Here is a 115,343-nt window from a genome sequence, read left to right on the forward strand (position 1 = left end):
GCACCTCGGATCCCGCGGCGGTGCGCGGCACGGCGCCCGAGCGCGGCCCGGTGGTCTTCGTCTTCCCCGGGCAGGACGCGGCGTGGGCCGGGATGGCGGCCGGACTGCTCGATGCCTCCTCCGTCTTCGCCGCGCGCGTCGCCGACTGCGAGGCGGCCCTGACCCCGTACCTCGACTGGTCGCCCACCGATGTGATCCGCGGTGAGCCCGGCGCTCCGCCGATCGAGAAGCGCCCCGATGTGCTGCAGCCCGTGCTGTGGACGGTCATGGTCTCGCTCGCCGCGCTGTGGCGCTCGTTCGGCGTCGAGCCCGCCGCCGTCGTCGGCCACTCCCAGGGCGAGGTGGCCGCCGCCTGCGTCAGCGGCGGCCTTTCGCTGGACGACGGCGCCCGCGTGGTGGCGCTGCGCAGCCGGCTCATCCACGAGCGCCTGTCCGGACGCGGCGCGATGATGTCGGCGATGGCATCGCCGGAGCGGATCGGGGAGTTGCTGGACGAGGTGTCCGGCGCGGTGTCCATCGCGGCGGTCAACGGACCGAAGACGGTGACCCTCTCCGGCGATCCGGCCGCCCTCGACCGGGTCGAGCGCGGTCTGTCCGCCGCCAGGATCATGCGCTGGCGGCTGGCCGGGGTGGACTTCGCCGCCCACTCGGCGCATATCGACGAGATCGAGGCCGAGTTGCTGGAGCTGCTGGCTCCGGTGCGGCCCCGCCCGTCGGAGGTGCCGTTCTACTCCACGGTGACCGGGGGCCGTCTCGACACCGAAGGGCTGGACGCCCGGTACTGGTGCCGGAACCTGCGGCAGACCGTGTCCTACGCCGAGACGATGACCGGTCTCCTGCGCGAGGGCTACGGCGTCATGATCGAGGTCGGCCCGCATCCGGTGCTCGCGGTCGGCACCAGCGAACTCATCGAGCACGCGGGCAGCCCGGCGGTCACCCTGGGCACCCTGCGCCGGGACGACGGCGGATGGGACCGGGTCCTGCGCTCGCTCGGAGAGGCGTACGCCCACGGCGCGCCCGTCGACTGGACCAGGGCGCTCCCCGGCGGCCGCACGGTCGACCTCCCCACCTACGCCTTCCAGCACGAGTCGTACTGGATCGCCCCGCCCGCCCCGTCCACCTCGCCGGCCGGCACCGCCACAGGGGCCGACGAGCCGCTGTGGACCGCCGTGGACCAGGGGGACAGCGCCGCGGTCGCCACGCTGATCGGGCTCGAACCCGAGAGCAAGGGCGCGCTCGACTCGGTGCTCCCCGCGCTGTCGGCGTGGCGCAGGCGGCAGGACGAGCACACGCTGACCGGCCGGCGGCGCTACCGGACGGTGTGGACACCCCTGCGCGTCCCCGCCGGCCCGTCACTGACCGGAACCTGGCTGGTCCTCACCACCGACTCCATCGACGACACCGATGTGGTGGCCGCGCTGACCGCATACGGCGCCCAGGCGCGCCGCGTGGTCCCCGACGTGACCCGCACCGGCCCACAGGGGCTGGCCGCACAGCTCGCCGAGGTCGGCCTCGACCGGGCGGCCGGAGTGGTGTCGCTGCTCGCGGCGGCCGAGGAGGCGGACAGCGGCGAACCCGCGCTGCCGGCCGGTCTGGCCCTCAGCGTGTCGCTGGTCCAGGCGCTGATGGCGGCCGGGGCCGAGGTGCCGCTGTGGACGGTGACCCGCGGCGCGGTCTCCACCGGCCCGGCCGACCCGGTCCGCGACCCGCGGCAGGCGATGGTCCTCGGACTCGCCAGGACCGCGGCCCTGGAGGCACCGTCGCTGTGCGGCGGTCCTGCCGACCTCCCGGAGCGCCTCGACCCCGAGGCGGCCGGGCGGTTCGCCGCGCTGCTCTCGGCGGACCTGGGGGAGGACCAGGCGGCGGTGCGCCCCTCGGGCGTCCTCGTCCGGCGACTGGTGCGGGCACCGGCACGAGCCGACTCGCCCGGCACCTGGGCGCCCCGCGGCACGACCCTGGTCACCGGCGGCACCGGGGCGCTGGGCAGCCGGGTCGCCCGATGGCTGGCCCACCAGGGCGCGGAACACCTGGTGTTGATGAACCGGCGTGGCCCGGAGGCACCGGGCGCGGCGGAGCTGGTGGCGGAGCTGACCGCCCGGGGGACGACCGCCGAGGTGGTGCCGTGCGAGCTGACCGACCGGGCGGCCGTGGCCGACCTGCTCGACCGGCTCTCGGCGGACGGCCATCCGGTGCGCGCCGTGGTGCACACGGCCGGGACGAGCCCGCTGGGCCCGCTCTCCACGGCCGGCCCCGACCACTTCGCCGAGGCGCTGCACACCAAGGTGGCCGGCGCCGTGCACCTCGACCAACTGCTCGATGACACCGGCCTGGACGCCTTCGTGCTGTTCTCCTCGATCTCCGGCGTCTGGGGCATCGGCCACCACGCCGCACAGGCTGCGGCCAACGCGTATCTGGAAGCGCTGGCCTCCCAGCGCCGCGCCCGCGGCGCCCGTGCGACGGCGATCGCTTACAGCCCCTGGGAGGAGGCGCGCGGGCGGATGAGCGAGCACGACCGCGAGCAACTCCTGCGCAGCGGAATGTCCTTCCTCGACGCCGACCTGGCCCTGGCTGCGCTCGCCCAGGCGCTGCATGAACAGGAGACCGCGCTGACGGTCGCCGACATCGACTGGGACCGCTATGTCCCCGTCATCACCGAGGCCGCTCCCCGCCCGTTCTTCAGCGAGCTGCCGGAGGCAGCGGGGCTCACCGGGCCCGAACCCACAAGCGGACACGGCGACTTCACGGCACGACTGCGGAGCCTGCCACCCGCGGAAGCGCGGCGACTCCTCCTCGACCTGGTGCGGAGCGAGACCGCGGTCGCCCTCGGCCACTCATCCGGCGAGGCCATCGAGGAACACGCCGCCTTCCGCGACCACGGCATGGACTCGCTCGCCGCCATCGACCTGCGCAACCGGCTCGCCGCCGCGATGGGCACGACACTGCCCAGCACCGTCGTCCTCACCCACCCCACCCCGGCCGACCTGGCCGGCCATCTCCTCGACCACCTCGCCACGCCGCGGGCCGAGGACCACGGCCCCGTCGCGAACCCGACGACCGACCTGGTCGCCCGCCTCCACCGCGACGCCGTGCGGACGGGCCGCGGGAACGAGGCCGAAACCCTGCTTCTCGACCTCGCCGCCCTGCGGCCGAAGAGCACCGGGCCGGTGCCGTCCACCCTGGACCGGCTCACTACCGGCACTACAGGCACCCGGCTGGTCTGCGTGGCCCCCATCGTGCCCCTGACCGGACCCGACACCTACTTCGCCCTGGCCGGGGCGCTCCCCGACACCTGGGACGTCTCCTGCCTGACGCCCTGCGGCTTCGGCGCCGACGAGCCACTGCCCGCCACCCGCGAAGCCCTCGTCGAAGGGCTGGCCCACGCCGTGGCCGCGAGCCCCGGCGGTGACACCACCGACCCGGTGATCCTGCTGGGCACCTCGTCCGGCGGCATCCTCGCCCATGAGACCGCCCGCCATCTCGCCGACCACGGGGTGCCCGTACGGGCCGTCGTCCTCCTGGACACCTACATCCTTGAATCCTCCGCCGCCCGCGCCCTCCAACCCCACCTGTGGCACGGCCTGTACGAGCGCGAGCACCACACCGGCGGCTTCACCGCCACCGACCTGTCCGCCTACGCCTGGATGGAACAACTCATCCACACCTGGACCCCCCCACCCACTCCCTTCCCGACCCTGCTCCTGCGCGCCTCGGACCCGCTCCCCGCGGCACACGGGGCGGACCCGGTGCCGCACGACTGGCAGACGGACCTTCCCCACATGACCACCACCCGCACCACTGCGGGCAACCACTTCACTCTCGTCAACCAGCACGCCCCGGCCGCAGCCGGCCACCTCACCGACTGGCTCACCGGGCTGGGGTGAGAGGACTTCTCCGGGCGGGGACGGGGGATGGCCCCGTCCCCGCCTGTGGTGCGTACGCACCAGGACACGTGCGTGGCTGGTCCGGGAGCACCAGGCGAAGACGGCGGCGGGAGACGATGCCCGGCGGGGCGCCGGAGGGAAGTGTGGGAGGCGCGTGAATCCCGCGCATTCCCCTTGCCCGACAGCGTCTGGAGTGATCTACAGGTGGCGACATTTCTTTACCGGATCGGACGGTGGGCCTTCCGGCGGCGCCGGCTCGTGGGTGGTCTGTGGCTGGGCGCCCTGGTGCTGGCCCTGACCGCCGCCGCCATGGCACCGGCCGGAGAGGAAGAGGACCTCTCCATGCCCGGCACCGAATCGCAGAAGGCGTTCGACCTGCTGGACGAGCGCTTCCCCGAGAGCAACTCCCAGGGCGCCGAGGCCCGTTTGGTGTTCCAGGCCCCGGACGGGCAGCGGGTGACGGCCAGGGAGAACAAGGCGGCCGTCCAGGACACGCTCGGCTCGCTGGACGGGGACGATCAGGTCGCGTCGACCACCGACCCCTATGAGAGCGGCGCGGTCAGCGAGGACGGCACCATCGCCTACTCCACGATCACCTACACCGAGGGCGCCGTCGACCTGACCGAGTCGACGAAGAGCGCCCTCGAGAACGCCGCGAACCAGGCCCGGGACGCGGGGCTGACCGTGGAGGTCGGCGGCTCGGCCCTGGATTCGGAAGAGGAACCGGGCGGTACGACGGAGCTCATCGGCGTGGCGGTGGCGGCCGTAGTACTGGTCCTCGCCCTCGGGTCGCTGGTCGCGGCCGGACTGTCGCTGCTGACCGCCCTGCTGGGCGTGGCCATCGCCTTCGGACTGGTCTCCGCGCTGGCCGTGCCGCTGGGCCTGACGTCCACCGTCGCCATCCTGGCGCTGATGCTGGGGCTGGCGGTTGGCATCGACTACGCCCTCTTCATCACCTCCCGCTTCCGTGACGAATGCGCCCAGGGCAGCGAGCCGGAGGAGGCTGCCGGACGGGCGGTGGGCACGGCCGGATCCGCCGTCGTCTTCGCCGGCGCCACCGTCTTCATCGCCCTGGTCGGGCTGGGGGTCGTCGGCATCCCCGAACTCACCAAGATGGGCATGGGCGGCGCGGGCGCCGTGGCCCTGGCCGTGCTCGTCGCACTGACCCTGGTCCCCGCGCTGTTCGGCCTCTTCGGCTATGGGGCATCCCCTGCTCGAGCGAAGCCGAGCGCTTGGGGAAGGAGCCTGCCCCGCGCCCACCGCAAGGCCGCGGGAGCGCCCCGGAGGGACGCGGGGAATCGCGCGACCGGCCACGACGCACCCGCGGGCGACCGGCAACCCATCGCGGCAAACCCGGCGAAGCGCATGGGCACCCGCTGGGCGCGGTTCGTGCTGCGCCGGCCGGTGGCCGTGCTGCTGATCGCCGGACTCGGCCTCGGCGCCGTCGCCGTACCGGCGCTGAGCCTCGAACTCGGGCTGCCCGGAGACGAGTCCAAGTCGGTGGAGACCACCCAGCGCCGCGCCTACGACCTGCTGTCCGAAGGCTTCGGCCCCGGCTTCAACGGCCCGTTGACCGTGGTCGTGGACGCCTCGAAGTCCGCGGACTCCCGGGCCGCCACGAACCAGGTCGTCACGACCCTGCGGGGAGTGGACGGGGTCGCGTCGGTCGGTGATCCGGCGCTCAGCCGGACCAAGGACACGGCCATCCTCACCGCCGTCCCGCGGACCGCGCCGAACAGCGGCGAGACCAAGGACCTGGTGCACGCGATCCGGGGCGCGGTCTCCGGCGTCGAGGCCGACACGGGCGCCGCGATCCTGGTGACCGGCACCACCGCGATGAACATCGACATCTCCGAAGCCATGTCCGACGCCCTCATCCCCTATCTCACCGTGGTCATCGGCCTGGCGGTGCTCCTGCTGCTGGTGGTCTTCCGCTCGGTCCTGGTCCCGGTCAAGGCCGCGCTCGGCTTCCTGCTGTCGGTGGGTGCCGCCTTCGGTGTCCTCGTCGCCGTCTTCCAGTGGGGCTGGGCGGCGGATCTGCTCGGCATCGAGCAGACCGGACCGGTCATGTCGCTGATGCCGATTCTCATCATCGGCATCGTCTTCGGCCTCGCCATGGACTACGAGGTCTTCCTCCTCACCCGGATGCGGGAGGCCCACGTCCATGGGGCGTCCCCCGGCGAGGCGATCGTGAGCGGCTTCCGGCACAGCGGACGGGTGGTGGCCGCGGCGGCGATCATCATGATCAGCGTGTTCGCCGGATTCGTCGGGATGAGCAGCCCGACCATCCAGACGATGGGCGTCGGCCTGGCCGCCGCCGTCCTCTTCGACGCCTTCGTGGTCCGGATGGCGATCGTGCCCGCGGTCCTGGCGCTGCTCGGCCACCGGGCCTGGTGGCTGCCCCGTATCCTCGACCGTGTGCTGCCGAATGTGGATATCGAGGGTGAGGCACTGACCAGGCATGTCCCGGCCGCCGCGACCGTGCCGGACGCGGCGGCCGCGCCGCTCCCCGCCGGCCGGTCCCGGGACTGAGCCGGCCATGACGACCACGGGTGGCGGTGGCCCGCGATCACGCGACATGTGGTGGCGGGAGGCAGCGATCACCGCGACGGCGTTCGCGCTCTGTCTGTTCGGCGGCGCGCTGAAGGAGGACGGCAGCACGCTGTCACTGCCGCCCGCCGCCGCCTACCTCATCGCCGTGGCGTCCTGCGCCGTGCTGCCGGTGCGGCACCGGGCGCCCCTGGCCGCCATGGCGGTCACCACCGCGAGCGGTGTGCTGGTGCCGTTCTCGGGCCTCCTGCTGAGCCCGCTCATCGTGGCCCCCGCCGTGATCACCGCCTACTCGCTCACCGCGCGCACCGAACGGCACGCGACGAGCGCGGTGTCGCTCACCTCCGTGGCGCTGCTGGTCGCCTCCACCCCCTTGTTCGGGGCCCTCTCGTGGAAGGACGCGAGCAGGGTCGGGGCGGTGGCGGCGTTCCCGCTGGTGGCCGCCGTACTCGGGCACGCGGTGCACAACCGGCGGGCCTATCTGGCGGCCGTGGAGGAGCGGGCCCAGCGGGCCGAGAAGACCCGGGAGAGCGAGGCGCGCCGGAGAGTGGCCGAGGAACGGGTGCGCATCGCCCGGGAACTGCACGACCTCGTGGCCCATCAGATCACCCTGGCCAACGCCCAAGCCTCGGTCGCCGCCCACCTCTTCGACGCCCGCCCGGAGCAGACCCGCAAGAGCCTGACGGAGCTGGTCGAGACCACCAGCCACGCACTCGACGAACTGCGGGCCACGGTCGGTCTGTTGCGTCAGTCCGGGGACGCGCCCACGCCCGGCGATCCGGCGCCCGGGCTGTCCCGGCTTCCCACGCTCCTCGAGTCCTTCCGCCGCGCGGGTCTGGAGGTGTCGGTACACCACGAGGGCACGGCCAGGCCGCTGTCGCCGGGAGTGGACCTCACCGCCTACCGCATCGTCCAGGAGGCCCTGACCAACGTGACCAAGCACGCCGGTAGCGGTAGCGCCCGGGTGGGCCTCGCCTGGAACCGCGATCGCGTGACCATCACCGTCGCCGACGACGGAAGGGGCGGCCGTACGGGACCGCATGCGGCCACGGGACGGAGTGCGCCCACGATGCCGGAGCGTCCGCCCGGTTACGGTCTGATCGGGATGCGGGAACGCGCCACCGCGGTCGGGGGACACCTCTCCGCGGGCAAGCGCCCGGAGGGCGGCTTCCTCGTCTCCACCGAGCTGCCCCTCCCGCCCGCCAAGGACACGCCGCGGATGACGGACGGAGCGACCACCATCGAGGGGCGGATGGCCGACGACGCGACAGAGGACGGACGGACGGACGACGTACGGACGGGCGACGGAGAGGCCGGGGATGCGCCGTGACGCTCCGGGTGCTGCTCGCCGACGATCAGGCCCTGCTGCGCGGTGCCTTCCGGCTGCTCCTCGACTCCGCCGACGACATCACCGTGGTCGGCGAGGCCGCCGACGGCAGGGAGGCGGTGAGACTCACCCGGCAGCTGCGCCCGGACGTGGTGCTCATGGACATCCGCATGCCCGAGGTGGACGGTCTCGCCGCCACGTTGGAGATCTGCGCGGACCCGGAGCTGCGTGCCAGCCGCATCCTGATCCTCACCACCTACGAGACCGACGAGTATGTCGCTCAGGCGCTGCGCGCGGGGGCCGGCGGCTTCATCGGCAAGGGCATCGGGGCCGAGGACCTGCTGGACGCCGTGCGGACGATCGCCGACGGCGACACGCTGCTGTCCCCCGCCGCGACCCGCTCCTTGGTCGCCCGTTTCCTGGCCACACCGGCCGACGCCCCGCCGCGCCACGCCGAGCAGCTCGCCGTGCTCACCCCGCGCGAACGCGAGATGGTGGCTCTGGTCGCGACCGGTCTGTCCAACCAGGAGATCGCGGAGCAGATGTTCCTCAGCCCCTTCACCGTCCGCGCCCATGTGCAGCGCGCCATGACGAAGCTTGAGGCCCGCGACCGGGCGCAACTCGTCGTCATCGCCTACCGGACGGGCCTGGCCCACGCCGCCCCCGACGGCGGGACCGACCCCCTGTCGTAGTCCGAGCTCACGGCACCGGGGCGAACGCGGGCAGCGTAAGGGCCGAGTGGGCCGGTCGGGCCGGCGCGGAGGGCAGGGTGACGAGGCCGCGCAGCCTGGTGTTGCGCTGCTCCAGCGCCTGCGCGGTGGTGGGGAAGAGCGTGGCCGCGCCGTTGTCGACCAGTGCCTGATTCATGGCGACGAACTCGCGAACGCCGTCCTCGTAGGCGGCGAAGGCCGCGGTGTGATCCCGGTGCGTGGCCAGGGCGTTGGCGAGCATGTAGGCACCGACCAGCGCGAGGCTCGAGCCTTGTCCGGTCAGGAACGAGGGTGCGTACGCGGCGTCGCCGACGAGCGCGACACGGCCGCTGGACCAGTGGGGCATGCGGATCTGACCGGCCGTGTCGAAGAACAGGTCATCCGCGTTGCGCAGGGCGCCCACCATGCCGGGGACCTCCCAACCCGCGCCCGCGAAGACCGTGGCCACCAGGTCCCGCTGGGCGTCGGGGTTCCGGAGGGCATCGAGCGGCGGCTCCGGCTGGTGAAAGTTCAGGAAGGCGTGCACCTCGTCGTTGTCCCCGACCGCGTAGAGGGCCGCGGCCTTCCCCGGGGTGTTCCACATCATGACCTCGCGGGAGAGCCCGAAGGTGTTCGGCATGGTGAAGATGGCGAAGCAGTAGCCGAGATAGCGGTGGAACTGTTCCTCGGGGCCGAACAGGGACTCCCGGGTGTGTGAATGCATCCCGTCGGCGCCGACCACCAGGTCGAACGTGCGCCCTCGCCCACTGCGGAACGTCACGTCGACCCCTTGTCCGGACTGGTCGAGGGTGTCGATGGAGTCGCCGAACAGGAATTCCACGTCGTCGCGGACTTTTCCGTACAGGCTCGCCGCCAGATCCCCACGACGCACCTCGAGGTCCTGTCCCTCGACACCGCCGGCAACGGCGTTCGGGCTGAGGGAGGCCACTTCACCGCCATCGGCGTCGAGGAACGTGCAGCGGCGCGAGTCGATGTGCGCGTCCCGCAGTCGCGGCAGTATCCCCATCCGCCGGACCACCTCTATCGCGGTACCGCGGATGTCGATCGGGTAACCACCGGCGCGCAGCGCGCCTGCCTTCTCCACCACGGTGACCGCGCATCCGGACCGGTGCAGCCAGTACGCCAGCGCGGGTCCGGAGATGCTGGCCCCGGAGATCAGAACGGTGCGTTTCGCGGTGGTACGCACGTCCATCGACAGACCAGTAGATGTCATGCCTGAACTCCATTCTTCATGCTACGGATCTTCGTGATACGGATCTTCGTGATACGGACAATGAGCAGTGACAACGCGGCGACGAGACCGGCGATGACGAAACCTGCGACGAAGGCCGATTCGGTCGGCAGGCCCGTCTTCGGGTCGGCCCCGGAGTCGAGGATCGCGCCGCCGACCTGGGCGCCCAGGGCGACGCCGATCACGCGTGTCACCACGAGCAGGCTGGTGGCGATGCCGGTGTCCCCGGTCTCGACGGCGGCGGCGGCGCGGGTGAGCAACGCCGTGCCGGCGACGCCCGCGGCCATCGCGGTCAGCGCCTTCGCGAGGACGAGCTGCCATGCCGCGGTGTGCAGCGACGCCAGGGCGATCGTCGTGGCCGCCGTGACGACGGCACCCCCGACGAGCACGGCACCCAGACCGAAACGCCGCGCCACGACCCCGCCGACCGAATCGCTGACCGCCCCGGCGATGGCGCCCGGCAGCAGGAACAGTCCGATGTCGGTGGTGCTGAGTCCAAAGCCGTACCCGTCGGCCGATATCGCGAACAGCTGCGGGAGCAGAAAGGCCACCATCCCGAAGCTGGTCGTGATGACGAAGGTGAGCACACACGAATGCCACATCGCGGGCTTTGCCAGCATGCGGAGATCGACCATCGGCGAGGCCGTCCGGCGCTCGACGACGACCCATGCGGTCGCGAGGGCGGCCACGAGGAGGGTGAGGGCACCGACCGCGAGGGGCGGCAGACCGGCGCCCGTCACCCTCACGAGCCCGATCATGAACGCGAGCAAGGTGCCGCTCAGCAGAACCACGCCCGGCCAGTCGATCGTGTCGTCCGAGCGGGTCGGCGGATCATGCGGCATCAGCCGCATCAGGACCGACGTCGTCACGATGATCGCGACCGTCGGCAGCGCGAACATCCAATGCCAGGACAGTTCTTCCGAGAGCGGCCCGGCAATCAGCGTCCCCACCATGCCACCGCCCGTGAACAGCGCCATGACCACCCCGATCGCCACCTGTGACGCTCGTGCGGGGAGGTGCTTGCGCACCAGGATGAAGGAGAGGGGCAGCGCACCCACCATGACGCCCTGCAATATCTGACCGAGCAACAGCACCGGCAGGTTCGGCGCCAGGCTCGCCAACAGACCACCGGCCGAGACCACGGCCATCAGCCAGACCAGCACCCGCTTTCCGCCGTAGCGGTCGCCGAGTTTGCCCGCGACGGGGGTGATGACCGCGCCGGTGATGAGCAAGGTGTTGCCGATCAATGCCCCTTCGGCAGGACTGACCCCCAGCTCACGCTGCAGTTGCGGGAGCGCGGGCTCCACCACTGACTGCAGGGTGCCGAGGGCGAGTGCCAAGATGCCGAGGGCACCGATCGACAGCCGCCCGATGCGGACCGGGGAAGCTACAGCTAGGGACATGGACGTCCTTCCAGACACCGTCGGGCAAGGGGAATGCGCGAGATTCACGCGCCTTCAACCCTTCCTTCCGGCGCCCCGCCGGGCATCGTCCCCGGCCGCCGTCTTCCCTGGTGCACCCGGACCAGCCACGCACCAGTCCTGGTGCCTACGCACCACAGGCCGACTCGGGCCGGGGCGGTCACCTCTCACCCAACAGGGCTGCGCCGGGCCGGAGCTCAGGAGGGGCGGGTCGCGCGGATCAACCACCCAGTGGTGACCAGGCACACCGCCGAGACCGCGCCCAGCAGCGGTACGGGCGCGGATCCCCAGCAGCTCGATCGCGCTGCCGAGGGCCGGTCCCGCGGCCACCCCGCCGACCATCGACGCGGCGATCACCAGCGCCCCGGCGCGCCGGGGCGCGCGGCGCCGCCCGGTGCAGCCGTTCGCCCTGAGAAAGCAGCTGCGGTGGAGGGCGGACCTTGGCACGCTGAGCGGATGGACCGTCAACGGAGATCCCACCTCGCGCACGCCGACCACCCGATCGCCGCCCCGCTCGCCGACGAATCGGTGGCCCGACTGCTCGACCGGGCGGTGGCGGACGAGGCCGACCGCGCCCTCGACCTCGGCTGTGGAGGCGGCGCCTGGCTGCGGCGGCTTCTGGTCCGCTATCCGTGGATGCGTGCCGAGGGGGTGGACATCCACACCGCGGCCCTGGAGCAGGCACGCGAGAGCGCGGAGGAAGCCGGCGTCGCGGACCGGCTGGTCCTCCACGAGATGGACGCCTCGGTCTTCGCCTCGGCGCACCGCTTCGACGTGGTGCTGAGCGTCGGCGCCGCGCACGCCTTCGGCGGGCTGCTGCCCACTCTCGCGGCGGCGCGTGAACTCCTCGCCCCGGGCGGCCATCTCCTCGTGGGCGACGGCTTCTGGGAGCGCGAACCCGACGCAGCCGCCCTCTCGGCCCTGGGCGCCACCTGGGACGACTATGCCGATCTCGCCACCACCGTGGACCGTGTCACCGCCGAGGGCTGGACACCCGTCTACGGCCACGTCAGCACGGCGGGGGAGTGGGACGACTACGAGTGGTCCTGGACCGGCTCGCTGTCCCGCTGGGCCCTGGACCACCGCGACGAACCCGACGCCCTGGACACGTACAAGGCCGCCGCCGAACACCGCACGGGCTGGCTGCACGGCTACCGCGGCACCCTCGGCTTCGTCACCCTCGTCCTGCGGCGGAGCCCCTGAGTGCCACGGTGACGCCGGCCTAGGCGGCTTCGCGGGCGGTGAGTGTCACGTGTGCGTCGGCCTCGTCGATGGCGATGTTCAGCGACGCGTTCAGCCCCTTGGCCAGCTTCGCGAGAAGGGGCAGCGTGGGCACGGTGTCGGACCCCTCGATCCGGGAGATCTTGGCCTGGGTCAGCCCGGACCGGGCGGCCAGTTCGGTCTGGGACAGGCCCAGCTCCGTGCGGCGGTGGTAGACGACTTTGGCCAGCGCCATGGACAGGCGGTGCTCCTGGCGCTCCTGCTCGATCTCGGTGGACTCCTGGTACCCCTCCGCGGGCTTACGTTCGCCCGCCCGCTTCCAGCGGCTGCGCTCCGTCACCGGTCTCCTTCTTCGCGCGGGACGTTGTCAGTGGTGGGTGCGACCATCGCGGCATGTGCGCCGACACCTCGACCACCGCTTACTGGGACGCCGCCGCCGCGGACTTCGACAACGAGCCGGATCATGGGCTGCGCGACCCGGCCGTGCGGGAGGCGTGGGCCGCCCGGCTGCGGGGGTGGCTGCCCGAGCGGGCGGGGGACGTGCTGGACCTGGGCTGTGGCACGGGGAGTCTCACGCTGCTCGCGGCCGAGCGGGGGCACCGGGTGACGGGGGTCGATCGCTCGCCCCGGATGGTTGAGCTGGCGCGGGCGAAGCTGGCCGGGACGGGGGCCACTGTGCTCGTCGGGGACGCGGCGGAGCCGCCCGTGGGCGAGGGGAGCTTCGATGTCGTCCTGGTCCGGCATCTGCTGTGGATGCTGCCGGACCGGCAGGCGGTGCTGCGCCGTTGGGTCCGGCTGCTGCGGCCGGGTGGGCGGCTGGTGCTGATCGAGGGGCGGTGGGGCGAGTCCGACCCCGTCGGGCTGCCCGCCGCCGAGCTGTCCGCGCTGGCCGGGCCGCTGACGGAGCGGCTGTCGGTCGAGCAGCTCGCGCCGGACGCGGCGCTGTGGGGCCGGGCCGTGCACGACGAGCGGTATGCCCTGGTGGCCGACCTCGCACCGGCCCGGCGCCATACCGAGATCGTGGACGTCCATCTGATCCTGCGCCGCGGGGATGAGGTTCTGCTCGCCCGCCGTGCCAACACCGGCTATGCGGATGGGCTGCTCCACGCCCCGTCCGGGCATGTCGAGGAGGGTGAGGACGTCCGCACCGCGATGCTCCGCGAGACGGCCGAGGAGATCGGCCTCACCCTGGGTCCGGACGAGGTGCGGGCGGTCCTCGTGCTGCAGCACAAGGCGCCCACGGGGGCGGCCCGTACGGGGTGGTTCTTCGAGGTGGAGGCAGGACAGGAGGGCGGGCGGGAGCCCGTCAACCGGGAGCCGGGGAAGTGCTCCGAGCTCGGCTGGTTCCCGCTGGACGCGCTGCCGGACGACATGGTGGCGTACTGCCGCGCCGGCCTCGAGGCGTACCGCGCGGGCCACCGCTTCGCCCTCCACTGGCATGAGCCGGACGACCCGATCGCGTATGCCCCGCAGGGCCCCGACCGTCTGACCCCGCTCTGACGATCGGAGGTTACGGGACGCTGTCCCGTTTAGTTAGACTCGGCGGTGAAGGGAAGGGCGCGGTGAACAACAACGATCGAGACGCGGGACGCGCGGCCCGGCCCAAGCGGGCGGACGCGCGGCGCAACGAGAAGGCCCTGCTCGAAGCGGCCGCCGCGGCCTTCGTCACCTCGGGCGTCGAGGCGCCGATACGCGATATCGCGGCCAAGGCCGGGGTCGGCACGGCCACGATCTACCGCCACTTCCCGACGCGGGCGGATCTCATCGTCGCCGTCTACCGGCACCAGGTCGAGGCCCTCGCCGAGGCCAGTCCGGCCCTGCAGGCGACCAGCGAGACTCCGCACGCCGCCCTGGGGCGCTGGATCGATCTCTTTGTCGACTTCCTGGTCACCAAGCACGGGCTCGCGGCCGTGCTGCAGTCCGACGACCCCTGCTTCGACCCCCTGCACTCCTACTTCCTCGACCGGCTCCTGCCCGTATGCACCCAGCTCCTCGACGCCGCGGCCGCCGCGGGCGAGATCCGCACCGGCCAGGACGCCTACGAGCTCATGCGCGGCGTCGGCAGCCTCTGCGCGGGCGCCGGCGCCGACCCCCGCTACGACACACGGCACCTGGTCGAGCTGCTCATCGCGGGATTGCGCCGACCGCACTGACCATCGGCCGGGCAGCGCCCGCCCTGGCACACAATGGGGGCCACAAACCACTCCACCCACGCCCCAGGAGCCCCACGTGGCCTTGCAGATCACCGTCGACCAGGACGCGGCGACCGCCCCCTTCGAGCAGATCCGCGCGCAGATCGCCGAGCTGGCCCGTTCCGGCGCGCTTCCCGTGGGCTACAAACTGCCCACCGTGCGCGGCTTCGCCGAGGAGCTGGGGCTGGCGGCGAACACCGTCGCCAAGGCGTACCGGGCCCTGGAGGCGGACGGTGTGATCGAGACCCGCGGCCGCCACGGGACCTTCATCGCGGCGGCGGGTGACGCGGCCCGGCGCCAGGCCGCCGAGGCCGCCCAGACCTATGTCCAGCGGGCACGCCGCCTAGGTCTGGACCGTGCGGCCGCCCTCGCCGCCGTCGAGGACGCCCTGCGGGCCGCCTACGGAGACCCCGCCGGAAGCCCTACCGCTCACTCCGCCTGACATGCTGTCCCCCATGACCAGCCGCAAAGCCCTCGTCCGACGCCCCAGCCCCCGCCTCGCCGACGGGCTCGTCACCCATATCGACCGCACGCCGGTCGACGCCGCGCTGGCGCTGCGGCAGTGGGAGGTCTATGTCGTGGCGCTGCGCGCGCACGGCTGGGAGACGGTGGAGCTGCCGCCGCTGGACGACTGCCCGGACGGGGTGTTCGTCGAGGACACCATGGTCGTCCACCGGAACGTCGCGGTGATCGCCCGCCCCGGAGCGGAGTCCCGCAGGCCCGAGACCGTGACGACGGAGGAGGCCGTGACCGGGCTCGGCTGCTCGCTGAACCGGATCCGCGAGCCGGGCACGCTGGAGGGCGGCGACGTCCTGAAGATCGGCGACACCGTATACGTGGGACGCGGCGGACGCACCAACGGCGACGGCATCCGCCAGCTGCGCGCCGCGCTGGAGCCGCTGGGGGCGCGGGTGGTGGCCGTACCGATCAGCAAGGTGCTCCACCTCAAGTCGGCGGTCACCGCGCTGCCGGACGGCACCGTCATCGGCTATCCGACGCTGGTCGACGACCCGGACGCGTTCGACCGCTTCCTCCCCGTCCCCGAGGAGTCCGGCGCCCATGTGGTGCTGCTCGGCGGCGGCAAGCTGCTGATGGCGGGGAGCGCGCCGCGCAGCGCGGAGCTGTTCGCCGATCTCGGCTATGAGCCGGTGCCGGTGGACATCAGCGAGTTCGAGAAGATGGAGGGCTGTGTGACCTGCCTGTCGGTCCGGCTCCGGGAGCTGTACGCCTGAGCCGGACCCCGGGGACCCGGGGTCCGGCGGGCATCTCACGGGCCCCGGCGGCCGTCCTGCAGGCGGCGGCCCCCGGGGGCCGGTTCACAGATACAGCCCCGCGTTCGCGTCCCCCGGCTGCGACGGCACGGCGGGCGGCCGGGTGCCGCGCCGCAGCGCGTACAGCGCCGCGAGCGTCGCCCCGTCCCGCCCGATCACACCTTCCCGGTCGTCGACCTCCCCGCCGAGCCAGCTCACCGCCTCCGTCCGCGTCAGTCTGCCGACCTCGATCCGGGCCAGACACCGGCCGGGGCGGACCACCGCCGGATGCAGCCGCTCCAGGTCCTCGTTGGTGGTCACCCCGACCAGCACATTGCGCCCCTGGCCGAGCAGACCGTCCGTCAGGTTCAGCAGCCGGGACAGCGCCTGGCCCGCGGTGTGCTTGGCCTCGCCGCGGATCAGCTCGTCGCAGTCCTCCAGGAGCAGCAGCCGCCAGCGCCCCTTGGCCGTGCCGTCGTCCTCGCCGATCGCGATGTCCATCAGATAGCCGACGTCGGTGAAGAGCCGCTCCGGGTCCAGGACGCAGTCCACCTGGCACCACTCCCGCCAGGACCGGGCCAGGGTGCGCAGTGCCGAGGTCTTGCCGGTGCCGGGCGGGCCGTGCAGCAGCAGGAGGCGGCCGGCGATGTCGTCCGGGGTGACCTTCATCAGCCCGTCCATGGCCTCCGCGACCGGTGCCGTGTAGTTGCCGCGGATCTCCTCCCAGGTCCCGGCCGAGATCTGCCGCGAGGTGCGATGCGGCCCACGGCGCGGCGAGACGTACCAGAAGCCCATCGACACGTTCTCCGGCTGGGGTTCCGGCTCGTCCTCCGCGCCGTCGACGGCCTGGTGGAGCACCTTCTCGGCAAGGGCGTCGTCGACGGCGGTCACGGTCACATCGGCCCCCCGGTTCCACCGGGAGATCAGCAGGGTCCAGCCGTCGCCCTCGGCGAGCGTCGCGCTGCGGTCGTCGTCGCAGGCCGCGCGCAGCACGGTCGCGGACGGCGGCAGCAGCGTCGCGCCCGACCGCACCCGGTCGACGGAGTGACTGCGGGCATACGGTTGCTCGCCGGTCGCGAAGCGCCCCAGGAAGAGCGCGTCGACGACATCGGACGGCGAATCGCTGTCGTCGACGTTGAGCCGGATGGGAAGGGACTCTTCGGCGGGTGTCGTAGGCAGGGTCTGCCTCCTGAGAACGGGGGGCCGGTGCGTCGGTCAGCGCACCCGGCCCCATGATCCAGGACCGGGGGCGAGGGCGCACCAAGGTTTGCGGCCGTTTACCGAGCTGTTCCACGGAACCCCACTGGAATGGGGGCGTTCACGGATACTCTTACCCGTTGTGGGGCGTCAGGGAAGGGAACGGGGCGGGTTGGCCAGGTTATGGCAAAAGAGGCGCCGGCGGACCGGCGCGCTGCTCGGCGTCGGCATGGCCACGCTGGCACTGCTGGCGACCACCTGCTCCGGCGGGCCCGGCGCGGGCGAGGGGCGGCCCGGATCGGAGTCGGCGCGCGGGAAGGCCGGCTCCAGGGGCCTGGGCTGGGGATTCACCCATACCCAGTACAGCGCCGACCGGGGCACGGAGAGCGGCCGTAAGGCCGCGAGCGCGCTGCTGTCGCGCCACCCGATGCCGCAGAACCAGCACATCATGGGCTGGGGCGCGGGCAACCCCGAGCCCTCACCTGGCCGGTACGACTTCGCGGACCTCGACCGCCGCGTCGCCCTGATGCGCAAGACCGGCACCGCGCCCGTGCTCACCCTGTGCTGTGCGCCCGACTGGATGAAGGGCGGCGAGCCGGGCCGTACGGACTGGTCGCAGGAATCCCTGGAGACCGCGCCCACCCCCGAGCACTACAAGGACTTCGCCGCGCTCGCGGGAAAGATCGCCCGGCGCTATCCGCAGGTGCGCCACTTCATCGTGTGGAACGAGTTCAAGGGCTTCTACGACGACGGCAAGAAGCGCTGGAACTACGAGGGCTACACCCGGCTCTACAACCTGGTCTACCGGGAGCTGAAGAAGCAGAACCCCGACAACCAGGTCGGCGGCCCGTATGTGGTCGCCGACAGCGACGCCCCGGGCGAGGCCGACGGCTCCGCCGCGGTGAGCGGCCCCTGGGGCACCCTCGACCAGCGGTCCGCCGCCGCGATCACGTACTGGGACAAGCACAAGGCGGGCGCGGACTTCGTCGTCGTCGACGGCTCCAGCTACACCCGCGAGGGCGACCGGCTCATCCCGGACGCCTTCGGGGCCACGCGGAAGTTCCGGGACGTCACCCGCTGGCTGCGCCGGACCACCGGGCTGCCGGTGTGGTGGGCCGAGTGGTACGTCGAACCGGCCGACGGGCGCGACGACCGCGCGGGCTGGAGCGAGGGCCGCCGCACCGCGGTCCAGGCCACCGCGATGATCCGGCTGGCGCAGGGCGGCACCGCCACGGCCTTCTACTGGAACCCGGAGACCACGGGCAAGCGGTGCCCCGGCTGTCTGTGGCGCCCCACCGAGCTGGACGACGGCGGCCGTGAGCTGCCCATGATGAAGCTGCTCGGCCGGTTCGCCCGGGAGTTCCCGCCCGGCACCGCCTTCCGCTCCGTGGACATCGCCGCCGACGACCGGCCCAACGTCCAGGTGCTCGCCGACGATGACGCGGTGCTGGTCGTCAACACCCTCGACCGGCCGATCAAGGCGAAGGTCGACGGCCGGTCGTTCGGGATGGACGGATACGAGGTGCGCTGGCTCAAGCGGTGAGCTCGTGCCGTGACGAGGGCGTGGTCACCGTGCCGCACGGTGACCACGCCCTCGTCACGCCATCGAGGTCGCTACGCCATCGTCACAAAGCGCTGCACCAGCGCGGCCACCACCACGACCAGCAGCGGCAGCGCGAACCAGAACGAGCCCTGCAGCCAGTGCAGCCGCCGTACGCTCGGCCGCACCGCCACCCGCACCACCTCGCGCGCCACCAGCAGCAGCATCAGCGCCACCGCCGCCAGCGCCCCCACCACCGACCAGGGCGTCCAGGTGACCAGCGGACCGGCCGGCCCCGGCGAGGGCTCCGCGACCACCCCGCTCGGCTGCCGCTTCAGCTCGTACAGCGCCGCGTCGTTGTTGCCGAACACCCGGCGCAGCTCGGCGCGCTGGTCCAGGGAGCGCCGCAGCCGCTCCTGCCAGTGCTCGTCATAGCCGGAGTCGAGGGTGAGATACACGGACTGGCCGCGGCCCACCATCAGATAGGAGTGCGGACCGGCCTCGCGCAGCGCCGTGACCAGGCTGCCGACCAGCACCGGATCGCGCGGGGCCAGGGTGGGCTCGTAGAGGACCCGCTCCATGTCGCGGGCGCCCCAGGGCATCGCGGGGGTGACGTTGTTGATGGGGTCATTGCTCATCCACAGCACCCGTACGCTCGGCTGGTCATGGGCGTAGACGTACTCCATCGCCGCCACCTCGCCCGGCCGCACCCTCTCGAACGTCTCGTTGCCCCAGCGCGCCACCAGGAACCCGGACATCAGGGTCAGCCCGGCCAGCAGCGCGGCCACCGGACCCAGCCTCGCGCGGTCCGCGCCCACCCGGGGGAAGACCGCCAGCGCGCCGAGCACACAGGCGCCCGGCAGCGCGAACATGAAGACGCGCAGCGCCATCTCACCGCCGTAGCTCTGCATGCCGAAGCCCAGGAACGGCACGAAGGTCAGCACCAGCAGCGACCGCTCGGTGAATCCGGCGGCGCGCCGCCGCAGCACCCCCCAGCAGGCGAGCGCCAGCACCCCGCCCGCCAGCGCCACCCGGACGTAGAGCACCAACTGGTGCACGCTGCTGCCGCCCTCGATCCGGCCCGAGACGGACGAGGACACATTGCCGCCGACCCCGCCGACCCCGCCGAACAGCTCGTCCCAGTGGCCCGACCAGTACGGCTCCGCCAGGAACCCCACCCATACGGCCACCATCACCCCGCACAGCAGCGGCAGCCCGTACAGATTCGACCGGCGCAGCAGCACCAGCGCGCTCACCACGCCGAGCATCACGAACGGGGTCAGCTGATGGGCCGCCACGGACGCCGCGAAGAGCGCGATCAGCAGGCCCAGCAGCGCCGTGCGCTGGGCGGGCGTGGCCGCCGTCACCTCCGCCTCACCAGGCCGCCGCTTACCGGGCAGCACCCGGGGCTCGCGGAACCACACCAGAAGGACGGCGACGAAGACGAGGTAGAGGAGGTAGGTGAACCCCTGCGGCGAGAAGTAGTCCTGGCCCACCCAGCCGCAGAGCGCGAACAGCCACACCGCGGTCCACTTCGCCCGCCAGCTCGCCCGCAGGGCGCGCAAGAGCACCATCAGCGGTGCGAGACAGAGCAGCTGGAGGAGCGTCGGCCACCAGCGCAGCACCTCGGAGAGGTCGTGCACCCCGGCGGCCTGGGCCAGGAACGCCGCCCCCGCGAAGAAACCCGGCCAGCTCCAGCGCGCGTCGAGATCGGGCACGGCGTGACCGGTCCGGCCGATGTAGTCCAGGAACCCCAGATGCTGCCACGCGGTCGGGAACCGCGGCTGCGCCTCCAGCACGGCGGGCACGGCGTGCAGCGAGACGAGGGTCGCGAGGAGCACGACGGTCAGCAGGGCGCGCCGGGGACGCGCGAGCCGGAGCGCACCGGCGAAGGCGGCGATCAGCAGCGCGGCGCCGAGGAGAGTGGCCCGGGGGAGGACCGAGACGAGCCCGAGCCCGCCCATACGGTCGAGATCGCCGTCCCCCATGCGCAGAAGCGGCACCCAGTAGAGGGCAACCCCGCCAGCCGCGACCCCCCACAGGGCCGCTGCGCCCTTCCGGCCGGTCCGCGGCCCGGTGGGCGCTGCCGAGCCCGCTCGGCCCGCCCCCTTTGAGGGCACGCCCCCCGAGTGGACCCCACCCGCCTCGCTCCGTGCCTGCGACGCGTTGGCCGCGCCCCGGTCGGGCGGCCCGCCGTGCGGCGAGGCAACGACCGGCCACCGCCGCGCGACCTCGGGGCGCTCGGCCGGGTCGAGTTCCGCACCGGGTCGCCCGCGCTTCGTGTCAGCCGCCCCCAGAGGCCCGGGCTTCAGCACCGGCCACCGGTCCTTGGGAGCGGCCGTACCAGCGGCCGTACCGGCGCCCGCACCAGCGGCCGTACCGGCGACCCGGATACGCGGCCCGCCGTCGTCCGGGCCGTCCCCGCCCGAGTGGGTGTCACCCGGCGTCGGGCGGGTGGCCCCGGCGTCGGGCGTTTCGGTGGTCCGTGCCGGGGGTGGTGTCTCCGGGGCCGACGTCCCGTAGCGCTTGTCCCAGCGGCGTTTCTGGGGGTCGTCACGGGGCGGGTCCGTGGCGGGGAAGTGCATGCGGACGCCGAGCGCCAGCGTGTCCGTGTCGAGGGCGGCGCGCAGCGCCCAGCGGGTGCCGTAGTGGCCGGCGTACTCGCGGCGGCGGTCGCCGTAGACCGCGAGGTCCGCGAGATCGCCGTCGGGTGCGGTGCGGTGCTCCGGCAGCGGCAGCGGCGGCGAGGACGCGGAGGCGGAGGCGGACGGCGGCTCCGGGGCGGCGGCCCCATCGTGTCCCTTGAGCACCCGGCGCAGCCGCACCGCCGCGATGGACGCGATCACCGACAGGCTGGAGATCTCCGCGACCCCCGCCCCCGTCAGCCCCATCCGTGGCAGCAGCAGCAAGGTCAGCCCCAGCACCAGTACGCACAACAGCCCCTGCAACACCGCCAGCCCCGACGTGCGGCTCTGCGCCCGCAGCACCGCGAAGTACACCTCGATGACCACCCGCAGCGCCGCGCCCACCGCGAACCAGCGCAGCAGCGGTGCGGCCGCCTCCGCGTAGCCGTCTCCGAAGACCCCGAGGATCTGGGGGGCGAAGACGAAGAGGAAGAGACAGACCGGGATCATGATGCGGGCCATCCGCCGCAGCGCCGCCCGGCAGTTCTCGGCGAGCCGGGCCGGATCGTGGGAGCCCTCGACGGTCAGTGAGGAGCCCATGTTGATGGCCAGCAGATTCGTGGTGCCGCCGATGGTGGTCGTGATGTAGAAGTACGCGTTGTCGGCCGCGCTGACCTGCGAGGCGACGATCACCGGCACCGCGTAGACCACCACGAGCGAGAACAGCGACCCGGTGTAGTCCCCGGCGAGGAAGCGGCCCATCTCCCGATGGCCCGCGGGCCGCGCCCTCCCCTCCGTCGCCGTGATGTGCCGGGGCACGAGGCGGCGGAACACCAGCCAGCCCAGCGGCAGTACGGACACCGCGATCGAGGCCACCCAGGACACGAACACCCCGGCGGTCGGGATCGCCGCGGCGAACGCGATGAGCAGCACCAGCTTGGCCGCCGAGAACACCGTATTGCCCACCGGCACCCAGAACGCGCTGCGCAGCCCGGTCAGCACCCCGTCCTGCAGGGTCAGCAGCGACCAGCCCACGACCGCGACGATGAAGCCGAGGCCGTGGAGCGGGCCGTGCAGAAAGCGGTACGACGGCCCCCAGGTATTGAGCGTGAGCAGGAAGACCACCGCGGCCAGCGCCACGACCACCGAACTGGCCGCGTAGGTACTGAACACCAGCCGGCCCGTCGTCCGCCCGGCGACCGGGATGAAACGGGCCAGCGCGCCCGTCAGGGTGACCGCGGTGAGCCCCGCCAGGAGCTTCATCGCGGCGATGGCCGCCGAGCCCTGGCCGACCGCGTCCTCCGCGTAGTAGCGGGCGGCGGCCAGCCAGAAGCCGAGGCCGAGGACCGCGGAGATGCCCGTGTTGAGCATCAGCGCGTAGGCGTTGCGGAACAGCAAGCCGCGCTCGCCGCTCCGGCCGTCGGACGGCCGCTCGGCGGCGGCCGTCCGCTCCTCTGCCCGGGTGGTCGTGTCGGACAACGGGCTCACGTCACCTTCCGTAGGACCTGCCGTGAGAACTGACGGGATCTGCGCACCACGGCATATCCCTTGGTGAGGGCCCGGTCCCCGGCGAAGCCGCGGCCGATCGCCCGCCCGGACACCAGGCGCTCGAACTCCTCGATCCGGGTGGTGCGCCGCACCGTGACCCGGCGCAGTGCGTACGGGCCCTGGCCGCGCGCCGCCAATGCGTTGCCCACCGCGAGGGACACCCCGAACCCGGCCGAGCGCACCACCCGGCGCACCCGGCGGCTGGAATAGCCGTAGGGATAGGCGAACGACACGGGCGGACGGCCGAGTTCGGCCGTGAGCAGATCCCGGCAGTGGGCCACCTCGAACCACAGCCGGGCGTCGGAGAGCTGGTCCAGCTGGGGGTGGGTGTGGCTGTGCGCGCCGATCTCCACCCCCGCGCCGGCCAGCTCGCGCACCTGGCCCCAGTCGAGCATCAGGTCCAGGGCGCCGGCCGCCTGGTGCGGGCCGCGCAGCCAGCCCGTGGCCGCGAAGAGCGTGGCCTCGAAGCCGTGGTGGGCGAGGACGGGGAGGGCGTGGCGGTGCACACCCTCGTAGCCGTCGTCGAAGGTGACCACCACGGGCCTGGGCGGCAGCCCGGGGCCGCCGCGCCAGGCGTCGGCCAGCCGTGCGCAGCTGACCGGAGTGAAGCCGCGCTCGCCGAGCAGAGCGATCTGCTCGGCGAACGCGCCCGGCGTGACGGACAGCCCACGGGTGGCCCGCGCGGGGGCGTTGGCCACGGCGTGATACATCAGGATCGGCACGGAGCCGCGGTTTGCGCTCGGCGCCGGGCAGGGGTTTGCGTGCGGCACGGATCCGGGGTTTGCGTTCGGCGTCGGGCCGGAGTGGTCGCTCGGCACGGGGCCGGGGGTCGCACCGCTCATGCCGCCCCCTCCCGTCTCGCCTCGCGGCCCGGTCCGGCCTCTTGGCCCAGTCCCGCCTCGCGGCCCCCTCCCGTCCCGCCGTCTTGCCCCGCCCCGCGGTCCCGCCGCGCCTCCTGCTCCGCCTCGCGGCCCCGTTCCGCCGAACGGCCCTCGTCCGGCCGGCCGCCCGGCGGGGGCGGTCGTTCCGGGAGGGTGGCGATGCTGAAGCGGGGGCCGCCGCCGCGGCGGGCGCGGGCGGTGCCCACCGCATAGCCGCCCGCCGCCGCCGCGACACCCGCCACGATCGCGCCCGCCCGCCCGGCGCCGCCCGCCCGGCCGAGCAGCGCGTCCCGCAGCCCGCGGGCGATGCCCGCGGGCAGCACCCGGGTGGTGTAGCGGCGCTCGGTCGAAAGGCCCGCCTGGGCGCCGACGCTGCGCGTCACCAGGGCCTTGGAGAGGCCCTCGGCGTACGCCCGCGACCGGAAGTAGGCGAAACGCTCCCGGGCGGCGGGCACCTTGTGGTGGATCACCGCGCGGTCGTCGATCAGCAGCAGCGCGTCCGGCCGGGCGCGGGCCAGCCGGATGCACAGCTCGGTCTCCTCACAGCCCAGCGGCCGCTTGTCGCCGTCCCGGCCGATACCGCTCGCGAAGCCCCCGGCGGCGTCGAACGCCTCTCTGCGGAACGAGGCGTTCCCACCCAGGACATTGCGCACCCGCACCCGCCCCGGCGGCAGCCCCCGGTAGGTGCAGCCCACCACCCAGTCGAACTCCTCGGGGAACCAAACCGGACGGCGGCGCGAGGCCCACACCGGGACGGTGCGCCCGCCGACCGCCATGACCCGCGGATCGGTGTACGCGGCGGCGAAGTGGTGCAGCCAGTCCCGTTCGGCGACCGCGTCGTCGTCGAGGAAGGCGATCACCTCGCCGTGCGAGGCCGCGATCCCGGTGTTGCGGCCGGAGGACAGGCCGCGGGGGCCCGCGTTGGCGAGCACCCGCACCCCCTGACCCGTAGCAGCCGTCGTCTCGGGATCCGCGCCCGCCCCGCCGTCCCCGTAGTGGTCCGTCAGCCGCCGCAGCAGGCCGGCATTGTGGTCCACCACCAGGAGCGTCTCGTGGGCGGGCAGCGACTGGGCCCGTACCGAGTCCACCGCGGCGAGGATGTCGCCCCAGCGGTCCTCGGTGTAGACGCAGATCACCACGGAGATCCGCACCAGCGGCCCCGGAGCCGGGCGGACCGTCAAGACGCCTCCCCCCGGACCGCCGCGGGCACCACCGCGGGGCGGCGCGGCCGCCGGGCGCCACGCTCGCGCAGGATCACCTTCAGCACCCGCAGCCCGTCGCGGACGGCCCGCAGATTGCTGGCGCCGTGGATGCGCTCGTACTCATGGCTGGGGATCTCCTGGACCCGCAGCCCGGCCTTGACCACCCGGATGTTCATCAGCGTCTCCACCTCGAACCCGGCGCAGTCCAGCGCGATCTCGTCGAGGCAGTGGCGCCAGAAGGCGTTGTAGCCGTAGCAGAGATCGGTGTAGCGGGCGCCGAACTTGCGGTTGACGATCGAGGTGAGCGCGCGATTGCCGAGCCTGCGGATCGTCGTCATGTCGTCCGTGCCGCCGCCGTTGGCGAAGCGCGAACCCTTGGCGAAGTCGGCGCCCGAGACCAGCGCCGACACATAGCTGACGATCTCCGATCCATCGGCGGATCCATCGGCGTCGATCATCACCACGATGTCGCCGGTGCAGGCGGCGAATCCGGCGCTGAGCGCGTCCCCCTTGCCCTTGCCGGACTGCGACACGACTTTCACCTCGGGCCACAGGTCCCGGGCCACCCGGACCGTGTCGTCGGTGGAATTGCCGTCGACCAGGACCACTTCATGGATCCAGTCGGGAAGGGTTTTGAAAACGTACGGAAGATTCTCGGCCTCGTTCATCGCCGGAATCACGACGCTCACCGGTGGCGCAATCGCGAGATGAGAGGACACCGGGCGGTACGGATGTGTACCGGCCGCCGGATCGATTTCCGGCGCGGCCGGGCGCACAAAGGAGCTCATGAGTCTGTTTTCCCTCTCGTCCGGTGGACCGTCCGCCCCACGGACAGCCCCTTGGTGTATCCGGTTCGAAAGGGGGGTTCTCACCCGCGCATGACGGCATGGACTGCCGGCCGAGGCAAGGCAAGCTGGCTGGTGTTACTGGCCTCGCGGCCCGCGTGCACGGCGCATCCCAAAAGGATCAGGACAGCCGGACGCGGCACCCCCCTACCGCGTTTCCCGCTCCGAGAACCATCGCGACGCTATGAAGCCCCTCCCCTGGAGCCGCCTGTGATGATGATCCCGACACGGGTGGAAGTACGACGGTATTGACGTCGCAAACTGTATGGCAAGCCGGTTGTGGCTACACCCCCCTTGATAATTTTGTTCGTCAGTCTTGTGGGTTCCTTTTCCGAAGGCTGCCCAAGCTTTTGAGCACCCGGTCGGCCGGTCCGAAGAGCTCCGGCCGGGAAACCACGGTATTGCGCAGTGCGCGCACCGGGGCGCGCCGTGCCCGGTGACCGAGTGCCACCGGATGGCGGCGCGTCACCCACCCCTCCGACACGCTGAGATCGCGTGTTTTCAGGGAGTCCTTGTATTCCTTCTCACCGCGCCCGAGATCGAGATAGTCCACACCCTGCGCGGCGGCCCCTTCCGCCATGCGCAGATGCAGCACAAGTCCGGGCGAGTATTTGGCATATGCCGGGTCGTAGGCCGGAAACCAGCAGGCGAGCACCCGCTCCGAGCACAGACCGAAGTGCGCGGCGATCGGCCGGTCGCCCGCGTACAGCACCGACAGCAGTCCCTGGCAGGAGGCGCCGCGGGTGTGGAAGAGCTGCTCCACCAGCCGGATGATCCATGCCCGGGCGAACCGGTCGCTGCGCCCGGTCCTGCGGTACTGCGCGGACTTCCAGCCGATCAGGGTGCGCAGCACGGCCGGATCGCGCTCGTCGTGCACATAGCGCACCTCGCCCACGTCCCGGCCCAGCTTGCGCTCCTTGGCCAGCGTGGTGCGGGTGAACCTCGGCGACCGGTGGCGCAGCCGGGACAGGTACGCCTCATAGCCCCGCTCCACATCGATCACGGGGGAGGGGAAGGAGCCACGGGCCCCCACCTCGAACGGCTTCTGCCCCTCCACCAGATGATCGAACTCCCAGACGGCCAGGGAGCACGCGCGCAGCAGCTCCCGGGCGTCCCACTGGAACCCGGGCCGGTGCACCAGACCCTGGGCGTCCGAGAGGCCGAGACCGATCGCCCGCCCCACCCCGAGCCGGGTCCGCTGAAAGGGGAAGAAGGCCACCGGCTCCCCCTCCTCGCGGACCACCGCGATCCGCACCCCGCGTCTGCAGTGGCCGACGGCCAGCGTGAACTCCGGTGACAGAAAGGGGTTCGCCAGCTCCGGCGCGCCCAGCAGATGCGCCTGTGACTGCATGGCCGTCCACACCGCCCGGTCGGCTGCCGTCAGCTCCCCCGGGCGGTACACACCGATCTCCACGTATCTATTCCTGACTCTGGGTCATACGTCGTCGCCGCGAGAGGCGGGTGAGCAGCGCCGGCACCAGGATCAGCAGGCTCAGGCCCCCGACCGCCGCCACCCCGCCGCGCGCCGACCACAGCCGCAGCGCGAGCATCGCCTGCGCCACCAGCAGATCCAGCGCGAGCGCCCCCGCCACCGCCAGCACCGGGCGGATCAGCGCGTCCAGCCCGCGCAGAGCGCTGCCGATGGCCAGCGCCGGCGCGGCGAGCAGGAAGAACAGCGTGAACGGCGCCCGCAGCGGCGAGTGGACGTCGGCCAGCGCGAGTGCCGCGCCGATGGCCGCGATGCCGACCGCGGCGCCCGCGATCACCGGCAGCGAATCCCCGCCCGCCGGTCTCTTGTCAGTGATGGTATGCATTGGCGTCTTTGCCCCCCGAAGCGCCGGATGCCGGGCTTCAATGTCGCGCAGTCGACGGATGCCGTCAAGACGGAGAAAGTGTACGAACGGTCCCTTGGCGGGCGCAGGGGTTGAGTGCCCATCAGGGCTGGTCGCGCCCTGTGCGCCGGTCGTGCGCCGGGGGAGTTGGGGCGGGGCGTGGTGACTCATCCGTATTCCGTCCGACCTATGGGCGTATCGGCCGTGGATCGAAAGATTTTTGCCAACTACCCGCATAGATCGGCCGTTTCCGCGGGATGACATATCCATGTCACACCGCTGAAATCCATCCCCGGCGGCGTGGCTGACGGTTTCGAACGCGATTGCTCTTTTTCGGGCTATCGCGCCTCATATCGGCACAGCAGTGATCCTGCTAGGGAGATCGAATGAAACTGTCCAGACTCACGGCGACGATGGGTGCTTTCGTCGTCGGTGCCGTCCTCGCCCTCACCGGGGCCGGCGCAGCCCATGCCACCGAGAACAGCGCGGGCCCCGCCTATGTGGCGCTGGGCGACTCCTACTCATCCGGCCTCGGCTCGGGCAGCTACGACAGCTCCAGCGGCAGCTGTAAGCGGAGCAGCAAGGCGTACCCCGCGCTATGGGCCGCCGCGCACGCCCCCTCGAGCTTCAACTTCACCGCCTGCTCCGGCGCCAAGACCGGCGATGTGCTGAACAACCAGCTCGGTCCGCTGGGCTCCGGCACCGGACTCGTCTCCATCTCCATCGGCGGCAACGACGCCGGCTTCGCCGACATCATGACCACCTGCGTGCTGCAGTCCGAGTCCACTTGCGTCAACGCGGTCAACAGCGCCAAGACGTTCGTCCAGAACACCCTGCCCGGCAAGCTGGACCAGGTCTACAACGCCATCAGCGCCAAGGCCCCCTCCGCGCATGTCGTCGTCCTCGGCTACCCGCGGTTCTACAAGCTGGGCGGCTCCTGCATCGTGGGGCTCAGCGAGACCGAGCGCGCCGCGATCAACAGCGGTGCCGATCTGCTCAACTCCGTCACCGCCAAGCGCGCCGCCGACCACGGCTTCAGCTTCGGCGACGTCACCACGACCTTCACCGGACATGAGATCTGCTCCGGCAACGCCTGGCTGAACAGCGTCACCTTCCCCGTCGACGAGTCCTACCACCCCACCCCCGCCGGCCAGTCCGGTGGCTACCTCCCGGTCTTCAGCTCCGCCGCCTGACACCCGCCACCCCACGCAGAAGAGGAGGCCCCGACTGTCGGGGCCTCCTCGCAGGCCGTGGTCACCGGGCGACTCGGGCCGGATCCACCTCAGCCGAGCGTGGTGGCCGCTCCCCTCAGCACCAGTCCACACCCCAGCGCGAGCACGATGGCGGCGGTTCCGACGGGCGAGGCGCGGCGCACCGCCCCCAGCAGCCGGTCGATCCGGCCCCCCGACGCCTTGCGGGCCGCCAGCCGCTCCGTGGCCCGTACGCCCAGGCGCACCGCGGCGAACCCGGCCAGCGTGAGCGTCATCGCCAGCCCGAGCCCGTACGCCACCACCAGGACGAACCCGAACCACGCCTGGCCCAGCGCGGCCGCGCCGACGAGCACGATGACGGCGGAGGGGCTGGGCACCATGCCCCCGGCGAAGCCGAGCAGCAGCGTGCCGCGCAGAGTGGGCCGCACCTCATGGGTGTGGGGGTGCCCGTCGCCGTGGTCGTGCGTGTGCGTATGCGCGTGACCGTGTGCGTGGCTGTGGTCGTGGTCGTGTGCATGGCCGTGCGTGTGGTCATGACCGTGATCGTGGCCGTGGTGATGGGCGCGCGCCTGCCGGTGGCGGCGCAGCGCCTTGCGGAGCAGCCCCGCCCCGGCCACCGCCACCAGCACACCGCTCGCGATGCCCAGCCATGAGATCACCGACGGTGCGGCCGCCGAACCCGCCGTGACCAGCAGCCCGAGCGCGAACACCCCCAAGGTGTGCGTGACCGTCACCGACGCGCCCAGCGCCAGCACATCGCGCAGCGCGCTGCGCCCGCCCGCCGCGGCGGCCGCCGCCATCATCGTCTTGCCGTGGCCGGGGGCCAGGGCGTGCATCGCCCCCAGCAAGACGGCGGTGGCGAAGGCCGTAAGGGCGAAGCCGAGGGTGATGTCATGGCGCGCCACCATGGAGGTGAGCGCCTGCGTCCAGCGGTCCACACCGCGCGGCAGCACCGACGAGCCGATCGCGTCGTCCCGGCCCGACTCCACCGTGGCGGCGAGCGCGGGCCCGCCCGCTGTGACGCTCAGCGCGGCCGACCGCTGATCGGACGGCGAGGAGAGCTGCCCCGCCGGATAGCGGGTCAGCCGGTGGGAGGCCGAGGTCTTGGGGACGTCGGCGTCGGTGAGCGTCATACGGTCGCCCTGCGCCGTCACCTCCCGCCAGCCGGGGCCCGTACCGATGTCCCGTGGGCGATACGCGACCGTCGCCCGTTCGCCCTGCCCCAGCGCGGCCGTCAGCCCGCACTCCACCCGCAGCGTCGGCAGCCCGGCCTGGCCGGGGCGCTGACGCGCCTGGGCGCGCCCGTCGCGTACGGGCACCTGGCGCCCGTCGACGGTCAGCCGCGCCCCCTCCGCAGCGCTCGCGCACCGCCGCGCCGCCCACGCCCCCAACTCCCGCCCGGACAGCGCGTCGTCGCCGTCGCGGTCGATCTCCGGCTTCACCTGCGCGGAGGGGATCTCGGCGAGGTCCTCGACATGGTCGACCCGCAGCGTCCCGGGGGTGATCACCAGCCCGTCGTAACGGTTGACGGTGAAGTTGCCGAGCGGGTGCGCCTCGGCGCTGCCGGTGGGGAGCACCACCAGCGCGACGGCCGCCACCAGCACACCGGCGGCCGTCAGCCGCCAACGGGTGCGCCGCTTCGGGGGCGTGCTCCGGGTTTCACCCGCGAGGATTCGGGGGCGGGAGGGGGCGGGGCGCGGAAAGGTCATCGGGCACCCCCGAGCGCCTTCAGCGCCGCCTTCGCCGCCCGCGCGCCGGTCGGGGAGAAGCCCGGGTTGAGGTCGAGCGCGGCCTGCAGGTGGCGGCGCGCCGACTTGTCGTCGCCGAGGGACTTCTCGATGACGCCGCGGTGGTAGAGGAACGCCGCGTTGCGGTAGCCGGGCCCGGCGGCCCGCTCGGCGTACCGAAGGGCCTGCTCGTCCTCGCCGTTGCGGTGCAGGGCCCAGGCCAGCGCGTCGGCAGTGTGTACGGTCCGCCGCCGGTCCCACTCGGCGCGGGCCGCCTTCAGCGCCTCCTTCACCTCGCCGTGGTCGGCCGCCACCAGCGCGCTGTCCAGGTCGGTGGCCACACCGTTGGCCCGTGCGAGCGTGATCCAGGTGCCGACCACCGAGTACTGCCGCCGCGCCAGGGAGCGGTCGCCCCGCGCCTCGTACGCCTCGCCCAGCGCCGCGAGCTCCGCGGGCAGCGGATAGCGCCGTACGACCGCCTCCAGATCGCGGACCCCCGCCTTCTGCCGCCCGTCCGCGACCGAGGTGCGGCCGCGGCCCTCCAGCGCCCGGAGATAGCCGGGGACGGCGCGCAGCGCGGTCGCGTACGCGCGCCGCGCGGTGTCGTACTCGCCCTGGTTCCAGGCGAGTTGGCCAAGCGCCGTCGAGACGTAGGCGATATCGCTGGGCGAGGTCGCGGAGTCCTGTGCGCGCAGCAGCACCCGGCGTGCCCCGGCCGGGTCGCCGCGCAGTTCGAGGACGTAGCCCAGGCGGGTGAAGACGGGGATGCCGGGGCGCAGCGAGTCGGCCTTCCTGGCGGCCGTGTACGCGTCCTGGTAGCGGCCCAGCTCGACGAGGGCGTCCACTCGCACGGCCAGCGCCCCCTGGCTGTAGGAGTTCACCTTCAGGGCCTGGTCGGCTTCGCGCAGCGCGCCCCGGAAGTCATGGCGGGCGGCGGCGAGCGACGCGCGCCCGGCGAGCGCCACGTCGTTGTCGCGCGGCTGGAGGGACAAGGACCGGGCGAACGCCTTCTCCGCCTGCGGATACCGGGTGGGGTCGCCGCTGGTCCTGGCCTGTTCGACATAGGCCGAGCCGAGACCGGCCCAGCTCTCCGCGTCCTTCGGCTCGCCGCGCAGATGGGCCTGCATGGCGCCGATCTGCCGGGCCAGGCCGTCGCCGCTGAGCTGCTCGTACCGCGCGGCGGCCGGGCGCACTGCGGCGTCCTGGCCGCCGCCGGACCCGCCCGGCCCGTCCGAGGCGCCGATCACGACCGAGGTGGCGGTCAGCCCGGCCGCGAGCGCCAACACCACGGCCGCGGTCCGGGCCGTATGAGGGAGGAATGGCCGAAGAGCCATGGTGACAGCTGCCTTTCGCATGAGCATGAGCACGAACGCGTGGCGGGACGGGCGAACGGAAGGGGTGGGGCGTGGGCGCGGCCGCCGCGCGGGTGTCGGCGGGGCCGCGCCCGGTGATACGGGCCCCAGGGCGCCGGTGGTTCAGTGCCGGCGCATGCGGGGAGCCCGCCGGCGCGACCGCATCCAGAGGAATCCGAGGCCCAGCAGCAGCACGGCCCCGCCACCGGCCGCCGCGGACCCGGCCAGCACCATGGTGTCGTCGGAGGAGGAGCCGATGCCCGAACCGCCGTTCAGCAGTGACTGCCCGGCGCTCTTCTGGACGGCCTTGGCATCCGAACCGGAGCTGGGCAGCGCCAGATACGGGAAGGAGCCGCCGAACTTCTGGTCGTTCTCGTCCACCGCGTCGCCCAGGTCGTTCTTCTTGCCGAGCAGCTCGCCCTCCATGGCCTGCAGCGCGATGTCCAGGACGTCGTCGGAGAGCCTGCGGCCGTTGGGGAAGCCCGCGTTGTCACCGTCCAGGACGCCCAGCCGCTTGGGGCTGCCGGTGGGCGGGATGGAGGTGTTGAGCCGGAGCTCCTCGGCGGGGCGGACGTTCGGCGGCTGGTTGAGCTTGGGCACACCGGTCAGGAACGCCTGCACCAGGTCGTCGCGCGGGGTGTCCGGCGCCTTGATCTTGTAGATCTGTTCGACCAGCTTGGGGAGTTCGGGCTCCTGGACGAACTTCAGGAACTGCCCGTCGTCCCACGGCGCGGAGGCGTTGAACTTGTCCTTGTCCTTGCGCGGGATGACCACCTCGTTGACAAGCGGGCTGCCGAGCCGGGAGACCTGCGTCCAGTCGCCGTCGGAGGTCTGGCGGTGGGTGGTGGCCCATACGCCGATCACCGGCTGGTCCTTGGACTCCGTCAGTGCCGACGTCGGCACCTGGAGGGACATCGACTGGACGTTGTAGCCCTTGAGGGTGTCATTGCCGACCTCGGACATGTCGCCGCCGTACAGCAGGTCGAAGACACGCAGATCGAGGAAGAACGGGTCGTCGGACTGGCCGGCGAAGGCCGTCGAGCCCCCGCTGTAGCCGATCTTCTGCACCGCCTGGTCACGGAGCTTCTGGTAGTCGGGCATGGACGCCTTGCCGACGTTCGACGGGGCGACCGGCAGATCGCTGCCGAGCTTGGCGCGGGCGACGGCCTTCTGATGCTTCAGCTTGATGACTTCGAGGTCGTATGTCTGGGTGAAGTTGAGGGTCGCGTCCTCGAGCGAGTTCACCGGGCCGGTGTTATAGAGGAACGTGTCGCCGTTCTTGAGGTGGTCCTTGAAGGTCCACCGGAAGAGCAGATCGCCCTGGCCGTCGCCGTTGTTGTCGACGTGGAGGTCGTAGCGGGCGTCATGGGCGAACTTGTAGAAGTTGGGGCCGCCCGCCGGGTCCTGGAACGGCAGCACGTTGACCACCATGGTGGTCGTGTCCGGCTTGTCCGGGCTGACGAACGCGTAGACGTCCGTGGCGTCGTACTGCGGCTGACCGGAGATCAGCGGCGCCTCGCGGTGGCTCGAAGCCTGCGCCGTCCCGGGCTGCAGTACGGCCACACCGGCGGCCGTGAGCCCGCCGGCGGCCAGTGCGCAGCTGACCAGCGCGGCCAAGCTCTTGGTGATTGCGGTCATCCTGTAGGTCCTTCGCACGCTTGTCGGAGCAGTCCTTCAAGCGGCTATTCGGGCCTGGCGAACGGATGGATTGGTCGGCTCGGGAATTTGTTTGCGCGTGATAGGTATCGTCAACACCCTTGACGCGGTGGTGAATCCGGAACCTGGGATGCGTGGGTGACGGCTCGGGGAGGTAGGGTTACTCTGCCCGGGGCGGGTGCCCTCGTACGGGTGGGGAGTGTCATGGAGCAGATAACGGTACGGAGCAGGCCACGAGTGCCTGCGATCAATTGCGGAAGCGGTGCGTCCAGCGCGCGGCTCGAGCGCCATCTCGCGGTGATGGGCGGCCCTGCCGTCCCCCAGCGGGAGGCGGAGGGCGCGACGGTGCTGATGCAGGAGCTGATCGCGCGCGATCACACGCGCGCGAAGAACAGCCGGGGTGCGCGGGTGTCGCTGTTCGCGCCGCTGCGCCGACTGCGCCGCACGTTGTTCGGCAACCACGGCTGACCCGGCCGGCCCGTAGGCGTCTTCGTTCGTCATCCCGGGCAGGCACGGGGTCAACCGGTTCGCTCCAGCCGGTGAGTCCGTGCTGTGATCCACCCCACGCCGCTGTCGCTGTGGGATGCCGACGAGAGGCCCGGCCGGCCGTGCGGCCGTTGTGAGGCCGTGGACAGTGGTAGGCGCGCCCGGAGACGGGCGCGCCTACCGTATGTAGCGGGAGACCAGACCCGAGAGCGGGCGGGCTCAGAGCAGACGGGCTCAGAGGAGGGCGAACTGCCCCTCCGGGCCCTCCTCATGGTGGTCCAGTACGGACGCCGGGCGCCGGGCCCCTCCGGGCACCGGCAGTACCCCCGTCTCCCGCAGCTCCGCCGCGTCGATCAGCGTGCCGTCCGCCAGCCGGTCGGCGAGGGCCCGCAGCTCCGGGCGCAGCTCGGCGAGCAGCGCCAGCACGGTGATCAGCTCCAGCAGCTCCGAGGTCCAGGCGGGCGGCCAGCCCGCCGGGCCGATCGCCTCCAGCGTGTCCGGCTCCCGTGGGGCGGTGCGCTGCTCGAACCACGCCTCCAGCACCCGCACCCCGCCCGCCTGGAACTCCCAGGCCGCCCGTGGTACCGGCGAGATACGGCCCTCACCGAGCAGCAGGGCCTCCTCGTCCGGGTCGTAGTCCAGGGGGGCCGGCAGTCCGCTCGACGGAAGCGCGGCGCGGACGTAGGGGCGCTGGCCACCTGGCATGCGCGGGCGTTCACCACTGTGCGCCCCGCGCGTATGGAGCCACAGCGCACGGCGGCCCAGCACCACGCCCGACTCCCACACCTCGGGGTCGGCGGTCAGGGGTACGGCGCACGGGGCGCCGCGCGCTGTGGCGGCGGTCCACGCCAGGAAGTCCTCGGCGGCCACCGGGCGGCCGAGCCGCGTGGTGAGCTGGTCCAGCAGCCCCGGAGCGAGATTGGGCTCCTGGCCGCCGGGGCGGCGGTAGAGCGGACGGATACGGCCGGGGCGGCCCGCGGGGGAGTGGCCGTCCGGCAGCAGCGCGGAGAAGCCGAGCACCGGGTCCGGGTCCGGTCCGGCGGCCTCGATGACATGGATCTGCCGGTCGTCCGCCACCCGCCACAGCTCGGGGCGGGCGGCGTCGATCAGCCGGTGATCCGGTATCAGCCAGAGCTGGTCGAAGGGCCCGTGCGCGATCCGCACCGGCTCGGGACACGGCCCGTCCTCGCGCGCCAGCCGGGCGGTGGAGGTGGCCTGGCCGGGCAGCTGCGGTACGGAGCTGTGGAGCGTACGGGCGCGGGTCGGCCGGAACAGCGCGGCCCGCCCGGCCTCGTCCCCGGCCCCCGTCAGCCGCTCCCACCGCGCCTGGAGCGAGGCGGCGTCCGGCCCCATGACCCACGCCCGCCCGAGCCGCAGCGGCCCCACGGCCCACGGCATCAGATCCCCCAGCAGCGGCGCCTCACGTTCTCCCACGCCCGGCATGCTATCGATCCCGCCCCGGCCCGCGCCGGGGCTCCGCCCCCGGACCCCGCTCCTCAAACGCCGGAGGGGCTGGATTCGGAGCCGTATATCGGTACCTAGTCGGCCTCGACCGTGACCGAGAAGGAGAAGCGGTCGCCCCGGTAGTGGATGCGGGCCACGTCCACCACGCGGCCGCTCTCGTCGTAGGTCACCCCCGTGTAATGCAGGATCGGGCTGAGCAGCGGGACCTGCAGCAGGCGGGAGGTCTCGGGGTCGGCGAGGCGGGCCTCCACCGTGTCCGTGATCCGGCTGATCCGCACCCCCACCGCGTCCCGCAGCACCTTCGTCATCGGCCACCGGGCGAGGTCCGCGAGGTCGATGCGGTCGGCCAGCTCGGGGCGGACGAGGTTCTCCGCCCAGTTGGTGGGCTCGCCGCTGTGGCCGTCGCGGCGCAGCCGGCGGTAGGCGGTCGCCTCGTCCAGGCCGGGGAAGTACTCCGCGAGCTCCGCCGGTACCGGAGCCGGGCCGTGCTCCAGCACCGTCGTCCGCTCACCCGACTGCTGGGCCACGATCGCGTCCACCGACCCCAGCAGCCGCACCGGCGCCGCGCGCCGCGCGCTCGGCTCGATGAAGGTGCCGCGGCGGCGGTGGCGGCTGATGAGCCCCTCGGTCTCCAGCTCCTTGAGTGCCTGCCGCATGGTGAGCACGCTGACCCCGTAGTGCTCGGCGAGCCGGTCCTCGGTCGGCAGCCGGAGCGGATCGTGCGGGGCTCGCCCGAGTATCGAGGCCCGCAGCGACTGCGAGACCTGGTACCACAGCGGCAACTTGCGGTTGAGGGCGAGGGAGTCGGGGGCGAAGGTGGTCACGCGGTCTCCGGTCACGAGTCACGGTCAACCGCGTCAGCGGCACCGTCCAACGGCGTCAACGGCGGCGTTCAGGGGCGGAAATGGCGTTCCAGACCCTGCCATACGTCGTCATAGCGCCCCTGGAGATGGTCCGCCTCCAGCGCCTGCCGGGTGGCCGTGACCGGCCAGCGGGTCTCGAACATGAAGGCCAGCCCGTCGTCCAGCCGGTGCGGCGCCAGCTCGGCCGCGCTCGCCCGTTCGAATGTCTCATGGTCCGGGCCGTGCGCGGACATCATGTTGTGCAGCGAGCCACCGCCCGGGACGAAGCCTCCCGCGCCGCCGGTCTTCGCGTCGTACGCGCCCTCGATCAGCCCCATGTACTCGCTCATCACATTGCGGTGGAAGTACGGCGGCCGGAAGGTGTCCTCCCCGACCAGCCAGCGCGGGGCGAAGACCACGAAGTCCACGCCCGCGAGCCCGGGGGTGTCGGAGGGCGAGGTGAGCACCGTGAAGATGGACGGGTCCGGGTGGTCGTAGCTGATGGTGCCGAGCACATTGAACCGGCGCAGGTCGTACACGTACGGCACATGGTTGCCGTGCCAGGCGACCACATCCAGCGGCGAGTGGTCGTATGTGGCGGCCCACAGGTTGCCGCAGAACTTGTTGACCACCTCCACCGGGCGCTCCACGTCCTCGTACGCCGCGACCGGGGCGAGGAAGTCGCGGGGGTTCGCCAGCCCGTTGGCGCCGATCGGGCCGAGGTCGGGCAGGGTGAAGGGGCGGCCGTAGTTCTCGCACACATAGCCGCGCACGGACGGCTCCAGCGGCTCCACCCGGAACCGCACCCCGCGCGGGATCAGCGCCACATGCCCCGGCTCGGCGCGCAGCAGCCCGAACTCGGTGCGCAGCAGCAGCCCGCCCCGCTCGGGGACGATCAGCAGCTCGCCGTCCGCGTCGCTGAACACCCGGTGGGTCATGGGCGCGTTGGCGGCGTAGAGGTGGATGGCCATCCCCGCGCGCTGGGTGGCGTCGCCGTTGCCGCCCAGCGTCCACAGCCCGCTGAGGAAGTCGGTGCCCTCCGGCGGCTCGGGCAGCGGGTCCCAGCGCAGCCGGTTGGGGTCGGGCGCGGCCTCGGTGAAGGGCGCGCCGCGCAGCGCGCCGCCCGCGATCCGGGCGAACGGCGGATGCGCGGCGGACGGCCGGATGCGGTAGAGCCAGGAGCGCCGGTTGGTGGCGCGCGGCTCGGTGAAGGCGGTGCCGCTGAGCTGCTCCGCGTAGAGCCCGAGGGGTGCGCGCTGGGGGGAGTTGCGGCCGATGGGCAGTGCGCCGGGCACGGCCTCACTGCTGTGCTCATTGCCGAAGCCGGAGGCGTACGCCAGCCCTTCGGCCGTCTTCCGCGCCTGCTCGATCCCCTGCTCGATGCCCGTGCCATCGCCCATCGCGCGCTCCCACCGCTCCGCCGCACCGCTGGATTCCTCTGTCAGACGATAGGAATCGAAGCCCGGGTGAGTCAATGATCGGGCAGGATGGGGGCGTGCCCATACCGCCCCTCCGCCGCCAGCCGGTCCAGCGCCGCAGCGCCGAGCGCCTCGGCCGGATCCTCGACGCCTGTGCCGAGCTGCTCGACGAGATCAGCTACGAAGAGCTGAGCACCCGGGCCGTCGCCGAGCGCGCCGACGTCCCCATCGGCTCGGTCTACCGCTTCTTCTCCAACAAGCGGGCGATGGCCGAGGCCCTGGCCCACCGCAATCTGGACGAGTACGCGGCGCGGATCACCCGGCGGCTGGCCGCCTCGGAGTCCGGGGCGGACAACGGGCCGGAGTCCGGGCCGAACGGGGGCGGCGGCTGGCGGGAGGCGATGGACGTCGTCGTCGACGAGTATCTGGCGATGAAGCGCGGGGCGCCCGGGTTCGCGCTCATCGAGTTCGGGAATCCGGTCCCGGCCACCGCACAGCCGCAGCAGCCCAACCATCTGGTCGCCGACCGGCTGCGGATGCTGCTCGCCGACCGGCTCGCGAGCGGCGCCCCCGCCGGGGCCGGTGACAACGGCGGGACCGGTGACACCGCCGGGGACGAGGCGGCCGAGGAGCGGCTGCGGGTGGCCTTCCTGCTCGCGGTCGAGGCGGCGGACGCGCTGCTGCGGCTGGCGTTCCGGGTGGATCCGGAGGGCGATCCGGCGATCGTGGCGGAGACGAAGGAGCTGCTGCGCGCCTATCTGGCCCGGGTCCTGGACTGATCCGGGGACCATCGGTACTTCCCACCCCTCCTCGGTACTTCCGGTCGACACCTCCCCGACATGCCTACCAGTCGGTATGGTGACCGGGTCCGGCGCGCCATCGCGGCCTCGCCGCCGTCCCTGGGAGAGACCGATGAGCACTGCCCTGCGTATCTGCCCGCTCTGCGAGGCCACCTGCGGGCTGACCCTCACCATCGACGAGGGGAGGGTGACCGGGGCGCGCGGCGATCGCGAGGATGTCTTCAGCCGCGGCTTCATCTGCCCCAAGGGAGCCGCGTTCGGCGGGCTCGACGCCGATCCCGACCGGCTGCGGCGCCCCCTGGTGCGCCGCGCCGGGCGGCTCGAGGAGACCAGTTGGGACGAGGCGTTCGCCGCTGTGCGGGAGGGGCTGGCCCCGCTGCTGGCCGAGCACGGACCGCAGTCCGCGGGGGTCGTGCTCGGCAACCCCAATGTGCACACCGTGGCCGGAGGGCTCTATCCGTCGCTGCTGCTCGGCGCGCTGCGCACCCGGAACGTCTTCAGCGCCAGCACCCTCGACCAGATGCCCAAGCATGTCTCCAGCGGGCTGCTGTACGGCGACGCCAACGCCATTCCGGTGCCCGATCTGGACCGTACGGACCATCTGCTGATGCTCGGCGCCAACCCGCTGGACTCGAACGGGAGTCTGTGCACCGCCCCCGACTTCCCCGGGCGGCTGCGGGCGCTGCGGCGACGCGGCGGCCGGCTGGTGGTGGTCGACCCCCGGCGCACCAGGACCGCCAAGATGGCCGACCGCCATGTGGCGATCCGGCCCGGCACCGATGCCCTGCTGCTCTTCGCCATGGTGCAGGTGCTGTTCGCCGAGGACCTGGTGGCTCCGGGCCCGCTCGCGTCACACATCAGCGGGGTGGCGGAGGTGCGGCGGCTGGCCGCGGACTTCCCGCCGGAGGCGGTGGCCGAGGCGTGCGATGTGCCCGCCGAGGAGATCCGCACCCTCGCCCGTGAGCTGGCCGCCGCGTCCAAGGGCGTGGTGTACGGGCGGATCGGCTCCACCACCGTCGAGTTCGGCACCCTCACCAGCTGGCTGGTCGATGTGGTCAACGTGCTCATCGGACAGCTTGACCGGCCCGGCGGCATGATGTTCCCGCTCGCCGCGACCGGCCGGCGGGAGCGCCCGGCGCGGCCCGGGAAGGGCTTCGCGCTCGGCCGCTGGCACAGCCGGGTCAGCGGATACCCCGAGGCCAAGGGCGAACTGCCGACCGTCGCGCTCGCCGAGGAGATCGAGACCCCGGGCGAGGGGCGGATACGGGCGGTGCTGGCGCTCGCGGCCAACCCCGTGCTCTCCGCACCGGACGGCGACCGCCTCGACCGGGCGCTGGCCGGGCTCGACTTCATGGTCAGCGTCGATCCGTACCTCAACGAGACCTCACGCCACGCCCATGTGGTGCTGCCCCCGCCCCCGCCCAGCCGCAGCCCCCACTTCGACTACGCCTTCAACAGCCTGTCCGTGCGCAACCAGGTCCGCTACACCCGCCCGGCGATCCCACTGGAGGCGGACCGGCTGAGCGAGAGCGCCATCCTGGCGCGGCTGGTGCTGTGCGTGAGCGGGCACGGCGGCGCCGATCCGGCGGCGGTGGACGCGATGGCGATCGAGGGGACGCTCGGCAAGGAGGTCGCCGACCCGGCGTCCCCGGTGTACGGACGCGAGCCCGCCGAGCTGGCCGCGCGGCTGACCGGGGTGGACGGCCCCGAGCGGCGGCTGGACATGATGCTGCGGCTTGGCCCGTACGGCGACGGGTTCGGCGCCGACCCCGACGGGCTGAGCCTTGAGAAGCTGCTCGCCCATCCGCACGGCATCGACCTGGGGCCGCTGCGCCCGCGTGTCCCCGGCCTGCTGAAGACCCGCAGCGGCACGGTGGAGCTGTGCCCGGAGCCGCTGGCCGCCGATGTGGAGCGGCTGCGCCGGTCGCTGGCCGACCGGCCCTCGGGGCTGCTGCTGGTCGGCCGCCGCCATCTGCGCTCCAACAACAGCTGGATGCACAACGTCCCGGCCCTGATGGGCGGCACCAACCGCTGCACGCTCCAGATGCACCCCGAGGACGCCGTCCGGCTGGGCCTGGCCGACGGCGGCCTGGCCCGGGTCAAGGGCGACGGCGGGGAGCTGGAGGTGCCGGTCGAGGTGACGGACACGGTACGGGCCGGAGTGGTGAGCCTGCCGCACGGCTGGGGCCATGCCCGGGACGGTGTCCGGCTGTCCGTGGCCGGGGCCAGCCCCGGGGTCAATGTCAACCAGCTCTTCGACGGCTCACGGCTGGATCCGCTCTCGGGTACGGCGGTGCTCAATGCCCATCCGGTGCACGTTTCGCCCTCGCTACGGCACTGACCTGGGGTTTTGCGCTTATTGCTCACGCGTCAAGACCTTGTTAACCAAAAGTTGCGCCACCTAACGTCGCCTCGACCGCCAATTCTGGGGGAGTTCAAAGGCGAACGTGAGGTAGCCAACTATGCTGACCATCCTCGGCTTCGTCATGATCGCGACATTCCTTGTCCTGATCATGATGAAGAAGATGTCCCCGATGGGTGCCCTGGTGCTCATCCCCGCGCTGTTCTGTGTGCTTGTCGGGAAGGGGGCGCACCTCGGGGACTACGTCCTCAAGGGCGTCGGCGAGCTGGCCCCCACGGCCGCCATGCTGATGTTCGCCATCATCTACTTCGGGGTGATGATCGACGTCGGCCTCTTCGACCCGATCGTCCGGGTCATCCTGCGGTTCTGCAAGGCGGACCCGATGCGGGTGGTGGTCGGCACCGCGATCCTCGCGGCGATCGTCTCGCTCGACGGCGACGGCTCCACCACCTTCATGATCACCGTGTCGGCGATGGTGCCGCTCTACCGGCGGCTGAAGATGAGCCTGGTGGTGATGACCGGCGTCGCGGCCATGGCCAACGGCGTGATGAACACGCTGCCCTGGGGCGGCCCCACCGCCCGCGCCGCCGCCGCGCTCAAGGTCGACGCCAGCGACATCTTCGTGCCGATGATCCCGGCCCTCGCGGTCGGTCTGCTCTTCGTGATCGCCCTCGCCTACGGCCTCGGTCTGCGGGAGCGCAAGCGGCTCGGCGTGCTGACGCTGGACGAGGTCACCGCGGGCGACCCCGAGCAGGTGCTGGTCGGCGCGGGCTCCGGCGGCAAGGGAGCCAAGGGCGGCAAGGCCGTCAAGGCCGCGCTGACCGGCGGCGGCGCGGGTTCCGGCACCGACGCGGAGCCGGCCACCGGCGGCCGGGCCGCCGACTCCCCGGGCGCCTCGAACGGCTCCGACTCCTCGGACGACGACGAGTTCAAGGGCCTCGATGCGAACCGCGCCACCCTGCGCCCCAAGCTCTACTGGTTCAACGCCGCCCTCACCATCGCTCTCCTCGCCCTGATGGTGACGGAGACCATGCCGATCCCGGTCCTCTTCCTGCTCGCCGCGGCCGTCGCGCTCACCGTCAACTTCCCGCAGATGAACGACCAGAAGGCCCGCGTCGCCGCACACGCGGAGAACGTCGTCAACGTCTCCGGAATGGTCTTCGCCGCCGCCGTCTTCACCGGCGTCCTCACCGGCACCGGCATGGTCGAGCACATGGCCCGCTGGCTGGTCGACGGCGTCCCCGAGGGCATGGGCCCGCACATGGGCATCGTCACCGGTGTGCTGTCCATCCCGCTCACCTACTTCATGTCCAACGACGGTTTCTACTTCGGCATCGTGCCGATCCTCGCCGAGGCCGGAGCCGCGCACGGGGTCTCCACGCTGGAGATCGCCCGCGCCTCGCTCGTCGGACAGGCCCTGCACATGTCGAGCCCGCTGGTCCCCGCGGTCTACGTGCTCGTCGGCATGGCCAAGGTCGAATTCGGCGACCATACCCGGTTCACCGTGAAATGGGCGGTGCTCACCTCCCTGGTGGTGCTCGCCGCCGGTCTCCTCTTCGGCATCATCTGACCCGTGAAGAGTTCGGAGCCCGGTAGGGGCTGGTTGCTGCGCCTGGTCATCGCCTTCTCGTTCACCCAGGGGGCGGTGAGCATGGTGCGGCCCGCCGTCTCCTACCGGGCCCTCGCGCTCGGTGCCGACGCCCGCGCGGTCGGTGTGATCGCCGGTATCTACGCCCTGCTGCCGCTGTTCGCCGCAGTACCGCTGGGGCGCCGCACCGACCACGGCCGGTGCGCCCCGCTGCTGCCCATCGGGGTCGCACTCATCGCCACCGGCTGCGCGTTCAGCGGCACGGCCGGATCGCTGCCCGCGATGGCCGCGTGGAGCGGGGTGATGGGGCTCGGCCATCTGTCGTTCGTGATCGGCGCCCAGTCCATCGTGGCTCGCCAGAGCGCCCCCGACGAACAGGACCGCAACTTCGGCCACTTCACCATCGGCGCCTCGCTCGGCCAGCTCATCGGGCCCATCGCGGCCGGTCTGGTGGTCTCCGAACACGACGGGGCGATGGCCCGCACCAGCGCCCTCGCGCTGTTCGTCTCCGCCGCCCTCGCCGCGTTCTCCTTCACCTCGCTGTGGCGCATCGAGCGCCGCCCGGCCGGGACGGCGGCCGCGCCCGCCAAGGAGGCTCCCGCCCGCAAGGTCTCGGTACGGTCCATCCTGACCACCCGCGGGGTCGCCTCCGGCATGTTCATCAGCCTCGCCGTGCTCTCCGCCACCGACATCCTCACCGCCTATCTGCCGGTCGTCGGCGAACAGCGCGGTATCTCGCCCGCGGTCGTCGGGGTGCTGCTCAGCCTGCGCGCCGCCGCCACCGTGGCCTGCCGGCTCGCCATGACCCCGATGATCCGGCTGATGGGCCGCACCGTGCTGATGGCCGTCAGCTGTCTGGGCGCCGCGCTGCTGTGCGCGGGCATCGCCCTGCCGGTGCCCGCCTGGGCGCTCGGGGTGCTGCTGGCGGGGCTCGGCTTCTGCCTCGGCGTCGGACAGCCGCTGTCGATGACGACCGTCGTCCAGGCCGCCCCGGAGGAGGCGCGCAGCACGGCCCTCGCGCTGCGGCTGACCGGCAACCGCCTCGGCCAGGTCGCCGCGCCCGCCTCCGCCGGTGTGCTCGCGGGGCTCGCGGGCACGGCCGCCCCCTTCGTCATGCTGGGCGGCCTGCTCCTGATATCGGCGGGCATAGCCGTCCGGCCGCTGCGCGGGCGCCCGGCCGCGGGACCCGGCGAGGCCCGGCCCGCGGCCAGGGAGCGGCGTACGGAGGGGACTTCGGCCTCGCGGGGCGCGGGGCGCTCACCCCGGTGAGACGGCGGCGGGCCGACGGTGAGCCGCGTCAGGGCCGCTCGCCGTCGACCATGCCCAGCCACCGCTCGCAGGCGCCCGCGAACGGCTCGGCGCGCCCGCCGACCGCGTCCATCAGCCACCGGCCCGCCGCCTCGGCCTCCGCTATGACGTCCGCCGGATAGCCGTACTTCACCTGGTGCTCGGCGAACTCGTCCTCGTCGTCCAGCAGGATCCTGCCGTCCCGCTTGCGGATGACATCGAGGTCCAGGTCCACCATCGTGACCTCGTGGGAGGAGACCCACCGCGGAGGCGTGGCGATGTCGCAGTAGATCTCGGTCTCCCGGGGCGGGGCGTTGAACGTCGCGGTCCACCACGCCTCGCGCGGCAGGAGGATCACATGCGCGCAGGCGATCGGCACCATCGGGCCGTACCCCTTGCGCATGACCGTCCCGCCGGGCAGCCCCAGCCAGACGCCGTGGTCGTCCTCGCCCAGCCTGCGCATCCGCAGGTTCCAGTGCAAAGTGTCGTCGTACTTGGTGTAGTTGACGGATACGAGATCGGGCATGAGTCGATCCTAAGCGGTTGCGAAGGGGCGTGACGCCTACCATCGGTGCAGTGACTCCACCCACGCGTAAACGCGCGGGCTTCCTGGATCGCCGGCTAAGCAGCGTCGCAGAGGACCAGCCCGGCCCTGTCGAGGACGTTCGTTGCGCCGACGTGGTCCGCGTGCGCGGTGAAGCCGCACGCCGTGCATGCGAACTTGGCTTGGTTGACGCGGTTCTCCTCCGCGGCGTGCCGGCAGCCTCCGAGGCTGGGCGGGCACGTACGGGAGGTGTTGCGCGCGTCCACCGCGACCACGAGGCGACCGGCACTTTCAGCCTTCTTCGCCAGGATCGTCAGGAACTGCGCCCAACCCGCGTCGAGGATGCCGCGGTTCAAGCCCGCCTTGGCCGCGGCGCCATTCGGCAGGAAGGTGCCGGGCGCGTCAGGGTCGGGCTCGGGTTTGGGGGCGCGGGTCATGCCCGCCGTGTCCAGCTTCTCGTGGGCGATCACGTCGTGGTCCCGCACGAGGGTGAGCGCGGTCTTGTGCGCGTGGTCCGGGCGCCGGCGCCGGATCCTCGCGTAGAGCTTCGCCACGCGGCGGGCGGCGGCCCTGTGCGCCTCGGTGCGCCGCCGGGTCCGCTTGGGGAATGTCGCGAGGTGCCGCTGCGCTTCGCCCGGCTTCTGACCGGCCTTGACGCGGCGGAAGAACGCTTGGAATGCCTTGTCCAGGCGGCGTATGGTGGCCTGCCGGGAGGAGAACGACCAGTGGCCTTGACGTTGGGGGGCGACCGCCCGGATCTCCTTGAGCTGGGCGGACTGGTCGCCGTACTTGATGCTCGTCCTGGAGGTGTGCCGGTAGGCATCGCGGCGTTCCTGCAAGGCTCCGTTGTACAGCGAGCAGTGATCCCGCAGCATCTCGCCCAGCGCGACCAAAGCCGAGGGTCCCCTCGGAAGAAGGGCTGATGGACACCTCCGTATCACCGTGGAAGGACCGCGCGGGACCGCAGGACAGGCCGGTGCCGGATGCGGGGAGCGAGGACTTCCTCCACCATCGTGAGCTCCTCTTCTCCATCGTCTACAACATGCTCGGCACGGTCGCCGACACCGAGGACGTGGTGCAGGAGACCTGGCTGTCCTGGGCGTCGGTCCAGGACAAGGAGATCGCCAACCCCCGGGCCTATCTGGTGCGGATCGCCGTCAACCACGCGCTCAGCCAGATGCGCCGGGCCCGCCGCAGCCGGGAGAGCTATATCGGCCCCTGGCTGCCCGAGCCCGTGCTGACCGAACCGGACACCCCCGACACCGCGATCCGCACCGAATCGGTGTCCCTGGCGATGCTGGTGGTCCTGGAGACGCTGACCCCCCTGCAGCGCGCGGTGTTCGTGCTGCGCGAGGCGTTCGCCTACGACCACGCGGAGATCGCCGCGATCCTGGGCCGCAGCTCCGCCGCCGTCCGCCAGCTCGCCCACCGTGCCAAGGAGCGTGTCGAGGCCCGCCGGCCGCGCTACGACCTCGACCGCGGGACCCAGCGGATCGTCACCGAGCGGTTCCTCGACGCGGCCCTCGGCGGCGACCTCGACGCCCTGATGGACGTCCTGGCCCCGGAGGTGGTCATGTGGAGCGACGGCGGGGGCAAGCGCCGCGCCGCCCTCCGCGTGATCGAGGGCCGGGACAAGGTGGCCCGCCTGGTGGCCGCCGTCAGCTCCCGGCTGCCCACCTTCAACGCACGCCCGGTGCAGATCAACGGGGGCCCGGGGGTGGTCCTGTTCATCGGCGGCACGCTGTACGCGGCCGCGGTGTTCGACCCCGCGCCCGACGGCGAGCGGGTGCGCGGCATCTACGGCCTGATCAACCCCGACAAGCTCGAGAGACTCGCCGAGTCCGTCCACCCCTCGGCTGAAAGACTGGCCCCATGACGGAGCTGAACGGGGAACCGGCGGGAATTCGCGAGCTGACGGCGCTGGCCATGACCAACTACGGCCACTTCACCACCATGCGGGTGGAGGACGGGCGGGTACGGGGGCTGTCCCTCCATCTGGACCGGCTGGTACGGGACTGCGGGGTGCTGTTCGGCACCGCACCCGACCGGGACCGGATCCGCGAACTGGCCCGGCGCGCCGTCGCGGACACCACGGGGCCGCTCACGGTCCGGGTGACCGTGTACGACCCCGACCTCGGGCTGGAGCGGCCCGGGGCCGAGGCCGAGCCGGGGATCCTGGTCACCACCCGGCCGGCCGCCGCCCGCTCGCTGCCGCCGCTGAGCGTGCGCACCGCACCGCACCGCCGCGACCTGCCGGAGGTCAAACACGTCGGGCTGTTCGGGCTGTTGCGGCTGCGCCGCCTCGCCCAGCTCGACGGCTACGACGATGTGCTGCTGACGGACGAGCGGGGCGCGGTGTCCGAGGGCGCGACCTGGAACGTGGGATTCTTCGACGGCCATCGGCTGCTGTGGCCGCAGGCCGTGTGCCTGCCCGGCGTCACCCAGGAACTGCTCCGCCGCGGCCACGGCGGGCCGCAGCACACCGAGCCGATCGACCGTGACCGGCTCGGCGAGCTGGAGACGGCCTTCGCCCTCAACGCGGGGGTGGGGGTGCGGGCGATCCGGTCGATCGACGGGGTGGAGTTCGACCCCGGCCACCCCGTCCTGGACGTCCTGCGCGAGGAGTACGCCGCGACGGACGCCGAACCGCTGTAGAGCCGACGGCACATGAGGCGGGTCCGCCGCCCGGTGTGCCGGGCGGCGGACCCGTGAGCCGCCTTGCGCAGCGGGCCGGTCAGCCGGTCAGCGCCCGGTCGCCGTCGCGCCGCGGCGCCGCCGCGGGCTCCTCCCGCAGGCCGTAGCGGCTGTGCAGCCGGCGCAGCGGGGCCGGGGCCCACCAGGTGGCGCGCCCGCCCAGCCGCATCGCGGCGGGCAGCACGGCCCCGCGGATGAGCGTCGCGTCCATCAGGACGGCCAGCGGCAGCCCGATCCCGTACGCCTTCACCAGCGAGATGCCGGAGACGGTGAAGGCCAGGAAGACCACCGAGATCGCCACCGCCGCCGCCGTCACGATGCGCCCGGTGCGTTCCAGCCCCCGGGCCACGGCGGCCGTCGGCGAACCGGTCAGCTCGTACTCCTCCCGCATCCGGGACAGCAGGAAGACCTGATAGTCCATCGCGAGCCCGAAGGCGAGACCGAAGAGCATCACCGGGATCGTCGCCGCGATATTGCCGGTCGGGGTGAAGTCGCCGAACAGCCACGCGAGATGGCCGTCCTGGAAGACCCACACCAGCGCGCCGAAGGTGGCCGTCAGGCTCAGCGCGCTGAGCACCAGCGCCAGGAACGGCAGCATGACACTGCCCGTCACCAGGAAGAGCAGCACCAGCATGGTCAGCAGCACCGTGCCCAGCGCGTACGGAAGCCACTTCTCCAGCGCCGAGGCGGCGTCGTGGTTGGTGGCCGCGGCCCCGCCCACCAGCGCCTCGAACGGAGCCTTCTGCGACCGGATCTCGCCGACCAGCCGGTCCGCGTCGTCCGCGCTGGCCGTCTTGGGCACCACGGAGAAGTAGACGGCGTCGCCCGAGGCGAAGCGGGCGTAGCGCTGATCGGGCGGGGCGGCCTGCCGGCCCTCGGCGTAGGCGCCGGTGGCGGTGCGGACCGCGGCCACGTGCGGAAGCTGGGACAGCCGCTTCGCATACGCGCCGACGGCCGCCCGGTCGGTGCCCCCCTCGGGCGCCACGACCTGCAGCGCGTTCTGCTCACTGCTGTCGAACTCGGCGCGCACCGTGTCGGCGACCTGACGGGCCGACGAGGACGAGGGCATCACCCGTTCGTCGGGCATGCCGAGGTTGATACCGAGGAACGGCGCGCCGAGCAGCAGCAGGAACGCGGTCACGATGGTCACGATCGGCACCGGGCGCCGCATCACGGTGGTGGCCAGCCGGTGCCAGAAGCCGCTCTCCACGCTCCGGCCGGCGGCGTTCGTGCCCGTCCCGCCGGTCGCCGCGGTCCGCCGGCGGCGGAACACCCGCCCCTTCTCGATCCGGTCGCCGAGCAGGGCGAGCAGGGCCGGCAGCACGACGAGCGAGGCCGCGCCGGACAGCAGCGCCGTGAGCGCCCCCGCATAGCCCATGGACCGGACGGCCTGCAGCGGGAACCAGGCCATGGCCAGGGATGACACGGCGACGGTCAGCGCCGAGAAGGTCACCGTGCGCCCGGCGGAGGTCAGCATCGCCCGGATGGCGTCCGGCGGGGCGAGCCCCGACCGCAGCTCCTCGCGGTAGCGGCTGACCATCAGCAGGCTGTAGTCGATGGCCAGGCCCAGGCCCAGCAGGGTCACCACGCTCGCCGCGAGCGATCCGACCGTCGTGACGCTCGCCAGGATCCACGTCAGGCCCATCGTCAGCATCATCGCCACCAGGGCGACGGCCAGCGGCAGCGCCGCGGCCACCACGCTGCCGAAGATGAACACCAGCGCGACCAGGGTGATCGGGATGGCGACCGTCTCGCCGGTGGTGGCGTCCTTCTGACCCTGCTCCAGCAGCTCCCGCTGGAACTTCGTATAGCCGCCGAACGTCACCTCCAGCCCGTTTCGCGAGCCCTGATAACGATCCGCCAGCTCGGCGACGCGCTTTTGCGACGCGGTGTCGTCCCCGGTGACCGTCCCCATGATCAGGGCCTTGTGGCCGCTCTTGGCGCGCAGCTGCGGGGCCTTGCCGGTGGTCCAGTAGGAGCTGACGTTCGCCACTCCGGGTTCCCGGCTCAGCTTCCGGGTGAGCTCGGTGCCCGCCGCCGACACCGACGGATCGTCGACCCGCCCCTTCGACGTCACCAGCAGCGTGAGATTGGGCAGCCCCTGCCCGAACCTGTCGTCCAGCGCGGTGATCGCCCGCGAGGACTCCGACGTCGGATCGTCGAAACCGCCCGCCGTCAGCTTGTCGAACAATGTCGTACTCGCCACCCCGCCGATCACGGCGAGCAGCAGGCCGACGACCAACACCGCCAGGCGTTTCCGCACGACGAAACCGGCCAGTCTGTCCAGCATTCCCTCTTCCTTCCTCGAGCGCACGGCGTCTGGAATCCCGTCCAGCACGGTGTCTGGAATCCCGTCTCGGCATCCCAGACGCCGAGCCCCGCCCGGATGTGACATCCGCGGCCGCGACCGCTCCCCGGGCGGCCGTCAGGACCGGTCCCCGGGCCCGCGGACCGCCCGGTCCACCAGCAGATCGGCCACCCCCGGATAGTTCGCCGGGTCCAGCAGGGCGGCCAGCTCCTCCGCCCGGTAACGTCCCGCGAGCTCGGGGGCCGCGGCCAGCACCTCGCCCAGCGTCCGCCCGCCGCGCGCCGCCTCCGCCGACGCCCGGCTCATCAGCTCCTTCGCGGGCCCCTTGCCCAGCACCGGGGTCAGCACCGCGGCCAGCCGCTCCGAGACGATCAGTCCGCCGGTCAGCCCGAGATGGGCGCGCATCCGGTCGGGGAAGACGGCCAGTCCCTCGACCAGTTCGACGGCCGTATGCGCCGCCCCGCCCGTCAGCCGCAGACACTCGCGCAGCGGAAGCCACTCGGCGTGCCACGCCCCGGCCGACCGCTCGTCCTCCGCGAGCATGCACCCCATGACCGCGCTCGCCAGCGCCGGAACCTGCAGCGCGGCCGAGCGCACCAGGGTGGCCAGGGCGGGGTTGCGCTTGTGCGGCATCGCGGAGGACACTCCCCGGCCCTCGGCGGCGGGCTCGGAGACCTCGGCCGTCTCGGTGCGCGACAGCAGCTGTACGTCCACCGCGATCTTGCCGAGTGCCCCGGTGGTCAGGGCCAGTTGGGCGGCCAGCCCCGCGACCGGCGTACGAGCGGTGTGCCAGGGCAGGACGGGCTCGTTCAGCCCGACCTGCGCGGCGAACTCCGCCATCAGCCGCTCCGCGAACTCCCGCGGCCCCGGCGCCCCGGGCCGTGTCCGCTGATCCATCAGGGCGTACTCGGTGTACCCCGCCAGCGTGCCCGCCGCGCCGCCGAGCTGGACCGGCAGTTCGTGGTCGCGGATGCGGGCCAGCCGGGCCGCCGCGTCCTCCACACCGCTCAGCCAGCCCGCCGCCTTCAGGCCGAAAGTGGTGGGCACGGCGTGCAGGGCGAGCGTACGGCCGGGCATGAGCGTCTCCCGGTGCGCCACGGCCAGTTCACGCAGCGCCCGCGCGATCCGCTCCAGGTCGGCCACCAGGGGTGCGAGGGTTCTGCGGGCCACCAGCATGGCGGCGGTGTCCATGATGTCCTGGCTGGTCGAGCCCCGGTGCACATACTCCGCGGCGGCCGGGTCCTCGGCGGCCACCAGCGCGGTGAACGCCCGCACCAGCGCCACCACCGGATTGGCCGCGCCCCGGGCCAGCCGGGCGATCTCCACCACGTCCAGGCGCTCGGCCAGGGCGAGCGCGGTGATGGTGCGGGCCACCGCCTCGGGCACCAGGCCCAGCCGCGCCTGCGCCCGCACCAGGCCCGCCTCCGCGTCCAGCATCGCCTGCAGCCAGGCGCCGTCGGACGTGGTCGCCTCGGCCGGGGTGCCGGCCCGGGCGGGACTCAGCAGGCCCGCGTCGGCATGGCGCGGGGCGTCGTCGGTGGCATCGCTCTGGGCGTCGGTCATGGAACGGAAACCTCGATTGTCTCGGGGCCGGTGGGATCGGTGGGATCGGTCGGGTTGGTGAGCGAGTCATCACTCAGCGCCAGCACGGTACGCGCTATGGCGTCGGCATCGGCCAGGATCACGGAGCCGACACCCGGGCGGACGCCCGCGGCCGTGGCCCAGTGGACGGATTCGGTGGGCACACCGAAGGCGAACCGCCGCGGATGCGGCCGGCCGGAGGCGTCCAGCAGGTGGTAGGGGCTGGGCCCCACCGCGAGCCCGCCCGTCTCATGACCGCCCTGCCCGCCGCCGGTGCCGCCGACCCCGGTACCGCCGACCACATAGGGACCGCACTGACCGCTCGCCAGCAGCGCCGACAGCAGCGGATCGGCGCTGGAGCGCACATCGGTGTCCGGCAGCCGGGCCTCGATCAGCGTGGTCACCCGCCCCCACGAGCCGGGAACGGCACGGGATTCGAGGACGAAGGCCCCCTCCTCGACGTCGGCGCACGCCACGGTGCGCGGCCCCAGCACGGTCAGCACGCCCGCCTCGATGAGCGCGACCGCCTCCTCGACGCGCCGGGCCGGCGGCCCGATCGACACGAAGGCGTTCAGCGGGGTGTACCAGGCGTCCAGGTCGTCGCGGTGCGAACGGTCCGTCAGTCCGCCGTGGTCGACCACGAGCCGGATCTCGTTGCGCAGATCGCGCAGCACGTCCAGGGCCGCCTTCAGCGGGCCGTGCACATTGCCCGCGCGCGCCGCGTCCAGATCCGCCCGCAGATACTCCAGCAGCCAGGACCGGAACGCCTGGGGCGAACGGAGGCCGTGGGCGGGGCAGGGCCGGGCGATCCGGTCCCAATTCCAGCGCCGGTGAGGGGGAATGCCGCTCTCGACCAGCAGCCGGTCCTCCTCGGCGCTGCCCCGGGGAGCCGACGGATAGGCCGCGCGCAGCCGGTGCGCGGCCGCCTCCTGCCCTTGGGAGGTGAGGAGCGCGGTGTAGTAGACCGTCTCCACCTCCTTGGAGATCAGCGGCCACAGCTCGGAGCGGAAGTCCAGCCCGCCCCGCTCACGGGCGCGCCGCCGCAGACCGCGGATCACCTCCGGGGTCAGCACCAGCGGGAGGTGACGGCCGTGCGGGCCCTTCTGGTTCTCGCCCCGGGAGTGGAACGGCACACCCCGGCGCGAGCCGGCCAGCAGCCGCGGCTCCCGGCCCGACGGCCGGTAGACCAGACGCCCCGCCCGCCGCTCGAACCGTCCGCCCCGGCCCTCGGTGAGCAGCGCCAGGTAGTCGAAGAAGTTCAGCCCCAGCCCCAGCAGGCCCACGGCCTCCCCGGGCCGGATGCCGGACAGATCCACCTCCGCGGGGCCTGCGGGCGGAAGGTAGCGCAGACCCCGCGCCTCGGCGAAGGCCGCGTAGGCCGCCTCCCGCGGCGACCGGCGCTGCGGCAGATGGCCCTGGGCCAGCACCACGGCGTGCAGCCCCTCGATACGGGTGCCGTCCTCCAGCACGACGCTCTGCCCGCCGTGCGCCGTGCGCTCCTCGAGCCCGACCGCCCGCGAGCGGTGGGACACCGTGCGCACCGACGCCGGCGCGGTGCCGGTCACCCGCCGGTGGACCCACTCCAGATAGTGCCCGTGGAAGGCGCGGGTCGGATACGAGTCGGGGCCCAGGCGCCGCGCCTCGGCGAGGACGGCCTCGTCGTACCCGCCCTCGTCGAGGGCGCCGGTGAGACTCACGAAGCGGGCCCATTCGTACAGGCTGGGCCCGGGCAGGACCGGTCCGGCCATCTCCACGGTCTCGTCCGTGAACATGGTGACCTGGCCGGCGACGGTGTTCATGAGCAGATGGCGGGACTGGCCGGAGCGCCAGACCCGCCCCGCCCCCGGCGGATACGGGTCCACGACATGGACGGTGACCGAGGTGGTGGGCGCCGCCTCGGCGGCGTTCGCGCACAGCCGCTCCAGGACCGAGAGCCCCCGGGGCCCGGCACCGATGAGGCAGACGTCCAGACGTTGCGTGGTCATGGTCATTCTCCGTGGACGAAACAGGCCCGGCGCGGCTCAGCCCGACGCCGCGCTGCGGACGGCCGGTTCCTGCTCATCCCGGCGCGGTGCGCTCCCGGCGGTGGCGAGGCCGTCCAGAGCGTCGGGAACCTCGGCCGGGGACCGGTTCCACGCCCACGGCGAGCGGCCCTCTTCGCGGACCTTCCGGTAGAGCAGTACGCAGTAGGTCGCGTCGATGGTCCAGACGGTCAGGAAGAGGAAGATGAACAGGTGGTGGCCCGGGTACATCACCAGCACCGTCCACCCCGCGAAGAACGATCCGATGCCCTTGGCGAGCGCCACGTACATCGACTGCCCGAGCGAGGATCCGCGGCGGCCCAGCATGAAGATGAACGACAGGCTCAGGAACACGTTCAGCCCGGTGCCGGTGTAGATGCCGGTGGCGTCCTTGAGCTCATAGGTCGTCATGATGTGGAAGACCGCGGACCACGCGATGACGCCGAAGACCATCCACCGGAAGGCCCGCCGGCTCATCGACGGGTAGTCCTTCCATCCGTAGCGCAGCGTCTGCCGGAGGATGAAGCAGTCGACCAGGAACCAGCTGAGATTGATCGGGCGCTGCACATCGGCCTGGTCCAGAATGAGGGAGAGGGTGAACTCCCAGGCGAGGTTGACCTCGACCACGAAGACGGGAATCCCCACCCGCTTGTCCAGTTTGGCGCGGTAGATGGCGAGCCCGTAGGCCACCAGCCAGCCCGATGCGCACGGGCCCATCAGGATCCAGAACAGCCAACTCGGCCGGTCCGCCTCCGGCAGGGTCACCGGAGCGATGTCCGGGAGATCGAAGAGAGCGGGCGGGAACCACACGGCTAATTACCCCTCGTTCACGGTGGATACGGTCGTCTCGACGCGTTGCGTGGCGTTGCTTTGTATGGCGTTGCTTTGCGTGGCGCGGGTCAGGTCCACTGTCCGGTGCCATAGGTGTCGCTCGAGCCCAGCAGCTGTTCGCGCAGCTCCCCCCGGCGCACCTTCCAGGTGGCGGTGCGCGGCATCTCCTCCCAGGGGACGAGCCGTGGCTTGTCCAGCTCGGGCAGGCCCCGGCAGGCCCGGTCCCACTCCTGGGGGTCGAGGGTGTCGTCGCGCATGCACAGCACCGGGATCGGCAACTGCCCCGGGACCCCCAGCACGATCACCTCGGAGGCCCGGTCCAGCCGGTCGAGCAGGGTCGACTCCAGCTCGATGCAGCTCATCCCGGGGATCATGTCGACCTCGCGGTCGATCAGCCGGATGCGGCCGTAGCCCGCGTACTCGCCCAGGTCGCCGGTGTTCCACCAGCGGCCCCGGTCCTTGGCGCGGTGCCGGTCGTCCTCGCCCAGGTAGGTCAGACACCGCGACTTGGTCCTGACCATCAGCAGCCCCGGCTTTCCCCGGGGCCGTTTGCGGCCGGTCTCCGGGTCCACGACCTTGACCCGGACCAGGGGCGGGAACCCGACGTTGGTGGCGTCATGCGCCCGGGGCTTGTCCGGGCGGACCATGGAGCGGGTGGCCACCCCGGCGGCGATGCCCGCGATCTCGGACTGCCCCACGCCCCAGGCCCACAGCGGGAGCCGGGCCCGGGAGGCGCCGAGGAACTTGCGGACCGTCCTGGGGTGGACCGCGTCGAAGGTGCTGATGAAGCGCCGTACGCCCGAGAACAGCTCGGGCCGGGTGTCGGCCAGCTCCTCCCAGTACTGGAAGACGTTCGGGCATGCCTCCAGCGAGGTGGGAGGGTGCTCGGCCAGCATGCGGGCCACGCTGTCCAGCGCCGGATCGGAGAGGATCACCATCTTCCGCGGCCCGCGGAACAGCGTCCCGTTGGTCCAGGACAGATTGCGGTTGTGGGCGAAGGAGATTCCGCTGGCCACCACGTCCCCCGGACGGGAGGTCATGAGCGGCAGCCGGTAGGACTCGATGCGGAACGGCACGGCCGCCAGGGTGGTGGCGGGCGAGTGCACCACCAGCTTCGGCACACCCGTGGTGCCCGAGGTGTGGGTGACCAGCATCGGTTCATGGAGGCCGCGGAACCGCACCGGCGGCCGGGAGCCGTCGCGCACATCGTCGATCCGCAGCGTTCCGCCGGGCAGCCCCGGGCGGTCGGCGCCGACGGCCACCAGGGTCATCCCCCGATCGTCCAGCGCGATACCGGCGGCGGTCATCCGCTCCAGCACCGTCGTGCCCATCACCAGCACCTTCGGGGAGATCCTGGTGAGCAGGGTGCGGATGTGCGCGGTCGACCTGATGGGCGCGATCATCACCGGCAGCGCCCCGAGCCGGGCGGCGGCCGCGGCGAGCAGGATGAAGTCGTAGTGGTTCTCCTTGACGATGGCGAGCCGGTCGCCGTGGCGCAGCCCCGCCCCGTGGAGCCAGCCCGCGGCGTCCTCCACCGTCGACGCCAGGGCGGACACATCGAAACGGGTGCCGGAATCCGGGGCGATGTCGAAGGGCCGGTCCAGATGCATGACCGTCGGTTTGCCCTGCTCGGCGGCTCGATGGAACAACCGGCCGACGTTGACGGGCCGTTGGGAACGCGCCGCCATGCCTCATCTCCTCGTCTATGGGGGGTGCGAAACGGCTGGGACAGAACGAACGGCTAGGTCAGAAGGAACAGCGCGGGCGCCAGCAGGCCCAGAAAGCCCAGGTCGTAGGCGTACAGCCCGAGCTTGCGGGCGGTCAGCCAGCGCCCCCGCACCGGGCCTTGGCACAGCTGGGCCGCATGGAGGACGGTGGCGGGCAGCAGGGTCAGCAGGGTCCACCACGGCCACGGCGTGGCCAGCCCCAGGACGCAGATCAGCGTGGCCGACACCAGGACGAAGGCGACCATGGCGGTCTGGTAGACCCGCGGCCCGGTCGACGCCGCCAGCGTCCTGCGGCCCACCGAGCGGTCCCCGTCCGCGTCGTTGACGTTGGAGTAGCTGCTCACCATGACCAGCCAGAGCCCCAGCAGCAGGCCCACCAGCACCGCGGGGGAGGACCAGTGCCGCTCCACCGCCAGATAGGGGGCCAGCAGCCCGGCGGTGGTGGCCAGGCACAGCAGCGTCTCCGCACCGCCCCGGTGGTAGCTCAGCCGCAGCCCGGCCGAGTACTGCACGCTGAAGAGGAACCCGACCCCGTAGAGGACGTATGCCACAGCCGGAGCCCGCCAGTCCAGCGCCCAGAACGCGCCGATCCCCGCGAGCACCGCGACCGAGGCCGCGCAGGCGATGAACCGCACCGCCTCGCGCTCGGTCACCGCCCCGCTGAGCAGCGGTTTGCCGCGGATGTCGCGCTTGGTCTCGCCGGCCTTGTAGTTGCGGGCGTCGCTGCCGTTGCGGAAGCCGACCAGGTCGTCGGTGGCGCAGGTGCAGGTGACGATGCCCATGGAGCCGAGCAGGAACAGCAGCATGGCGGCGGTGGTCCCCGGGCGGTCGCGCGCCTGCGGGCTCAGGGTCAGCCACGCCATGCCCCACCCGAAGTAGTTCTGGTACACGAAGATCTTCGACAGCCGGAACAGACCGCGCGCCACCTCCCCGCCACCGCGGGTGCCCGCCGTCCTCCGGCTCTCGCTGGTCAGTGAGGTCATGGCCGGCCTTCCCGGGCCGGGGTCCGCTCCCGCGCCAGGCCCACGTAGTTCTCGGCGAAGGTCCGCGCGGCGGCGGGGGAGTTCACCACAGACGCGAGCCGGGCGTCCTGCAGCCGCCCGTCGAACACCCGGCCCTCGGGGGGCCGGTGCAGCAGCCCCGACATCCAGTCGGAGAACTCCTGTGCCTGCCAGATCCCGGGCAGACAGGCGGCCGAATAGCCGTCCAGCGCGGTGCGGTCGCCGCTTCCGTAGAAATCCCGGAAGGCCGCGGCGAGCACCTTGACGTCCGCCACGGCGAGGTTGAGCCCCTTGGCCGCGGTCGGCGGCACGATATGCGCGGCGTCACCGGCCAGGAACAGCCGCCCGTGACTCATCGGCTCGGTGACGAAGCCACGGAGCGCCACACAGCTCTTCTCCAGGACCGGCCCCTCGGCCAGTTCGGGGGCCCCGTCGATGTCCAGCCGGGTGTGCAGCTCCTTCCAGATCCGCTCATCGGGCCAGCTCTCCACCCGCTCACCGGCCTCCACCTGCAGATAGAGCCGGCTCACCGCGGGCGAGCGCATGCTGTGCAGCGCGAAGCCCCGGCTGTGCACCGCGTAGATCAGCTCCTCAGCGGCGGGCGGGGCCTCGGCCAGCACGCCGAGCCAGGCGTAGGGGTAGCTGCGCTCGTAGGTCGAGAACGTTCCGGGCGGCACGGACCGGCGGGAGACCCCGTGGAATCCGTCGCAGCCCGCGACGAAGTCGCAGGCGATCTCCACCTGTTCGCCCGACACCGTGCAGCGCACGGTCGGCGTGTCCCCCTCCAGTCCCCGCGGTTCGACGTCGGGGACGTCGAACCACAGCCGCGCCCCGGCCGCCGTCCTGGCCCGGATCAGGTCCTTCACCAGCTCCTGCTGGCCGTACATATGGACGGTCCGGCCGGTCAGCTCGGTGAAGGGCATCCGGTGGGCGCGCGAGCCGAACCGGAAGACGAAGCCCTCGTGGACCAGCCCCTCGCGCTCCAGCCGGTCCGCCAGACCGGCCTCGCGCAGGAAGTCCACGGTGCCGCCTTCCAGCAACCCGGCCCGCACCCGCTTCTCCACGTACTCCCGGCTCCGCCGCTCCAGCACGATCGAGTCCACGCCGTACCGCTGGAGCAGATGGGAGAGCAGCAGGCCGCCGGGGCCCGCCCCGACGATCACGACCCGCGTGTTCAGGCGTTTCACCGATGTTCCCCTCACAGCACGCTGACGGTGGGGGACTCGGCGGCGTCCTGCGGGCCCGCCTCCTCGGCCAGGCGCATGGCCTCCTCGATCAGGGTCTCCACGATCTTGCTCTCCGGGACGGTCTTGATGACCTTCCCCTTGACGAAGATCTGGCCCTTGCCATTGCCGGAGGCGACACCGAGATCGGCCTCCCGGGCCTCACCGGGGCCGTTGACCACACACCCCATCACCGCGACCCGCAGCGGCACTTCCATGCCCTCGAGACCCGCGGTGACCTGGTCGGCCAGCTTGTACACATCCACCTGGGCCCGGCCGCAGGAGGGGCAGGAGACGATCTCCAGCTTGCGCGGCCGCAGATTGAGCGACTGCAGGATCTGCGTGCCGACCTTCACCTCCTCCATCGGAGGCGCCGACAGCGACACCCGGATGGTGTCGCCTATGCCCTGCCGCAGCAGTGCGCCGAAGGCCACGGCCGACTTGATGGTGCCCTGGAACGCGGGGCCCGCCTCGGTCACCCCCAGGTGCAGCGGATAGTCGCAGGACTCGGCGAGCAGCTCATAGGCACGCACCATGACCACGGGATCGTTGTGCTTCACCGAGATCTTCAGGTCGTGGAAGTCGTGTTCGGCGAAGAGCTCCGCCTCCCATAGCGCCGATTCCACCAGTGCCTCGGGGGTGGCCTTGCCGTGCTTGGCCATCAGCCGCGCGTCCAGCGAGCCGGCGTTCACCCCGATGCGGATCGGGGTGCCGTGGTCCTTCGCGGCGCGGGCGATCTCCTTGACCTTGTCGTCGAACTTCTTGATGTTCCCCGGATTCACCCGCACCGCCGCACAGCCCGCCTCGATGGCGGCGAACACGTACTTGGGCTGGAAGTGGATGTCGGCGATCACCGGGATCTTGGACTTGCGGGCGATCTGCGGCAGGGCGTCGGCGTCGTCCTGGCTGGGGCAGGCCACCCGGACGATGTCACAGCCCGTCGCGGTCAGCTCGGCGATCTGCCGCAGGGTGGCGTTGACATCGGCGGTGACGGTGGTCGTCATGGACTGTACGGAGACGGGGAAGTCGCTGCCGACCCCCACCGCGCCCACACCGAGCTGACGGGTGACGCGGCGCTTGCCGAGCACCGGTGGCGGTGCGGCGGGCAGGCCGAGATCGACGGTCATCGGGAATCCTCCTCAAGCGCCCGGACACCCGGCGCACGGTCGGCCGCGATCCGCGACCGGATGGAACGGGCCAGGTCTTCGGGGCTCAGGCCGCATTCGGCGAGCAGCTCGGCGCGTTTGCCGTGGTCCAGGAAGCGCTGCGGAATCCCGAAACCGGACACCGGGGCCCGGACACCGGCGTCGCGCAACTCCTGGGCGAGCAGCGAGCCGTAGCCCCCCACGCGCAGGTTGTCCTCGACGGTGACGACGAGCCGGTACTGCTCCGCCAGCTTGATCAGGGACGGGCTGACCGGTTTGATCCAGCCGGGGTCCACCACGGTGACGCCCAGGCCCTCCTCGGTGAGCCGGCGCGCCGCGTCACAGGCCGTCGCGGCCATGGCGCCCACGGACACCAGCAGGACGTCATCGCCCGGGGACCGGTGGAGCACATCGATGCCGTCGTGCTGGTCGACGGCGGGGATGTCGGGCCCCACCGGTCCCTTGGGGAACCGGATGGCGCTGGGGCCGTCGGTGACCGCCACCGCCTCGCGCAGCGCGGCGCGCAACGAGGTCCCGTCGCGGGGTGCCGCGACCCGCAGGCCGGGCACGATCCCGAGTACCGACAGATCCCACATGCCGTTGTGGGAGGCCCCGTCGTCACCGGTGATCCCGGCCCGGTCGAGGACGAACACCACGGGGCATGAGTGCATCGCCACGTCCATCAGCAGCTGGTCGAAGCCGCGGCCCAGAAACGTGGAGTACACGGCCACCACCGGCACCATCCCGGCCATGGCCAGCCCCGCGGCCGAGGTGACCGCGTGCTGCTCGGCGATGCCGACGTCGAAGACCCGGTCGGGGAACTCCTCGGCGTACGCCGCGAGCCCGGTGGGCCGCAGCATCGCCGCCGTCACCGCCACCACCTCGGGGCGCTCACGGGCGATCTCGACCAGCTCCGCGCCGAAGACCGAGGTCCAGGACGGGCCCGGGGAGCCCAGCGGTTCGCCGGTCGCCGGGTCGCTGGCGGCGACCGCGTGATGGTGGTCGCGCTCGTCGGCCTCCGCGCGCCGGTAGCCGTGGCCCTTGCGGGTCAGGCAGTGCACCACGACCGGCCCGCCGAACCCCGCGGCCTGCCGCAGGGCGGCCTCCACCGCCGCGATGTCGTGTCCGTCCACGGGCCCGAGGTATTTCAGGCCCAGGTCGGCGAAGAGCCCCTGCGGGGCGAGCATGTCCTTGAGCCCCGTCTTGACCGCGTGCAGCGCCTCATACAGCTTCGGGGTCTGCCGTAGCCGGTGCTTGGACCACTCCAGGAACCGCTCGTAGTCGGGGGAGGTGCGCAGGCCCGCCAGATGGGTGGCGAGGCCGCCCGTGGTCGGCGCGTAGGAACGGCCGTTGTCGTTCACCACGATGACGACGGGACGGTCCGGGGCGCCCGAGATGTTGTTCAGCGCCTCCCAGGCCATGCCGCCGGTCAGCGCCCCGTCCCCGATGACGGCCACCACCGCGCGGTCTGACTCGCCGCGCAGCCGGAACCCCTTGGCGAGGCCGTCCGCGTAGGACAGGACGGTGGAGGCGTGGCTGTTCTCGATGGTGTCGTGCTCGGACTCCGCCCGGCAGGGGTAGCCGGACAGGCCGCCCTTCTGCCGGAGCCGGTCGAAACCCTTCCGGCGGCCGGTGAGGATCTTGTGTACGTACGCCTGGTGGCCGGTGTCCCACAGAATGCGGTCCCGCGGGGAGTCGAACACGCGGTGCAGCGCGATGGTGAGTTCGACGGTGCCCAGGTTGGGCCCCAGGTGGCCGCCGGTCCGCAGCACCTTGTCGATGAGGAAGTGCCTGATCTCACCCGCGAGGTCGGTCAGTTGGGCGGTGTTCAGATGCTTGATGTCGGCGGGACCGTGGATGGTCTCCAGCAGTGTCATCCGGGCTCTTTCCCTCCGCGTCGGTGCCGCCACCGGGTGCGGTCGCTGTCGGTGCCCATCGGCCGTCCTCACGCGTTCCGGTAGGCGACCTCGTGGGCCATGGCGGCCAGTTCCTCCCGCCACTGGGGCTCCAGCGGGGCGGCGGCGATGGCACGGCAGGCCCGCTCCACGAGCCCGTCGATGTGCTTCTCGACGTCGTCGCGCACACCCGTCTCGATCAGCAGCTCCCGCAGGTGGTCGGCGCCCCGCAGCTGAGCGGGCACCAGCTCCCGGATGTGCGCGTTGCGCTGGATGGCCAGGGCCATCAGCAGCGTCATCTTGTGCTGCTCGAAGTCCAGACCACTCGGCTTGCCGGTGACCTCGGAGTCCCCGAAGGCGTCCAGGAGGTCGTCGCGCAGCTGGAACGCCTCACCGAGCGCGGCCCCGTACTCCTCGAAGGCCGGCGCCACGTCGGGGCGGCCGGCCACCGCGGCGCCCAGGACCAGCGGGCGGTGGATGGTGTAGCGGCCGGACTTGGCGATGGCGATCCACCGCGAGGTCTCCGGGTCGGGCTCGAACTCCACGGACGCCGCGACGTCCATGTACTGGCCGATGATCAGCTCCGAGCGCAGCAGATGCCACTCGGCGGCGACCGCGGGTTCCACCTCGGCCATGATCTCGTCGGAGTAGACCAGGGCCAGATCACCCGCGAGGATCGCGACGTTCTCCCCGTAGCGGCCCGCCGCGCCCCGCCATCCGCGCTCGCGGTGCAGCGCGGCCTGGCTGGTGTGCACGGTCGGCGCCCCGCGGCGCACCGGGGACTCGTCCATCACATCGTCATGGATCAGCGCACAGGCGTGCAGCAGTTCCAGTGCGGCGGCGACGGGGATGACGCGGTGGTCCTCCGGGTCGCCGCCGGCGGCCAGATAGCCGCTCAGGCAGAACGTGGGGCGCATGCGCTTGCCGCCCGCGTTGACCAGGTCGGCGATCCCGTCGATGGGGACGCTGGAGCGCGGGTCCAGCGCGTGCCACCGGTCGTACTCCGCGGACAGGAAGGCGTGCAGCCGCTCCTCGACCCGGGGCAGCAGGCTCATCAGCGCCCGGCGGGCGGTGGTGGCCGGGGCCGAGGCGGGGCGGGGGGTCGCCATCACATGGGCAGTCACATCGTCCTCCTAGGGGTTCCGGCCGGTGCGTCCGGCGGGACCTTCGACCAGGCGTCGTCGAGCCGTTCCCGGTCGTCGGACCGGACGCCGTCGGTGAGCTGCAGGGGCATGGAGAAGACCACGTCCTCGACGGCCGTGGACTCGATCTCGACCTCGTCATGGCCGAACTCGGCGAGCCGGTCGAGGAGTTGGTGGACGAGGGCGTCCGGGACGCTGGCGCCGGAGCTGACGCCGACGGTGGTCACGCCCGCCAGCCAGCCGCCGTCGAGCCGGGAGACGTCCGGGACCAGTTGGGCGGGGGTTCCGGCCTCGCGGGCGACATCGACCATCCGCTGGGAGTTGCTGGAGTTCTCCGAGCCGACGACCAGCACCAGATCGGCCTGCTGGGCGAGGGACTTGATGCCGTTCTGCCGGTTCTGGCTGGCGTAGCAGATGGTGTCGGTCCCGGGGCCGACGATGTCGTCGAACCGCTCGGTGAGGGCGCGGACGATGTCGGCCGTCTCGTCCACCGACAAGGTGGTCTGGGTCAGATAGGCCACCGGGGTGTCCCGGGGCAGGTCCAGCCGTTCGACGTCCTCGACGGTTTCGACGACCAGGGTCGCGCGCGGTGCCTCCCCCCGGGTGCCTTCCGTTTCCTCGTGTTCCTCGTGCCCCACCAGCAGCAGGACCCGGCCGTCCCGGACCACCCGGCGCGCCTGCTGGTGGACCTTGGCCACCAGTGGGCAGGTGGCGTCGATGACCTGCAAGTTCCTATCGGCCGCACCGGCGCGGACCGCGGGCGAGACGCCGTGTGCGGAAAAGAGGCACACCGCCCCTTCGGGAACGTCGAATTCCGATTCCACAAAGCGTGCGCCCTTGCGCTCCAGGAGGCTGACGACGTAGTGGTTGTGGACGATCTGTTTTCGAACATAAATAGGCGGGCCGTATACCTCGAGCGCCCGCTCCACCATGGCAATGGCGCGGCGGACACCCGCGCAGAAACCGCGGGGTTCGGCGAGGATGACGCGTTTGCGGGGCGCTCTCGTATCGGAGCGCGAGGACTGCGTGCTTAAGGGCATGACGTATTGCTCCAACGCCGGCATGCGGCTCGGATGTGAATGGGCGCGTCGCTGTGCAGGCATGCCGCAGCGGGCGGGGCATGGCTTTGTCCTGGCGTTTGAGGATGGCTGTCGATGGATCGGCGGGCTACGGGTCAGCAATTGCTCAAAGAGGCCTGGTGGCCCGTCTGACCTGGGAAGATGCCGAAAAAGCCACTGCCAGGAGGCAAGGCGTTATGGACGTTCTCCGGAAGCCGGTGCTCGGAGACGATTCGGTCGAAGAGACATTCACTTACCCCCGTAAGTCTCATTTGACAGCTACGCCATCCGAAGCAGTTCCCCCGTCGGATATGCGCAGGTCGAAAACACTATAGAAGGCGAGACCGAGTGCAAGTCCTACGCATGTGACCCTCGTCACATTCCGAAATGCGGGCGGAACTGTCGCTTACGGTTGCGGGCGATTGCTAGGCTCCCTGCCGCGCTGACCCGACGTGTCGTCGGCTTGTGCAACGGGGGCTCTGAGCCGGAAATTCCGGTAGTAACCGCTGGTAAACCCTTCCGAGTGGATGGAGAAATCCACTCGAAGGAGTGACGGACGTATATCCAGCTTTTCTATCTTCGCTGGTCACGGTTTTGCGGCCGGGAGCGGGTTCGTCTGTTTCCTCGGTTCCGTCGACCCGTCCGGCCTGCCGGTTCGGGGGTCCCCACAGGTGTCCCGCGCCGTCGGGACGCTTCAGCAGCAGTCGCGACACTTCAGCGGGATGTGTCCGGCTCGACCAGTGGAGGCTTCCTCACATGACCGCTCCCGGCCCGACCGCGGAGAAGGTGACCGCTCAGCAGCCGCCGTGGCCCGACCCGGACCGGCTCGAGGAGGTCCGGCACGCCCTGAGCGGCCGCCCCCCGTTGATCCCCCTTGAGGAGACCGGGGAGCTGACCCGGCGGATGGCCGGGGTGCAGCGCGGGGAGGCGGTGGTCCTCCAGGGCGGGGACTGCGCCGAGCTGTTCGCCGACGCCACGCCCCCCGTGGTGCGGCGCAAGGTGGGGCAGCTGCGCGAGCTGTCCGCGGCGATCCGGACCGGGCTGGGCCTTCCGGTGGTGACGATGGGGCGTATCGCGGGCCAGTACGCCAAGCCCAGATCGATGCCGTACGAACCGCTCCCCGACGGGACCCGACTGCCCGTCTACCGGGGAGACGCGGTCAACGGTGCCGCCGCCGACCCCCGCGCCCGGATCCCCGACCCGGACCGGCTGCTCACCGCCTTCGACCGCGCGGCCGCCGTCCTGTCCACGATGCGGGACGAACAGGCGGCGCACGACGCGGCCGAGCGGATCTACGCCTGCCATGAACTGCTGCTGCTCGCCTACGAGTTACCCCTGCTCCGCGCCGACCACGGCGGCGGCCACGCCTCCTCCGTCCACTTCGGCTGGATCGGCGAGCGGACCAGGGACCCCGAGGGCGCGCACATCCGGCTGGCCGCCTCGATCCGCAACCCGGTCGGCGTCAAGGTCGGGCCGTCCGCGACACCCGCGGACCTGGTGGAGCTGGCGCGTCTGCTCAACCCCGAGCGCCTGCCCGGCCGGCTGACCTTCATCGTGCGCATGGGCGCGGACCGGATCGAGTGGCTGCTGCCGCCGCTGATCGAGGCGGTCACGGAGACCGGGATCCCGGTGGTCTGGCTGACCGATCCCATGCACGGCAACACGATCCGCTCCGGAAGCGGTCACAAGACCAGATCCCTGCGGGCGATCCTCGACGAGGTCGCCGCGTTCCACCGGATCCTGCGGGACCGCCGTCAGTGGCCCGGCGGGCTGCACCTGGAGATGACACCGGAACCGGTCACCGAGTGCGTCGCACATCCCGCGGACGCCGGGACCGCCGCGTTCCCCCGGTACCGGTCGCCCTGTGACCCCCGGCTGAACCCCGAGCAGGCCGCCGAAACGGTCCACGCGTTCACCGCCTTGCTCCGCGCGGCGTGAACCCTGCCCGTCATCCTTAAGTTCCGATAGGTTCGAGGTTTCGATGCGCACGCTGCTGGTAGACAACTACGACTCGTTCACCTACAACCTGTTCCACTACCTGGCCGAGGTCAACGGCCAGGAGCCCGAGGTGATCCGGCACGACGACCCCGGCTGGAAGCCCGAGATGCTGCGGGACTTCGACAACGTCGTCATCTCTCCCGGGCCCGGCAGCCCCGAGCGCCCGGCCGACTTCGGTGTCTGCCGCGACATCATCCTCGACGGCGCCCTGCCGCTGCTCGGCGTCTGCCTGGGCCACCAGGGGGTGGGCCTGCTGAGCGGAGCCCGGGTGGTCCGGGCCCCGGAGCCGCGGCACGGCCGGCTGTCCCGGGTGGCGCACGATGGCTCCGGCCTCTTCACCGGGCTGCCCAGCCCCTTCGACGTCGTCCGCTACCACTCGCTCACCGTCACCGACCTGCCCGAGGAGCTGCGGGCCACCGCATGGACCGAGGACGGTGTGCTGATGGGGATCGCCCACCGTGAACGGCCCCTGTGGGGCGTCCAGTTCCACCCCGAGTCGATCTGTACCGAGCACGGCCGGCTGCTGCTGGGCAACTTCGCCGACCTCACCCGCTCCTGGCAGACCGGGCATGGCGTGGAACCGGCGCGGCGGCGCGCCCCGCGCTCCCCGCGCGGCGGCGCCGGGCCCACCGCCGCGCCGCGCGCCACGCCGCGGTCCCTGCGGGTGCTGGTGGAGACCCTGCCCACCCGCTGGTCGGACGAGGTCGTCTTCGACCGGCTCTTCCGCGCCGACCGGCACGCCTTCTGGCTGGACAGCAGCGCCGTCGGGGGCGAGCGCGGGCGGTTCTCGATGATGGGGGACGCCTCGGGGCCGCTGGCCCGGGTCGCCACCGCCGACACCTGGGCGGGCACCGTCACCGTCACCGCGGACGGCTCCCGCGAGGTCCTGCATGAGGAGTTCCTGTCCTGGCTGGAGCACGATCTGCGGGGCGCCCGGGTCGAACTGCCCTCGCTGCCCTTCGACTTCGCGCTCGGCTGGACTGGATACCTCGGGTACGAGCTCAAGGCCGAGTGCGGCGGTGAGCGGACCCACCGTTCCCCGGAGCCCGATGCCGCGATGATCTTCGCGGACCGCGCCGTGGTGTTCGACCACGAGACCTCGGCCACCTATCTCCTGGCCCTCGCGGAGGAGGGCGCCGAGCGGGGCGGCGACGAACCGGCCCGGGCATGGCTGCGCGAGACCGCCGCCCGGCTGGCGGAGCTGGCCGGGCGGGAGCCCCGCCGCACCCCGCTCGAAGACGGGCCGGGAGAGGTGCGGCTGCGCCACGGCCGCGAGCGGTACCTGGAGATGATCGCCGCCTGCCAGGAGCTGATCACCGCCGGGGAGACCTATGAGGTGTGCCTGACGAACATGGCCGAGGCCGAAGGGTCGGTGGACCCGTGGGCCGCCTACCAGTACCTGCGCCGGCTCAGCCCCGCGCCCTTCGCCGCCCTGCTCCGCTTCGGCCCGCTGTCCGTGCTGAGCACCTCGCCGGAGCGCTTTCTGCGGGTCTTCGGGGACGGCACCGTCGAGTCCCAGCCGATCAAGGGCACCCGGCCGCGCGGAACCTCCCCGGCCGAGGACGAGCTGCTCCGCGTCGACCTGGCGACCAGCGAGAAGGACCGCTCCGAGAACCTGATGATCGTCGACCTGGTGCGCAACGACCTCGGCCGCACCGCGGAGGTCGGATCGGTGCGGGTGCCCAAGATCTTCGACGTGGAGACGTATGCGACGGTGCATCAGCTGGTCAGCACCGTGCGCGCCACCCTGCGGCCGTCCAGCTCCGCGGTCGAGAGTGTGCGCGCCGCCTTCCCCGGCGGATCGATGACCGGCGCGCCCAAGATCCGCACCATGCAGATCATCGACGATCTGGAGGCGGGCCCACGCGGCGTGTACGCGGGCGCCATCGGCTACTTCTCGCTGTCCGGGGCGTGCGATCTGAGCATCGTGATCCGCACGCTGGTGGTCACCCCGGACCGGATCCGGTACGGGGTGGGCGGCGCGATCGTGGCGCTGTCCGACCCGGACGAGGAGTTCGAGGAGACGGCCGTGAAGGCGACCCCGCTGCTGCGGCTGCTGGGCGCGGAGTTCCCCGGCCGGGTGGGCGCCGAGACGGCGGCCGCCCGCTGAGCGGGCCCTGACGTCCAGCGGGCACGGCCGTCCGTTGTGGTCCTCCGGAGCCCCCGGGGACATCTAAGCGCTTGCTCACTCTCCGTGTAGGGTGTCCGCCATGGACGCGGAGCCGAAGAACAGCGGGGGCGGGATCGAGCCCTGGGGCGACATCACCCCCGACGCCGCCCGGCGGCTGGTGAGCGCCGCCGTGCACGCCTTCGCGGAGCGCGGCTACCACGCCACCACCACCCGGGACATCGCGAGCCGCGCCGGAATGAGCCCGGCCGCCCTCTACATCCACTACAAGACCAAGGAAGAGCTGCTCTACCAGATCAGCAAGGTCGGCCATGAGCGGGCCCTGGAGATCGTGGAGCGGGCCCGGGACAGCGCGGGCACCCCCGCAGAGCGGCTGGCCGGCGCCGTCCGCGCCTTCGTCCGCTGGCACGCCGAGCACCATATGACCGCGCGGGTGGTGCAGTACGAGCTCGGCGCGCTCGCCGAGGAGCACCATGCCGAGGTCATCGCCGTCCGCAAGGCCACGGACGGGGCGGTGCGCTCGATCATCGAGGACGGGGTGAGGGCGGGCGCCTTCGACGTCCCGGACGTCCGCGGCGCCACGGTCGCGGTGCTCTCCCTGTGCATCGACGTCGCCCGCTGGTTCAACGCCCGCGGGCGCAGCACCCCCGACGAGGTCGGCGACCTCTACGCGGGACTGGTGCTGCGCATGGTGGGGGCCGACGGCGGTCAGGACCGGCGGTCGTAAGGGCGACGGCCGGTCAGGACCTGCCGTAGGAGCGACGGCCGTCGTCAGGCGTAGTAGCGGACGACGCACTCCGCCACGCACACCGGCTTGGTCCCGCCCTCCCGCTCGAGGGTGACCGCCAGCGTCATCTGCAGCCCGTCCTTGACCTCGGACACCTCCACGATCCGGCCGGTGGCGCGCAGCCGGGAGCCGACCGGGACGGGGGAGGGGAAGCGGACCTTGTTCACGCCGTAGTTGATGCCCATCCGCACGCCCTCGACCCGCAGCAGCTGCGGGGTGAACGACGGCAGCAGGGACAGCGTCAGATAGCCGTGCGCGATCGTGGTGCCGAACGGACCGGCGGCGGCCTTGTCCGGGTCCACATGGATCCACTGGTGGTCGCCGGTCGCGTCGGCGAACAGATCGATGCGCTTCTGGTCGATCTCCAGCCAGTCACTGGGGCCGAGTTCCTCGCCGACCGCGGACCGCAGTTCATCGGGCGAGGTGAAGATCCTGGGCTCTGCCATGCGTGCCTCCCGGGCAACCACTCACTAAGCGACTGCTCAGCATGGTTGGCCGACCCGGGCCCTGTCAACGCGCGCCGCGCCCCCGCACGCAGGCTCCACGCCGACGCGGCCGCCGGCGGACCTCAGCGTTCGCCGGTCCTCGTCAAGGGATTCCCGCGCGCTCGCCGGCCACCCGGTGCGGGGACTCCGGCGAGCGCGCTCCCGGCCAGGGGCGGCCGGGCGCCGAACGGTGGCGCGTCATACGGTGGCGTAACGGCCCAGCCGGACCGTGCCCCGGGACGCCGCCAGCGCCTCGGTGGTCAGCAGCGGCAGCGGCACCACGATGCCGCAGTCCGCGCAGACCGGCCCGGCCGATGGATAGCGGTCCAGGTCCTCGCGCCAGACCAGGCCCCGCTGCGCACACACGGGGCAGGCCGACCCCGGCCCCGACTCCATCGCGGCGATCAGCCGTCGCAGCACGTCCGCGAGGCGGTCGCCGGGATGGGTCGAGGGGCTCTCGCAGGGAATGATGTCGCATCCGCCCCAGGTGCGCAGATGCCAGTCGTCGACGGTGCTCGGCTGCCGGATGCCGAGAAGTTTCTCCTGCCTGCGCCGGGCGGCGAAGTCCGCCTCGTACGCGAGCCACAGCGTGCGGGCCTCCTCGAGCTCTTCCAGTGCGGTGAGCAGTCGTAGGGGGTCCGGCCTGCGGTCCTCCGGGGGGATCCCGGAGCGGGTGCACAGATGGTGCCAGGTCGCCCGGTGCCCGTACGGGGCGAACCGTTCGAGGCATTTGCGCAGCGATGTGCGCCGAGCAGTGATGTGTCTGCGTGGATTGCGAACTTCTCGTGCCAGTGCTCTGAAACCGGCCACTTCATACCACCTCCGCGAGTGCGGACCCGACTCGTTGTCGAATGGACGTAACGCAGTGCGATCCGGATCCATCGAATTCCCCGGACTTTCGCCGGCAGTCCTCATTGGGCCTCTCGCGCAACGAAGTTGACGTCCACTCATCTTCCGGGCCGCTAATACCGCCGGTAACCTCCGTCGCGACGGCAATCGGGAGGAGCGCACATGCGACGACGAACCCCCAGGCCCACCAGAACCCGCACGTTCACCAGTACCGTGCTCGCCGCGGCCGCCGCGCTGGGCCTCGGCGTCGCCCTCGCGGCCCCGGTGCCACAGCCGGCCCGGGCCGAGCCCGCCGCGGCGGCCGCCACCGACTACTGCCGCAGCCAGTGCTCCGACATCCTTCCGCCGGGCGCCACCGGCAACGCCACCCTCGCCGACATCCTCGCCAACCGGGTGCTGGGCACCCACCCCGAGCACAGCGCCGACCAGCTCGGCCCGTACGGCGACCTGGCGAGCGGCTACCCCACCCTCACCGACGACAAGCTGACGAACTTCTTCAACGACTCCTCGTTCGGAGTCCCCGCCGATCAGGTCGCCTCCGTGACCAAGCCGCGCGGCGACGTCACGATCACCCGCGACAAGAAGACCGGCGTCCCGCACATCCAGGGCACCACCCGCGAGGGCACCGAGTACGGCGCCGGATACGCCGCCGCCCAGGACCGGCTGTGGCTGATGGACCTCTTCCGCCACGTGGGCCGCGGCGAGCTGACCTCCTTCGCCGGCGGCGCCCCCGCCAACCAGGGCCTGGAACAGGACTTCTTCCGCCAGGCGCCGTACACCGAGGCCGACTACCAGGCGCAGGTGGACTACATCCTCGCCCACGGCGGAGAGCGCGGCCGCCAGGCGCTGGCCGACGCCCAGGCGTACGTCGACGGCATCAACGCCTACGCCAAGAAGGCCAAGGACGGCCGGTACTTCCCCGGTGAGTACGTGCTCACCGGCCATATCGACGCGATCACCAACGCCGGTGAGATCCAGCCCTTCAAGCTCACCGACCTGATCGCCCTCGCCTCCGTGGTCGGCGCACTCTTCGGCAACGGCGGGGGCGGCGAGGTGGAGGGCGCGCTCTCGCTGCTCGCCGCCCAGCAGAAGTACGGCCTGGCCGAGGGCGCGAAGGTGTGGGAGTCCTTCCGCGAGCGCAACGACCCGGAGGCGGCGCTGACCGTACGCGACGGCAGCTTCCCGTACGCCGGCAAGCCCGCCGCGCCCCAGGGCGCCGCGCTGCCCGACGCCGGGTCGGTCACCCCCGAACAACTGGTCTACGACCGCGAGGGCGGCGCCGCCGCCAAGTCCGGCGCAACGCCCCGCACCAAGGTCAAGGCCCCGAAGGCATCCCTGGAGCCGCTGCGCGGCATCTACGACGACGGGGTGCTGCCCCGCGATCTGTTCAGCCGCAAGAAGGGCATGTCCAACGCGCTCGTGGTCTCCGGCAAGTACACCGCGAGCGGCCACCCGGTGGCCGTCTTCGGCCCGCAGACCGGCTACTTCGCCCCGCAGCTGCTGATGCTCCAGGAGCTCCAGGGCCCGGGGATCAGCGCCCGCGGCGCCTCCTTCGCGGGGGTCGGGATGTACATCCAGCTCGGCCGGGGCCAGGACTACGCCTGGAGCGCCACCACCTCCGGCCAGGACATCACCGACACCTACGCGGTCGAGCTGTGCTCCCCGGACGGCTCCACGCCGTCCAAGGACTCCACGTACTACCGCTACCACGGCGACTGTGTGCCGATGGACAAGCTGGAGCGGCGCAACGCCTGGAAGCCCACCCTCGCCGACTCCACCGCCGCGGGTTCGTACCGGATGCAGGTCTACCGCACCAAGTACGGGCTGGTGACCCATCGCGCGACCGTCGACGGCAAACCGGTGGCCTACACCATGCTGCGCTCCACCTACCGCCACGAGGCCGACTCCATCATCGGCTTCCAGATGCTCAACGACCCGGGCTATGTGACCGACGCCAAGTCCTTCCAGAGCGCGGCGCAGAACATCAACTACACCTTCAACTGGTTCTACGCCGACTCCCGGCAGACCGGCTACTACAACAGCGGGCTCAATCCGGTGCGCGCCGCGGACGTCGACGCCTCGCTGCCGGTGAAGGGTGAAACCGCCTACGAGTGGCGGGACTTCGATCCCAAGGACAACACCGCCGCCTCCACACCGCCCGCCGAACACCCCCAGTCCATCGACCAGGACTACTACATCAGCTGGAACAACAAGCTGGCCAAGGACTACAGCGCGGCCGGTTTCGGCAACGGCTCGGTGCACCGCGGCAACCTCCTCGACGACCGGGTGCGCGCCCTGGTCCGCAAGGGCGGTGTCACCCGCTCCGCGCTCACCCGGGCCATGGCCGAGGCCGCCGTCACCGATCTGCGCGGCGAGGACGTGCTGCCGGAGCTGCTGAAGGTGCTGCGCTCGGGGCCCATCGACGACCCCCAGCTGGCCACGGCCGCACAGCAGCTGGACTCCTGGCAGTCGGCGGGCTCACAGCGCCATGAGACCAGCGCCGGCTCGCACACCTACGGGCACGCCGACGCGGTACGGATCATGGACGCCTGGTGGCCGCTGCTGGTCGAGGCCGAGTTCAGATCCGGGCTGGGCGACGGCCTCTACGACGCCCTGCGCGCCAATCTCACGGTCGACGAAGCGCCCTCGGCCGGACACGGCCCCACCGGCTCGCACGCCGGGTCCTCGTTCCAGTACGGCTGGTGGTCCTATGTCGACAAGGATCTGCGCACGGTCCTCGGCGAGGACGTCAAGGGCCCGCTGGCCCGGCCCTACTGCGGCGGCGGACAGCTCAGTGCCTGCCGTGACGCCCTGCTGACCAGCCTGAAGACGGCCGTGGGCAAGACCGCCGCACAGGTCTACCCGGGGGATGACAACTGCTCCGCGGGCGACCAGTGGTGCGCCGACGCCATCATCCACCGGCCGGTCGGCGGGCTGACCCACGACAAGATCAGCTGGCAGAACCGGCCGACCTTCCAGCAGGTCGTGGAGTTCCCGGCCCATCGCTGAGGCCACCGGGGCGGGGCCTCGCACCCGGCGAGGCCCCGCCCCGGGCCCGCTACCCTTCCCCGATCCGGCCCGCGCGCAGCACCACCCGGGCCAGCTCCTCATGGCAGATGTCGCTGTGTGCCCCGACCGGCGGCACACCGTGCCGTACGACCTCCGAGACATCGACGCTCACACAGCCCTCCGCCGGGAACGGGCCCTCCAGCGCCTTTGCCAGGTCCAGGCGCGGGCACCCCTCCACCGCCTGGACGCCGTCGTACCCGATCGCCTCCCAGCGGGTGTCGCCCGGCAGCGGCGGGCCATCGTCCCCCAAGGCCCGTGACGCCACCGGGTACAGCAGCCCGAGCGCGGTGTCATGGCGCGAATGGCAGGACACCACGGGCCCGCGGACCCGGTGGGCGGCGGAGTGCAGGGCGCCGCGGCGGTCGGCGGCGTGCGGCAGCCGCTCGGCGAACGCGTAGTGCGAGAACGCCCCCTGGAGCAGGGTCACCGACGCCACCGTGGCGCCCTCCGGCAGCCCGGTCAGCGCGTACGACACCAGCCGGCCGCCGAAGCTGTGGCCCACCAGATGGAGCCGCGGGGCGGGCCGGAGGGCCGCGAGGGCGCCCAGCGCCGGTCCGAGACCCTCGCGCCCGACCGCGCCGGCCCGCCGCTTCATCACGTAGTACGTCGCCTGGCGGAGCAGCTCGTGCGCCCCGTCCCAGAGACCGTCGAGCCCGCTGTCGGGAAAGGCGCGGTCCTCCGCGTCGGACTTCCCGCGCGCCTCGGTGAGCGCGGCGGCGAACCGCTCACAGACCTCCGCCACGTCCTCACCGAACATCGCCGGTACGCCGGCGTCCGCGTCTCCGTCCTGGTCCACCGTGTCCCCGGCCGCGCCGTACTCCCCCTGGACCCGGACCAGCCCGCGCACCAGCACCCCGAACTCGTCCAGCGCCGCGAGCCGTTCGGGCCGCTCGGTCAGCAGCTCGGCCAGGCGCGCCACGATCTGCCGCCGCCCCGGGAAGACCGCGTCCAGCGCCCGGTGGGTCTCCGCGTCGAGCCCCGGGCGCGGAGCCTGAGCGTCGGGCCCCGGGGGCGCACCGGGCGCCGGCCCCGGGGGTGAGCCCGCCAGCGACTCGTCCGTGAACCGCATCGACGGCCACACCACCCCCACGTAGCCGAGCCGCGCCGGGCCCGCCTCGCCGAGCAGCTCCGGAAAGGGCGCGAAGAAGCGGTCATAGAGCCGCGTGGCCATCGTCCGGGTGTTGTTCCAGCCGTGCGCGAATACCACCAGATCCGTGAGGTCCCGCTGGGCGGCCTGTTCCAGCAGCCGGTCCCGCTGCCGGAAGTCGACGTCCCCGTAGGCGTCGAATCTCAGCTCCCAGTACGGTCGTACGCTCATCCCCGTCATCGCTGCTCCCCCTTGGATGGCCCGATGTGCGTGCATCGTCCCAACTGCCCCGTCCGCTGGCCATACGACACGCATACGGTCGCCGTCGGACAATCGGCCAGCCGTTCGACTTACCCAAAATGACGCGGCCGGAACCTGGAATGCCGGACTCCGCGGCCATCCAGAGATAGGGAATTCCCGAATATCCATCGGAAGAATATCCCCGCTGTTCTCGGGATCAGTTCACCCGGAAGGCGCTGCACTATGCTGCGAACGGAAACGTCATTGGGGTGCCGAATACTCTTCGAGCGGAAGGCCGGAATGCCCTTAAAGGATCGATGGCAGTACCCGACGGCGCTGCTGGACACCACGATGGACCAGCTCAGGACGTTGCTCGCGGTCCATGAGGCGGGCACCGCACTGGGCGCCGCCCGGCTGCTGGGGCGGGAGCAGTCCAGTGTGCAGAAACAACTGGACACCCTGAACCGGAACTTCGGCGCACTGTGCGGAGAGCCGTTGGTGGTCAAACGGGGACGCAGTCGGAATGTGCTCTTCACCGCGACCGGGGAGTCCCTCGCCGGACTCGCGCGCGGCACCCTGGAGGACTGGCTGGAGGGGCTGCACGACAGCCGCCGCCGTCTCGGCAGCCGGCTCTGTGTCGGCTCCACCCGTTACACCCTCGGCTTTCTGCTGAATGCCGTGGAGTTGGTCACCGGGGAATTCGACCGCCGGGGTGTCGAGCTCAAGGTCGAACATGTGCGCACCCGGGATCTGCTGGAGCGGCTCGACGCCAAGGAGCTCGACCTGGTCTGCGGCAGCGTCCTGACCACGGCGGGCCACGACAGCCGGCTCGACGGCTTCGAGGTGATGGAGTGGCGGCGCAGCGGGCTGTCCCTGGTCACCAACCTGGATGCCGAGGAGCTGCCCGGGCCCTCGGTCCCGGTGAGCGAGCTGCCCCGGCTGCCGCTGGCGGTCTCGGCCGACGGCCTCATACCCGGCTTTCTGCGCGGCTGGTTCGGCGCCCGCTACCGCCAGGAGCTGCATATCGCGGCCGAGATCGACACCGTGCAGTACGGGCTGGAGCTGCTCTCCTCGGGGGTGCTGCGCGGCTGTGTGCTCGTCACCGAGGGCATCGGCGACGCGGTGGCCGACGGGCGGATCCGCGCCGGTGCCGGGCTGCGCACCCTGGAGCTGACCGACGGCGTGGGACCGGAGCTGGAAGTGCTGATCGGGGTGTTCGTACGAGCCGGGGAGCGCGCCGCGCAGGACTCCGGCCATCCGCTCAATGTGCTGTGGGACGCGCTCGCCGGGGAGAACGCCCGCTGGCGCGGGGTGATGCGCAAGAAGCGCCCCGGCCGGTAACCCGCCGGCCGTGCGCCGGGAGGCCGGTGTGCCTCTTCCGTTTACACATACCGACTGGTTAGTCTGCGCTGCGGGCAGGAGCCGAACCGAGTCGATCCGAGGAGCTGCGAATCGTGGGTACCGTGCGTGGGGCGCGTGTTGTGGTCACCGGGGCGGGGGGTGGCATCGGCGCCGCGCTCGCCCGGCGCTTCGCCGCCGAGGGCGCCCAGGTCGTGGTCAACGACCTCGACGCCGCCAAGGCCGCCGCCGTCGCCGGGGAGATCGGCGCGACCGCCGTCCCCGGCGACGCCTCCGGCGTCGTGCCCGCGGCCCGTGAGGCGCTCGGCGGCGCCATCGACATCTTCTGCGCCAACGCGGGCGTCGGCCACGACGGCGGTCCCGAGGCCGACGAGGAGCTGTGGCAGCAGTCCTGGGACGTCAATGTGATGGCACATGTGCGGGCCGCCCGGGAGCTGCTGCCCGAGTGGCTGGAGCGCGGCAGCGGCCGCTTCGTCGCCACCGTCTCCGCCGCCGGGATACTCACCATGATCGGCTCGGCGCCGTACGCCGTCTCCAAGCACGCCGCACTCGCCTTCGCCGAATGGCTCTCCGCCACCTACCGCCACCGCGGTATCGGCGTCCACGCCGTCTGCCCGCAGGGGGTGCGCACCGACATGCTGACCGCCACCGGGACCGCCGGGGACCTGGTGCTGGCGCCCACCGCGATCGAGCCCGAGCAGGTCGCCGACGCCGTCCTCGCGGGCATCGAGGAGGAGCGCTTCCTGATCCTTCCGCACCCCGAGGTGGCCCGCCACTACGCGGCCCGCGCCGGCGACACCGACCGCTGGCTGGGCGGCATCAACAAGCTGCAGCGCAAGTTCGAGGAGCTCGAGGCGGCATCCGGGACCTCGGGCTGACCCCGCGGGTCCGCCGCTCCCGTACTCTCCGCACCACCACCCTCACCCCCGTCCAGACAGGGCCGCTCCCATGACCACGTACCAGGACCAGCCATGGCTCGCCCAGCTCACCGAGGCACAGCGCCGGAAGATCACCCCGCGGCCGAGTCCGCTGCACGCGTTCCGGGACGCCGTGCGCACTTCCCCCGGCCACCCGGCGCTCGCCTACTTCGACGGACGGCTGACCTACCGGGAGGTCGATGAGCTCTCGGACGGGATAGCCGGCCATCTCGCCGAGCGCGGCTTCGGGCCCGGCGACCGGATGGCGATCATGCTCCAGAACACCCCGCACTTCGTGATCGCGCTGCTGGGGGCGTGGAAGGCGGGCGGTACGGTCGTCCCGGTCAACCCCATGTACAAGGGCGCCGAGCTCGCACACATCCTCGGCGACGCCGAGGTGAGCGCCCTGGTCTGCTCCCGCCACGCCTGGGAGGACTACATCCGCGAGACGGCCGCCGCGTCCCCGGTGCGCATCGCGCTCACCGCCGACGCCCGTGAGCTCCAGACCCGCGACGACGAGCGGGTGCTGCGCGACAAGCCCCTCCCGGTCCCCGAGGACACCGAGGACCTCCTCGCCGCCGCCCGCGCCGGGGCCCGCCCGCCGTCCGTGCCCGCACCGCGCGCCGAGGACATCGCGCTGATCAGCTACACCTCCGGGACCAGCGGCACCCCCAAAGGGGCCACCAACACCCACGGCAACATCTCCTACAACGCCGACCGGCAGCACCTCCTCCACGAGCTGCCCGAAGGCTCGACGCTCTTCGCGCTGGCCCCGCTGTTCCACATCACCGGCATGGTCTGCCAGCTGTGTGCGTGCATATCCGGAGCGGGCACCCTGGCCCTGGCCTACCGCTTCGAGACCGGCGTCGTCCTCGACGCCTTCGCCGAGCACCGCCCCGCCTACACCGTGGGCCCCTCCACCGCCTTCATGGCGCTGATGGCCCACCCCGAGGCCGCCCGCGACCACTTCTCGTCCTTCCGGATCATCTCCTCCGGCGGCGCCCCGCTGCCGCCCGCGCTGGTCGAGCGGTTCCAGTCGGCCCTCGGCCCGTATCTGCACAACGGCTACGGGCTCACCGAGTGCACCGCGCCCTGCGCCAGCGTCCCGCCCGGCGTCCGCGCCCCCGTCGACCCGGTCTCCGGCACCCTCGCCGTCGGCGTCCCCGGCGCCGACACGGTCGTGCGCATCGTGGACGACGCCGGACAGGACGTGCCGTTCGGCGAGCAGGGCGAGATCGTCGTCCGCGGCCCGATGGTGGTGCCCGGCTACTGGCGGCGCCCGGAGGCCACCGCGGCCGCCCTCCCGGACGGGGAGCTGCGCACCGGCGACATCGGCTTCATGGACGAGGGCGGCTGGCTGTACGTGGTCGACCGCAAGAAGGACATGATCAACGCCTCGGGGTTCAAGGTGTGGCCGCGCGAGGTCGAGGACGTGCTCTACACTCACCCCGCCGTGCGGGAGGCGGCCGTCGTCGGCAAACCCGACGCGTACCGCGGCGAGACGGTCAAGGCGTATGTGAGCCTCCGACCGGAGGCCGAGGCCACACCGGACGAGCTGTCCGCGTACTGTGCGGAGCGGCTCGCCGCGTACAAGTACCCCCGCGAGGTGGAGATCCTGCCCGAGTTGCCCAAGACGACCAGTGGCAAGATCCTCCGGCGGGAACTGCGAGGATGAAAGAGAACAGGAAGAGAACGGGTGGCGACCATGGCCAAAACGACGGACGGTGACGGACAGCCGGTGCCACAGCGGCTGCTGGCGGCTGCCACCCGCCTGTTCGCGGAGCGCGGATACGACCGGACGTCCGTACAGGAGATCGTCGAGGCGGCGGGCGTCACCAAGGGCGCGCTCTACCACTACTTCGGCTCCAAGGACGATCTGCTCCATGAGATCTACGGCCGGGTGCTCCGGCTCCAGCAGGAGCGCCTGGACGCCTTCGCGGACGCCGACGCACCGGTGGAGCGGCGGCTGCGGGACGCGGCGGCCGATGTCGTGGTGACCACCATCGAGAACCTCGACGACGCCACCATCTTCTTCCGGTCGATGCACCAACTCAGCCCGGAGAAGCACAAGCAGGTGCGCGCCGAGCGGCGCCGCTACCACGAGCGGTTCCGCGCGCTGATCGAGGAGGGGCAGCGGACCGGGGTGTTCAGCTCCCGGACCCCGGCCGATCTGGTGGTGGACTACCACTTCGGCTCCGTGCACCACCTGGGCACCTGGTACCGGCCCGGCGGACCGCTGGGCCCCCAGGAGGTCGCCGATCACCTGGCCGACCTGCTGCTGCGCGCGCTGCGGCCGTAAAAGTCCGCAAACGCCGGACGGGCTGGAGAATCCAGCCCGTCCGGCGTTTGCGGATGCTGCGGGAAGGGGCGGGGTGGGGATCACCCCCGCCCGCCCCCACACGCACCGCTTCCGTTACACGCACCGCTTCCGTTACACGTACCGCTTCAACTCACGTCGCGCCAGCGACCGTTGGTGCACCTCGTCCGGCCCGTCCGCCAGCTGCAGCGTGCGCGCGGCCGCCCACAGCTCGGCCAGCGGGAAGTCCTGGCTCACCCCGCCCGCGCCGTGCAACTGCACCGCCCGGTCCAAAATCTGAACCACCGTGCGCGGCGTCGCGATCTTGATGGCCTGGATCTCGGTGTGCGCCTCGCGGTTGCCCACCGTGTCCATCAGCCAGGCCGTCTTCAGCACCAGCAGCCGCAGCTGCTCGACCGCCACCCGGGCGTCCGCGATCCACTCATGGACCTGGCCCTGCTGGGCGAGCGCCTTGCCGAAGGCCGTACGGTCCACCGCCCGCCGGCACATCAGCTCGATACCGCGCTCGGCCATGCCGATCAGCCGCATGCAGTGGTGGATCCGGCCGGGGCCGAGACGGGCCTGGGCGATGGCGAAACCGCCGCCCTCCTCGCCGATGAGGTTGCTCACCGGCACCCGCGCCCGGTCGAAGACCACCTCGGCGTGGCCGCCGTGGTAGTGGTCCTCGTAGCCGTACACCCGCATCGCCCGCCGCACCTCGACGCCCGGGGTGTCGCGCGGCACCAGCACCATCGACTGCTGACGGCGCACATCGGCGCCCTCCGGGTCGGTCTTGCCCATCACGATGAAGATCTTGCAGTCGGGGTTCATCGCCCCGGAGATGTACCACTTGCGCCCGGTGATGACGTAGTCGTCGCCGTCGCGCTCGATCCGGGTCTCGATATTGGTCGCGTCGGACGAGGCGACCTCCGGCTCGGTCATCGCGAAGGCCGACCGGATCTCCCCCGCGAGCAGCGGCTCCAGCCACTGCTTGCGCTGCCGCTCGTCGCCGAACTGGGCGAGCACCTCCATGTTGCCGGTGTCGGGGGCGGCGCAGTTCAGGGCCGTGGGGGCCAGCTGGGGGCTGTGGCCGGTGATCTCCGCGAGCGGGGCGTACTGCAGATTGGTCAGCCCCGCGCCGTACTCGTCGTCGGGCAGGAAGAGGTTCCACAGCCCCTGCCGGCGGGCCTCGGTCTTGAGCTCCCCGACGACCGCCGGGGTCAGCCACGGGGAGTCCAGAGCCGCGCGCTGCTCCTCCGCGACCGCCTCCGCCGGATGGACATGCTCGTCCATGAAGGCGAGCAGCTTGGCGCGCAGCTCTTCGGTCCGGGCGTCGAATGCGAAGTCCATGACGGGATCAGCTCTCCTCGAGGGTGGTGAGGCCGTGGTCGATGAAGGCGGGGACGATGTCGCCGATGCGGTCGAAGCCCGCGCCGACGGTCTGGCCGAGGGTGTAGCGGTAGTGGATGCCCTCGAGGATCACCGCGAGTTTGAAGTAGGCGAAGGCGGTGTACCAGGACACGCCGCTCACATCGCGCCCCGAACCCTCGGCATAGCGCTGGATCAGCTCGTCCGTGGCGGGGTGGCCGGGGGCGCCCTGGGTGGAGGAGATGGGGGAGTCGGCGAGATTCGGATGACCGCTGTACATCACGATCAGTCCGAGGTCGGTCAGCGGATCGCCGAGGGTGGACATCTCCCAGTCCAGGATCGCCGTGATCCGGTCGTCGGCGTTCACCAGGACGTTGTCCAGGCGGTAGTCGCCGTGGACGACCGTGGGCACGGGGGAGGCCGGCAGCGCCTTGGCGAGCCGGGTGTGCAGCTCGTCGATCCCGGACAGCTCACGGCTGCGCGAGGCCGCCAGCTGCTTGCCCCAGCGGCGCAGCTGCCGCTCCAGGAACCCCTCCGGACGCCCGAAGTCGCCGAGCCCGACCTCGGCCGGGTCCACGGAGTGCAGCGTCACGAGCGTGTCGACGAGGGAGAGGACGACCTCCCGGGTGCGCTCCGGGCCGATGCCGGCGAGCTGCTCGGCGGTGCGGTACGGGGTGCCCTCGACGAACTCCATGACGTAGAAAGGCGATCCGGCCACCGACTCGTCCTCGCACAGCAGCACCGGCTCCGGCACCGGCACGGCAGTCGGGTGCAGGGCGCTGATCACCCGGTGTTCCCGCGCCATGTCATGGGCGGTGGCGAGCACATGGCCCAGCGGCGGCCGGCGGACGACCCAGCGGGAAGTGCCGTCGGTGACGGTGTAGGTGAGATTCGAACGGCCGCCTTCGATCAGCTCGGCGCTCAGTGGCCCGCGCACCAGTCCCGCGCGTTCGCGGTCGAGGTGGGCGCGGAGCCGATCGAGGTCGAGCCCTGGGGGATTGCCTGCGTTCATCGAACCTCTTCCTGGGTTTCCTCGGTACTTCTCGGTACTACGCACAGCCGCTCGGTCAGGGGAGCGGGCGAACCGTTCCGCAACATGATGCCGACCAGTCGGTATGTAGTCCAGTGCGGGTCCGTTGCCGGGCACATCGGGGCCGCGGCCCGGAGGGCTCGGAACTACCGCCCCCGCCCCCGCCCGGCCCGCTCCTCGGCCCGCTCCTGGGCCTCGACCACCGCCTCCCCGTACTCCACCGACCAGGCACCGAGCGCCTCGACCGGCCCCAGCAGGGTCTCCCCGAGCGGGGTCAGCGCGTACTCGACCCGGGGCGGCGCCTCCGCGTACCGGTGCCGCTCCACCAGCCCGTCGCCCTCCAGGCGGCGCAGGGTGTCGTTGAGCACCTTCGGGCTGATGCCGCCGATCGCCTCGCGCAGCTCGCCGGGGCGGCGCGGCCCCTCCCGCAGCCCGAAGATCACGACGGCGGTCCAGGTGCGGGCCAGCAGATCGAAGCCCAGCCGCGCCCGGCAGTCGGCGATGAATCCCTCCGGTGCGAGGGGCCGCGGTGTCGTCGCCGGTTCACTCACTGATGACCTCCTGACCGCCGTCCTAGCGCATCCGTCGCACACCGCGCGGTGTGCGACGGACTTCCTAGTGTCCTTCCCCATCGGCAGGCGATAACGAGGAGGAGGCCGCGATGCGGATCGGAGTGCTGGGCACGGGCACGATGGCGGACGCGCTGGGGACCCAGTGGGCGCGGGCGGGGCACGAGCTGTTCATCGGCGGCCGCTCGCGGCCGAAGGCGGCGGCGCTGGCCGCCCGGATCGGCCACGGCGCGCGGGCGGGGAGTCTGCGCGAGGCCGCCGGATTCGGCCAGGTGACGCTGCTGGCGGTGGCGTACGAGGGCGTCGAGGCGGCCCTGGAGGCGGCGGGCGCGGCCGAGGGCACGCTGAGCGGCCGGGCGCTGATCGACTGCACCAACGCGGTCGTCCCCGGGCACTTCACCCTCGCCACCGACGGCGGCCCGGGCATGGCCGAGCGGATCGCCGCGCGGGCCGTCGGGGCGCGGGTCGTGAAGGCGTTCTGCCACTGCTCGGACGCGGTGTGGCGGATGACCCCGCCGGTCTTCGCCGACGGGCCGCTGGCGGTCCCGCTGTGCGGGGACGACGACAAGGCCCTGGAGGCCGTACGCACGCTGGTCCGCGACATGGGCTGTGTACCGCTGGACGCCGGGGGCCTGGAGCGGGCCCGCCTGCTGGAGTCCACCGTCGCGTTTCTGCTCGGCTTCTGGTTCGGCGGGGTGGAGCCACGGGCCGCGCTGCCGCCGCTGGCCGCGCAGAGCCCGGCGTAGCGCCGGGGTAGCGGCCGGGGCGGTGCGGATTTGCGCCTGCGGTGGGGGAGCAGGAGCGTCGAAGGGGAGGAGCGGGGCAAGGAGAACGCGAGAGCCGCGAGGAGCTGCGAGAACCGCGAGAACGCGAGAGCCGCGAGAACGCGAGAGCCGCGAGGAGCCGCGAGGAGCTGCGAGAACCGCGAGAACCGCGAGAACGCGAGAGCCGCGAGGAGCGCCACCATGAAGGCCATCACCTACCGCCGCTACGGCGGCCCCGAGATCCTGGAGTACGGGGAGCGGCCGGAGCCGAAGGTCGGCCCCGACTCCGTCCTGATCAGGGTCAGGGCCGCCAGCGTGAACCCCGTCGACTGGAAGGCGCAGGCCGGATACCTCGAACCGGTCCTGGACGCGGTCTTCCCGGTGATCCCCGGCTGGGACGTCTCCGGGGTCGTGGAGCGGCCCGGCCCCGCGGTGACGGAGTTCCGGCCCGGCGACGAGGTGATCGGCTACGTAAGGGAGGACTTCCTCTCCCGGGGCACCTGCGCCGAGTACGTGGCGGCGCCCATCCGCACCCTCGCCCGCAAACCGCGGAACCTCTCCTTCACCCAGGCCGCGGGCATCCCGCTGGCGGGCCTGACGGCCTACCAGTCGCTGGTCCGGGCGCTGAGGGTCGGCGAGGGCGACACCGTCCTGGTTCACGCGGCGGCGGGCGGGGTCGGCTCGATGGCGGTCCAGCTGGCCCGGCACATGGGCGCCCGCGTGATCGGCACCGCGGGCGAGCGCAACCACGAATATCTGCGCGCGCTCGGCGCGGAGCCGACCACGTACGGGGAGGGCCTCGCCGACCGGGTCCGCGCCCTCGCCCCGAACGGGGTGGACGCCGCGCTCGACCTGGTCGGCGGCGACGCGCTCACCGTCTCCGGCGAGCTCCTCGCCCCCGAAGGCCGCCTGGCCTCCATCGCCGACCCCGCCGTCCTCGGCCTCGGCGGCCACTACGTCTTCGTCCGCCCCGACCCCGACGACCTCCAGGACCTCACCGACCTCGCCGAGCGCGGCGCCCTCGGCGTCGAGGTCGCCGCGGTCTTCCCCCTCCAGAAGACGGCGGACGCCCAGCGCCTCAGCATGGAGGGTCACGCCAGGGGCAAGATCGCCATCGCGGTGGACTGACAGTGGCCTGAGCGATCTGGGGAACACCCCGGTCGGCGGGCCCTTCGGCCGAGTGCGGGCCGGGCGCCTGCGGCGGGCGGAGCCTCCACCCCGCCCCTTCCCGAAACAAGGGGCTTCGCCCCGGACCCCGGGGGGCTCGGCCCCCGAACCCCGGTCGGGCGCTGGGACACCGACGGGAGTACGGCCTGGCCCCCTTCGGGCTTGGTCCCTGCCCTCAGTGGCGTATGGCGCCGGTGCCGTCCGGTGGCGGCGGACGCCGGACGGCACCGCGAGCGCGGGGTGGGCCTCGCCCTGGGGCCTGCGGGGGTGGGGGCGTGGCTCGGTCGGGATCCGGGGCAGGGCCTCGGAGGGGGCCAAGGGGCGGGACCCCTTGTGTCGGGAAGGGGCGGGGTGGGGAACTTCGCCCGCCGCAGGTGCCCCCATCCCGCACTTGGCCCCCCGCACTGGCTACCTGCCCCCATCCCCGCAGCCGAGGGGCGAGGGCGCGGGCCGGTCCTCAGGTGGCCTCAGCGAAGCATCGCCGCTCCCAGGACGGCCAGGGCGAGGGTGCAGCCCACCGCGGCCACGGCCGCCCGCGGGGACAGGGCGGGCGGACGTGGCATGCGCATGGCCCGGATGCGGCGGTGGGCCAGTGCCAGGAAGGCCAGCCAGGCCACCACCACCAGGGCCAGGACCACGAGCGAGGCCGGGTCGATACCGCCGTGCAGGGTCTGCCGGCCCGCGAGCGAGGCGGCCACCGCGCACGCCAGCGTCGTACGCCGCCAGGCCAGCCGCGTCCGCTCCGGCTGGAGCCCGGGGTCCCGGTCCCGCGTTCGTGGTCCGTGCGTCCCCTTCCCCTCCGGCATCGCCTCACACCTCCCGGGTCACCCGCCCCACCCGAAGGCGGCCACGATCACCATCAGCAGCGCGACCACCCCGACCGCGAGCCCCAGCACCACCGGGAAGCGGGACATCGGCAGGTCCTCGCCCCGCCGCATGGCCCGCTCGCAGCGCACCCAGTGGCTGATGGCCCGCAGGGCGCACAGCGCGCCGCCCGCCAGCAGGACGAGCGCCAGCGCGAGCCGCAGCGGCCGGGCCGTCTCCGGGAGGAACTGGTCGACCGCGAATCCGCCGCCCACCAACGCCATCGCGGTGCGCAGCCAGGCGAGGAAGGTCCGTTCGTTGGCGAGTGAGAAGCGGTAGTCGGGGGTGCCGCCCTCCTCCCGCAGCCGCTCGGGCGCGAACCACAGCCGTACGTCCGACGCCGCCGAGGCGAGACCGCCGCCACGCGGCTCGGCCGGCTGCGCAGGCTTCGAAGGCCCGGGCCCGGAGGATTCGGTCACGCTTCGACCCTCTCACGGCGCCACTCCGTCAGCCGCCGGTACGCCTCCCGCCCGTCCGGCACCCACTCCCACTCGGGCAGCCGCCGGGTCAGCTCCTCCTCGGTGAGAAAGGCGTGCCAGGCGACCTCCTGGGCCTGCGGATCGACCGGCAGCTCGCAGCGCACCTCGTAGACGCGGCTCCACCAGGTGTGCTCGGGCGTCTCGTAGAGGAACGAGAACAGCGGTACGGGCGCGGGCAGCCCCCGCACCCCCAGCTCCTCCTCCGCCTCGCGCAGCGCCGCCTCGTCATAGCCCTCGCCCGCGCCGACGACCCCGCCGACGAACATGTCGTAGAGCGAGGGAAAGACCAGCTTCTCGGCGGTGCGGCGATGGACGAAGACGCGGCCCTGGGCGTCCCGGGCCTGGATGAAGACGCAGCGGTGCCGGAGCCGGTGGGCGATGGCGTCACCGCGTCGGGCCTGGCCGACCACGCGGTCCCGCTCGTCCACGATGTCGAGTAGTTCGTTGGCGGAAAGCGGTTCCTGATCAGGCATACCGCCATACAAGCAGATCGCGGGCGCGGTCAGCGCCGGTGGCCACCGCCGTAGTCGCCCCCGTAGCCGTTTCCGCCGCCATAGCCGCCGTCGTACCCGCCTCCATAGCCTTCCCCGTAACCGCCACCCTGGCCCTGCCCCGGCGTGTACGGCCCGGAGCCGCCGTTCTCGCCGCGCTGCCGTTCCTGCTGCTGCTCGGCCCAGCGGTCGAACGCCTCCACCGCGTCCTGCCAGTCGTCGTACTGCCCCGGCCCCCGGGACGACCAGCCCGGCCAGGACGGCGTGGAGCGGCCCTTGCCGGCGGACGGGGTCCGGGGCTTGTCCGGTGTGGAGTCGGCTGCCGGGGCCTGAGCCGCGGGCTGGGCGGCGGGCGGCTGCGGCTTGGGCTTCTCGGCGCGCGCACCGCGCAGCGGGGTGTCGCCCACCGCCGCCTCGGCGTACGGGACGGCATGGCTCTCCGGCTCGTCCGGGACGGCCGTCGAGGTGTCGTGTCCGGAGGCGGCCGTCGCCTCACGGGCGTCCTTGCTCATGAGCATGAAGAGGGCGGTGGCGGCGCCGGTGGCCGACAGCAGAATCGCCCCGGCGGCCGCCTTACGGCGGTTGTCCACCGGGCGGCGGCGGGCGTGCCGGGGCCCGATCACCTCGCCGCGGAGCACCTGTGCCTCGTCCGCGGGTGGCCCGGATTGGAGGGGCTGCGGGCCGGGGGTGACGAGCGTCGGGTTCACCACGCGACGTTCCACCTCGGGCGTCGGCCCTGAATGCTCAACGGAGCGGTCAGCCATGGTCGATGATGATGCACGGTTGCCCTAACCGTGTCCAATCTCGGTGAACGATTGTGACCTTCTGTTCTACGTCGAGGTTTCGCGGGGGGAGTTGGCGGGCCGGAAGCGGCCGGAAACCGCTCCCACAGCCCGGGTTGACGCCGTACTGGGCGGTAGGCAGGATCGCGGTCATGACGCCGTCGGCGGGCGTCGGCGGGCTCACGAGAACGGACACCACACCATGGCGTACGACGCGGACGTGATCGTGGTCGGCGCGGGGCTCGCGGGCCTCGCGGCCACCGCCGAACTGGCCGACGCCGGCCGTAAGGTGATCCTGCTCGACCAGGAGCCGGAGCAGTCGCTCGGCGGCCAGGCCCACTGGTCCTTCGGCGGTCTCTTCCTCGTCGACTCACCCGAGCAGCGCCGCCTGCGTATCCGCGACAGCCATGAACTCGCCTGGCAGGACTGGCTGGGCACGGCCGGGTTCGACCGCGAGGAGGACCACTGGCCGCGCCGCTGGGCCGAGGCGTACGTGGACTTCGCGGCGGGCGAGAAGCGGTCCTGGCTGCACGCCCAGGGGCTGCGGCTGTTCCCGCTCGTCGGCTGGGCCGAGCGCGGCGGATACGACGCGACCGGCCACGGCAACTCCGTGCCCCGCTTCCACATCACCTGGGGCACCGGCCCCGGCATCGTCGCCCCCTTCGAGCGGCGGGTGCGGGCGGCGGCCGCCCGCGGCCTGGTCGAGCTGCGCTTCCGGCACCGGGTGACGGGGCTGGCCCGCAGCGCGGGCACGGTCGACACCGTCACCGGCGACATCCTGGAGCCCAGCGACGCCGAGCGCGGCGCCCCCAGCGGCCGCGAGGTCGTCGGCGCCTTCGAACTGCGCGCCCAAGCCGTGATCATCACCTCCGGCGGGATCGGCGGCAACCACGACCTGGTCCGCGCCAACTGGCCCGAGCGGCTGGGCTCCCCGCCCGAGCGGATGATCTCCGGGGTCCCGGCCCATGTGGACGGCCATATGCTCGGCATCGCCGAGGCGACCGGCGGCCGCATCATCAACCGCGACCGGATGTGGCACTACACCGAGGGCATCGAGAACTGGAACCCCATCTGGCCCCGGCACGGTATCCGCATCCTGCCCGGCCCGTCCTCCCTGTGGTTCGACGCACGCGGCAAGCGGTTGCCGGTGCCGCTGTTCCCCGGCTTCGACACCCTCGGCACGCTCGAGCACATCATGCGGACCGGCTACGACTACACCTGGTTCGTGCTCACCCGGAAGATCATCGAGAAGGAGTTCGCGCTCTCCGGCTCCGAGCAGAACCCGGACCTCACCGGCAAGAGCATCCGCGATGTGATCGGCCGCGGCCGGGCCGGTGCCCCGGGCCCGGTCCAGGCGTTCATGGACCACGGCGCGGACTTCATCGTGGAGCGGTCGCTGACGACGCTGGTCCGGCGGATGAACGAGCTCACCAAGGAGCCGCTCATCGACGAGGAGGGGCTGCGGCGGGAGATCGTCGCCCGCGACCGCGAGATCGCCAACCCCTACACCAAGGACCTCCAGGTCACCGCCCTGCGCGGCACCCGCAAGTATGTGGCCGACCGGCTGATCCGCACCGCCGCCCCGCACCGCATCCTCGACCCGAAGGCGGGTCCGCTGATCGCCGTGCGCCTGAACATCCTGACCCGCAAGACGCTCGGCGGCCTCGAGACGGACCTCTCCTCCCGCGTCCTGACCGAGGGCGGCGAACCGCTGCCCGGCGTCTACGCGGCGGGTGAGGCGGCGGGCTTCGGCGGCGGGGGAGTGCACGGCTACCGCTCCCTGGAGGGCACCTTCCTGGGCGGCTGCCTCTTCTCGGGCCGTACGGCGGGCCGCGCGGCGGCCAAGGCGGTGGGGTAGACCCGGGGTGTGGCTCCCGGGCTCCCGGGCTCCCGGGCTCCCGGGCTCCGGAGTCTTACCGAAGTCTGACGAATCCCCGGCGGATATGGCGCACCACCCCCGCCCGGTGCTCTTATCGACCCATGGACCCCAACACCGGTGCCGGATCCGACGGCCACGGCGCCCCCGTCGGCCGGCGCCTCGTCCTCGGCATGCTCGGCCTCGGCGCCGGCGCGATGGCCGCGGCCCCCTGGCTGCAGGGCCGCCTGGAGGCCGCCCTGGGCGCGGTGGCCGACAAGGACCCGACGGGGGTGACCGGACTCCTCCCCAACGGCGGGGGATTCCGCTACTACTCCGTCACCTCCTCCGTGCCCCACAAGGACGCGGGCAACTACCGCCTCACCGTCGGCGGACTCGTCGACAAGCCCGCCGAGTACCGCCTCGCCGATCTGCGCGCGCTCCCGCAGACCCGCCTCGTCCGCGATGTCCAGTGCGTCACCGGCTGGCGGGTGCCCGAGACCCCGTTCGAGGGGGTGCGGCTGTCGACGCTGCTCGACGCCGCCGGGGTGCGTCCGCAGGCCAAGGCCGTCCGCTTCACCTGTTTCGACGGCGCGTACAGCGAGAGCCTGACCCTCGATCAGGCGCGGCGCGCTGACGTCCTGGTCGCGCTGAAGCTGCGGGACAAGCCGCTGGGACACTCCCACGGCGGTCCGGTGCGGCTGTATGTGGCGCCCATGTACTTCTACAAGTCGGCGAAATGGCTCTCCGGCATCACCGTCACCGACGAGGTGCGGCCCGGCTATTGGGAGGACCGGGGCTATGACGTCGACGCCTGGGTCGGCAGATCGAACGGACGCGACGATGACCCCACCGCCTGAGCAGACGACCCCACCCTCCGAGCGGACGATGACCGCAACGTCGCGAGCAGGGGACCGGGACGGGTCGCGGGTGCGCCGGTTCAGCCCCGCCGAGCGCTGGATCCACCGCACCACGGCCCTCCTGCTGGGCGTGTGTGTGCTCAGCGCGGCCTGTCTCTATCTGCCCGAGCTCGCCGAACTCGTCGGCCGGCGCGCCCTCGTCGTCACCGTCCATGAGTGGAGCGGCATCCTGACGCCCCTCCCGGCCCTGCTCGGGCTCGCCTCCCGCGCCTTCCGCGCCGACCTCACCCGGCTCAACCGCTTCGGCCCGCACGACCGCCGCTGGCTGCGCGCGGCGCTGCGCCGCGACCACCGGCGACAGGAGCGCCCGGCGGGGAAGTTCAACGCCGGGCAGAAGCTGTACGCCGGGTATATCGCGGGCGCGGTGATGGTGATGGCGGGCACCGGGCTGCTGATGTGGTTCACCGATCTGGCCCCGCTGGTGTGGCGCACCAGCGCCACCTTCGTCCACGACTGGCTGGCGCTGGCCATCGGCATCGTCCTGCTCGGCCACATCGGTAAGGCGTTCGCCGATCCGGAGGCCCGGCGCGGGATGCGCACGGGCCGGGTCGAGCGGGCGTGGGCGGCCCGTGAGCATCCGCTGTGGCGTACGGACGAGGACACCGCGGACGGCCACCAGGACGCGGGGCACGACACCGGAGACCACGAACACCGCGTCGGCTGAGCCCTAGCCGCGCGCCACGTCCGCCGAACCAGCGGCCACGGACGCCGCGTACCGCTGGACCAATAGCCACGCGCCACATCCGCTGAACCAGTGGCCACGAGCGCCACGTCCGCTGAACCCATGACACCCGGTGCCATGATGCGTCGCATGCGCGAGAAAGGTGCAACAAAGACCGTTATGCGGCTTGGGGTGCATGTCGCCCTGTGCGCCGTGGCGATGCTTCCGCTGAGCGGCTGCCGCATGTTCGACTCCCCGCTGCGGCGGGGCGGGCTCTGGGTGAATCCGGACAGCCCGGCCGCCCGGCAGGTCCGTGAGCGGCAGGACCAGGGAAAGAACCGCGACGCCGCGCTCATCCGGCGGATCGCTCAGCAGCCGGTCGCGGAGTGGCTCGGCCCCGCGCCGCCCCGTGAACGGGTCCGCTTCATCACCGAATCCGCGGCGCGGACCGGGTCCACCCCGGTCCTGGTCGCCTATCACATCCCGTACCGCGACTGCGGACGGTACTCGGCGGGCGGAGCGCGGAGCAGCCGGGCCTACCGGCGCTGGATCGAGCAGATCACCCTGGGCATCGGCGACCGCAAGGCGATCGTCGTCCTGGAACCCGATGCGGTGGCTCAGCTCGTCGACGGCTGCGTACCGGCCAGGCTGCGTACCGCCCGGCTGGCGATGCTGCGCGACGCGGTCGCCATGTTCGCCGCCCTGCCCCACGTCCGGGTGTACGTGGACGCGGGGAACCCGGGCTGGATCAAGAATCCCGACCGGCTGGTGCGGCCGCTGCGCGAGGGCGGTATCGAGCAGGCGGACGGCTTCGCGCTGAACGTCTCCAACTTCCAGCCGACCCGGCCCACCGAGGCGTACGGCCACCGGCTCTCCGCCGCCCTCGACGGCGCCCACTTCGTCATCGACACCAGCCGCAACGGCAACGGCCCGCTGCGGCTCCGCGGCGCGGCCCGGCACGGCATCCGGGCCCGGGACTCCTGGTGCAATCCGCCGGGGCGGGCGCTGGGCGAGCGGCCCAGCACCACCACCGGGGACCGCCTCGTGGACGCCTATCTGTGGATCAAGCGGCCGGGAGAGTCCGACGGAACCTGCAACGGCGGCCCTCCGGCGGGCCACTGGTGGACCGAGTACGCGCTCGATCTGGCCCGTAACGCCCCCCGCCGGCACTAGCCGCCCGGCCGCCGGTCACAGCGCGCAGACCGGCGCCTTTTCCTTGTCCTCGTTCTTGCTCTTGTTCTTCTTGTTCTTCGCTTTCGGGACCGCACAGGGGCTGGCCGCGTCGCGCGCCGTCGGCACCGTTCCGCGCGCCGGGCGCTTCCGGCCGCGGCGCAGCAGCCCCACCGACCAGATCGCCACCGGCGCCAGACACAGCGCGAGGGCGAGCACCGCCCAGGTCCGCATCACCGCATGGGCGTGCCCGAGGAAGAACGAGGCGACCAGAGAGGAGCCGAACACCCCGGCCCACAGCAGATGGATACGGAACGTGGAGAGCCGGTCGGGGCTGGACGAGTCGCCCTTGGGCGTGACCACGAACCGGCTGGTGCGGCGCAGCGCCGCGTCGCACAGCGACTTGGCGTAGATCGGGGCCGACAGCGCCGAGAGCAGCATCCCGGACAGCCCGCCGGAGCCCTCCGGCTCATGCGGGGAGACGTTGTGCCGCCGGTTCCAGATGTACAGCCCGATCTGCAGCATGGCCGCGTCGCTGTAGAGCATCATCCACATCTCGGCGGGGATGTGGATCCCGGCCGCGCCCAGCACCAGGAACAGCGCACACGACAGCGCGGAGAGGACCCAGTTGAGCGCGGTCATCGGGTAGTACGCGATCATCAGCGAGTAGTTGAGCAGCTTGCCCGGCGACAGGGTGAACGGGCCCTTCCAGAACTGCTTGAGCACGGTCTCGTAGGTGCCGCGGCTCCACCGCATCTGCTGGGTGAAGAAGTCCGTCCAGGTACTCGGCCCCTCGCCGACCGCGAGCACATCGGGGGTGTAGACCGAGCGCCACTTCTTGCTCGTGGCGGGGTTGCGGTGGCGGTGCAGCTCGAAGCCGGTGGCCATGTCCTCGGTGATCGAGTCGTACAGCCCGCCGATCGAGCGCAGCGCGCTGATCCGCACCGCGTTGTTGGTGCCCACGAACATCGGGCCGCCATAGGCGTTTCCGGCGCGCTGGATCAGCGCGTGGAAAAGGAACTGCTGGCTTTCGGCGGCCTTGGTGACCGGGGTGTCGTAATTCCCGTAGACCTGCGGGCCGACAACAAAGGCGATATCCGGATCCCGGAAGTAACCCAGCATGCGCTCCAGGAAGTTGGGCAGCGGCACATGGTCGGTATCCACACACGCCATGAATTCATATGCGTCGCCATGCGCGTCCAGCCAGGCGTTGTAATTCCCGTGCTTGGTCCTCGCCCGGAAAGCACCCTTCGGCTGATTCCACTTCTCGATGCCCTTGCGGGAGAAGTGCCGTACGCCAAGCCGTGCGCACAGCGCCTTGACCTCCTCGTCGTCCCCCTCGTCCAGCAGCCACACATCCAGCGGCCCGGTGTGCCGGATCCGCACCGCCCCCTCCAGCGTGGCCCGGACCATCGCGATCGGCTCCTTGCCGGGCACGAAGCTGGTCAGGAACGCCACCCGCGTCCCCGGCTCGGCCACCACCGGCACCGGATCCCGCGCCACCAGCGTCGCATGGGCGTTGGAGACGACCGTGAACAGGCGAAAGCCCTCGATCAGCGCGATCGAGACCAGCATCGCGAGGTCCGCCGCCCGCTGCCACCACGGCGCGTAGGCGCGCTCCAGCCAGTGATCGGGGTGCAGCAGCCACAGCAGGAGCAGCGCCGAGCACACCGGCGCCGCGCACAGCAGCAGCGCGGCACGGATCCGGTGCGGCTCCTGCGCCAGCAGACTCCGGCAGCGCACCCGGTAGGGGCGGTCCGTGGGGGCGTTGGTCAGCGGGCCCGCCAGTTCGCTGTACCGCTTGTACTCGTACACCGAGGCGGAACGGCGGTGCGGGACGCGGGAATCCGACGCGGTACGCGCGGGCGGCGGCCCGGCGGATACGGCGTGTGCGGTAGCTTTCCGGGGGGAATCTCTGACGGGGGTCGGTGCAGACATCTGGGCACTCCCGCGGGGCTGGCTCGAACCGAATGGCGCGTCGCGATGACCCATATGGGCCATATTCTTCAGGTCATCGCGCGAGATGAGAAGGTAACAATCCCATGGGGACTGGCCGTGCACATCGGATATTCGGCGCGCCTTTGTTGACGGCCCGTAAGGCATCCACTCCGACGGCCCAGCGGTGCGCGTCTTACGTGATTTACATCCCGCCGTCTGGCAGGGTCGGCACCGATCGAAGCCCATCGGAATACGGAGGATGGGGCGCAGTCGCCCGATGAGAGTCCTGCACATCATCTCCCGCCTCGGGGCCGGAGGAGCCGAACAGCAACTGAGGCTGCTGCTGCGCCATTTGCCGGTGCGCTGTGACGTCATCGCCCTCTCGGGCCCCGGCGCCACCGCGCACGGCATTCGCGCGGACGGCATCCCGGTCACCCATGTGCCCCTGGGCGCCGGGCGCGAGCGGCAGCTCACCACGGTGCCCAGGCTGGTGCGGATCATCCGCTCCGGCGGCTACGACCTGGTACACACCCATCTGTACCGGGCGTGTGTGCTCGGCCGGATCGCCGCCCGGCTGGCGGGGGTGCGGGCGGTCATCGCCACCGAACACAGCCTGGGCGAGCGGCGGATCGACGGCCGACCGCTCACGGCCGCCCTCCGCGCCCGCTATCTCGCCGCCGAGCGGCTGGGCTCGGCCACCGTCGCCGTCTCGGCCGCCGTCGCCGACCGGCTGCGCGACTGGGGCGTGCCCAACCCCCGGATCCATCTGGTGCCGAACGGGATCGACGCCCGCCACTTCCGCTTCGAACCGGCCGCCCGGGCGGCCGCCCGCGCCCGTCTCGGCCTCCCCGACCGGGCCTTCGTGGTCGGCGGGGTCGGCCGCCTGGTGGCGGACAAGCGGTTCGACGTGGCGGTGCGGGCCGTCGCCGAGGTGCCGGACACCCGGCTGCTGCTGGTCGGCGAGGGCCCCGAGCGCCCCGCCCTGGAGGACCTGGCCGCCCGGCTCGGCGTCGCCGACCGGGTGCGGCTGCTGGGTGAGCGCGACGGCGCGGTGGCCCCGCCGGACGACCGGCCCGCGGGGCTCCCCGGACTGCTGGCCGCCATGGACGTCCTGGTCTCGCCGTCCACCGAGGAGGCGTTCGGCCTCGCGGCCCTGGAGGGGCTCGCGGCCGGGCTGCCGGTGCTGCACACCGTCTGCCCCGCCCTCGACGAGCTCCCCGCCGGTGCCGTCCCCGGCGCCCGCCGCATCGCCCCCGGCCCGGCCGCCCTCGCCGCCGCCCTGCGCCGACAGACCGCCGCGGGCCCGCTGCGCTTCCCGGTCCCGGACGCCATCGACCGCTACGACATCGCCCGCGGCGCCCGCCGCCTGATGGACCTCTACGACCGCGCCACCACCTGCGGGCCGGACGGCTGTCTGCGGGTGTCACCCATCAGCCGCCGCATGCCGCGGCGCGGCGCGCCTGCGGGCTGAGAGGGCTCGCGGGTTGAGGCGGCCCTCGCGCCGTACCGACGCCGTCCCTTGCCGCAGGCGGGGAATCAATCGCCTCGCGCGGCCTCGCCGCGGTCGTCATCAGGCCCCGGGGCCAGATCACGGAGCAGCTCCAGCACATGCCGCAGGCCGGGGCGGTTGCCGGTGCCCGCACGGCCGACGGTGAAGACGGTCCGGGAGACGGGATGGACCAGCGGATGCAGGCTGACGGGCGCGATGGTGTCCGGTAGCGCCATTCGGGGCACCAGGGCGGCACCGGCTCCCGCGGCGACCAGGGCCGTCAGCACGGCGAAATCGCCGCTGCGCACCCGGATGTCCGGGACGAACCCGGCGGCGCCGCAGGCGCGCTGGATCATCTCGTAGCAGGAGGTCTCCGGGCCGGGCGTCAGCCACGGCAGATGCGACAGCCGCGACAGATCCGCGGGCTGCCCGGCCGCAAGGCCCAGTGCGTCGGCCTGGCGGGGCTCCAGGGCGAGCAGCACCGGTTCCTCCATCAGGACGGCTTGTTCGCAGGTGGCGGGGAAGCTGCGTGGCAGCACGGTGTAGCTGTGCACCAGGGCCAGGTCCGTTGAGCGCTTGCGCAGCTCGTCGAGGGCGTGGTCGGGCTCCTGGACGGAGAGCCGCAGCGAGAGATCGGGGGCGGTGTCGGACTCGGCGAGGCGCTGCCACAGGGGCGCGATGAGGGTGCGGGCGGCGGAGGCGAAGGCGGTGATCCGCACGATGCCCTGCCGACCGCTCTGCAGGGCGGCCAGGCTGGACTCGGCCGCCGCGAGTTCCGCCAGGATGATTTCGGCGTGGGCCACCAGCAACTCCCCGGCCGCGGTCAGCCGCAGGGTGCGCCCCTGCTTCTCCACCACGGGCGTGCCCGCCTCCTTCCGCAGGGCGGCGAGGTGCTGGGAGACGGCCGGTGGGGTCAGGTGCAGGGCCTCCGCGGTGGCCGCGATGGTTCCGTAGGCGGCGAGGTGCTGGAGGATGCGCAGCCGGCGTACGTCAAGCACGGAGGGCTCCTTGCTCGGATCGGAGTGGGGGCGTGGCAACGCCCGGGATGCCCTGGCGCACCGTCACCGTGTCAGGGTGCGCCGGTCGGCCCGCTCGGCGGTGCCCTCGGACGCGTCCACGTCCACGCTGCCGGAGGAGCGCCGGTCCGCCGTACGCCGGTTGATCAGGATCACCCCCGCGACGCTGACCGCTCCGCCGACCAGCTCGATGGCGTGGGGCACCTCGCCCAGCCAGAGGAACGAGACGGCCAGGGCCACCGGCGGCACCAGGTAAAGCGCCGCCGTGGAGGCCGCGAGCGGCAGCCGCGCGACGGCGTGGGCCCAGATGACGAAGCCGAGCGCGGAGGGCAGCAGGCCCAGATAGAGCGCGGAGAGCAGCGCGCCGGCCGGTGCGTGAACGGCCGCGTGCCAGGTGGCGGGGATCAGCGGCAACGCGAAGAGGGTGCCCGTGACCATCGCGTAGGTGGCGACCTCCAGGCCGGTGTAGCGGCGCAGCAGGGGCTTGGACGAGAAGTGGTACACCCCCTGCACCACGGCGGCCGCCAGCACCACGAGAGCGGAGACACTGAATCCGCTGGTGCCCTCGGCCAGGCTGACGATGGCCGCGCCCGCCAGCGCGATGACGCTGCCGACGACGATGCGACGGCTCATCCGCTCCCCGAGGAACACGGTGCCCAGCAGCACACTGAACACGGGAGCGACCGAGATCAGCAGACTCGCGGTCCCGGCCTCCACATGCACCTCGCCCCAGTTGAGCAGCACCTGATAGGCGGTCATGCCCGTGGCCCCGCACAGGGCGATCATCGGCAGGTCACGACGGCGCGGCAGGCGTACCTTTGTGAACGGCGCCACCAGCATCAGCGCGAGGGCCGCGACCCCGAGCCGCAGAAACGACAGCCCGGCCACCCCCAGCCCGTCGATGCCGACCCGGATGGCGGGAAAGGCAGAGGCCCACAGCACGACGGTGCCGGCCAGGGCGAGAAAACGGGGAGAGGCGATGCGCGGGAACATGCCTTCAGCGTCCCCGCCCCCACAGCGAAAATCGAGTTAGCTTTTATTGCCGAAAGCATTAGCCGCACTTAATGCCGCCTCGCGGTACGCCCGCGGGCTGAGGCCGCGCTCGCGCGTGAAGGCGGCGCTGAGGGCGAACGCGCTGCCGTAGCCCACCCGCCGGGCCACCGCCGCCAGGGTGCTCCCCGGGTCCCGGAGCAGATCCGCCGCGAGCGCCAGCCGCCAGCCGGTCAGATACGCCATGGGCGGCTCGCCCACCAGCGTGGTGAAGCGACGGGCCAGCGCCGCACGCGAGACCCCCGTCCCGGCGGCGAGCCCGGCCACGGTCCATGGATGGGCCGGGTTGTTCTGCAACAGCCGCAGGGCACGGCCCACCACCGGGTCGCCCAGCGCCCGGTACCAGCCCGGCGCCCGGGCCTCCGGCCGGGAGAACCAGGCCCGCAGTACGGAGATCAGCAGCAGATCCAGCAGCCGGTCCAGGACCGCCTCCTGCCCGGTCTCGTCCCTGACGATCTCCTCGCCGAGCCAGGGCATCAGCGGGCAGTCCCACACCTCGCCGTCCAGCGCCAGCAGCGGGGGCAGCGCGTCCAGCAGCCGCCCGCTGATCTCCCCGTCCAACTGATAGGTGCCGATGAGCATCGTGGCCGAGCCATCCGGGCTGTTGCCCCAGGTGCGCACCCCCAGCGCCATCGCCTCGGCCAGATCCGCGCCGTCCGCCGTGCGGCACACCTCACCGGGGAGGATCCACGCCTGCGGCGTGGTGGCGGGGTCGTCGGCGACCGTGTACGGAGCGGGGCCGCGCGCGATGGCCACGTCCCCCGGGCGCAGCCGCACCGCCTCGCCCTCGTCCGGCACCACCCATGCCTCACCGCGCGCCATGGTCATCACGCACAGCGGGGCCCGGTCCTCGATCCGTACTGCCCAGGGCGGCTCCATCACGGCCCGCAGCAGAAAGGCCCCCCGGGCCCGCGGGCCGTCCAGCAGACTCGCCAGCGCGTCCATGGCGCACAGCGTAGACGCTCGCTTATGCGGCCGAGCCTCTCGGCCATGGCCCGTCTCACCGCCCGCGAGTTGACTGGCCGTATGACGACACAGCACACGGAAACACAGCACGCGCAGGCACAGCCCACCGCCCCCGCGACCGTCCTGGTGCTCGGCGGCACCGGCAAGACCGGCCGCCGGGTCGCGGACCGGCTGATCCGGGCCGGGCACCCGGTGCGGATCGGCTCCCGGTCCGGCGAGACGCCGTTCGACTGGGAGGATCCGCGCACCTGGGAGCCCGCGCTGGACGGCGCCGCCGCGGCGTACCTCGCCTACTATCCCGACGTCTGCGACCCGGGTGCCGCCACCGCCCTCCGCGCCTTCGCCGAACGGGCGGCCGGGAGCGGCACCCGGCGGCTGGTGCTGCTCTCCGCCCGGGGCGTGGAGGCCGCGCTGCCCGCCGAGGAGGCGGTGCGGGTGCCGGGCGTGGAGTGGACCGTGCTGCGGGCGAGTTGGTTCTTCCAGAACTTCGACGAGGGCATCTTGCGAAGCGGTGTGCTCGACGGGGAGATCGTCTTCCCGGCCGGGGACGTCGAGGAGCCCTTCGTGGACGCCGACGACATCGCCGAGGTCGCGGTCGCGGCGCTGACCGGGGACGGACACGCGGGCCGGAGCTACGAGATCACCGGGCCGAGGCTGCTGACCTTCGCCGAGGCGGCCGCGGAGATCGCCGGGGCGACGGGCCGCGCGGTGCGCTATGCGCCGGTCCCCGCCGAGGAGTACGGGGCCGCGCTGGTGCGCGACCACGGGCTGCCGGACGAGCTGGGGGCGTTTCTGACCGACCTGTTCGCCACCTTGCTGGACGGGCGCAACGCCCGTCTGGGGGACGGCGTCCACCGCGTCCTGGGCCGTGCGCCCCGGGACTTCGCCGACTACGTCCGCGAGACCGCCGGGAGCGGCGCCTGGGCCGACTGAAGCGCGACGGACAGCCGCGGCCCGCCGGGGGGCAGGGGAGTGGCTGTGCGGTGCAGATGCACTTGCCGGTGGACGTGTAGCGGGTGCCCCAGCGCTGGGAGAGGGCCGAGACCAGCTGGAGCCCGCGCCCGCCCTCGTCGGTCTCCGAGGCATGGCGGATCCGGGGTGTGGTCAAAGAGCCGTCGGTCACCTCGCAGATCAGCTCCTCGCTGCGCAGCAGCCGCAGCCCGAACGGGCCCCTGCCGTGCCGGATCGCATTGGCGACCAGCTCGCTGACCAGCAGCTCCGCGATGGGGGTGAGCGGCGTCAGTTCCCAGCGGGTCAGCTGGTCCCGGACGTGATCGCGTGCCTCGCCCGCGGCGATCGGCCCTTCGGACAGCGGCCATGCGGCGACATGGTCGGAGGCGAGCGCATGGGTGCGGGCGACGAGCAGCGCCGTGTCATCGTCGGTGAGCTGCTTCTCCGGCAGCAACTCGGCCAGCACCTCGTCGCACAGCCGCTCCAGCGACGCGCGCTGGCGCCGGTCTCCGTCGCGCAGGGCGTCCCCCGGGCCGGGCGCGCGGGCCGCGCCGGCCAGCGCGCTCGCCAGATGCCGCATCCCGCGGTCGATGTCCCGGGCGGCGGATTCCACCAGACCGTCGGTGTACAGCACCAGCAGGCTGCCCTCCTCCAAAGTCACCTCGGTGGTCTCGAACGGCGGCCGGGCCGCGCCCAGCGGTGGATCGGGGGCGCCGCCGGCGAAGCGGACCGGGTGGCCGGGGCATACGACGGCCGGCGGTGGATGTCCGGCGCTGGCGAAGACGCAGGAGGCGTTGGCCGCGGGCCGGGACCGCGTCGATGTGGGCCAGCCGGGAGGCGAGCGTCTCGTAGTTCACCCGCCAGCCGGGGAAGTGCGGCCACGCCTCCTCGCCGGTGCGCTCCATCGGACAGCCGTAGGTGCGCATCCGTTCCACCCCGTGCAGGAAGTCCTCGTAGCCGGGCCGCACCGGATCCTCCGGGCGCGGGTCGGCGCCGTACGGGATGCCGCGGATATCGGCGATGTCGCGCAGGCAGACGAAGCCCGCCCGCAGCGCCGGCCGGGCCCGGCGGCTGCTGGCGAAGCCGAGGGCGAAGAGCGAGGACCCGGCCTCGTGCAGCGCGTCATGGACGTCCAGGCCGCTCACCGCGGCCTCCAGCAGCCCGTAGCCGAGCATGAAGGAGAGCAGCCAGCCCAGCAGTGATCACGATGGACACCGGCGCCACCGGGGCCGCTCTCAGGCCGTGAACATCTCGGGGTGGGTGCCGACGAATTCCCGCACCCCGGTCGCGGGCCTCCCGGTGATCGTCTCGATGTCGTCGGTCCGGCGGTCGTAGCGGTTCTCCGCGTGCAGCCGGGCCATGGTCGCCAGATGCTGGAAGACGTGGTCGGGCAGGCCCAGGGCCCGCAGATCGTGGTTGACCCAGGCTTCGTAGGAGACGTCCACATAGCTGACCGGCCGGCCGAGCGCGTCGGCGAACTCCGCGGCCATGGTGGTCATGTCGACGGAGGCCGGGCCGGTCAGATGGTAGGTCTTGCCGATGTGCGAGGTGGGGTCCACCAGGATCTCCGTCACCACCGCGGCGACGTCCCCCGCCGCGACCGGGGAGGTGCGACCGGTGCCGAACGGCAGCCGGATCGTGCCCTCCTGCGCGATCGAGGAGTAGACGAAGACCGAGAAGAGCGGATTCTCCATGAAGACGGTGGGCCTGAGGTGGGTGACGGGCAACCCGGACCAGTCGAGGGCCTGTTCGCCCAGCCACTGCAGCCGGTGCTGATTGGACTCCGTGGTGCTCGTGAAGTCCATCTGGGAGACCGTCATCTGCGACATGTTGACGAGCACTTCCAGCCGCGCGTATTCGCGGGCGACCGCCGCCGTCGTCACCGTGGCCTCCAGATACCCCGACGAGACGCTCATGCCGAAGTACATCCGTCCGCAGCCGTCCATCGCGCGGACCACGTCCGGGGCGCGGGTCAGATCGCCCGCCACCACCTCCGCGCCCGTCGAGCGCAGCGCGTCGGCCCGTTCGTCCTCCTGGTGGACCATGGCCCGCACCGGCAGATCGCGCCGGCGCAGCTCCTGCACCACGGTGCGGCCGATGCCTCCGACGCTCCCCGCGGCGCCGGTCACCAGGATCGGTGCCGGGGCCATGGCTAGGACACCAGCTTGTCGAGGGTGATGGGCAGTTCGCGGACCCGGACACCGGTGGCGTGGTGCACGGCGTTGCCGATGGCCGCGGCGGTGCCCACGATGCCCACCTCGCCGAGGCCCTTGGCCCCCATGGGGTTGGTGTACGGATCGGGCTCGTCCAGCCAGTGGGCCTCGACCGCGTGGACATCGGCGTGGGAGGCGATGTGGTACTGGGCGAAGTCGTGGTTGACCACATGGCCGAACCGCGGGTCGAGCACACTGTGTTCGTACAGCGCCATCGACATTCCCTGGGTCATCCCGCCGATGAGCTGGGAGCGGGCCGTCTTGGGGTTGATGACGCGGCCCACGTCGAACATGCCCAGCAGCCGCGTCACCCGCAGCTCACCGGTGTCCTCGTCGACCCGCACCTCGGCGAACTGGGCGCCGAAACTGTGCATCGCATAGCGCTCGGCCTCCGGGTTGCCGCCGCCCATCTCCGCGGTGACCTCCAGCCCCTCCGGCGGCGCGATACCGCCGTGTTCGGCCCGCAGCCGGGCCCGCAGCCGGTCCGCCGCCTCCCAGATCGCGGTGCCCCAGCTGTTGATGCCGGCCGAGAACCCGGCGACCGACGCGGCCGGCAGCGCCGTGTCCCCGATCCGCATCTCCACCTGCCCGACCGGGACGCTCAGCGCGTCCGCGGCGATCTGGGTGAGCGCCGTCCAGGTGCCGGTGCCCAGGTCGGCGGCGGCGATCCGCACCGTGTAGCGGCCGTCCGGGCCGACCCGGATCGTCGCCGCGTTGCCGGGGAAGCGGGGGGAGGGATACGTCGAGGCGGCCACGCCGGTGCCCACCAGCCAGCGCCCCTCGCGGCGCGCCCGGGGAGCCGGGTCACGGTGCTCCCATCCGGCCCGGCGGGCGCCCTCGCGCAGACAGTCGGTCAGATGGCGGCTGGAGAACGGCAGCCCGGACTCCGGATGCACCTCCGGCTCATTGCGGATCCGGAACTCCACCGGGTCAAGACCGCAGGCGATCGCCATCTCGTCCATGGCCGACTCCAGCGCGTACATCCCCTGTGCCTCGCCCGGCGCCCGCATGATCGTCGGCACCGGGACATCCAGCGGGGCCAGCCGGTGGGTGGTGCGCCGGTGCGGCGCCGCGTACATCAGCCGGGAGCAGACGCCCACCTGCTCCGCATACCCCTTGGCCTTGGCGGTCTGCTCGATCACATCGTGGGCCAGCGCGGTGAGCCTGCCGTCCCGGCCGGCGCCCAGCCGGATCCGCTGGATCGACGCCGGACGGTAGCCGACCAGGGCGAACATCTGCTGCCGGGTGAGGGTGAACTTGACCGGCCGCCGGACGATCCGGGCGGCCATCGCGGCGAGGACGGCATACGCGTGGGGGTAGACCTTCGAGCCGAACGCGCCCCCGACATGCGGGGAGACCACCCGCACCCGCCCCGGCTCCAGCCCCAGCACCCCGGAGATCAGGGCCTGGCTCATGGAGACGCCCTGGGTGGAGCAGCGCACCAGCAGCTCGCCGTTCAGCCAGGTGACGACCGCGGTGTGCGGCTCCATCGGGTTGTTGTGGTGCATCGGCGTGGAGTACGTGGTGTCCACCATGGTCGGCGACGCCGCCAGCGCCGTATCGACGTCCCCCAGCAGACTGTCGGCCGGCGAGCCGTCCTGCAGCTCTCCACCGCCCGTGCCGAAGGCGGCGGCGTGCACCGGGGAGTAGAGGTCGTCACGGTCGGCGCGCAGCACCACATCGGGGGGCCGGCTCTCGTAGTCGACGCGGACGAGCCCCGCCGCGCGCCGCGCCGTCTCCAGCGATTCGGCGACCACCGCCCCGATGAACTGGCCGCGCCAGGCGACCTCGTCGGACTGCAGGACCGCGAGCTCCGGATCGTCGGGCCGGGTCAGCGTGGGGGCGTTGAGATGGCTGAGCACGGCCAGTACCCCCGGCTCCGCCTCCGCGAGCGCGCTGTCCACCCCGGTGACCCGCCCGGAGGCGATCGTGGACTGCAGCGGATACAGATAGACGGGCTGGTCGAGGGGCCATTCATAGGCGTAGGTGGCGGTGCCGGTGACCTTCTGCGCGCCGTCGATGCGGTCCATCGGGATGCCGATGGCGTGGGGGCGGGCTGTGACGTGGCTCATCGCGCCTCCTCCAGCAACTCCAGCAGGGTGGCGACCATCGTGTTGCGGGCGAGCGGGACCTTGAAGGCGTTGCCCGGCAGCGGCCGCGCCGCGGACAGCTCGGCCGCGGCCGCGTCCACGAAGCTCTCCCGGGTCGCGGGCGCGCCGCGCAGCACCGCCTCGGCCGTGGTGGCCCGCCAGGGCTTGTGCGCCACCCCGCCCATCGCGATGCGCACGTCCCGTACCGCCCCGTCGGTGACCTCCAGCGCGGCGGCGACCGAGACCAGCGCGAAGGCGTACGAGGCGCGGTCGCGCACCTTGCGGTAGCGCGAGCGCAGCGCGGAGTGCGGGGGCGGCAGCTCCACCCCGGTGATCAGCTCACCGCGCTCCAGGACGGTGTCGCGCTCGGGGGTGGCCTCCGGCAGCCGGTGCAGCTCGGTCAGCCGGATCCGCCGCTCGGAGGCCGGGCCGGCCACCGTCACCACCGCGTCCAGCGCGGCCAGCGCGACGGCCATGTCCGAGGGGTGGGTGGCCACACAGGTGGGGGAGGTGCCCAGGATCGCCATATCGCGCTGATAGCCCCCCATGGCCGAACAGCCCGAGCCCGGGGTGCGCTTGTTGCAGGCGGTGGTGACGTTCTGGAAGTACGGGCAGCGGGTGCGCTGCAGGAGATTCCCGCCGGTGGTGGCGAGGTTGCGCAGCTGACCCGAGGCGCCCGAGAGCAGCGCCTGGGAGAGCACCGGATAGCGCCGCCGGACCCGGGGGTCGGCGGCCAGATCGCTGTTGGGCACGGCCGCGCCGATCCGCAGCCCCCCGTCGGGCAGCTCCTCGATCCGGTCGGAGGTGAGCCGCCGGACGTCGATCAGCAGCTCCGGGGTCGCCACCTCCAGCCGCATCAGATCGACCAGATTGGTCCCGCCGGCCAGATAGGCCGCCTCGGGCTCCTGGACCAGGGTGGTGACGGCCGCCGACACCTCATCGGCGCGCTCGTAGCGAAAGGGCCTCATCGGTGCGCCACCTCCGCGATCGCCGGGACGATGTTCGCGTATGCGGCGCAGCGGCACAGGTTGCCGCTCATCCGCTCGGCGATCTCCTCGTCGTCGAGCACCACATCGGTGGCGCCCAGATCCTTGCTCGCGGCGCTCGGCCAGCCCTCCCCGGCCTCCTGCAGCATGCCGGCCGCCGAGACGATCTGACCAGGTGTGCAGTAGCCGCACTGGAAGGCGTCATGGGCGATGAACGACTGCTGGAGCGGATGCAGCTCACCGTTGGTGAGCCCCGCGGCCGTGACGATGTCCGCGCCCTGGTGGGCGACGGCCAGCGCGAGGCAGCCGAGGACCCGGCGGCCGTCGAGCAGCAGCGTGCAGGCGCCGCACTGTCCGTGGTCGCAGCCCTTCTTGGGGCTGGTGTTCCCCAGCTGCTCGCGCAGGGCGTCCAGCAGCGTCGTACGGGTGTCGACGGTGAGGCGGTGCTCGGTCCCGTCCACCCGGAGCTCGATCTCCAGGTCCATGGTCCCTACCCTTGATCGTCGTCCGTCGGAACGTCACGCGGCACCCTCATTCTCGGATATATCGGTACTGATCGCCCGTTCGGTGGTATGGCCACACCGATGGCGGGCCGCGGCTCGCGCCCGGCCGACGCCGGTGGGCGGGGCCGCGGCCCCCGGGTCAGGGTCTTCTTCAGGTGCGCTGGATCACGGCTTCCAGATGGGGCAGATAGTGGTCCATGCGATCCCGCTTGGTGAGCAGATACGGGAGGTTCTCCTTGTGCGGAGTCATCAGCAGCGGCACCTGCTCGCTGACCCTGACGCCATGCCGCAGCAGCGCGTCCCGCTTCTGGGGGTTGTTGGACAGCAGTCGCACGGAGCGCACCTCGAGGTCGTGCAGGACATCCGCCGCGACCTTGTAGTCCCGGGCGTCCGCCGGCAGGCCGAGGGCGAGGTTGGCCTCGACCGTGTCGAGCCCCTCCGCCTGGAGCTTCATCGCCTGGAGCTTGGCGAGCAGCCCGATCCCGCGTCCCTCATGACCCCTCAGATAGACGAGAATGCCCCGGCCTTCGGCCACGATCGCCTTCAGTGCCGCGGAGAGCTGGTCGCCGCACTCGCAGTGACGGGAGCCGAACGCGTCTCCGGTGAGGCACTCCGAATGCAGGCGGGTAAGTGCTTCCTCACCGGTGACATCGCCGTATACCAGCGCCATTTGTTCATCACCGCGAACGAGGTCCCGATAGCCGATCGCGAGAAAGTCGCCATGCTTCGTGGACAGCCGGACATTCACCACTCGTTCGACACCCGAGGGGTGGGCGTCGACATCGAACACGCCATCACTTTCTGTCATGTCCCGATCTTATCTGGAAAACCACCGCCCTTGTACAGGAGAATGACAAAGCCGCGGCAACAAGCTGTCCGGCCGACACAGGAAAGGTCCACGAGATATGAGCGGTTCGGGAACGCGCCCGCAGGTCGGCATGGTGTTGCCGACACAGACGACGGAGGAAGTGCGGGCCGACCGGGCCGATGTCGCCGTGCTTCCCGTAGGCAGCTTCGAACAACACGGCGCATTTCTCCCGCTGGCGACCGACACGGTCATCGCCTGCACGATCGCAGGCGAGATCGCGGCCGCGTATCCGGTGCTTCACCTGCCCCCGGTGACGATCTCCTGCTCCCATGAACATGCGGCCTGGCCAGGCACGGTGTCCCTGTCCGCGGCCACCCTCTACGCCGTGGTCCGCGATATCGCCGACTCGCTACGGCGCTCGGGTATACGCGGTCTGATTCTGGTGAACGGACACGGCGGGAATTACGTACTGCGCAACATCGTTCAGGAATCCGCCGGGGGTGACTTCGGTATGGCGCTATTCCCCGGATCGGCGGACTGGGACGCCGCCAGGACCCGCGCCGGAGTACGCACCCCATCGAACAGCGATATGCATGCGGGGGAACTGGAGACATCCATACTCCTGCATGCCCATCCAGAACTCGTCCGGCCCGGCCATGAAACCTCCGACTGGATATCCGACGATCGGAAACATCTGCTCACCCTCGGTATGTCCGCCTATACGGAGTCCGGCGTCATCGGCCGGCCGTCCAGGGCGTCCGCGGATAAGGGAAAGGAACTGCTGGCAGGGCTCGTCGATTCCTTCGCCGAGTATCTTTCCCTGGTCGGTGCCGAGAAGGAGGCGTGATGACCTTTCTGGAAACGGAAGAGGCATGGGAGCGGCTGCGCTCCGTCCGGAGCGAGGCCGACACCGGGGCCGCCGGTCTGGTCCGGGGCCCGGACGGCAGGCGGCGGTGGAGTGAGCCCGCCTCGCCGGAGGCCCGGCTCCTGGCCGACCGCTATCTCCCGCTGTGCCTGGCCGGGCCGCGGCTGACGATCGCTCAGCTCGGTCAGAGCCTGGACGGATTCATCGCCACCCGCACCGGCGACGCCGACTACGTCACCGGCGAGGAGGACCGCCGCCATCTCCACCGGCTGCGCGCCCTGGCCGACGCGGTGGTCGTCGGGGCCGGCACCGCCGTCGCGGACGACCCCCAGCTGACCGTCCGCGCCTGCGCGGGCACCCACCCGGTACGGGTCGTCCTCGATCCCCGCGGACGGGTGCCGCTCGACCGACGCGTGTTCACCGATGGCTCAGCTCCGACCCTGTGGGTGGTGGGTGCCACCGGCGAGCACCGGCCGGCGCCGCCGGACGGAGTGGAGCTGCTGACGCTCGCGGAGCCCGACGCCTTCGCCCCCCACCAGCTGGTGCGGGCGCTCGCGCGGCGCGGACTGGGCCGGGTGCTCATCGAGGGCGGCGGCGTCACCGTGTCCCGCTTTCTGCACGCGGGGGCGCTGCAGCGGCTCTATGTCACCGTGGCCCCGGTCCTGCTCGGCGACGGCATCCCCGGGCTGCGCTTCGACGGGACGCCGGTCATGCGGGACGCGCTGCGCCCGCCCGTCCGCCGCTCCACCCTCGGCGAGGACACCCTCTTCGAACTCGACCTGTCGGCCCCGCAGCCGGGCGCACCACTGGACGACCAGCACCGCGACGCCGGGGAGGCTCGCGGCGAAGGTGAGCACTCCGTAGACCACGGCCACGGTCAGCCCCTGGCCCGCGCCCAGGCCCGCGGCGCCGAAGGCCCAGGCGGTGACGCCCTCGCGGGGGCCCCAGCCGCCGACGTTCAGCGGCAGCGCCATGGCGATCAGGGCGAGCACCATCAGGGGCAGCAGCTCGGTCAGCGGGGCGTCTGACCCCGCGGCCCGGGCGGCCAGGACGAACGTCGTCAGATGCCCGGCCAGCACCACGACCGAGGAGACCACCACCCCCGGCCAGCTGCCCCGGGCCAGCAGCCCGCGGCGCGCCTCGGCCAGCGCGCCGCGGATCGCGCCCCGCCGCCGCGCGGCCACCGGCGCCGCGCGGCGGCGGACGGCCACGGTGACGAGCAATGCGACGCACCCCGCGAGCACCGCCGCCCACGCCATCCGGCCGCCGAGACCGCCGACCAGCCGGCCCAACTGCTCCAGGGCCAGGGAGGGGTGGGCCAGCAGGATCGCCACCCCCACCGCGATCAGCACCAGCTGGCCCGCGACCCGCTCCAGCACCACCGCGCGTACGCCCCGGCCGACATCCCCCGCGTCCCGCCCGTGCCGCACCGCGCGATGCACATCGCCGAGGACCCCACCGGGCAGCGCGGCGTTGAGGAACAGCGCGCGGTAGTAGTCGGCGACGGCCGGGCCCAGCGGCAGCCGGATCCTCAGCCCCCGCGCCACCAGACACCAGCGCCATGCGCTGAAGACCGTGGTGAGCAGGCCGAGACCGAGCGCGGCCAGCAGGGTGAGGCCGTCGATGGTGTGCAGACCGTCCACAAAGGCCCCGGTGCCCAGCCGCCACAGCACCACCCCGAGGATGGCGACGCCCGCGGCCGCCCCGAGCCGGGCCCGCAGCGCGGCGGTCACGCGGCCGCCCCCATCGTGCGGGACGCGGGCAGCGCCAGCAGATCGCGGTGGTGCACCACCACCCGCAGCGCGCCTGTCGCGGCGATCGCCAGCCGGCGGCGCAGATACGCCTCGGCGCGCGCGGCCAGCTCCGGCCGGTGCTCCACGGCCGCGCCCACCCAGCCCCGCAGCCACTCGGCCGTCAGCGCGGCGTGGTCGGCGCCGAGTGTCCAGGGGCTGGCATGGGTCCGTACCGTCGCGCCGTACCGGGCGAACGTCTCGGAGGCCACCGCCATCGCGTCGGGGCCCACCAGACCGCCGCGCCGCTGGTGGGCGTTGAACGCCTCGGCGATCTCCGCGTCCAGCGGATCGGCCGGGGTGATCTCGACCCGCCCCACCACGGACAGTGCCAGCAAGGCCGGGCACTGGGCCGCGGCGCAGGCCGCGGCGATCCCGTCCACCTCCTCGGCGGTGAGCACGTCCAGCAGCGCGGACGCCGTCACCAGCGAGGCGCCGTCCAGCGTGCTCGCGGTCAGCCGGGCGAGGTCGCCACGTGCCGTCGCGATGGTGATGCGGCTTCCGTCGGTGGCCGTCCGGGGCATCCGCAGGGCCGCCCGGTCCAGCAGATCGGGGTCGCGGTCGTGCAGGATCCACAGCTGCGGGCCGCTCAGCCGGGGAGCCAGCCAGCGCCCCATGGAGCCGGTGCCGCAACCCAGATCGTGAACCACCAGCGGCGGGCCGGACAGCCGGGGGCGGAGCTCCTCGATGAGTTCGGGGGAGCGGGCCGCCGCGTCGGCGCTCTCCCGCAACTCCAGCCAGTCGGGGGTGTAACGCGGTACGTCGGTCGTCTTCACGCGGCCCTCCGCGGTTCGTCTCGGAGCTCTTCCAGCGCACCGGCCAGGTTCCGGGTGGTGTTCTCCCACCCGGCCAGCGCGGTGCGCCGCTCACGCGCGGCGGCGGTCAGCCGGCGGCGCATACCGGGGTCGCCCAGCCAGCGGCGCAACGCCGCCGTGAGCGCCCCGGGGTCGTCCGGGTCGATGAGCATGCCCGGCACCCTGCCGTCGGGTGCCTGCCCGATGGCCTCCGGAACCCCGCCGACGGCCGTGGCCAGCACCGGGATTCCCCGGGCGAGCGCCTCGGTCACCGCCATGCCGTAGGTCTCGGCGTACGAGGCGAGCACCATCGCGTCGGCACCCGCGTAACCGGCGTCCAGCTCGGCGCCGGTCCTCGGGCCGAGCAGACGCACCCGGTCGGCCACGCCCAGCTTCTCGATCAGCTCCCGGAGCCGCGCGGTGTACTCCGGGTCCTGGTCCAGGGCTCCCGCACAGTCGCAAGCCCAGGGCAGATCCGGGATCTCCGCGAGCGCCTCCACCAGCCGAAGCTGCCCCTTGCGCGGGGTCACCGAGGCCACGCACAGCAGCCGTGAGCCCTCGCCGCCCGGGGAGGCGAGGGGGGCGATATCGGCGCCGGGCGCCGCCACATGGACCCGGTCGGGCACCAGCCCGTGCAGATCCACCAGCCGACCGGCCGCCCAAGCGCTGGTGGCCACCACCGCCCGCACCGAGCGCAGCGTCCGGCCCTCCAGCGCCTGCAACTCCGCGGCCCGGCCGGGGGCCAGCCCCGTCTCGTCGCCCAGCGGCAGATGCACCAGCACCGCCAGCCGCAGCCGCTGGGCCTGCGGGACGACGATGGCGGGAAGCGCACAGGCCACCAGCCCGTCGAGCAGGACGGCCGTGCCGTCCGCCAGCCCGGCCAGGATCCGGGTCAGCTCGGCGCGGGCGGCGGGGCCCGGCTGGGGCCAGTCACCCTCGACGGCATGCTCCTCGACCCGCCAGCCGGCGCCGGGCAGATCCCGGCAGATCCGCCGGTCGTAGACGTTGCCGCCGCTCGGCGCGGCCGGGTCGGCCACGGCGCCGGGCATCACGATGTGCACCGTGCGCGGTGCGGCCGGGCTCATAGGCCGCGCTCATAACTCGCCCAGGCGACATGCGACTCATGGAGGGTGACCACGATCCCGGACAGCCCGCGGGCACCCTCGCCCAGCGCCCCGGATCCCACCCGTTCGGCGAGGCGGTCGGCGATCACCTTGGCGAGGAATTCGGTGGAGGTGTTGATCCCCTCGAAATCGGGTTCGTCGTCGAGATTGCGATAGCTGAGCGCGCCGCACACCTCCCCCAGCTCACGGGTGGCCAGGCCGATGTCGACGACGATGTTGTCGTCGTCCAACTCGGCACGGCGGAAAGTGGCGTCCACGAGGAACGTCGCCCCGTGCAACCGCTGCGCGGGTCCGAAGACGTCCCCGCGAAAACTGTGAGCGATCATGATGTGATCGCGGACGGTGATGCTGAACAACGGATGACCCTCCAGATACGGCGCGTCGGGCCCTCAGCCGGGGCACGCCCTCTAGTACGGCCGTCACGTTCCCCGTGTTCAGACGGATGACACGGCAGATTCCGCGCCGTAGCGAACCCGGTGGCACAGCCCCGGAATCTCCCCGGAGGCGAGCCCCGGCAGCACCTGAGGAAGCTCCTCGAAACCGCATTCGCCGGTGACGAGGGCGTCGAAGGCCGGATCGGCGAGCAGTTCGAGCGCCAGCGCCATCCGGTCGCCGTAACCGCGGCGGGTGCCCCGGGCCGGTGAGACCGTCCCCACCTGGCTGGCGCGCACCGTCAGCCGGCGGGAGTGGAACGCCTCCCCGAGCGGCAGGCTGATCCGCCGGTCCCCGTACCAGCTCAGCTCCAGCACGGTGCCCTCCGGGGCGAGGAGCTCCAGCGAGCGCGCGAGCCCCTGTTCGGTGGCGCTGGCGTGCACGACCAGATCGAGGTCGCCCGCCGCCTCCTCGGGGAGCGCGAAGTCCACCCCGAGCGCCCGCGCGACGTCCGCGCGCGCCGGCTCGGCGTCCACCAGCTGCACCCGTACGGCGGGGAACCGCGCCAGCACCGCGGCCACGGAGGCACCCACCATCCCCGCCCCCACCACGGCGATCCGGTCGCCCAGCAGGGGCGCGGCGTCCCACGCCGCGTTCACCGCGGTCTCCACCGTCCCCGCCAGCACGGCGCGCGGGGCGGGCACGCCCTCCGGCACCGGGGTCACCGCGCTCGCCGGGACCACATAGCGGGTCTGGTGCGGATACAGACAGAAGACGGTGCGCCCCAGCAGGGACGGCGGCCCCTCCTCGACCAGACCCACATTGAGATAGCCGTACTTGACCGGCCCGGGGAACTCGCCATCCTGGAACGGCGCGCGCATCGCGGTGTGCTGACTCACCGGTACGCCACCGCGGAAGACCAGGGTCTCCGTACCGCGGCTCACCCCCGAGCACAGCGTGCGCACCACCACGTCCTCGGGCCCGGGATCGGGCAGGGCCACCTCCCGTATCTCGCCACGGCCGGGGGAGCGGAGCCAGAAGGCGCGGGCGGTGCGCGTCATACGACGTTCTCCAAAGGGGCTGAACAATCGGGCGGTGGCTCACGTACCGGTGACCATGAAGCCGCGAACACGGTACGCGGCACCCATCCACTCCGCCACACAGCCCGGAGGGTGCACGGTGGCCCTGAACAATCCCTACAACACGACGCTGGTGCGCAACGAGACGGCCGCGGGCGCGGCCGCGCAGCTGCTGCTGCTCGTGCTGCTCGGCACGGCGATCGACCTGGGACCCGTGGGCTGGCTGACCGGCCTGGCCTTCGCGGTCGCCACCTGGGCGGTGCTCACCCGCGCCCTGTCGCGGTCCTGGCTCGTCTCCTTCGGCGCGGCCAACCGCGTCACCCTCGCGCGGGCCACGCTCGTCGGCGGGGTGACCGCGCTGGTCGCGGACTCCTTCGAGAGCCCGCCGCCGGTCACCGTCCTGGTGGCCCTCACCGCGGTCGCGCTGCTCCTGGACGCGGTCGACGGCCAGGTGGCCCGCCGCACCGGCACCTCGTCCCCGCTGGGCGCGCGGTTCGACATGGAGGTCGACGCCGTCCTCATCCTGGTGCTCAGCGTCTATGTGGCCACCTCGCTCGGCCCCTGGGTGCTGCTGATCGGCGCCATGCGCTACGCCTTCGTCGCCGCGGCCCGGGTGCTGCCCTGGCTGAACGGACAGCTCCCCCCGAGCACGGCCCGCAAGACGGTGGCCGCGCTCCAGGGTGTGCTGCTGCTGGTCGTCGGCGCCGACGTCCTGCCCTATGCCCTGGCCTTCGGTGCCGCCCTGCTCGCCCTGACCCTGCTCAGCTGGTCCTTCGCCCGCGACATCAGGTGGCTGTGGCGCACCCGGGACAGCCGGGCCGAGGTGACCGCGGGGGCCCGGTGAGGGCGGCGTCGCCGACCGGCCCGCTGCCCTGCCGGCTGCTCTACCAGGGGAGAGTGCCCTCGATGTCGAAGTACCCTCCCGTCGGGCCGTCGGGGCCCACCTGGGCCATCCGGACGATGATCTCGGCGCCCTCCTCGACGGTCTGGTGGCCGGTGTGCGCGTTGAGGTCCGTCGCGGTGTAGCCGGGCTCGACGGCGTTGATCCGCATCGTCGGGAACGCCTTCGCGTACTGCACGGTGAGCATGTTGACCGTGGCCTTCGACGCCGGATAGGCGACCCCCGGATAGGCGTGCGTCGGGGTATCGGGGGTGGAGACCCGCTCCAGCGAGGCCAGCCCGCTGCTGACATTGACCACGACCGGGGCGGCGGACCGCCGCAGCAGCGGCAGGAAGGCGTGGGTGACCCGCACCACGCCGAAGACGTTCGTCTCGAACACCTTCCGCATCATGTCGGCGGTGACCTCGGCGGCGCCGATCACCCCGCCGTCCGGCGTCCGCTCCTCGACACCGGCGTTGTTGATCAGCACGTCCAGTCCGCCGTCGGCCTCGATGGTCTTGGCGGCGGCGGCCACGGACGCGTCATCGGTGACATCGAGGACGACCAGCCGCGCCCCCAGCCGCTCGGCGGCCCGGCGGCCGCGCTCGGCGTCCCGGCTGCCGATGTAGACGGTGTGTCCCGCGGCGATCAGTCGGCGGGCGGTCTCGAAGCCGAGACCCTTGTTGGCTCCGGTGATAAGTGTTGTCGTCATGTCTCCAGGCTGCGTCCGGGGCGAGCGGGCAGCCAGGTGCCCCGTCTTCCTGGGACCGCGAGTACCAGGAACGGCCCCCGGGCGGCGGTGCACACTGGTGGTCATGGCGACCACGGAGTTCGGGAAGGCGGTACGGCGCTGGCGGGACCGGGTCCCACCGGAGGCCGCCGGGCTGCCGTCCGGCGGGCAGCGGCGCGCGGCCGGGCTGCGCCGCGAGGAGCTGGCGATGCTGGCCGGGATCTCCGTCGACTACGTCACCCGCCTCGAACAGGGCCGGGCGTCCCATCCCTCGACCCAGATCGTCGAGGCCCTGGCCAGGGCACTGCGGCTGTCGGGGACCGAGCGCGCCCATCTCTTCCGGCTGGCCGGACTGGCCCCGCCGGGCCCGGAGACGGTGCCGGCGTACATCACCCCGAGCGTCCAGCGGCTGCTGGACCGGCTGACCGGCACGCCCGTCGCCGTGAGCGACGCGTCCTGGACGCTGCTCATGGCCAATCCGCCGTATGTGGCCCTGAGGGGCGATCCGTCCCGGTGGCGCGGCAACGAGCGCAACGGAGTCTGGCGCCACTTCGTCTGCGAGGACAGCGGATCCCGGCAGACGCATGAGGACCGCAGCGAGTTCCAGGCCGCGCTGGTCGCCGATCTCCGTACGGCCGCCGCCCGCTACCCGGCCGACCAGCGGCTGCGGCGGCTGGTCGCGGAGCTGCGCGCCAACAGCGAACGGTTCGCCGAGCTGTGGGACTCCGGCACCGTCGGCCACCACGAGGCGTCGCGCAAGACCATCGACCATCCGCGGGTGGGCTCGCTGACGCTGGACTGCGATGTGCTCACCGTGGCGGGCAGCGATCTGCGCATCGTGGTGTACACCGCCGAGCCCGGCACCGAGGACGCCGAACGCCTCGCCCTGCTCACCGTGCTCGGCACCCAGTCACTCACCGGCTAGCCCAACCCCTCGCACGGCGGCGCGATCGGGGCCGGATCAGCGGACCAGGCCCATAGGTTTTTCATATTTGCGTAATTGGATCGCTGCGTTCCGTAAGATTTTAAGCTCATCCGATGCACGAACCGGCGTCCGTGAGCGCTATCTGAAACAGAGAGCGCAACACCGCGCACTCGCGGGGCGTGTGGGGGCCACCCCTCGTACAACGAACAGAAGGACAACGAAGTCCGTGAATCTTCAAACCGTGGTGAACGTCGTCACCGCCGTACTCGTCGCGCGGGTATTCGGCAGTGACGCCATCGCCCTCCTGCGCCGCGCGGCCGCGATGGGAGTCCGCGTCGGCGTATCGGAACTGCATCGCAGCGACCGGGAGGGAGGGGAGCGGTGACCAACGAATTCCTGCGCTCGCGCGAGACCACCTCGATGACACCCGGACTCCCCGCGGACTTCCGTGCCTTTCACCAGCTCCACCGGAAGGCGTACATCGACCGGGCCGTGGTCTACCTCGGCAACCACGCGGACGCCGAAGAGGCCGTCGACGCCGCCTTCGAACAACTCCTGCGCTGCTGGCCCAAGGTGCTGACCATGGAGAACCCGGCGGCCTACGCCTGGAAGGTCATGAAGAACCGGGCCATCGACCTCGCCCGCGCCCGCAACCGCGGCCCCGCCCTCCTGGACAACGCGACGTTCGAGACCGCGATGCTCAGGGACGCGGTCGACCCCATCGCCGTACTCGAGGAGAGCCTGAACCTCTACCAGGCCATCAAGAAACTCCCCGAGCGCCAGCAGGACGTGGTCATCCTGCTCCACTGCCGCGGCTACAGCGTCGCCGAGACCGCCACCCACCTCGGCATCACCGAGGCCGGCGTCCGCTCCACCGCCCGCTACGCCCGCCGCCGTCTGCAACAACTCCTGGCCAAGGAGGACCGATGACCTCAGCCATTGACCGCATCCTCGCGCGGGCCCTGCTCAACCCCACCCCTCCCATCGACTTCGAGGCCGCCGAGGCCCGGCTCGCCATCCGCCACGCCGACCCCGGCGGTGCCCCACCCCAGGAGCGCCCTCCGCAGCCCACCCAGCGGACACCCGCGGCCGCGAGGGCCGCGGCGCCGGGCGTGGACGAACGGATGGCGCAGGACCTGCACACCCTGTGCGAGGCGATCATCGCCCGCCCCGATGCCCTGACCCAGCTGCGGGACTTCCTCACCCGCCGCATCCTCGAACCGCCCGGCTCCCGGGTCCTCGGGTGCGTCCTGCAACTGGCCGGCCATGAGGACCACGCCCAGTTCTGGTGGCAGTTCGCCGCCGGCGCCGGTGACCCCGCCGCCGCGTACTGCCTCTACCTCCACCACATGGCCCTGGGCGAGGACGGCCAGGCGCATGCCTGGCTGGAGTGGTGGCACGAGCAGGCGGGCCACGACATCCCGCCGGTCACCGACACCGTGGAGGACTGGGCCGCCACCGACCATGAGATGGCCGCCGCCCTCCGCATCCTGCACGGCCTGAAAAGGGAACAAGAGGTGCCGCCCGCCACCACGGCCGTCATCCACTACGTCGCCCGGGCCGTCGACTTCACCGACGACCCCGACATCGATCTCCCCCTGCCCGAACCGGGGTTCGCCGACCGCATCGAAGACCTCACCGCCACCGAGACCGTCACGGCCAGCGCGCCTTCGCCCGACCGGGCCGTGCTGCCCGAGCGGCCGCGCAGCCATTCCCCCGCATAGCGGTTCCCCCTCCCGCGTATCACCGGGTGAAGGGGAGTGGCTTTCCCCGTCGGCCGGGGGCCGGCACCGGGCCGGTGTGCCGGACGAATCCCTTGCTGGGCGCGCCGACCTCCTCCGCCGGCCAGTTGGCGGCGTCGATGAGCCGCGCCAGGTCCATTCCGGTGCGCACCCCCGCCGATGACGACGGGAGCCGGCGGCCGGAGAATGTCTCCGGCCGCCTGCTCCCGCTTCTCGGGGCGCGTGACGCCGTCAGTGCTGGGCCACGAGATCCTTGAGCGCGATGTTGAGTTCGAGGACGTTCACCCGCGGCTCGCCGATGAAGCCGATCGTGCGGCCCTCGGTCTTGTCCTCGACCAGCTTCTCCACCTGGGCGACGGACAGCCCGTTCCTCTCCGCGACCCGATGGATCTGGATCTCCGCGTAGCGCGGGGAGATGTGCGGGTCGAGGCCGGAGCCGGAGGACGTCACCGCGTCGGCGGGGACCTGGGACGGCTTGACGGTGTAGCCGGGCACCGAGTTGTTCTTGACGACCGCGGCCTTGGCGTCCTTGACCTGCTGGAGGAGGTCCTTGCTGTCGGCGGAGAGGTTGGTGGCTCCGGACAGCAGCAGCGTGTACCGGGTGTTGACGCTGTTGGCGCCGAGGCCGTTCGCCGGGCGTCCCTGGAACCACTTCAGGTCCGGATCCGGGGTCTCCTGACCCTTCTTCAGCGGCAGGTTGTACGGCTGCCCGATCAGCGAGGAGCCGACGACCTTGCCGTTCGCCGTGATCTCGGAGCCGTTCGCCTTGTCGTGGAACAGCCCCTGGGCGATGCCGGTGACCACCAGCGGGTAGATGACGCCCGTGACCAGGGTCAGTACGAGCAGGGCCCGCAGGCCGGCCCCGAACAGCCGGGCGGTGTT

At 72.3% G+C, this 115,343-nt stretch carries 95 protein-coding genes and 4 pseudogenes (2 of these 99 cut by a window edge); 41 read left to right on the forward strand and 58 right to left on the reverse strand.

All coding sequences use genetic code 11. From position 1 onward, the window contains the following. From ACFYOY_RS18470 to ACFYOY_RS18485, 4 genes are all read left to right on the forward strand, one after another. A protein-coding gene (locus ACFYOY_RS18470; RefSeq protein ID WP_388588067.1) for a type I polyketide synthase crosses the window boundary here: on the forward strand, nt 1–3,881 show its 3' end. 9,799 nt of this gene lie to the left of the window's left edge; 3,881 of the gene's 13,680 nt are visible here — the last part of the coding sequence; its start codon lies beyond the left edge, outside the window; the stop codon is at nt 3,879–3,881. A 204-nt stretch (nt 3,882–4,085) separates the two neighbouring features. Beyond that, nucleotides 4,086–6,413, forward strand: coding sequence for an MMPL family transporter (locus tag ACFYOY_RS18475; protein ID WP_351886140.1), 2,328 nt, complete (start codon nt 4,086–4,088; stop codon nt 6,411–6,413). Between the two features lie 7 nt (nt 6,414–6,420). Then, complete coding sequence (locus ACFYOY_RS18480; protein ID WP_351886137.1) at nt 6,421–7,761, forward strand: sensor histidine kinase; 1,341 nt, start codon at nt 6,421–6,423, stop codon at nt 7,759–7,761. Further along, on the forward strand, nt 7,758–8,450 hold the full coding sequence (locus ACFYOY_RS18485) for a response regulator transcription factor (RefSeq protein ID WP_351886134.1): 693 nt from the start codon (nt 7,758–7,760) through the stop codon (nt 8,448–8,450). The genes ACFYOY_RS18480 and ACFYOY_RS18485 overlap by 4 nt, the downstream gene beginning before the upstream one ends. 7 nt (nt 8,451–8,457) lie before the next feature. On the opposite strand, the gene ACFYOY_RS18490 is transcribed toward ACFYOY_RS18485, so the two are convergent. The 3 genes and pseudogenes from ACFYOY_RS18490 to ACFYOY_RS18500 all read right to left on the reverse strand — a co-directional run. After that, the gene (locus tag ACFYOY_RS18490) at nt 8,458–9,681 is read right to left on the reverse strand and encodes an FAD-dependent monooxygenase (RefSeq protein ID WP_351886131.1); all 1,224 of its coding nucleotides are present in this window, start codon (nt 9,679–9,681) and stop codon (nt 8,458–8,460) included. Then, nucleotides 9,678–11,102, reverse strand: a complete 1,425-nt coding sequence (locus tag ACFYOY_RS18495) for an MFS transporter (RefSeq protein ID WP_351886377.1) — start codon at nt 11,100–11,102, stop codon at nt 9,678–9,680. The genes ACFYOY_RS18490 and ACFYOY_RS18495 overlap by 4 nt, the downstream gene beginning before the upstream one ends. 215 nt (nt 11,103–11,317) lie before the next feature. Next, nucleotides 11,318–11,520: pseudogene (locus ACFYOY_RS18500) on the reverse strand (MFS transporter); the annotation flags it as partial. 56 nt (nt 11,521–11,576) lie between these two features. Here ACFYOY_RS18500 and ACFYOY_RS18505 point away from each other — a divergent pair. After that, a complete protein-coding gene (locus ACFYOY_RS18505) occupies nt 11,577–12,323 on the forward strand; it encodes an SAM-dependent methyltransferase (protein ID WP_388588072.1) in 747 nt (248 codons plus the stop codon). A 19-nt stretch (nt 12,324–12,342) separates the two neighbouring features. Here ACFYOY_RS18505 and ACFYOY_RS18510 read toward each other — a convergent pair whose 3' ends face one another. Further along, complete coding sequence (locus ACFYOY_RS18510; protein WP_351886125.1) at nt 12,343–12,681, reverse strand: helix-turn-helix transcriptional regulator; 339 nt, start codon at nt 12,679–12,681, stop codon at nt 12,343–12,345. Between the two features lie 53 nt (nt 12,682–12,734). On the opposite strand from ACFYOY_RS18510, the gene ACFYOY_RS18515 reads away from it, so the two are divergent. The 4 genes from ACFYOY_RS18515 to ddaH all read left to right on the forward strand — a co-directional run bounded on the left by ACFYOY_RS18515 (nt 12,735) and on the right by ddaH (nt 15,765). Continuing rightward, entirely contained in the window at nt 12,735–13,841 is a 1,107-nt protein-coding gene (locus ACFYOY_RS18515) for a methyltransferase domain-containing protein (RefSeq protein WP_388588075.1), read from the forward strand. Nucleotides 13,842–13,903: 62 nt separating this feature from the next. Then, a complete protein-coding gene (locus tag ACFYOY_RS18520) occupies nt 13,904–14,494 on the forward strand; it encodes a TetR/AcrR family transcriptional regulator (RefSeq protein ID WP_388588078.1) in 591 nt (196 codons plus the stop codon). Between the two features lie 76 nt (nt 14,495–14,570). Next, nucleotides 14,571–14,975, forward strand: a complete 405-nt coding sequence (locus ACFYOY_RS18525; protein ID WP_351886116.1) for a GntR family transcriptional regulator — start codon at nt 14,571–14,573, stop codon at nt 14,973–14,975. Nucleotides 14,976–14,988: 13 nt separating this feature from the next. Further along, nucleotides 14,989–15,765 carry a dimethylargininase gene (gene ddaH / locus ACFYOY_RS18530; protein ID WP_388588081.1) on the forward strand — a complete coding sequence of 259 codons (777 nt, stop codon included), beginning with the start codon at nt 14,989–14,991 and terminating at the stop codon, nt 15,763–15,765. 84 nt (nt 15,766–15,849) lie between these two features. Here the strand turns inward: ddaH and ACFYOY_RS18535 are convergent, their stop codons facing one another. Continuing rightward, entirely contained in the window at nt 15,850–16,962 is a 1,113-nt protein-coding gene (locus ACFYOY_RS18535) for a DUF5925 domain-containing protein (RefSeq protein WP_388588360.1), read from the reverse strand. A gap of 247 nt (nt 16,963–17,209) precedes the next feature. On the opposite strand from ACFYOY_RS18535, the gene ACFYOY_RS18540 reads away from it, so the two are divergent. Then, on the forward strand, nt 17,210–18,523 hold the full coding sequence (locus ACFYOY_RS18540; RefSeq protein ID WP_351886111.1) for a xylan 1,4-beta-xylosidase: 1,314 nt from the start codon (nt 17,210–17,212) through the stop codon (nt 18,521–18,523). 71 nt (nt 18,524–18,594) lie between these two features. Here ACFYOY_RS18540 and ACFYOY_RS18545 read toward each other — a convergent pair whose 3' ends face one another. From ACFYOY_RS18545 to ACFYOY_RS18570, 6 genes are all read right to left on the reverse strand, one after another. Next, nucleotides 18,595–22,623, reverse strand: coding sequence for a lipopolysaccharide biosynthesis protein (locus ACFYOY_RS18545; RefSeq protein ID WP_388588084.1), 4,029 nt, complete (start codon nt 22,621–22,623; stop codon nt 18,595–18,597). A 5-nt stretch (nt 22,624–22,628) separates the two neighbouring features. After that, nucleotides 22,629–23,402, reverse strand: coding sequence for a polysaccharide deacetylase family protein (locus tag ACFYOY_RS18550; protein WP_351886368.1), 774 nt, complete (start codon nt 23,400–23,402; stop codon nt 22,629–22,631). A gap of 128 nt (nt 23,403–23,530) precedes the next feature. Then, on the reverse strand, nt 23,531–24,754 hold the full coding sequence (locus ACFYOY_RS18555) for a glycosyltransferase family 2 protein (protein WP_388588087.1): 1,224 nt from the start codon (nt 24,752–24,754) through the stop codon (nt 23,531–23,533). After that, on the reverse strand, nt 24,751–25,563 hold the full coding sequence (locus ACFYOY_RS18560) for a glycosyltransferase family 2 protein (RefSeq protein ID WP_351886108.1): 813 nt from the start codon (nt 25,561–25,563) through the stop codon (nt 24,751–24,753). The genes ACFYOY_RS18555 and ACFYOY_RS18560 overlap by 4 nt, the downstream gene beginning before the upstream one ends. A gap of 367 nt (nt 25,564–25,930) precedes the next feature. Then, complete coding sequence (locus ACFYOY_RS18565; RefSeq protein ID WP_351886106.1) at nt 25,931–27,034, reverse strand: GNAT family N-acetyltransferase; 1,104 nt, start codon at nt 27,032–27,034, stop codon at nt 25,931–25,933. Between the two features lie 4 nt (nt 27,035–27,038). Then, nucleotides 27,039–27,434 carry a hypothetical protein gene (locus ACFYOY_RS18570; RefSeq protein WP_351886103.1) on the reverse strand — a complete coding sequence of 132 codons (396 nt, stop codon included), beginning with the start codon at nt 27,432–27,434 and terminating at the stop codon, nt 27,039–27,041. 404 nt (nt 27,435–27,838) lie between these two features. On the opposite strand from ACFYOY_RS18570, the gene ACFYOY_RS18575 reads away from it, so the two are divergent. Beyond that, entirely contained in the window at nt 27,839–28,645 is an 807-nt protein-coding gene (locus ACFYOY_RS18575) for an SGNH/GDSL hydrolase family protein (RefSeq protein ID WP_351886100.1), read from the forward strand. An 89-nt stretch (nt 28,646–28,734) separates the two neighbouring features. Here ACFYOY_RS18575 and ACFYOY_RS18580 read toward each other — a convergent pair whose 3' ends face one another. The 3 genes from ACFYOY_RS18580 to ACFYOY_RS18590 form a co-directional block, all read right to left on the reverse strand. Continuing rightward, nucleotides 28,735–30,372, reverse strand: coding sequence for a nickel/cobalt transporter (locus ACFYOY_RS18580; RefSeq protein WP_388588092.1), 1,638 nt, complete (start codon nt 30,370–30,372; stop codon nt 28,735–28,737). After that, nucleotides 30,369–31,724 carry a tetratricopeptide repeat protein gene (locus ACFYOY_RS18585; protein WP_388588095.1) on the reverse strand — a complete coding sequence of 452 codons (1,356 nt, stop codon included), beginning with the start codon at nt 31,722–31,724 and terminating at the stop codon, nt 30,369–30,371. The genes ACFYOY_RS18580 and ACFYOY_RS18585 overlap by 4 nt, the downstream gene beginning before the upstream one ends. 141 nt (nt 31,725–31,865) lie before the next feature. Further along, nucleotides 31,866–33,380: a DUF4331 domain-containing protein gene (locus ACFYOY_RS18590; protein WP_351886091.1), complete on the reverse strand. Its 1,515-nt coding sequence runs from the start codon at nt 33,378–33,380 to the stop codon at nt 31,866–31,868. A 222-nt stretch (nt 33,381–33,602) separates the two neighbouring features. Here ACFYOY_RS18590 and ACFYOY_RS18595 point away from each other — a divergent pair, with 222 nt between their 5' ends. Then, on the forward strand, nt 33,603–33,866 hold the full coding sequence (locus ACFYOY_RS18595) for a hypothetical protein (RefSeq protein WP_093460623.1): 264 nt from the start codon (nt 33,603–33,605) through the stop codon (nt 33,864–33,866). 252 nt (nt 33,867–34,118) lie between these two features. On the opposite strand, the gene ACFYOY_RS18600 is transcribed toward ACFYOY_RS18595, so the two are convergent. From ACFYOY_RS18600 to hmgA, 3 genes are all read right to left on the reverse strand, one after another. Then, entirely contained in the window at nt 34,119–35,327 is a 1,209-nt protein-coding gene (locus ACFYOY_RS18600) for a type ISP restriction/modification enzyme (protein WP_351886088.1), read from the reverse strand. A 95-nt stretch (nt 35,328–35,422) separates the two neighbouring features. Further along, entirely contained in the window at nt 35,423–36,172 is a 750-nt protein-coding gene (locus ACFYOY_RS18605; RefSeq protein WP_211126421.1) for a GntR family transcriptional regulator, read from the reverse strand. Between the two features lie 68 nt (nt 36,173–36,240). Continuing rightward, nucleotides 36,241–37,590, reverse strand: coding sequence for a homogentisate 1,2-dioxygenase (hmgA, locus tag ACFYOY_RS18610; protein ID WP_351886084.1), 1,350 nt, complete (start codon nt 37,588–37,590; stop codon nt 36,241–36,243). Nucleotides 37,591–37,664: 74 nt separating this feature from the next. On the opposite strand from hmgA, the gene ACFYOY_RS18615 reads away from it, so the two are divergent. The 4 genes from ACFYOY_RS18615 (at nt 37,665) to ACFYOY_RS18630 (ending at nt 43,627) form a co-directional block, all read left to right on the forward strand. Then, entirely contained in the window at nt 37,665–38,387 is a 723-nt protein-coding gene (locus ACFYOY_RS18615) for a TetR/AcrR family transcriptional regulator (RefSeq protein WP_351886081.1), read from the forward strand. A 133-nt stretch (nt 38,388–38,520) separates the two neighbouring features. Continuing rightward, complete coding sequence (locus ACFYOY_RS18620; protein ID WP_351886079.1) at nt 38,521–40,749, forward strand: molybdopterin-dependent oxidoreductase; 2,229 nt, start codon at nt 38,521–38,523, stop codon at nt 40,747–40,749. 121 nt (nt 40,750–40,870) lie between these two features. Further along, nucleotides 40,871–42,340 (forward strand): citrate:proton symporter, encoded by a 1,470-nt coding sequence (locus ACFYOY_RS18625; protein ID WP_351886076.1) that lies wholly within the window; start codon nt 40,871–40,873, stop codon nt 42,338–42,340. Nucleotides 42,341–42,343: 3 nt separating this feature from the next. Further along, the gene (locus ACFYOY_RS18630) at nt 42,344–43,627 is read left to right on the forward strand and encodes an MFS transporter (RefSeq protein WP_388588104.1); all 1,284 of its coding nucleotides are present in this window, start codon (nt 42,344–42,346) and stop codon (nt 43,625–43,627) included. Nucleotides 43,628–43,655: 28 nt separating this feature from the next. Here ACFYOY_RS18630 and ACFYOY_RS18635 read toward each other — a convergent pair whose 3' ends face one another. Beyond that, complete coding sequence (locus tag ACFYOY_RS18635) at nt 43,656–44,171, reverse strand: DUF402 domain-containing protein (protein WP_351886070.1); 516 nt, start codon at nt 44,169–44,171, stop codon at nt 43,656–43,658. Nucleotides 44,172–44,266: 95 nt separating this feature from the next. After that, nucleotides 44,267–45,130 carry an RNA-guided endonuclease InsQ/TnpB family protein gene (locus ACFYOY_RS18640; RefSeq protein WP_388588107.1) on the reverse strand — a complete coding sequence of 288 codons (864 nt, stop codon included), beginning with the start codon at nt 45,128–45,130 and terminating at the stop codon, nt 44,267–44,269. Here ACFYOY_RS18640 and sigJ point away from each other — a divergent pair. Then, nucleotides 45,112–46,065: an RNA polymerase sigma factor SigJ gene (gene sigJ, locus ACFYOY_RS18645; protein WP_351886064.1), complete on the forward strand. Its 954-nt coding sequence runs from the start codon at nt 45,112–45,114 to the stop codon at nt 46,063–46,065. The two genes, ACFYOY_RS18640 and sigJ, sit on opposite strands and share 19 nt — an antisense overlap. Continuing rightward, a complete protein-coding gene (locus ACFYOY_RS18650) occupies nt 46,062–46,844 on the forward strand; it encodes an aminotransferase class IV family protein (RefSeq protein WP_351886061.1) in 783 nt (260 codons plus the stop codon). Before sigJ ends, ACFYOY_RS18650 begins: the two co-directional genes overlap by 4 nt. Nucleotides 46,845–46,923: 79 nt before the next feature. Here ACFYOY_RS18650 and ACFYOY_RS18655 read toward each other — a convergent pair whose 3' ends face one another. The 11 genes from ACFYOY_RS18655 to ispH form a co-directional block, all read right to left on the reverse strand. Then, nucleotides 46,924–49,173 (reverse strand): MMPL family transporter, encoded by a 2,250-nt coding sequence (locus ACFYOY_RS18655; protein ID WP_351886058.1) that lies wholly within the window; start codon nt 49,171–49,173, stop codon nt 46,924–46,926. 135 nt (nt 49,174–49,308) lie between these two features. Further along, entirely contained in the window at nt 49,309–50,754 is a 1,446-nt protein-coding gene (gene pcaB, locus ACFYOY_RS18660; protein WP_351886055.1) for a 3-carboxy-cis,cis-muconate cycloisomerase, read from the reverse strand. Then, nucleotides 50,751–52,757, reverse strand: coding sequence for an FAD/NAD(P)-binding protein (locus ACFYOY_RS18665; protein WP_351886052.1), 2,007 nt, complete (start codon nt 52,755–52,757; stop codon nt 50,751–50,753). Before ACFYOY_RS18665 ends, pcaB begins: the two co-directional genes overlap by 4 nt. Before the next feature lie 36 nt (nt 52,758–52,793). Next, complete coding sequence (locus ACFYOY_RS18670) at nt 52,794–53,603, reverse strand: hypothetical protein (protein ID WP_351886049.1); 810 nt, start codon at nt 53,601–53,603, stop codon at nt 52,794–52,796. 89 nt (nt 53,604–53,692) lie between these two features. Continuing rightward, nucleotides 53,693–55,312, reverse strand: a complete 1,620-nt coding sequence (locus ACFYOY_RS18675) for a class I adenylate-forming enzyme family protein (RefSeq protein ID WP_351886046.1) — start codon at nt 55,310–55,312, stop codon at nt 53,693–53,695. A gap of 53 nt (nt 55,313–55,365) precedes the next feature. Further along, nucleotides 55,366–56,334 carry a UbiA family prenyltransferase gene (locus tag ACFYOY_RS18680; RefSeq protein WP_351886044.1) on the reverse strand — a complete coding sequence of 323 codons (969 nt, stop codon included), beginning with the start codon at nt 56,332–56,334 and terminating at the stop codon, nt 55,366–55,368. Then, entirely contained in the window at nt 56,331–57,539 is a 1,209-nt protein-coding gene (locus ACFYOY_RS18685; RefSeq protein ID WP_351886041.1) for a 4-hydroxybenzoate 3-monooxygenase, read from the reverse strand. The genes ACFYOY_RS18680 and ACFYOY_RS18685 overlap by 4 nt, the downstream gene beginning before the upstream one ends. An 11-nt stretch (nt 57,540–57,550) precedes the next feature. Next, nucleotides 57,551–58,702: a flavodoxin-dependent (E)-4-hydroxy-3-methylbut-2-enyl-diphosphate synthase gene (gene ispG, locus ACFYOY_RS18690; RefSeq protein WP_388588115.1), complete on the reverse strand. Its 1,152-nt coding sequence runs from the start codon at nt 58,700–58,702 to the stop codon at nt 57,551–57,553. Continuing rightward, a complete protein-coding gene (gene dxs, locus ACFYOY_RS18695) occupies nt 58,699–60,597 on the reverse strand; it encodes a 1-deoxy-D-xylulose-5-phosphate synthase (RefSeq protein WP_351886035.1) in 1,899 nt (632 codons plus the stop codon). The genes ispG and dxs overlap by 4 nt, the downstream gene beginning before the upstream one ends. A gap of 68 nt (nt 60,598–60,665) precedes the next feature. Further along, nucleotides 60,666–61,739, reverse strand: coding sequence for a polyprenyl synthetase family protein (locus tag ACFYOY_RS18700; RefSeq protein WP_351886032.1), 1,074 nt, complete (start codon nt 61,737–61,739; stop codon nt 60,666–60,668). Further along, nucleotides 61,736–62,797, reverse strand: a complete 1,062-nt coding sequence (gene ispH / locus ACFYOY_RS18705; RefSeq protein WP_388588119.1) for a 4-hydroxy-3-methylbut-2-enyl diphosphate reductase — start codon at nt 62,795–62,797, stop codon at nt 61,736–61,738. The genes ACFYOY_RS18700 and ispH overlap by 4 nt, the downstream gene beginning before the upstream one ends. 774 nt (nt 62,798–63,571) lie before the next feature. On the opposite strand from ispH, the gene ACFYOY_RS18710 reads away from it, so the two are divergent. The 3 genes from ACFYOY_RS18710 to ACFYOY_RS18720 all read left to right on the forward strand — a co-directional run bounded on the left by ACFYOY_RS18710 (nt 63,572) and on the right by ACFYOY_RS18720 (nt 67,668). Beyond that, nucleotides 63,572–64,753, forward strand: coding sequence for a 3-deoxy-7-phosphoheptulonate synthase (locus tag ACFYOY_RS18710; protein WP_388588121.1), 1,182 nt, complete (start codon nt 63,572–63,574; stop codon nt 64,751–64,753). A gap of 43 nt (nt 64,754–64,796) precedes the next feature. Continuing rightward, nucleotides 64,797–66,923: an aminodeoxychorismate synthase component I gene (gene pabB, locus ACFYOY_RS18715; protein ID WP_388588123.1), complete on the forward strand. Its 2,127-nt coding sequence runs from the start codon at nt 64,797–64,799 to the stop codon at nt 66,921–66,923. A gap of 100 nt (nt 66,924–67,023) precedes the next feature. Then, nucleotides 67,024–67,668, forward strand: a complete 645-nt coding sequence (locus ACFYOY_RS18720; RefSeq protein WP_351886020.1) for a TetR/AcrR family transcriptional regulator — start codon at nt 67,024–67,026, stop codon at nt 67,666–67,668. A 44-nt stretch (nt 67,669–67,712) separates the two neighbouring features. Here ACFYOY_RS18720 and ACFYOY_RS18725 read toward each other — a convergent pair whose 3' ends face one another. Both ACFYOY_RS18725 and ACFYOY_RS18730 read right to left on the reverse strand, forming a co-directional pair. Further along, nucleotides 67,713–68,174: a MaoC family dehydratase gene (locus ACFYOY_RS18725; RefSeq protein WP_161561839.1), complete on the reverse strand. Its 462-nt coding sequence runs from the start codon at nt 68,172–68,174 to the stop codon at nt 67,713–67,715. A 237-nt stretch (nt 68,175–68,411) separates the two neighbouring features. Then, a complete protein-coding gene (locus ACFYOY_RS18730) occupies nt 68,412–69,023 on the reverse strand; it encodes a hypothetical protein (protein WP_086710055.1) in 612 nt (203 codons plus the stop codon). 201 nt (nt 69,024–69,224) lie between these two features. Here ACFYOY_RS18730 and ACFYOY_RS18735 point away from each other — a divergent pair, with 201 nt between their 5' ends. Beyond that, complete coding sequence (locus ACFYOY_RS18735) at nt 69,225–72,071, forward strand: penicillin acylase family protein (RefSeq protein ID WP_388588128.1); 2,847 nt, start codon at nt 69,225–69,227, stop codon at nt 72,069–72,071. 49 nt (nt 72,072–72,120) lie between these two features. On the opposite strand, the gene ACFYOY_RS18740 is transcribed toward ACFYOY_RS18735, so the two are convergent. Next, nucleotides 72,121–73,458: a serine-threonine protein kinase gene (locus ACFYOY_RS18740; protein WP_388588131.1), complete on the reverse strand. Its 1,338-nt coding sequence runs from the start codon at nt 73,456–73,458 to the stop codon at nt 72,121–72,123. Between the two features lie 300 nt (nt 73,459–73,758). Between ACFYOY_RS18740 and ACFYOY_RS18745 the strand changes: the two genes are divergently transcribed. The 4 genes from ACFYOY_RS18745 to ACFYOY_RS18760 all read left to right on the forward strand — a co-directional run bounded on the left by ACFYOY_RS18745 (nt 73,759) and on the right by ACFYOY_RS18760 (nt 78,033). After that, complete coding sequence (locus tag ACFYOY_RS18745) at nt 73,759–74,799, forward strand: LysR family transcriptional regulator (RefSeq protein WP_351886011.1); 1,041 nt, start codon at nt 73,759–73,761, stop codon at nt 74,797–74,799. A gap of 113 nt (nt 74,800–74,912) precedes the next feature. Then, on the forward strand, nt 74,913–75,695 hold the full coding sequence (locus ACFYOY_RS18750; protein ID WP_351886008.1) for an SDR family oxidoreductase: 783 nt from the start codon (nt 74,913–74,915) through the stop codon (nt 75,693–75,695). A gap of 70 nt (nt 75,696–75,765) precedes the next feature. Next, on the forward strand, nt 75,766–77,409 hold the full coding sequence (locus ACFYOY_RS18755; RefSeq protein WP_351886005.1) for an AMP-binding protein: 1,644 nt from the start codon (nt 75,766–75,768) through the stop codon (nt 77,407–77,409). Nucleotides 77,410–77,439: 30 nt separating this feature from the next. After that, a complete protein-coding gene (locus tag ACFYOY_RS18760) occupies nt 77,440–78,033 on the forward strand; it encodes a TetR/AcrR family transcriptional regulator (RefSeq protein WP_014059592.1) in 594 nt (197 codons plus the stop codon). 132 nt (nt 78,034–78,165) lie between these two features. On the opposite strand, the gene ACFYOY_RS18765 is transcribed toward ACFYOY_RS18760, so the two are convergent. The 3 genes from ACFYOY_RS18765 to ACFYOY_RS18775 form a co-directional block, all read right to left on the reverse strand. Continuing rightward, complete coding sequence (locus ACFYOY_RS18765) at nt 78,166–79,380, reverse strand: acyl-CoA dehydrogenase family protein (RefSeq protein WP_351886001.1); 1,215 nt, start codon at nt 79,378–79,380, stop codon at nt 78,166–78,168. A 7-nt stretch (nt 79,381–79,387) separates the two neighbouring features. Continuing rightward, the gene (locus tag ACFYOY_RS18770; protein WP_388588137.1) at nt 79,388–80,410 is read right to left on the reverse strand and encodes a phosphotransferase family protein; all 1,023 of its coding nucleotides are present in this window, start codon (nt 80,408–80,410) and stop codon (nt 79,388–79,390) included. 164 nt (nt 80,411–80,574) lie between these two features. Beyond that, nucleotides 80,575–80,979, reverse strand: coding sequence for a helix-turn-helix domain-containing protein (locus ACFYOY_RS18775; protein ID WP_351885995.1), 405 nt, complete (start codon nt 80,977–80,979; stop codon nt 80,575–80,577). 110 nt (nt 80,980–81,089) lie between these two features. Between ACFYOY_RS18775 and ACFYOY_RS18780 the strand changes: the two genes are divergently transcribed. Both ACFYOY_RS18780 and ACFYOY_RS18785 read left to right on the forward strand, forming a co-directional pair. After that, nucleotides 81,090–81,743, forward strand: coding sequence for an NAD(P)-binding domain-containing protein (locus ACFYOY_RS18780; protein WP_351885992.1), 654 nt, complete (start codon nt 81,090–81,092; stop codon nt 81,741–81,743). 219 nt (nt 81,744–81,962) lie between these two features. Next, a complete protein-coding gene (locus ACFYOY_RS18785; RefSeq protein ID WP_351885989.1) occupies nt 81,963–82,889 on the forward strand; it encodes an NADP-dependent oxidoreductase in 927 nt (308 codons plus the stop codon). Between the two features lie 506 nt (nt 82,890–83,395). On the opposite strand, the gene ACFYOY_RS18790 is transcribed toward ACFYOY_RS18785, so the two are convergent. From ACFYOY_RS18790 to ACFYOY_RS18805, 4 genes are all read right to left on the reverse strand, one after another. Then, the gene (locus ACFYOY_RS18790; protein WP_351885986.1) at nt 83,396–83,734 is read right to left on the reverse strand and encodes a DUF202 domain-containing protein; all 339 of its coding nucleotides are present in this window, start codon (nt 83,732–83,734) and stop codon (nt 83,396–83,398) included. 18 nt (nt 83,735–83,752) lie between these two features. Next, nucleotides 83,753–84,118, reverse strand: a complete 366-nt coding sequence (locus ACFYOY_RS18795; protein ID WP_093470166.1) for a YidH family protein — start codon at nt 84,116–84,118, stop codon at nt 83,753–83,755. A gap of 89 nt (nt 84,119–84,207) precedes the next feature. Continuing rightward, nucleotides 84,208–84,744, reverse strand: a complete 537-nt coding sequence (locus ACFYOY_RS18800; protein ID WP_351885983.1) for an NUDIX domain-containing protein — start codon at nt 84,742–84,744, stop codon at nt 84,208–84,210. A 29-nt stretch (nt 84,745–84,773) separates the two neighbouring features. Continuing rightward, nucleotides 84,774–85,472 carry a hypothetical protein gene (locus ACFYOY_RS18805; protein WP_388588143.1) on the reverse strand — a complete coding sequence of 233 codons (699 nt, stop codon included), beginning with the start codon at nt 85,470–85,472 and terminating at the stop codon, nt 84,774–84,776. A gap of 274 nt (nt 85,473–85,746) precedes the next feature. Here ACFYOY_RS18805 and ACFYOY_RS18810 point away from each other — a divergent pair, with 274 nt between their 5' ends. From ACFYOY_RS18810 to ACFYOY_RS18825, 4 genes are all read left to right on the forward strand, one after another. Then, the gene (locus ACFYOY_RS18810) at nt 85,747–87,402 is read left to right on the forward strand and encodes an FAD-binding dehydrogenase (RefSeq protein ID WP_351885978.1); all 1,656 of its coding nucleotides are present in this window, start codon (nt 85,747–85,749) and stop codon (nt 87,400–87,402) included. A 122-nt stretch (nt 87,403–87,524) separates the two neighbouring features. Next, nucleotides 87,525–88,259 (forward strand): molybdopterin-dependent oxidoreductase, encoded by a 735-nt coding sequence (locus ACFYOY_RS18815; RefSeq protein ID WP_351885975.1) that lies wholly within the window; start codon nt 87,525–87,527, stop codon nt 88,257–88,259. After that, nucleotides 88,201–88,983 (forward strand): cytochrome b/b6 domain-containing protein, encoded by a 783-nt coding sequence (locus ACFYOY_RS18820; protein WP_388588147.1) that lies wholly within the window; start codon nt 88,201–88,203, stop codon nt 88,981–88,983. The genes ACFYOY_RS18815 and ACFYOY_RS18820 overlap by 59 nt, the downstream gene beginning before the upstream one ends. A gap of 147 nt (nt 88,984–89,130) precedes the next feature. Then, the gene (locus ACFYOY_RS18825; protein ID WP_351885972.1) at nt 89,131–90,153 is read left to right on the forward strand and encodes a glycoside hydrolase family 6 protein; all 1,023 of its coding nucleotides are present in this window, start codon (nt 89,131–89,133) and stop codon (nt 90,151–90,153) included. Between the two features lie 15 nt (nt 90,154–90,168). Here ACFYOY_RS18825 and ACFYOY_RS18830 read toward each other — a convergent pair whose 3' ends face one another. Then, nucleotides 90,169–92,088, reverse strand: a complete 1,920-nt coding sequence (locus tag ACFYOY_RS18830; protein WP_351885969.1) for a glycosyltransferase family 2 protein — start codon at nt 92,086–92,088, stop codon at nt 90,169–90,171. A gap of 277 nt (nt 92,089–92,365) precedes the next feature. Here ACFYOY_RS18830 and ACFYOY_RS18835 point away from each other — a divergent pair, with 277 nt between their 5' ends. Next, nucleotides 92,366–93,559: a glycosyltransferase gene (locus tag ACFYOY_RS18835; protein ID WP_388588151.1), complete on the forward strand. Its 1,194-nt coding sequence runs from the start codon at nt 92,366–92,368 to the stop codon at nt 93,557–93,559. Nucleotides 93,560–93,624: 65 nt separating this feature from the next. On the opposite strand, the gene ACFYOY_RS18840 is transcribed toward ACFYOY_RS18835, so the two are convergent. The 3 genes from ACFYOY_RS18840 to ACFYOY_RS18850 form a co-directional block, all read right to left on the reverse strand. Then, on the reverse strand, nt 93,625–94,575 hold the full coding sequence (locus tag ACFYOY_RS18840; RefSeq protein WP_351885963.1) for a LysR family transcriptional regulator: 951 nt from the start codon (nt 94,573–94,575) through the stop codon (nt 93,625–93,627). A 63-nt stretch (nt 94,576–94,638) separates the two neighbouring features. Beyond that, nucleotides 94,639–95,586, reverse strand: a complete 948-nt coding sequence (locus ACFYOY_RS18845; protein ID WP_351885960.1) for a DMT family transporter — start codon at nt 95,584–95,586, stop codon at nt 94,639–94,641. A 36-nt stretch (nt 95,587–95,622) separates the two neighbouring features. After that, nucleotides 95,623–96,588 (reverse strand): AraC family transcriptional regulator, encoded by a 966-nt coding sequence (locus ACFYOY_RS18850; protein WP_351885957.1) that lies wholly within the window; start codon nt 96,586–96,588, stop codon nt 95,623–95,625. 81 nt (nt 96,589–96,669) lie between these two features. On the opposite strand from ACFYOY_RS18850, the gene ACFYOY_RS18855 reads away from it, so the two are divergent. Continuing rightward, on the forward strand, nt 96,670–97,542 hold the full coding sequence (locus tag ACFYOY_RS18855; RefSeq protein ID WP_351885954.1) for an NAD(P)H-binding protein: 873 nt from the start codon (nt 96,670–96,672) through the stop codon (nt 97,540–97,542). Between the two features lie 34 nt (nt 97,543–97,576). Here the strand turns inward: ACFYOY_RS18855 and ACFYOY_RS18860 are convergent. The 6 genes and pseudogenes from ACFYOY_RS18860 to ribA all read right to left on the reverse strand — a co-directional run. Next, nucleotides 97,577–98,350, reverse strand: a pseudogene (locus ACFYOY_RS18860) (ATP-binding SpoIIE family protein phosphatase); the annotation flags it as partial. Nucleotides 98,351–98,795: 445 nt separating this feature from the next. Further along, nucleotides 98,796–99,710 carry an NAD(P)H-binding protein gene (locus ACFYOY_RS18865; RefSeq protein WP_351885951.1) on the reverse strand — a complete coding sequence of 305 codons (915 nt, stop codon included), beginning with the start codon at nt 99,708–99,710 and terminating at the stop codon, nt 98,796–98,798. Between the two features lie 2 nt (nt 99,711–99,712). Further along, entirely contained in the window at nt 99,713–101,845 is a 2,133-nt protein-coding gene (locus tag ACFYOY_RS18870; protein WP_351885948.1) for a xanthine dehydrogenase family protein molybdopterin-binding subunit, read from the reverse strand. Then, nucleotides 101,842–102,831 carry a xanthine dehydrogenase family protein subunit M gene (locus tag ACFYOY_RS18875; RefSeq protein WP_351885945.1) on the reverse strand — a complete coding sequence of 330 codons (990 nt, stop codon included), beginning with the start codon at nt 102,829–102,831 and terminating at the stop codon, nt 101,842–101,844. Before ACFYOY_RS18875 ends, ACFYOY_RS18870 begins: the two co-directional genes overlap by 4 nt. Beyond that, nucleotides 102,828–103,334: a (2Fe-2S)-binding protein gene (locus ACFYOY_RS18880; RefSeq protein ID WP_078640554.1), complete on the reverse strand. Its 507-nt coding sequence runs from the start codon at nt 103,332–103,334 to the stop codon at nt 102,828–102,830. The genes ACFYOY_RS18875 and ACFYOY_RS18880 overlap by 4 nt, the downstream gene beginning before the upstream one ends. 169 nt (nt 103,335–103,503) lie before the next feature. Then, the gene (gene ribA / locus ACFYOY_RS18885; protein WP_351885942.1) at nt 103,504–104,160 is read right to left on the reverse strand and encodes a GTP cyclohydrolase II; all 657 of its coding nucleotides are present in this window, start codon (nt 104,158–104,160) and stop codon (nt 103,504–103,506) included. 97 nt (nt 104,161–104,257) lie between these two features. Between ribA and ACFYOY_RS18890 the strand changes: the two genes are divergently transcribed. Continuing rightward, the gene (locus tag ACFYOY_RS18890; RefSeq protein WP_351885939.1) at nt 104,258–105,007 is read left to right on the forward strand and encodes a creatininase family protein; all 750 of its coding nucleotides are present in this window, start codon (nt 104,258–104,260) and stop codon (nt 105,005–105,007) included. Further along, nucleotides 105,007–105,645 (forward strand): annotated as a pseudogene (locus ACFYOY_RS18895) (RibD family protein); the annotation flags it as partial. The gene ACFYOY_RS18890 and the pseudogene ACFYOY_RS18895, both read left to right, overlap by 1 nt. A gap of 273 nt (nt 105,646–105,918) precedes the next feature. On the opposite strand, the pseudogene ACFYOY_RS18900 reads toward ACFYOY_RS18895, so the two are convergent. From ACFYOY_RS18900 to ACFYOY_RS18920, 5 genes and pseudogenes are all read right to left on the reverse strand, one after another. After that, a pseudogene (locus ACFYOY_RS18900) lies at nt 105,919–106,758 on the reverse strand (YbhN family protein); the annotation flags it as partial. Next, entirely contained in the window at nt 106,755–107,660 is a 906-nt protein-coding gene (locus ACFYOY_RS18905) for an SAM-dependent methyltransferase (protein WP_388588159.1), read from the reverse strand. The gene ACFYOY_RS18905 and the pseudogene ACFYOY_RS18900, both read right to left, overlap by 4 nt. Continuing rightward, nucleotides 107,588–108,694: a glycosyltransferase family 4 protein gene (locus ACFYOY_RS18910; protein WP_388588162.1), complete on the reverse strand. Its 1,107-nt coding sequence runs from the start codon at nt 108,692–108,694 to the stop codon at nt 107,588–107,590. Before ACFYOY_RS18910 ends, ACFYOY_RS18905 begins: the two co-directional genes overlap by 73 nt. Then, nucleotides 108,691–109,089 (reverse strand): 6-carboxytetrahydropterin synthase, encoded by a 399-nt coding sequence (locus tag ACFYOY_RS18915; protein ID WP_351885930.1) that lies wholly within the window; start codon nt 109,087–109,089, stop codon nt 108,691–108,693. The genes ACFYOY_RS18910 and ACFYOY_RS18915 overlap by 4 nt, the downstream gene beginning before the upstream one ends. 78 nt (nt 109,090–109,167) lie before the next feature. Then, a complete protein-coding gene (locus tag ACFYOY_RS18920; RefSeq protein WP_351885927.1) occupies nt 109,168–110,166 on the reverse strand; it encodes a zinc-binding alcohol dehydrogenase in 999 nt (332 codons plus the stop codon). Between the two features lie 118 nt (nt 110,167–110,284). On the opposite strand from ACFYOY_RS18920, the gene ACFYOY_RS18925 reads away from it, so the two are divergent. Continuing rightward, nucleotides 110,285–111,028, forward strand: a complete 744-nt coding sequence (locus ACFYOY_RS18925; protein ID WP_351885924.1) for a CDP-alcohol phosphatidyltransferase family protein — start codon at nt 110,285–110,287, stop codon at nt 111,026–111,028. Nucleotides 111,029–111,068: 40 nt separating this feature from the next. Here the strand turns inward: ACFYOY_RS18925 and ACFYOY_RS18930 are convergent, their stop codons facing one another. Beyond that, entirely contained in the window at nt 111,069–111,776 is a 708-nt protein-coding gene (locus tag ACFYOY_RS18930) for an SDR family NAD(P)-dependent oxidoreductase (RefSeq protein ID WP_351885921.1), read from the reverse strand. A gap of 103 nt (nt 111,777–111,879) precedes the next feature. Between ACFYOY_RS18930 and ACFYOY_RS18935 the strand changes: the two genes are divergently transcribed. From ACFYOY_RS18935 to ACFYOY_RS18950, 4 genes are all read left to right on the forward strand, one after another. Then, entirely contained in the window at nt 111,880–112,719 is an 840-nt protein-coding gene (locus ACFYOY_RS18935) for a helix-turn-helix transcriptional regulator (RefSeq protein ID WP_351885918.1), read from the forward strand. A 226-nt stretch (nt 112,720–112,945) separates the two neighbouring features. Then, complete coding sequence (locus ACFYOY_RS18940) at nt 112,946–113,104, forward strand: hypothetical protein (protein ID WP_014059559.1); 159 nt, start codon at nt 112,946–112,948, stop codon at nt 113,102–113,104. Next, nucleotides 113,101–113,649: a sigma-70 family RNA polymerase sigma factor gene (locus ACFYOY_RS18945; protein WP_351885915.1), complete on the forward strand. Its 549-nt coding sequence runs from the start codon at nt 113,101–113,103 to the stop codon at nt 113,647–113,649. The genes ACFYOY_RS18940 and ACFYOY_RS18945 overlap by 4 nt, the downstream gene beginning before the upstream one ends. Next, entirely contained in the window at nt 113,646–114,443 is a 798-nt protein-coding gene (locus ACFYOY_RS18950; protein WP_351885912.1) for a hypothetical protein, read from the forward strand. Before ACFYOY_RS18945 ends, ACFYOY_RS18950 begins: the two co-directional genes overlap by 4 nt. 19 nt (nt 114,444–114,462) lie before the next feature. Here ACFYOY_RS18950 and ACFYOY_RS18955 read toward each other — a convergent pair whose 3' ends face one another. Both ACFYOY_RS18955 and ACFYOY_RS18960 read right to left on the reverse strand, forming a co-directional pair. Beyond that, nucleotides 114,463–114,612, reverse strand: a complete 150-nt coding sequence (locus ACFYOY_RS18955) for a hypothetical protein (protein ID WP_351885909.1) — start codon at nt 114,610–114,612, stop codon at nt 114,463–114,465. 80 nt (nt 114,613–114,692) lie between these two features. Continuing rightward, nucleotides 114,693–115,343, reverse strand: the 3' portion of a protein-coding gene (locus ACFYOY_RS18960) for a potassium-transporting ATPase subunit C (protein ID WP_388588169.1). The gene runs 18 nt beyond the window's last position; only the last 651 of its 669 coding nucleotides appear in the window; its start codon lies off the right edge, out of view; it ends in the stop codon at nt 114,693–114,695.

It is taken from the genome of Streptomyces sp. NPDC007875 (assembly GCF_042868035.1).
Taxonomy (GTDB): Bacteria; Actinomycetota; Actinomycetes; order Streptomycetales; family Streptomycetaceae; genus Streptomyces; species Streptomyces antimycoticus.

Coding starts and splice junctions, on each gene's coding strand:
- ACFYOY_RS18830 (WP_351885969.1), bottom strand. CDS start 92,088: ATGTCTGCACCGACCCCCGTCAGAGATTCCCCCCGGAAAGCTACCGCA.
- ACFYOY_RS18725 (WP_161561839.1), bottom strand. CDS start 68,174: ATGGCAGAGCCCAGGATCTTCACCTCGCCCGATGAACTGCGGTCCGCG.
- ribA (WP_351885942.1), bottom strand. CDS start 104,160: ATGACAGAAAGTGATGGCGTGTTCGATGTCGACGCCCACCCCTCGGGT.
- ACFYOY_RS18850 (WP_351885957.1), bottom strand. CDS start 96,588: ATGGACGCGCTGGCGAGTCTGCTGGACGGCCCGCGGGCCCGGGGGGCC.
- ACFYOY_RS18890 (WP_351885939.1), top strand. CDS start 104,258: ATGAGCGGTTCGGGAACGCGCCCGCAGGTCGGCATGGTGTTGCCGACA.
- ddaH (WP_388588081.1), top strand. CDS start 14,989: ATGACCAGCCGCAAAGCCCTCGTCCGACGCCCCAGCCCCCGCCTCGCC.
- ACFYOY_RS18910 (WP_388588162.1), bottom strand. CDS start 108,694: ATGAGCCCGGCCGCACCGCGCACGGTGCACATCGTGATGCCCGGCGCC.
- ACFYOY_RS18580 (WP_388588092.1), bottom strand. CDS start 30,372: ATGACCTTTCCGCGCCCCGCCCCCTCCCGCCCCCGAATCCTCGCGGGT.
- ACFYOY_RS18650 (WP_351886061.1), top strand. CDS start 46,062: ATGACGGAGCTGAACGGGGAACCGGCGGGAATTCGCGAGCTGACGGCG.
- pcaB (WP_351886055.1), bottom strand. CDS start 50,754: ATGACCGACGCCCAGAGCGATGCCACCGACGACGCCCCGCGCCATGCC.
- ACFYOY_RS18825 (WP_351885972.1), top strand. CDS start 89,131: ATGCGCGAGAAAGGTGCAACAAAGACCGTTATGCGGCTTGGGGTGCAT.
- ACFYOY_RS18780 (WP_351885992.1), top strand. CDS start 81,090: ATGCGGATCGGAGTGCTGGGCACGGGCACGATGGCGGACGCGCTGGGG.
- ACFYOY_RS18745 (WP_351886011.1), top strand. CDS start 73,759: ATGCCCTTAAAGGATCGATGGCAGTACCCGACGGCGCTGCTGGACACC.
- ACFYOY_RS18770 (WP_388588137.1), bottom strand. CDS start 80,410: ATGAACGCAGGCAATCCCCCAGGGCTCGACCTCGATCGGCTCCGCGCC.
- ACFYOY_RS18855 (WP_351885954.1), top strand. CDS start 96,670: ATGACGACACAGCACACGGAAACACAGCACGCGCAGGCACAGCCCACC.
- ACFYOY_RS18515 (WP_388588075.1), top strand. CDS start 12,735: ATGTGCGCCGACACCTCGACCACCGCTTACTGGGACGCCGCCGCCGCG.
- ACFYOY_RS18590 (WP_351886091.1), bottom strand. CDS start 33,380: ATGACCGCAATCACCAAGAGCTTGGCCGCGCTGGTCAGCTGCGCACTG.
- ACFYOY_RS18480 (WP_351886137.1), top strand. CDS start 6,421: ATGACGACCACGGGTGGCGGTGGCCCGCGATCACGCGACATGTGGTGG.
- ACFYOY_RS18820 (WP_388588147.1), top strand. CDS start 88,201: ATGACGTCGACGCCTGGGTCGGCAGATCGAACGGACGCGACGATGACC.
- ACFYOY_RS18755 (WP_351886005.1), top strand. CDS start 75,766: ATGACCACGTACCAGGACCAGCCATGGCTCGCCCAGCTCACCGAGGCA.
- ACFYOY_RS18815 (WP_351885975.1), top strand. CDS start 87,525: ATGGACCCCAACACCGGTGCCGGATCCGACGGCCACGGCGCCCCCGTC.
- ACFYOY_RS18575 (WP_351886100.1), top strand. CDS start 27,839: ATGAAACTGTCCAGACTCACGGCGACGATGGGTGCTTTCGTCGTCGGT.
- ACFYOY_RS18560 (WP_351886108.1), bottom strand. CDS start 25,563: ATGAGCTCCTTTGTGCGCCCGGCCGCGCCGGAAATCGATCCGGCGGCC.
- ACFYOY_RS18710 (WP_388588121.1), top strand. CDS start 63,572: ATGACCGCTCCCGGCCCGACCGCGGAGAAGGTGACCGCTCAGCAGCCG.
- ACFYOY_RS18790 (WP_351885986.1), bottom strand. CDS start 83,734: ATGCCGGAGGGGAAGGGGACGCACGGACCACGAACGCGGGACCGGGAC.
- ispH (WP_388588119.1), bottom strand. CDS start 62,797: ATGCCCTTAAGCACGCAGTCCTCGCGCTCCGATACGAGAGCGCCCCGC.
- ACFYOY_RS18490 (WP_351886131.1), bottom strand. CDS start 9,681: ATGACATCTACTGGTCTGTCGATGGACGTGCGTACCACCGCGAAACGC.
- ACFYOY_RS18620 (WP_351886079.1), top strand. CDS start 38,521: ATGAGCACTGCCCTGCGTATCTGCCCGCTCTGCGAGGCCACCTGCGGG.
- ACFYOY_RS18625 (WP_351886076.1), top strand. CDS start 40,871: ATGCTGACCATCCTCGGCTTCGTCATGATCGCGACATTCCTTGTCCTG.
- ACFYOY_RS18835 (WP_388588151.1), top strand. CDS start 92,366: ATGAGAGTCCTGCACATCATCTCCCGCCTCGGGGCCGGAGGAGCCGAA.
- ACFYOY_RS18810 (WP_351885978.1), top strand. CDS start 85,747: ATGGCGTACGACGCGGACGTGATCGTGGTCGGCGCGGGGCTCGCGGGC.
- ACFYOY_RS18920 (WP_351885927.1), bottom strand. CDS start 110,166: ATGACGCGCACCGCCCGCGCCTTCTGGCTCCGCTCCCCCGGCCGTGGC.
- ACFYOY_RS18570 (WP_351886103.1), bottom strand. CDS start 27,434: ATGCATACCATCACTGACAAGAGACCGGCGGGCGGGGATTCGCTGCCG.
- ACFYOY_RS18740 (WP_388588131.1), bottom strand. CDS start 73,458: ATGACGGGGATGAGCGTACGACCGTACTGGGAGCTGAGATTCGACGCC.
- pabB (WP_388588123.1), top strand. CDS start 64,797: ATGCGCACGCTGCTGGTAGACAACTACGACTCGTTCACCTACAACCTG.
- ACFYOY_RS18615 (WP_351886081.1), top strand. CDS start 37,665: ATGATCGGGCAGGATGGGGGCGTGCCCATACCGCCCCTCCGCCGCCAG.
- ACFYOY_RS18585 (WP_388588095.1), bottom strand. CDS start 31,724: ATGGCTCTTCGGCCATTCCTCCCTCATACGGCCCGGACCGCGGCCGTG.
- ACFYOY_RS18935 (WP_351885918.1), top strand. CDS start 111,880: ATGGCGACCACGGAGTTCGGGAAGGCGGTACGGCGCTGGCGGGACCGG.
- ACFYOY_RS18930 (WP_351885921.1), bottom strand. CDS start 111,776: ATGACGACAACACTTATCACCGGAGCCAACAAGGGTCTCGGCTTCGAG.
- ispG (WP_388588115.1), bottom strand. CDS start 58,702: ATGACCGTCGATCTCGGCCTGCCCGCCGCACCGCCACCGGTGCTCGGC.
- ACFYOY_RS18540 (WP_351886111.1), top strand. CDS start 17,210: ATGGCCACGCTGGCACTGCTGGCGACCACCTGCTCCGGCGGGCCCGGC.
- ACFYOY_RS18845 (WP_351885960.1), bottom strand. CDS start 95,586: ATGTTCCCGCGCATCGCCTCTCCCCGTTTTCTCGCCCTGGCCGGCACC.
- ACFYOY_RS18655 (WP_351886058.1), bottom strand. CDS start 49,173: ATGCTGGACAGACTGGCCGGTTTCGTCGTGCGGAAACGCCTGGCGGTG.
- ACFYOY_RS18595 (WP_093460623.1), top strand. CDS start 33,603: ATGGAGCAGATAACGGTACGGAGCAGGCCACGAGTGCCTGCGATCAAT.
- ACFYOY_RS18600 (WP_351886088.1), bottom strand. CDS start 35,327: ATGCCGGGCGTGGGAGAACGTGAGGCGCCGCTGCTGGGGGATCTGATG.
- ACFYOY_RS18765 (WP_351886001.1), bottom strand. CDS start 79,380: ATGGACTTCGCATTCGACGCCCGGACCGAAGAGCTGCGCGCCAAGCTG.
- ACFYOY_RS18735 (WP_388588128.1), top strand. CDS start 69,225: ATGCGACGACGAACCCCCAGGCCCACCAGAACCCGCACGTTCACCAGT.
- ACFYOY_RS18680 (WP_351886044.1), bottom strand. CDS start 56,334: ATGACCTCACTGACCAGCGAGAGCCGGAGGACGGCGGGCACCCGCGGT.
- ACFYOY_RS18865 (WP_351885951.1), bottom strand. CDS start 99,710: ATGGCCCCGGCACCGATCCTGGTGACCGGCGCCGCGGGGAGCGTCGGA.
- ACFYOY_RS18800 (WP_351885983.1), bottom strand. CDS start 84,744: ATGCCTGATCAGGAACCGCTTTCCGCCAACGAACTACTCGACATCGTG.
- ACFYOY_RS18760 (WP_014059592.1), top strand. CDS start 77,440: ATGGCCAAAACGACGGACGGTGACGGACAGCCGGTGCCACAGCGGCTG.
- ACFYOY_RS18875 (WP_351885945.1), bottom strand. CDS start 102,831: ATGAGGCCCTTTCGCTACGAGCGCGCCGATGAGGTGTCGGCGGCCGTC.
- ACFYOY_RS18495 (WP_351886377.1), bottom strand. CDS start 11,102: ATGTCCCTAGCTGTAGCTTCCCCGGTCCGCATCGGGCGGCTGTCGATC.
- ACFYOY_RS18870 (WP_351885948.1), bottom strand. CDS start 101,845: ATGAGCCACGTCACAGCCCGCCCCCACGCCATCGGCATCCCGATGGAC.
- ACFYOY_RS18880 (WP_078640554.1), bottom strand. CDS start 103,334: ATGGACCTGGAGATCGAGCTCCGGGTGGACGGGACCGAGCACCGCCTC.
- ACFYOY_RS18785 (WP_351885989.1), top strand. CDS start 81,963: ATGAAGGCCATCACCTACCGCCGCTACGGCGGCCCCGAGATCCTGGAG.
- hmgA (WP_351886084.1), bottom strand. CDS start 37,590: ATGGGCGATGGCACGGGCATCGAGCAGGGGATCGAGCAGGCGCGGAAG.
- ACFYOY_RS18720 (WP_351886020.1), top strand. CDS start 67,024: ATGGACGCGGAGCCGAAGAACAGCGGGGGCGGGATCGAGCCCTGGGGC.
- dxs (WP_351886035.1), bottom strand. CDS start 60,597: ATGACACTGCTGGAGACCATCCACGGTCCCGCCGACATCAAGCATCTG.
- ACFYOY_RS18550 (WP_351886368.1), bottom strand. CDS start 23,402: ATGTATCACGCCGTGGCCAACGCCCCCGCGCGGGCCACCCGTGGGCTG.
- ACFYOY_RS18635 (WP_351886070.1), bottom strand. CDS start 44,171: ATGCCCGATCTCGTATCCGTCAACTACACCAAGTACGACGACACTTTG.
- sigJ (WP_351886064.1), top strand. CDS start 45,112: ATGGACACCTCCGTATCACCGTGGAAGGACCGCGCGGGACCGCAGGAC.
- ACFYOY_RS18950 (WP_351885912.1), top strand. CDS start 113,646: ATGACCTCAGCCATTGACCGCATCCTCGCGCGGGCCCTGCTCAACCCC.
- ACFYOY_RS18665 (WP_351886052.1), bottom strand. CDS start 52,757: ATGACCACGCAACGTCTGGACGTCTGCCTCATCGGTGCCGGGCCCCGG.
- ACFYOY_RS18505 (WP_388588072.1), top strand. CDS start 11,577: ATGGACCGTCAACGGAGATCCCACCTCGCGCACGCCGACCACCCGATC.
- ACFYOY_RS18675 (WP_351886046.1), bottom strand. CDS start 55,312: ATGGCGGCGCGTTCCCAACGGCCCGTCAACGTCGGCCGGTTGTTCCAT.